This window comes from Flavobacterium myungsuense, from assembly GCF_042677265.1.
Classification (GTDB): domain Bacteria; phylum Bacteroidota; class Bacteroidia; order Flavobacteriales; family Flavobacteriaceae; genus Flavobacterium; species Flavobacterium myungsuense.
The window spans coordinates 115,343-230,685 of the sequence record NZ_JBHTIZ010000005.1 but is presented as its reverse complement, the minus strand read 5'-3'; the positions used below and the strand labels follow the sequence as shown (position 1 = coordinate 230,685).

The window sequence follows — 115,343 nt, the reverse complement described above, 5'->3', positions numbered from 1 at the left end:
AAACGGTCTTTATTTTTGGATGTTGGTTTAAATAATCTGCAATTTTCTCTCCATTTTCACAATGTCTTTGCATTCTCAAATGAAGCGTTTTAATTCCTCTTAAAACTAAAAAGCTATCCATTGGGCCAAGTGTAGCTCCTGTAGCAAACTGCTGAAAATGCAATTGCTCTCCCAAAGATTCCTCTTTTACAATTAATGCTCCTACAATAACATCAGAGTGCCCACTCAAATATTTTGTTGCAGAATGCATTACAATATCAGCTCCTAAATCTAAAGGCCTTTGTAAATAGGGGGTTGCAAAAGTATTGTCAACCGCAAAAAGTATGTTGTTTGCTTTAGTGATTTTTGAAATCTCTTGGATATCCGCTAATTTCATCAACGGATTTGTTGGAGTTTCTACCCAAACTAACTTTGTGTTTTTGTTAATTAATGATTTGAATTTTTGCAAATCATTCATATCCACAAAATGGAACTTTATTCCCGAATCTTTGTAGATTCGAGTAAACATTCTATAGGTTCCCCCATATAAATCATCCATTGAAATAACTTCGTCACCAGCTTTAAAAGAACGTAAAATGCAATCTGTAGCCGCTAATCCTGAAGAAAAAGCCAAAGCTCGTGTTCCGTTTTCTATACTTGCTAAAGCATTTTCTAAAGCCGTTCGGGTTGGATTGGAAGCTCTACTGTATTCATAATCTCCTATAGGTTGGCCAGGACTCTTTTGAACAAATGTAGATGTTTGATATATTGGTGGCATTACGGCTCCTGTTGATGGATCATGATGTTGACCACCGTGAATGGTTTTAGTATTAAACTTCATTTTTTTCGTTTTGAAAATAGATTAAATAAACTTTCTAATATTCATCATAAAACCAAGGTGTAATGCCTCATGATAATTGTTAAACTCCATTGCTTCTTTTGCAGAAGTAAGATTAAAACCTGTTGATGTGGAATACTCTTTATAGGAATTAAATTTATCGTTAGCGAAATCCTGTTTTGTTTTTTCCATAAGCGAAAGTAACAACACTTTTAATTCTGAAACTTCTTCGTCAGTAGTTGTTTTGGTAGGTTTCGATCCGTTCTTATATTTCTCAAACAAATCATCCAAAACATTCATAGGCAATCCTGAAAATTTATAAACCAAACCCTGTTGAACCACTATAACATGACCTATGTTCCAAATAAGATTGTTACTAAATCCATCAGGGATTTTGTTAAGTTGCTCTAATGAATACGTATTTATAAAGTTTAAATATAAATTCCTATTGGTACTCCATATTTTGAATGTTGTTTCCATAAAAATAATTTTAATCAAAAATAGTCATTTTACACCTCAAATGAATTTTCTTTGCAATAAGAAATTCATTTTAAATTATGAACAAAATATATTATCTCGCTTCTTGTGATACTTGTAGAAAAATTATAAAATCATTACCAAAAAACAATGATTTGGTTTTTCATGACATCAAACAAGACCCTATTTCCGAAAAAGATTTGGAAGAAATGCATTTGCTTTCAGGAAGTTATGAAGCACTTTTTAGCAAAAAAGCACAATTATATAAATCAATGGATTTAAAAAACAAATCGCTAACCGAAGATGATTATAAAAAATATATTCTAGAACATTATACTTTTTTAAGTCGTCCAGTATTTATAATTGAAAATAAAATTTATATAGGTAACAGCCAGAAAAACATTTTAGAAGTCTTGAAAGTTTTAAGCTAATGTCTAATAGAAATCTAGCTTTATTTAGCGCAACTATAGTTTCAATAATTTACGGGGTTACATTTACCATCGCAAAAGATGTTATGCCTCAATATATTGGTGCATATGGATTTATTTTGTTGCGAGTTGGAGGAACTGTAATTTTATTTTGGATAGTGAGTCTTTTCATTCCAAAAGAAAAAATAGAACGTGTTGATTTTATTAGAATCGTTGGTGCCGCTTTTTTTGGGGTTGCATTCAATATGCTTACATTTTTTAAAGGTTTAAGTCTTACCTCTCCTATTTCGGCAGCTGTAATTATGGTTACAACTCCAATGATTGTAATGGTTTTAGCTGCAATTATTATAAAAGAAAAAATGCAAAGGGAAAAAGTTTTAGGGATTTTTTTAGGTTTAATAGGCACCGCAATGCTTATTTTATATGGAAAATCAATAGAAAATACTTCAAATGCAGGTTTAGGGAATTTTTTGGTATTTATAAATGCTGTTTCGTATAGTTTTTATCTTATAATTGTAAAAAAACTTATGGATAAATACAATGCTTTTACGTTTGTAAAATGGATTTATTTGTTTGGATTTTTAATGGTTTTGCCTTTTGGTTGGAATCAATTTGAAACTGTAAACTGGACAATGGTTCCTGATTTAATTCTTTTAAAAATAGGTTTTGTTGTTATTTTCTCAACCTTTATTACATATTTGTTAAATCTTCTTTCTATGAAAGAATTGAAACCTACAACTGTAGCGGTTTTTATTTATTTGCAGCCTTTGTTTGCCTCTGTTTTTGCTATAGGTTTAGGTAAAGATCGATTAAATCCGGTTAAAATAGGTTCTGCAATTTTAATATTCGTTGGTGTATATTTGGCAACACAGATAAAAAGAAATCCAACACCATAAAAAATACTTTTTCCTTATATTTGAACTCTTTTAAACCAAATTATGATACAATCTATGACAGGCTTTGGCAAAGCAACACTTCAATTGCCTACAAAAAAAATAACGGTAGAAGCAAAATCTTTAAATAGTAAAGGTTTAGATTTAAATGTTAGAATGCCCTCTGTTTATAGAGAACTCGAATTGGGTTTGAGAAATCAAATTGCTTTAGCATTAGAAAGAGGCAAAATTGACTTTTCTATTTATGTTGAAAATAGTGCAGAGCAAACCTCAACTAATGTTAATGTTCCAATTGTAAAAGCGTATATCAACCAATTGCGAGAAGTTTACAACGAAGCTGACGAGACTGAATTGATGAAAATGGCAGTAAGAATGCCAGATGCATTAAAAACCGAACGTGAAGAAATTGATGAAAATGATTGGAAGCAAATTCAAAGTGTTATAGAAGAAGGTTTAGCCAATATTATAAATTTCAGAAAAGACGAAGGCGCTTCATTAGAGAAAGAGTTTCAATTGCGAATTGGCAATATTCGTTCCTACATGGAACAAGCACTAGCTTTAGATCCTGAACGTGTTCAAGCCATAAAAGACCGTTTGCAAACCGCAATAACGGAACTTAAAGTAAATGTGGACGAAAATCGTTTTGAACAAGAATTGATATATTATCTCGAAAAATTAGATATTACCGAAGAAAAAGTACGTCTAACCAATCATTTAGATTATTTTCTAGAAACCATAAAAGGAAAAGAAGCCAATGGTAGAAAACTAGGCTTTATTACTCAAGAAATGGGTAGAGAAATAAACACAATGGGGTCTAAATCAAACCATGCACAAATGCAAAAACTAGTGGTAATGATGAAAGACGAATTAGAAAAAATAAAAGAACAAGTTTTGAACGTGCTTTAGAATTTTTACCAATTAATTTGTGTAAGTCGTGGCTAAAAAATAAAAATGGAGAATGAAATTGCTTTGCTTCGCGCCTAGCAACCCCTTACAATGATTTTAAAATGAAAAAAGGAAAATTAATCGTATTCTCTGCGCCCTCTGGTTCAGGAAAAACTACAATCGTTAGGCATTTATTAGGCAAAGAAGATTTGAATTTAGAATTTTCTATTTCAGCTGCTTCACGAGAAGCACGAGGTGAAGAAGTAAATGGTAAAGATTATTATTTTATTTCTACTGAGGAATTTAAAAAACATATAAAAGCCGGAGATTTTCTAGAATGGGAAGAAGTATATCGTGATAATTTTTATGGCACCTTAAAAAGTGAGATTGAACGCATTTGGGCATTGGGCAAAAACGTGATTTTTGACATTGATGTAGCTGGCGGATTGCGTATAAAATCTAAATTTCCTAATGAAACTCTAGCTGTTTTTGTAAAACCACCAAGTATTGATGAATTGAAAATTAGGCTCAAAAAACGTTCTACCGAAAGTGATGATAAAATAAACATGCGAATTGCAAAAGCCTCAGTAGAATTAGCTACAGCACCACAATTTGATCAAATTATAAAAAATTATGATTTAGATATTGCAAAAGAAGAAGCATATCAATTGGTTAAAAATTTTCTAAATGATTAAAAATTGAAAGATTGAAGAATTAAAAACTCTATCACTAATGTTAATCTTTAAATTGAATACATGAAAATTGGTCTTTATTTTGGCACTTTCAACCCCATTCATACAGGTCATTTAATTATTGCCAATCATATGGCTGAATATTCCGGATTAGACCAAATTTGGATGATGGTTACACCGCATAATCCTCTAAAAAAGAAAGATACCTTATTAGATGATTATCAGCGATTGCAATTGGTTTTTTTAGCAACAGAAGATTATCCAAAAATTAAACCCTCTGACTTTGAGTTTAAATTGCCTCAACCTAATTATACCGTTAATACCCTTTCACATTTAAAAGATAAATTTCCAAAACATGAATTTTCACTAATTATGGGGGAAGACAATTTAAAAACCTTTCATAAATGGAAAAACTATGAGGTTATTATAGAAAATCATGACATCTATGTTTATCCTAGAATTTCTTCAGAAGCAGAAAATAGTGAATTTAAAAGCCATCCGAAAATTCACATTATAAATGCTCCAATTGTAGAAATTTCGTCTACTTTTATTCGTGAAAACATCAAAAACAAAAAAAATGTACAACCTCTTTTACCGGCAAAAGTTTGGGAATACATAGACCATAATAATCTTTACAAGAAATAACTCTTTTTAAATTTAAAAAAGGCGTTCTTAAGTACAACTTAAAAACACCTTTATTCACCAAAACAAACTTTAAGAAAGGAAAAAACTAACCAAATTAAATCCTATCCTTTTTGAACGAAAAAAATTGCATAGTATTGTTTTGACATTCTTAATTTTACGTTAATATTTTATAAAATTATATCGAGTTACTGTTTTCATATTTCTTATCTGCTTTTTTGTGAATTTTCGTTACATTTGAATAATTAATAAATTCAGTTTTAAATTTTGAATTACTGATATTTTTTTATGCTTTAATAAGATTATTTCGTTTAAAGCTAATGTTAGATACTAATTAAAAATGGAAAATTATCCAAAATTTGCGGTAATTGGTGGAGGAAGTTGGGCAACGGCGATTGCAAAAATACTTTGCGTAAATCTACCAGAAATTGCATGGTATATGCGCAATGAAGAGGCCGTTGAACATATAAAAACACAGCATCACAATCCTAATTACTTGAGTTCGGTAGAATTTAATATCGAAAAATTAAAACTCACTAACGATATTAACGAAGCAGTTGCTTATGCCGATTACATTATTTTTGCTATTCCTTCTGCATTTTTAGGTAGTGAATTGTCTAAAATGACTGAAAGTTTAAATGATAAAATCATCTTTTCAGCAATAAAAGGAATTGTTCCCGAAACCAGTTTAATTGTTGGTGAACATTTCAATAAAGTGTATGATATTCCTTTTGAAAATATTGGAGTAATAACGGGACCTTGTCATGCAGAAGAGGTTGCCTTAGAGCGTTTATCCTATCTAACAATTGCTTGTGGCGATGCCGAAAAAGCTAAAATTGTAGCCAAATATTTTTCAAACAATTATATCAAAACCAAAATCACCGATGATATCATTGGAACTGAATACGCCGCGATGCTTAAAAACATTTATGCTATAGCTGCAGGAATGGCTCATGGGTTGGGTTATGGCGATAATTTTCAATCGGTTTTAATGAGTAATGGCATTCGGGAAATGAAAAAATTCATCCGAAAAGTGCATAAAATGAAACGGAACATTAATGATTCTGCATACCTAGGTGATTTATTGGTAACAGGATATTCTGTGTTTTCTCGCAATAGAATGTTCGGAAACATGATTGGCAAAGGCTATACGGTAAAAAGTGCGATGATGGAAATGAGCATGGTTGCTGAAGGCTATTATGCCGCAAAAAGTGCGTGGCAACTCAATCAAGGTTATGGTGCAAAAACGCCAATAATCGATGCGGTTTACAGTATTTTATATGAAGGAAAAGATGCTAAAAAAACCTTTAAGAAATTGACTGAGAAGTTGGATTAGTTCTATTTTCTATAAATTCAAAAAAAAACCTGTAAATTAATTCACAGGTTTTTCAAAATATTTATGTTTAATCCTAGTAACCGCTTCCTGCGCCACCAATTTGTTCAATAGGATGCCAAGTGGTTTTGGTTTCTTGAAAATCATAGATGTAATGTAAATTTTCGTGCTTTTCATCTATATAATCACTATTGTCACGAACAATTACTCGCTTTATATTGTCAATAGCAAGCACTTGAATCGATTTGATTATATTGGAATCAGAACCACAATACAATAGTGCATTTACATTCATATGAGAAGCAAATACAGCACTTAACTCCGCAATTTTACCCGTTAATATATTTACTACTCCATTAGGAACATCTGATGTTGCTAGTACTTCTGAAAAAGAAATGGCGCATAATGGCAAATGCTCTGAGGCTAAAACTACACAAGTATTTCCTCCTGCAATGATACTACATATCTGAGTAACCAATCCCAATAATCCGCTATCTTCTGGAGCAAAAACAGCTACAACTCCCATAGGTTCAGGAACAGAAAAATTAAAATAACTTCCCGAAACAGGATTCACCGTACTGTGCATTTGGATGTATTTATCGCACCAGCCCGCATAATAAATCAAGCGGTCTATACTTAATTCTACTTCTTGAGTGGCTTTGCTTTTTACAATACCTTGAGTTTCTAATTCTTCTATAAACTGTGCTTTTCTTCCTTCTAAAACTTCAGCAATTCTATATAAAATTTGGCTTCGGTTATAGGCTGTTTTAGTTGCCCAACCTCCTTGTGCAGAACGAGCTGCCACTACCGCATTTCTAAAATCTTTTACCGATGATAAACACATGTTTGCAATAATTTTATTGTTATTTTTTAATGGATAAAAACGACCAGATTCTGTTCTTGGAAATTTCCCACCAATAAAAATTTTATACGTTTTTAAAACTTCAATTCTAGACATAGCTTACTTTTTTAAACAAATTTCAAATATTGATCCAATCCGTGAACGCCACCTTCTCGTCCAAAACCACTTTCTTTATAACCCCCAAAAGGAGAAGCTGGATCGAATTTATTAAAGGTATTTGCCCAAACTATTCCAGCTCTCAATTGTGACGTCATATTAAAAATCTTTGAGCCTTTATCCGTCCAAACTCCTGCCGATAATCCATAAGGTGAATTATTGGCTTTATCAATAACCTCATCAATGGTTCTGAAAGTTTGAATCGCTAACACAGGTCCAAAAATCTCTTCTTGAGCAATTCGGTTAGATTGTGTTACATTAGTAAACAAGGTTGGTTTACACCAAAACCCTTTATCAGGGACTGAACACACCGGTTGATACATTTCTGCTCCTTCTACTAAACCAATTTCAATATATTTTTGAATGGTCGTTAATTGCTTTTTAGAATTAATTGCACCTATATCGGTATTTTTATCAATAGGGTCGCCAACTGTTAAAGCTTGCATTCTATCTTTTAATTTCTGAACTACTTTATCAAAAACAGATTCTTGTACATACAATCTCGAACCCGCACAACATACATGTCCTTGATTGAAGAAGATTCCGTTTACGATTCCTTCTACTGCCTGATCTAATGCTGCATCTTCAAATATAATGTTTGCTGCTTTTCCGCCCAATTCCATAGATGCCTTTTTAGGCGTTCCTGCAATCGCTTTCATAATAATTTTACCAACAGCTGTTGAACCTGTAAATGCTATTTTATCGACATCGGGATGATTAACAATATGTGAACCTGTTTGTCCAGCTCCAGAAACAATGTTTACAACTCCTGGTGGCAAACCTGCTTCTTGTATTACTTCAGCTAATAAATATAGGGTTAACGGTGTTGTTTCTGAAGATTTAATAACCACTGTATTTCCAGTTGCTAAAGCGGGAGCAATTTTCCAAGCTGCCATTAATAATGGGAAATTCCAAGGAATAATTTGCCCTGCAACACCCAATGATTTAGTTTTTCTATTTGGAAAAGCATACTCTAACTTATCAGCCCATCCAGCATAATAAAAAAAGTGTGCTGCTGCTAAAGGAACATCAATATCTCGAGATTCACGAATGGCTTTCCCTCCGTTTAAGGTTTCAATAACTGCAAATTCTCGAGAACGTTCTTGAATAATTCTTGCTATTCTATACAAATATTTTCCTCGCTCTTTACCCGAAAGCTTAGACCATGAAGTAGTATAGGCTTTTCGTGCTGCTTTTACAGCCAAATCGACATCTTCTTCATTAGCTTCTGCTACTTTTGCTAATACCTTTTCGTTTGCTGGATTTATAGTGTCAAAATACTTTCCTGATTTAGGTGCTACAAATTTGCCGTTAATAAACAAATCGTAGGTTTCTTTTAACTTTATAGTTGCTGTGCTTTCTGGTGCTGGAACTAAATTCCAGTCTGAACTAAAATCTATATTATGTTGTTTTTTCATACGTAGCTTTATATTGTTTTTTTAATGGTCGTATGTAATTCGCATTCCGTTTAATTGATTCTTCAACTTCTTTTACGTTATGCTCATTTCATCTGATTTAAACTTTAGAAAAATAATCGCCTGATTGATAAATACCTGATTTTTGTTTTACAATTTGCATTAAAACATCGTTAGCCAAACTACTCGCTCCAAATCTAAAATATTCATTGGTTAACCATTTTCCGCCAAGAGTTTCTTTTACCATCAACAAATATTGAAGCGCCAATTTTGAATTTGAGATTCCTCCTGCTGGCTTCATACCAATCATAATTCCTGTTTCATAATAATAATCTCTAATCGCTTCGAGCATCACTAAAGTTACTGGTAATGTAGCTGCTGGGCTTATTTTTCCAGTTGATGTTTTTATAAAATCGGCTCCGGCGTGCATAGCAATATCACTTGCACGACGTACTTTGTCTAACTCGCCTAATTCGCCTGTTTCAAGAATTACTTTTAGTCGAACGTCTTTTCCACAAGCTTCTTTTATCATAGCAATTTCATCAAAAACAAAACCGTATTCTCCGCTATGAAATTTACCACGACTAATAACCATATCTACTTCGTGAGCACCATTATCAACTGCCAGTTTTACATCTAGCAATTTTACCTCTGCACTAGATTGCCCACTTGGAAAAGCAGTTGCAACAGACGCCACTTTTACATTTGTCCCTTTTAGTTCATTGACTGCTATTTTAACAAAATTAGGGTATACACAAACGGCCGCAGTTGTTGGCAATCCAGGCATAGCATCATGTAAATGATGCGCTTTATAACACAATTGTTTTACTTTTTCTTCAGTATCAGCTCCTTCTAGCGTAGTAAGATCTATCATGTTTAGCGCCATTAATAGCCCATGCATTTTAGCTTCTTTCTTTATACTACGTGCGGTTATTCTGCTAATTCTATCTTCTACTCCAACTTGATCAATTGTGGGAGAATTTAAAAAATCATATTGTTTCATTCGTACTATTATTTTCTAGGTTGTTCGTGCTTTGAGAAATAAGAATGCTAAGGTAAGATATTTTGTAAATAAATTAATAAACTATGTGCTTTTTGATAGTTTTATTAAACAAATTAACATAATATTATTTAACAATTACACCATCTACAAATAAAATGGGCACTTCCTCTGCAAACTCTTCATGAATAGAATCCGCTTTAAATATGTATTTTTTGTCGTATAACGTGTTACCAATAAAAAAAGTAACCATAAACTCATTGTTTAAAGCTAGCAAGCTTTTCTGTAGCATTTCAACTTTTACAACTGAAACACAAGGAATTTCTACAAAAGCATGGCGTAATAATGAGGTTTTTTTCATTTCTCCATCAATGGTCCCAAAAGCTTTTGAAACTACCATTACGTTATCTAACTGAAAATCGCTGTCGTTTACAATATATACATTCCACACTTTTTCCATAAAGTCGTCGCTCCACTCTGGGATTGCCGCTAGGAAAATGTTTTCAACTACAGGAATGGTAATGTCTTTTTTCATAAAATTGAAACTTAACCACAAAGTTCACAAAGAAGGCACAAAGCACACAAAATTTTGAATTCAGTAAACTAATTTAATGTCTTTATTAAAAGTATAGATTTATATAGAGGCTTTAAATTGTTCTAAAAAACGAACATCATTTTCATAAAACATTCGAATATCGCCAATTTGGTAAAGTAACATGGCAATTCTTTCAATTCCCATCCCGAAAGCAAAACCGTTGTATTCCTCAGGATTGATGCCACAATTTTTTAAAACATTAGGGTCGACCATACCGCAACCCATAATTTCTAGCCAACCTGTACCTTTAGTGATACGGTAATCGGTTTCGGTTTTTAAACCCCAATAAATATCAACCTCAGCACTTGGTTCTGTAAAAGGAAAATAGGAAGGGCGCAAACGAATTTTAGATTTTCCGAACATCTCTTTGGTGAAATATAAAAGTGTCTGTTTTAAATCGGCAAAAGAAACGTCTTTATCTATGTACAAGCCTTCAACTTGATGAAAAATACAGTGAGAACGAGATGAAACGGCTTCATTTCGGAAAACTCTTCCTGGAGAAATAGTTCTAATCGGCGGTTTATTGTTTTCCATGTAACGTACTTGCACTGATGAAGTGTGTGTACGCAACAAAATATCGGGATTGGTTTGAATGAAAAAAGTGTCTTGCATATCACGAGCTGGATGGTATTCTGGCAAGTTTAATGCAGTAAAATTATGCCAATCGTCTTCAATTTCTGGCCCTTCAGAAACATTGAAACCTATATTTGAAAAAATATCAATAATTTGATTCTTTACCAATGAAATTGGATGACGAGAACCTATGGTTACTGGTTCAGAAGAACGGGTTAAATCACCATAAAACCCTTTAATTTCTTCTTTACTTTCTAAGAAATCTTGAATGGATTTTACTTTTTCCTCGGCTGTAGTTTTTAATAAATTAATGACTTGCCCAAACTCTTTTTTTTGATCGTTTGGCACATTTTTAAACTCGGCAAAAAATTCTTTTAAAAGACCTTTACTTCCTAGGAATTTAATTCTGAACGCTTCTAATTCAGCAGCATTTTGAGTAGAAAAAGCTTGAGCTTCACCAATATATTCTTTTATCTTGTCTATCATTTTCATCCAATAATTGAGATTGCGAATTTATGAAAAAGTTGGAAGTTAGAAGTTAGAAGTTAGAAGTTTTTCTAAACATCTGCCATAAAAACATAAATCTGCATTCGTTAATCTAAAATCATCAATCGATTAGCTCTTTTTCTAAAAAATAATTTACGATGGCTTCTTTCATTAAAACGGATTGTTCTCCTGCTTTTAAAGGAGGCAACTCTTCTTTTACTTTAAAATGTGGCCAACCGTCTTCATCGAAATATTCAAATTCGTAGAATCCATAAGGCTCCAATAATCTACAAATAGCGATGTGCATGAGATTGAGTTTCTCATCTTTTTTAAAAGTTTGATGCACTTTTCCGAGTTCCTGAACACCAATTAAATAGATAATGGCATCCAAATCTAAGTCTTCGCCTTGCGAAAATTGATTGGAAAGTATATTTACGAGCTGTTCCCAGCGTTCTTTAAGTTGTGTGTCTCTAGACATTTTGATTTTTGATTGTAGATTATTGATTTTTGATTGCAGATTTTATAAACAGAAATCAAATTATATCGACAAAGATAAGCACTTGAAATTTGACAATGCAATAGAACTATTGTTTTATATTTGCTCCTTTTTAAATCAAAAAAGAAATTACATGAGTTTTTTAGATATTGTTTTGGGCGGATTATTATGTTATTCGATTTATAAAGGGTTGAGAAGCGGTTTATTTATTGAATTGGCTTCACTGGTTTCGCTAGTTTTAGGGATATTCATTGCTATAAAATTTTCTTCGTTTACAGCTGAGATAATTAGTGGTTATTTACATTCTAATTCCAAAACAATTCAAGTTTTTTCCTTTATTATTACATTTATCTTAGTTCTATTAGGGGTTTCTTTATTTGCAAAATTTTTAACGGGAATAGCAAATCTTGTACATTTAGGCTGGATAAACAAACTTGGAGGCGGATTTTTTAGATTCCTAAAAACGGTATTGCTTATCAGTGTGTTTCTGAATCTTTTCGAAAAAATAAATTTCAATAATACATTTGCCCAAAAAGAGACTTTAGATAAATCGCTATTTTATAGACCTATACAAAAAACGGCTCGTTTCATTTATCCTTCGATAGGAAAATGGTATGAAGATTTAGAGAAAAAATAAGTTTTTACTCGCTGTTTATGTTCACAGAGGTCAATGAATACTATTTCACTTCCTTAATTGCATTTTCAATAATCCAACCCTCTGTTCCATCAGTTAGTTGAATTTTTTTCCAATCATCAACTGTATCTAAAACAAATACTTTTGTTCCTTCATGAAGAGTTAGTACATCTGAACTTGAAGGTTTTGGTTCGCTTTTTACAGATACCACTTCAGCAAAAACAATTGCAGGTCTTTCATTTTCATAATGTCTTTTTTCGAAAATTGCCGATAATACGCTGATACAAATTAACAGAACGAGAACAAACATTCCAAAAAAGAATATTCGCTTGTAAGCTGTAAATTGTGAAAAATAATACCCAACAAAAAACAGTAAAAACAGTATTGCAAATGAAACTGAAATCCAAGCCCAAGTATTGTAATGAAAAGTTGCTGTGAAATCTCGAATTAGCTTTTCGAAACCCACTTTTGGCACTTCTTTTATCTCGTCAATTTGTAATTTATGGGCAAATTTTAAATTGTTTTGAATTTCTGTATCATTAGGATTAAGTACTAATGCTTTTTCGAAATTATAAATTGCTGGAGCCACTTTATTCAATTTATAATAACAATTCGCAATATTAAAATACAATTCAGCAGATTGCTTTTTAGATTGCAAAACGCTTTCGTAAGCTACAATTGCTCCTTGATAATTGCCTTTTTTGTACAATGCATTTCCGTTTTCGAAGCCTGTCTGGGCAAAGAAAATTTGAGATAGTAATAGTAATAGATATAAAATATTTTTCATAATATATTTTTAAACACAAAGAACACTAAGAAGACACAAAGTTCACTATTTAAAGTATTCCGTTTACTACTCTTCTAACTCCTTCTTTGAGTAATTTTACATTAAAATTGATTAATAATCCTAATTTACAGTCTGATAATTTTAGATATGTCAATAATTGGGCTAAATGAACATCATTCAAGGATTCTACGGATTTAATTTCAACTATAAATTTATCTTCAATTATTATATCTATTCGATAACCGACATCTAACATTACTTCCTCATAAACCAATGGTAAAGTTTTTTGTTTTTCAACTTTTAAATCAGACTTTTTGAGTTCGTAAAACAAACATTCTTCATAAGCACTTTCTAATAATCCTGGCCCCAAAATTTTATGAACTTTCAATGCGCTTTCAAAAACTATTTTTGATATTTCGTTTTCAGTCATCTTAATTTTTGTAAACTTCGTGCTCTTCGTGCCTTCTTTGTGCACTTTGTGGTTAAGTTATCTGTTTTTCTAAATCCGACAATAGTACAACCGCCTTTTCATAATCCTGCTGAATAGCAACACTTGATGATGGTGCATATCGAGCCAATTCGCAATTTTGAGTTAAATCTATAAATGATTGAACCGTTTCTGATGTTGCTTTCCTTGAAATTAATAACTCTTGTATTTTATCTTTACTCATTTCGGAGGTTTCGATATGTAGTTTCGCTTTCAAGAAATTGTGCATCGCTTTTTCTAAAGCAATATAAAATGGCTCTTTATTATTAATTTGATTCTTGGCTTCCGATAAATATTTCTTGGCCAGTTTGTTATTCATTTTAATTCTATTTCCATAAACATCCCCATCAATAGCTTCTTTCTTTTTCTTGACTAAAATAATAAGCGGGATAAGAGAAAACGGCAATACCATTAATGAGTAAAATAACGGAGACCCTAAAAAATCATTTCTATTTGTAGACGAAAGGCTTGTTTTTAATTTAATGTATTTAAATTGTTCTCCAGCCGAAACTTTCATTTTTGAAACTCCTGTATTAGCTGCGACTGCATTGTCAGAAGCAGAAGGCCCGTCGAGAACGGTAATTAAAATTTCAGGAGACGTAATGGTTTTATATCTGTAAGTCGACAAATCAAAATATGTAAACGACATTGGTTTTATTGGATATTTTCCTTTAAACTGTGGAATTATAGTATACGAATCTGAGATTTTTCCGTTCATTCCAGAAAGTGGTGTTTGTACTTTTTCGTTATGAACCGCATCATACATTTCTAATGAACTAGGAACAACTGGTTTGGGTAATGTAAATAATTTTAAATTTCCTGTTCCAGAAACCGAAACTACTAAATCAAGCGATTCCCCATTTTTAAGCGTCGTTTTAGATGGTTTTGCAGCAAAATTAAATCTTCCGACTGCACCCGAAAAATCGTCTGGTTTTCCTGATTCTGGCAAGGGTTTTACATTTATTGTTTTGCTTCCAGCTGAAACGCGTTTATTGTCTTCAACAAGTTGAGCTTGTCCAAAAATGTTTCTTCTGTTGGTAGGCACTTGCACATCAATATCTAATGATAAAGGTTCTATTTCTAATTTACCCGATTTTTGAGGATACAGCACCGTTTTTCTTAAAACTACATATCGAAATTTTTCGCCGTTATATCTTCCTTCTTCGGCAACTAATTGTTTGATATCTATATTTTGACTCCAAAAATCATTGTATTTTGGTTTGTTTAACTCTCGCCAATTAGTAATGCCGATGTTGTAACTAAAAAACAATTTGTACACTACTGTAATTGGTTCATTTACATACGGATTCCCTTTAGAAATCTCAGCAACAAGATGAATCGCATCATCAACCGATACTTGTGGCGCATCATTAGGGTCACGAGGTTGCTCTACGGCTGCTGTAACATTTATTTTAATTGGATTTGTTTTATAAATTTGCCCATTAATTTCTACAGCAGCTTGTTTTATTACTAATGTGCCTTTTTGCGTTGGCAATAAAAAATAAGAATAGGATTTGTTAAAGGAACTTCTGCCGTTTATCCAAGACTGACTGACTTGCTGACTTGGTCCGCCAACAATACGGAATCCTTCAAATGAAGGCGGAGTAAAATTATCTCCATCGTCATTCATAGTAAAATCGATACGAAGTCTCTCATTAAGTCCTAATGTATTCTTACTAACTTTAGCTTCAAATTGTACTTGAGCTAAAATTCCTTGAAAACTGAGTAGTATTAAAATTACAATTCTTTTCATTTCTTGTTTAATCGTTGTTCATTTAATCGATTTTAGACTATAAAAACTACCAATCTTTTTCTGTTTGTACAGGTTTGCCTTTTACTTTCTGAGCATTTACTTTTTCCTGAACTTTCTTTTCTTCGTTATTGACTGCATCCATTAAATTTTGCAATCGTTCTTTAGAAATTCCGCCCGGTTTAGGTTGTGGTTTTTCGTTAGGTTTTTCGTTGCCTTTATCGTCTTTCTTATCCTTATTTCCTTCTTTTTTGTCGTCTTTATTGTCTTTGTCGCCTTCTTTCTTGTCGTCCTTTTTATCCTTATCTTTTTTATCGTCCTTTTTGTCTTTATTCTTGTCTTTTTTATCGTCTTTTTTGGGAGGGTTTTCTTTTAGCATTTTTTTAGCTAAAGCATAATTGTATCGTGTTTCCTCGTCTGATGGATTGTTTCTTAGTGCGTTTTTATAAGATTGGACTGCTTGTGAATACTCTTTTTCTTTCATAAAAACATTCCCTAAATTGTGAAATGCTTGATGTTTTTGAGTTCTTGTTTTTGAATTTTCTATAGCTTTCAAATAGGAATTCTTTGCTTCGCTAGATTGATTTTGTCTGTAAATGGCATTTCCTAAATTGTAAGAGGCAAGTTCACTTTTTGGAGTTTTCGATTGCGATATTCTATAATCGGCCTCTGCCTCAGTATAGTTTTTATCTTCGAACTCTTGATTTCCTTTTGGTAGATTAGCATCTTTTTCTTGAGCAAAAATTGCCGTTGAAAAAAATAATAAGCTATATAAAAAACGCTTTTTCATTATTCCTTTTCATTAAATAAATTCAACTTCTTTATCCAACTTGTTGCTCTTTCTGACAGAAAAACATCTAAAAACAATAATGCAAAAGCAATGCCCAAAAACCATTGAAATTGCGATTGAAAGTTTGCCATTTGTGTGGCTTCAAATTCTGTTTTTTGAATATTTTCTAAAGCTTTTTTAACATATTCTACCACCTGCTTGGTGTTGTTTCCGTTTATATAACCTCCATTAGTAGCTTTTGCTATATTTTCAAGACTTTCTTGATTTAGTTTTGTAATAACAACATCATTATTATTATCTCTTTTAAAACTTTCTACTACTCCGTTTTGTTTTATAGGAATTGGCCCTCCTTTTTCTGTTCCGAGTCCAATAGTGATAATTTTCATGCCGTTTTTATTGGCTTCGGCTGCTGCCGACTCAGCTCCTTCTGTATGATCTTCACCATCCGACAATAAAATTAGTAATTTACTCGTTTTATTTCCTTTATCGAAATAAGTAGATGATAGCTCTATTGCGTCTTCTAAAGAAGTTCCTTGAGAAGAAACCATATTTGTATTGGTACTTTGCAAGAACATTTTGGCAACACCATAATCAGTCGTGATAGGCAAAACTGGAAATGCACTTCCGGCATAGGCTACAATTCCAATTCTATCATTTCCCAATTGATTAATAATTTGTGAAACAACTTGTTTGCTTTTTTCTAATCGACTAGGGGCTACATCTTCAGCAAGCATACTTTTAGAAACGTCCATTGCAAAAACAATGTCTATTCCTTCTCGCTTTACAGTTTCCACTTTAGTTCCAATTTTAGGATTCACTAATCCAAAAATTAATGCAACAAAAGCCAAAAGTATAATTATAAATTTAAGTATAGGTTTGAATAAAGATTGATCTGGACTTAACTTTTTTACTAAATCTAAATCGCCAAACTCGCGTTGCTTTTTCTTTTTCCAGATTTGAATGTACAAGAAAAGCACCGCCAAAATTGGTAGTAATAGTAAGAGATATAAATAGCCTTTTTCTTCTAATTCCATTTTGTTTGACCACTAGGGGCACTAAGTTTTTTCACTAAGTTCACAAAGTTAATTGCAAACTATAATTTATACTATTCCGTTTATTTATTTTTAACACTGTTTATAATAAATCTTTCTCGCTACTATTTATTGTTGGAAGCTATCATAATCAGCCTTGTGGGCTTCATGTTTATGTTTATATAAAACTTCTAAAAATCGTGTTTCGTAAACTAATTTCTACTAAAAGCAACAAACCGGCAATCCATACAAATGGACGGTATTTTTCGTCGTAATCATAGAACTTTAACTCTTCAATTTCTGTAGTTTCAAGTTTATTAATTTCGTTATAAATTTGCGCTAACTTATCATTTCCAGTGGCTCTAAAATATTTTCCGCCTGTTTTTTTAGCAATACTTTGTAATAAATTGACATCTATTTCTACTTTCATCATTCTGAAAAGAAATTGACCGTTTGGAGCAATTGCATACGGAAAATCGGCCATTCCGTTTGTGCCAATTCCTATTGTGTAGACTTTAATTCCGTATTGTTGTGCAATATCTGAAGCCGTTTCTGGCTCAATAAATCCAGCATTGTTTACACCGTCGGTTAACAAAATAATAATTTTACTTTTGGCTTTACTGTCTTTTAATCTATTTATTGCTGTGGTTAAGCCCATTCCAATTCCAGTACCGTCTTGCAAAACATTATCGTATTTTATACTACTTATTGCATCCAAAACTACAGCTTTATCGCTTGTTACAGGCGATTTTGTATAGGCTTCAGCAGCGTAAACCACTAATCCTATTCTATCGTTTGGTCTTTCTACAACAAAATCAGAAGCTACTCTTTTTAGTGCTTCCATTCGATTTGGTTTTAAATCTTTTGCTAGCATACTTCCTGAAACGTCAATTGCCATAACAATATCAATTCCTTTTGTTGTTTTGGTTTTGTTGCTAACATCTACTGTTCTTGGTCTTGCCATTGCTACAATTAGCGAACTCAAAGCTAATAATCGAAGTACGAATAAAAAGGGTTTTACTTTTGCTAAAAAAGAACCTGAAGCTTGAAAACCTTTTAACGAACTTATTTTTAAAGTTGTAGATTGCTGGTTTCTTTTCCAAAACAACCATGCAATAGCCACTGGAATCAATAAAAATAGCCAGAAAAACTCAGGATTTAAAAAAGTTACGTTTTTCATTATTCGTTTGCTACTTTAAGTTCTACTGAATTTAAAACTCTTTCAGATATTTGGTTGGCATATTGATCGCCTTCTTGGTGTAACATAATAATTTGTTGCAAACCTCCGTTTTGACTAAACAATAAAATTTCATAATATACTTTAGAGCTGGTTTTTGTAATCGAATTAATTCTCGAAAAAGTCCCGTAGCCTTTGATGCCTTTAACACCTTGTTTTGTATCAAACTCTTCCTGCTTTACAATCATATTTTGTCCGCCTTGCAATTCAATCATTTTTAATGAGCCTTCTAAAGCGTTTGACAAATCAACTTCAGTTTGCTTCGCCGGTTCGCTAGCGCTCGGGTCTTGCTTAAAACTAACTGTAGAAACCATTAAATAAAAATCACTAATAAGACTTCCGTAGGCAAAGGATTGCATGTCTTTTATAACTGCTAAACCTTCTTTTGGAAGGCTACTTGTTAAATCTACTCTTTTTAAAACTTTTGGGGTTTCTATTGCTACACTTGGATTCCCGTATTCGCTATATATCCATTCTCCTTCAAGTAATTCCTTAGATTGATTTCCTAAAACAGTGTCTTTTACAAAATCGAAACCTTTAGTAATTACAAAGAAAATAAATAGTCCGATGATAGCTGCAAGAACAAATCCAACAGCAGTTAAAATCCTGCTTTTTCGTTTCTTTTGTAATTGCTTTTTTATTTGTTCTTGACGTTGTAGTTCGTTTAATAACAATTCATCTTGATTTTCTTCTATAACAGGAATCGATTTGTCAAGAATAATAATTGATTTTTCTATTTTCTTGCGGTCTTCGGTTATCTCAAAATCTAAAGGTTTTGATTTGGCAAACTTTACTAAATCGGCTTGTCTTAATACTTGTTCTAAATTTTCTATAGTTTCTTGAGAAAGTGCCATCTTCTTTTTTTGAGATGCTTTTTTAATGGCTTCAATCAATTCGGCTGTTGTGCATTCCATTGCTGGAATTTCAATGGCTTCTTCAATGTAATTTCTAGCAATATCTGTTAATTCGCTATAATAGGCTTTGATTTCTCCTTTTTGCCAAAGCTCCTTTTTTTCAAGAGTATTTAATAAACTGGTGGCTTTTTCTATAGGTGTTTTATATATTTCCTCTTCAATTTTTTTCTTCTGGCGAATTTTGAGCCACCAATAAACGAAAGCTCCAATTCCTGCAAGTACCAACAAAACTAGGAGCAATTTCCAAATCCAACTTTTACTTGATGATGCTTCTGCAATTGGTTTAATGTCGAACATCTTTTGCTTTAAAGTATCGACAACAACATTTGAAACCTCAACGGCAATACTATCAGTAAAAAAAGGTTTCTTGTTTATAAGTATTGGAATTTTAGGAATGGTAAATCTACCGGTATCAAACTGAGTTAAGCCATATTTTTTGATGAGTTCGTATTTGTCGTTGTTTTTAATGGTATCAATGGCATACGACCTAATAACTTCTAACAACCCAAAGTTTTTGGTAGTCGGAAAAACTACTTTTGATGAAGTATCTACAACTGTTTTTATGGTTAGTTTGAACTCGGCTCCAATTTTATTTTTAGTGGTGTCAATAGAAACCGTTGCCTTTTGAGCAAAAAGAGCTGTTGAAAATAGTAATAATAAAAATAATTTAAACTTCATTTTTAATTTTTTTAATGCCTTATTCTTAAACACAAAGTTCACAAAGAAGGTACTAGGTTCACAAAGCTAAAGAAAAGTACAAAATGGTGTTCTTTGTGTCTTCTTTGTGGGCTTTGTGGTTACATTTTTATCTAGATTTAAAATATCCCAACAATTTAGTTACATAACTCTCATCTACCCGAGTATTGACAACTCCAGAACCTGATTTACTAAACGTTTCTTTAAAATATTTTACTTTGTCATGATAGTATTTCTCATAATTCATTCGAACTAGTTTAGAACCTGTATTTATTAATTGTGTTTCACCAGTTTCAGCATCTAGCATAGAAACCATTCCTAAATTTGGCATTTTTTCTTCTCGAATATCGTAAACTCGAATTCCTGTAATATCGTGTTTTTTGGAAGCAATTTTAAGCGTTTGTTCATAGTCATCAGACATAAAATCAGAGATTACAAATACAATTGCTTTCTTTTTTTGAGTTCCAGATAAAAATTTTAATGCTTGAGCAATATCGGTTTTGAAGCTTTTAGGCTGAAACTCTATCAATTCTCTAATAATTCGCAAAACATGCGAACGTCCTTTTTTGGGCGGAATATATAATTCTATTTGGTCTGAAAATAAAATTAATCCTATTTTATCATTGTTTTGAGTTGCCGAAAAAGCCATAGTAGCAGCAATCTCAGTAACGATATCTTTTTTGAATTGATTTTTAGTTCCAAAACTCTCTGAACCAGAAATATCAACCATTAACATCATCGTTAACTCTCGTTCTTCTTCAAAAACTTTAACATGAGCTTCATTATAACGAGCGGTTACATTCCAATCGATAGCACGAATGTCATCACCAAACTGATACGGACGCACTTCAGAAAAAGTCATTCCTCGTCCTTTAAAAGAAGTATGGTATTCGCCAGAAAAGATATGATCGCTCAATCTTCGAGTTTTGATTTCTATTTTTCGTACTTTTTTTAAGAGGTCTTTTGTTTCCATTTTTCTTTGTTTCAGGTTTCAGGTTTTCTTTGTTTCAGGTTACTTTAACTTGAAACTTTAAACTTGAAACAAAAATTTAAGGTACTTCAATCTCGTTTACAATTTTGTTGATAATATCCACTGAAGTAATGTTTTCAGCTTCCGCTTCATAAGTAATACCAATTCTATGGCGTAATACATCATGAACAACGGCACGAACATCCTCAGGTATTACATACCCACGACGTTTAATAAACGCATAACATTTTGCAGCATTGGCTAAATTGATGCTACCACGTGGTGAAGATCCAAAACTGATTAATGGTTTTAAACTTTCTAGTTTGTATTTTTCAGGATAACGAGTGGCAAAAATAATATCTAAAATATATTTTTCAATTTTTTCGTCCATATACACCTCGCGAACAGCCTCTTGCGCACGAAGAATTTGTTCTACAGAGACTACCGGATTTACTTTTTCGTAAGTTCCTTTTAGATTCTGACGAACAACCAATCTCTCGTCTTCCATTTTTGGATAATCGATAACTGTTTTTAGCATAAAACGATCGACTTGAGCTTCTGGTAAAGGATACGTACCTTCTTGTTCAATTGGGTTTTGAGTTGCTAGAACCAAAAAAGGTTTGTCTAACTTAAAAGTAGTATCGCCAATAGTAACTTGTTTTTCCTGCATGGCTTCTAATAAAGCAGATTGTACTTTGGCTGGAGCTCTATTAATTTCATCTGCGAGTACGAAATTAGCAAAAATAGGTCCTTTTTTTATTGAAAACTCATTTGATTTAATATTATAAATCATGGTTCCAATTACATCGGCAGGCAATAAATCAGGAGTAAATTGAATTCTACTAAAAGAACCATGAACAGCTTGAGACAAAGTATTTATAGCTAATGTTTTTGCTAATCCTGGAACTCCTTCTAATAAAATATGGCCTTGACCCAAAAGACCTATTAATAATCGTTCTATCATGTGCTTTTGTCCAACGATTACTTTGTTCATTTCCATGGTAAGTAAATCAATAAAAGCACTTTCTCTTTCTATTTTTTCATTAATTGCTCTAATGTCTAGAGTCCCAATATTTTCTTCCATTTCCTTTTATTTGTTGCTGTAAATTGTATTCGATTATTTTAACGGTGCAAATTGAAATTTTTTTTAGAAGTAAGATGTTAAAAAATGGTTAAAACTTATGGAATAGCTTGAATTTTAAGGACGATTTGTGAAACAATTTTTATATTTTTAAGAACTTAAATAAATATCTTCTAAATTAGATAGCTATTTTATAAATTTTAATCCTTAGAAAAATGAGTAAAACTGTATTATCGCCAATTATTGCTGGCACTATGAATTGGGGAGTTTGGGATAAAAATCTTTCACAAAAAGAAATGGAAAGCATGATTCATATCTGCTTAGAAAACAAAATTACAACCTTTGACCATGCCGACATTTATGGTTCCTACACCACTGAAGCTACTTTTGGGAAAGCCTTTGCCTCAAGTGCCATTGCTAGAGAAAAAATGCAGCTAATTTCAAAGTGCGGTATTCAATTGATTTCTGAAAACAGAACCAATTCTATTAAACATTATAATTATTCAAAAGATTACATTATTTGGTCGGTAGAAAATTCACTAAAAAATTTGCAAACTGATTTTTTAGATGTGCTTTTACTTCATAGACCAAGCCCCTTAATGCAAGCTGATGAAATTGCTGAAGCCGTTTTGAAATTAAAAACTGAAGGTAAAATCATTGATTTTGGACTTTCAAATTTCACCCCTTCGCAGACCGAATTAATTCGTCAGAAAACAGAAGTAAGTTTCAATCAAATTCAATTCTCAGCAACTCATCATGAAGCGATGCTGGACGGAAGCCTAGACTATATGCAAATTCACAGCATAAGACCCATGTCATGGAATCCTCTTGGAACCGTTTTTAGAGAAGACATTGAACAAACCAGAAGATTGAAAAAAGTATTAGTTAAATTAGTTGAAAAGTACGGTTTGGGATCTGATACTATCTTACTTTCTTGGGTTTTGCAGCATCCAGCAAAAGTAATTCCTATAGCAGGAACGGTAAATATCGCTAGAATACAATCACTAATAAAAGCTGTAGAATTACAACTTGAAAAAGAAGATTGGTTTGCTATTTGGGCAGAAAGCATGGGAGAGGATGTGCCTTAAAAAGTGTATAGTCTCGTTTTTACAGTAGTTGCAAAACTGAATGATGCTACTAGAACTGAAAACTATTAAAAATGATAAACAAACGCCTTCTTATTAAAAACCTTTTGGCTCACAATGATGAGAGTAGTTTTTATGATAAAAAGCGTCAGTTAAATTTGCATACTAGAGAAGGAAAAGCCAAGTTTTTAAAACACATTTGTGCCTTGTCTAATTCTAATCCTACAAATAATTCCTATATTGTAGTGGGTGTAGAAGATCATGATAACGAAATTGTTGGTGATGATTTTTTTGATGACAGCCACATTCAAAATTTGGTAAATGCTTTTTTAGAAAACCCACCAAAAATTCAATACGAAAATGTGCCTTTCCCTAATTTACCCAAAGATAAAGTAGTCGGACTTGTAACAATCAAAGCGAAAAGCAAAACGTCATATTTCAAAAAAGGCATACATACCATTCTTGCTAAAAGCGTATTTATAAGACGAGGAAGCAATACTGTTCCTATTGAAACTGAATTTGAAAAAAATTATCAAAACACAGAAACCGTTATTGGAATTGAGAATAATTCTAGAAATAGCATCAAATATACTTTAGACGGTGTAATTGAATTTATGAATTTAAAACATAAAGACATGTCTCCAAAATATAACGTTTTTAAAGAGTTATTTGTCATTTGCTGGGCGGGAATTCCAAAGAAAGTTAGAGATACCATTTATTTGTCTCGTGTTGATATAGAATTAATTAACGAACAAATTAAATTGTTTTATTCTGCTCAAGATGTAGTAACTATAAGTTTTAATGACGATACTTTTACAATTGTAGAATATGTTCCGTTAGGTTTAAATGATAAAACCAGTTTTTATCCTTTAGAGAAACAAACCATTCAGTTTTATGAAAATGGGTATTATACTATTAATATGGAAATGTTGTTTCAACCTCCTGAATTTAATAAAAAAATGTTGTTTCATATTTACAATACCAATTTGACATTAATACGAAAATTACAAAATGGACTTTCATTATCAGAAAGAGAGTTTAAAGATTTAGAAAATTTACCCTCTGCTTTTATGATTTGTTATCTCAATGGCTTTGAAGATGCCAAGCTAAAACTTATTGAAGCAAAAGCTCTTTTAAAACCATTTAGTCAAGTATATTTGTCGTTTAAAGAAGCTTTACGCATTTTGAGAAAAATGAAATACGATACCCCATAAAATACAATTCATATAAATGAGAACACTTGTTATAGGCGATATTCATGGAGGATTACGTGCCCTACATCAAATTTTTGAAAGAGCTAAAGTTACAACAAATGACCAATTAATTTTTTTAGGGGATTATGTAGACGGGTGGAGTCAATCTCCAGAGGTTTTAGATTTTTTAATTTCACTAAATAAACAACAAAACTGTATTTTTATAAGAGGAAACCATGATGACCTTTTGCATTCTTGGCTTAACGAAAGTAAAGATAACGAATTGTGGTACAAACATGGCGGAGAATCAACCGTTTTAGCCTATGTAGATGTAAAAATGGATAAAAAACAGAGTCATGTTGAGTTTCTAAAAACACTACAGAATTATCATTTAGACGATAGAAACCGATTGTTTATTCACGCCGGATTCACGAATTTAAATGGGATTGATTTTGAGTATTTTCCGAAATCATTTTATTGGGATAGAACGCTGTGGGAAACAGCATTAGCATTAGATAAAAACATGAAAACTTCTGACTTGTCTTATCCTAAAAGGTTGCTGCTTTATGACGAAATTTATATTGGTCATACTCCTGTAACCAGAATAAACCAAACCATACCTGTACAAAAAGCTAAAATTTGGAATTTAGATACTGGTGCTGCTTTTAAAGGACCTCTTACAATTATGGATATTGATACTAAAGAGTTTTGGCAAAGTGAACCTCTACCAAATTTATACCCAAATGAAAAAGGTAGAAATTAAAAAAATTTAAGTTATTTTTGTATTAGTAATTAAAACATTTAAATCATGAAAAAAATCATTACCTTATCACTATTACTATCGTTTGGTTTAATTAATGCGCAAGCTTTTAAAGGAAAAGGAGATACAAAAGCTCAAGTTGGTGCTAACATTCAAGATGGAGCAACAGGAATTCAATTATCAACTGACTTCGGAATTGGTGAAAATATGTCGTATGGTTTTACTGCTAATTATTTGTTATCAGTACAAGATAATTTAATTGTTAAACCTGAATTTGAAGATAGATTTGACTTAAAAGCTCGTTTTAGTGCTAACATTGGAAATGTTCTTAAATTGAACCCAAAAATGGACATTTATCCTGGACTAAATCTAGGGTTAAGAAATTTTGGTGCTCATTTAGGGTTCCGTTATTTCTTTACAGATGGTTTTGGACTGTATTCTGAAGCTGGAATTCCTATTGCTAAGTATGACACAACAATTATTGGCTTTGACAATTACAACAATCAATTTACATTAAATGTAGGTATTTCATTTAACTTGTAGGGAATGTTAATTTGAAATTTTTATAAAAAAATCGCCAATTGGCGATTTTTTTTATTACTTTATCTTGCACTATAAATCAAACTTTATCCCTTGCGCTAAAGGTAAACTTGTAGTATAATTTATGGTATTGGTTTGTCGTCTCATGTATATTTTCCATGCGTCAGAACCTGATTCTCGACCTCCACCCGTTTCTTTTTCGCCACCAAATGCACCACCAATTTCGGCACCAGAAGTGCCAATGTTTACATTTGCAATGCCACAATCTGATCCAACAACCGACAGGAACAATTCGGCTTCACGCAAATTATTCGTCATTATTGCTGATGATAACCCTTGAACCACTCCATTTTGTAATTGAATTGCGTTTTCTAATGTTCCTGAGTATTTTAGTAAATATAAAACAGGAGCAAACGTTTCGTGCTGAACGATTTCAAATGAGTTATCAGCTTCGGCAATTGCAGGTTTTACATAACAGCCGCTTTCATAACCTTGCCCTGAAAAGACAGCACCTTCTACTAAAATTTTTCCACCTTGAGCTACTACTTTTGAAAGCGCCTTTTTATACATTTCTACAGCATGTACATCAATTAAAGGGCCAACATGATTGTTTTGATCTAGTGGATTTCCAATTTTTAATTGCCCATAAGCCGATACCAAAGCGTCTTTTACTATATCATAAATACTTTCGTGGATAATTAGTCTACGAGTTGATGTACAGCGCTGACCAGCAGTTCCTACAGCTCCAAAAACGGCACCTATGACTGTCATTTTTATATCGGCATCAGGAGTAACTATAATGGCATTATTACCTCCTAATTCTAATAATGATTTTCCTAATCTTGCTGCAACCGCTTGTGCTACAATTTTTCCCATTCGGGTAGATCCTGTAGCTGAAATTAAAGGAATTCGTTTGTCATTTGTCATTAACTCTCCAACGGTATAATCTCCGTTTATCAAACAGGAAATTCCTTCTGGAAGATTATTTTCTTTAATTACTTGTGCAATAATATTTTGACAGGCAACTCCACATAACGGTGTTTTTTCTGAGGGTTTCCATACACAAACATCACCAGATATCCATGCTAGAGCAGTGTTCCAAGCCCAAACTGCTACAGGAAAATTGAATGCCGAAATAATTCCTACTACACCTAGTGGATGGTATTGTTCGTACATTCGGTGACCCGGTCGTTCGGAGTGCATCGTTAAACCGTGCAATTGACGAGACAATCCAACTGCAAAATCGCAGATGTCTATCATTTCTTGGACTTCTCCATAGCCTTCTTGAAGCGATTTTCCCATTTCATACGAAACAAGTTTTCCTAATGCTTCTTTATTTTTACGTAATTTTTCTCCAAACTGCCTTACAATTTCCCCTCTTTGTGGCGCTGGCATGGTTCGGAAAGATTGAAAAGCTTCCGTTGCAGTTTGCATTACTTTTTCATAATCAGCACTAGTAGATGTTTTAACCGTCGCAATTAATTGCCCGTCAACCGGAGAAAAACTTTCCAAAAGTTCTCCGTTCGAAAAAAAGTTTTGCCCTGTTGAAGTTCCTTCGTTGATAGTGTGTATCCCTAATTGTTGAAGTGCTTCGGGCATACCGAATTGTTGCGCTATTGTTGTCATTGTAACTTTTTTACTTGAATTTGTTATAGTATATACAAATATATCGTTAATAAATAAATTCTGCAGCTATTTTTAAAAACAAAATTCCAGATAAATTCATTTTTCTTTTGAAAAATTATTCTTCTATGTTTAAAAAAAGTAAAGGAATAGTAAATAAAAAAGACTAGTAAAAACTAGCCTTTTAAATTAAAAATAAAATATACTGTTTATTTTGCTTCTTTAATCAAATAAATATAAACGGGAAAGTGATCACTAAATCCTATTTCGTTAGCGGTATGTCGCAACGGATATCCTTTATATTGACCGACAGTAGTGATCATATATTGTTTGTTATAAATACCGGCTTTCCAATATCTAAAAGAAGAGTAATCCGTTTTTATTAAAGGTTCAGAAACCATAATTTGATCAAAAATATCTCCAGAATCTCTGTAGAACAACGTCGACTGTCCTTTATAAAACATCTCTTCAAATGGATTATATATTCCAAACTGTTTTACTTCTTCTTTTTTGCGTTTGGCGCCAATACCTTCTTTAACACTTTTGTTATAAGTGGCATCATTCAAATCGCCCATTGACATAATTTTTGCATTAGGATTTATTTTGTAAATAGAATCCATAATTTTTCTATTTAACTTACCTGCAGCTTCACGAAACGGGCTGCTCTTTTTTTCTCCTCCAGAACGAGATGGCCAGTGATTTACCATAATATTTACTTCTTCACCATCTAAAAAACCAGTTACTAAAAGAATGTCTCTGGTATAACGCCTTTCTCCTTTTGCAACTTCAGCTTTATCCATATCAGCTTTGTCTTCATCTGTTTCTTTTTCGGCTTTAACTTTAGAGAAATTATCGTAAATCAATAGAGGAATGTTTACATAACTTGTAGGTGTAAAATGCTTCTTTTGATATAAAAAAGCGACATCAATGCCTCTTTTATCTGGAGAATCAAAATGCACAATACCATAATCGTACGGTGCCATTTTGGGTTGTTTTACTAAATCCTCTAAAACACCTCTATTTTCAATTTCGCAACCACCAATAAGTGTCGGTGCATTGTTTGGGTTTTCACCAGTACCTATTTCAGATAAAACTCTTGATAAATTCTCTAATTTTTTATGATATTTCTTCGATGTCCAGTTCTGAGCTCCGGTTGGTAGCCATTCTTCATCAATGTTAGGGTTGTTAATAGTGTCGAATAAATTTTCAAAATTGTAAAAGGCCACAGTGTGCACTTGAAACTTTTTTTGTTGGCTAAATACCGTTACTGTTGTAAAAAAAACAAATAAAACAGGAATTAATGTTTTAATTTTCATAAATGACAAGGTTAATAAATTATCAAGTTTAACATAAACTTATGAGCAAAAGTAATTATTATTAATTAATAATGTACATTTGCGGTATTAAGAAATGATTATTCTTTAAGAAAAAGACGGATTAACTAAATTTTATTTATGAAAAAGCTTGTTATTAATGCATTTTTTGTGATGCAAGTGCTTTTTGTTTTTGCTCAAACAGGAACCGGAATTAGCGGTAAAGTAGTAGATTCAAAAACGCAAAAACCATTACAAGGTGTTGTTGCCTCGATTCAAAACACCAATTTAACCCAAATAACGGATGGAATTGGGAAATTTATAATTCCAGATGTTCCTATTGGAAAACAATTGTTACAAATTAGAACTCAAGGGTACAAAGATCAATTACTTCAAATTGAAATTATTTCTGAAAAAATGTTAGATTTAGGAGTTGTAGTCTTAGAGGAAGACATCACTCAAGAACAGCAATTAAGTTTAATTACCATTACCGAAAATGATTTAGGCGATGACAATAGTGGTTCTGAAAATACTGCTGGTTTATTACAAGCTTCTAGAGATGCTTTCCAGCAAGTAGCAGCATTTAATTGGGGGCAATCAAGATTTAGAATTAGAGGTTTAGACAATGAATACGGTACTACTATGATAAATGGTATTTCAATGAACAAAATATATGACGGTAGACCTCAATTTGGTAACTGGGGTGGCTTAAATGATGCTACTAGAAATCAAGAATTTAGTATGGGATCTGCACCTTCTGATTATACTTTTGGTGGAATTCTAGGTACTCAAGAAATAAATACTAGGGCATCAATATACCGACCAGGAACAAGAGTTTCATTTTCAGGAACCAACACCAATTACAGTTGGAGAGCAATGGGTACTCATGCTGCTGGAATGAACAAAGACGGCTGGGCGTATACAGTTTCAGGATCTAGACGTTGGGCAAGAGAAGGTTATTTTGAGGGAAGTGATTATGGTGCCAACTCATTATTTGCTAGTGTTGAAAAGAAGTTCAATGAAAAACACAGTTTAAATTTTACATCAATATACGCTCAAAATACTAGAGGAAAGAGTTCTCCAAACTCTAAAGAAGTTAATGACATAAAAGGAGTTAAATACAATTCTTATTGGGGTTGGCAAAACGGAAAGAAAAGAAACTCAAGAGATAAAGATGTTGAAGAACCTTTTCTTATGTTAAGTCATTATTGGAAAATTACAGATAAAACTAATTTGAATACCAATGTGGCATACCAAAGCGGATCTATTGGAAATACAAGATTAGACATTCAAAGCGCTAATAACCCTGATCCGACTTATTATAGAAATCTTCCTAGCTACTATTTGAATTATCATTCTACTGCTGGAGATTGGCTGCCTAAATATGGTGAAGCCGAAACCGCTTTTCAAAATTTTTCAAACAACAGCCAAATTAATTGGAATGAGATTTATACCGCTAATCAAAACACTAAATTAGGCAATAGTGCTATCGTTTTGTATGAAGATAGAAATGACGATAAACAAATTACTGCTAACTCTTTATTAAACTCTACATTGTCTGATAATATTAGCCTTAATGCAGGAGTTACGTTTAGAAAATTAAAATCTCATAATTTTCAAAATTTACTAGATTTATTAGGAGGGCCATATTTTTTAGATGTTGATAATTTCAACACTAGTATTTCAGATGACGCAACGCAATCTGATTTAAATAATCCGAACAGGCAAATAAAAGAAGGCGGTACTTACGGATACAACTACAATCTAATGGCTACTGTGGTAGACGCTTTTACTCAATTTAAATTCAGATATAACAAATTTGACTTTTACTTAGCACAATCTTTTTCAAAAAGCATTTATCAAAGAGAGGGGTTATATAAAAACGGTTTATATGCAGGAAATTCTTTTGGGAAAGGTAGCAAAACAACATTTGAAAACTTTGGTTTCAAAGGAGGTTTAACTTATAAAATTACTGGAAGACAATTTCTAGACTTTAATGGGGTTTATATGACTAAAGCTCCTTCTTTAAGAAACACGTTTGCCAATGCTCGTTTGAATAACAACATAACGCCTAATATAGAAAGTGAGAATATCTTTAGTGCAGATGCAAGTTACATTCTTAGAATGCCTAAATTGAAAGCTCGTTTAACTGGTTATATGTCTAAAGTACAAAACTCAACTGACATTTCTTTCTTTTATGCCGAAAATATTTCAGATAGTGAAGGAGATGAAGATTCATTCATAAGTGAAATTGTTACTGGTTTAAATAAAAAAAATATTGGTGCTGAACTTGGAATTGAATACCAAATTACTTCAACAATTGAAATTACTGGAGCAGCATCATATGGTCAGTATACAATCGACAACAATCCAAATTTAAAAATTAATGATGATGCGCTTGCTACCACAAGTAATACCTATCCAATTACTGATTTTGGACAAACTTTTCTAAAAGGAACTCGTCAGGCTGGCACACCACAACAGGCATATTCTCTTGGTATAGAATATAGAGACCCTAAATTTTGGTGGATTGGAGCTAATGTAAACTATCTTGCTGATACCTATTTAGATATTTCTAATATATTAAGAACTAACAACTTTTCTATTGATAAAACTACTGGTTTGTCTTACACTGGAGCAAACGAAGAATCTGTTAGAAAAGTACTAAAACAAGAAAAGTTAGATCCTTTTACATTAGTTAACTTAACAGGCGGTAAATCTTGGAAAATAAAAAGCAATACTTTTGGCGTGTTTGTGACTATGAATAATGTATTTGATATAGAATATAAAACGGGTGGTTTTGAACAATCTAGAAAAGCAACCTTTCCTGATTTACAACAAGATTTAGTGAGCGGAGTTCGCGCTTTTGGACCCAAATATTTCTACGGATATGGTAGAACTTACTTCGTAAATCTTTACTTTAATTTCTAAATTAATAAACTATGAAAAATGTATTTATAAAAACTGTTTTATTTGTAACTCTTTCTTTCGGATTGTTTACAAGTTGTGTAGAGGAAGACGATTTTGACATTCCTGAAATAAAGGAAGCATTTCTATTTGAAAATTTTACCAGTTCAAAAACTGGATCAGGTGCTACTGAAGTTCCAATTGCTATAAAAGATTGGGGAAATTTTAATGTTAAAGGCTCTAGAAAATGGATAGGAAAAACTTTTGACGGTAATAATTTTGCTGAGTTTTCTTCATTCTATACTGATGCTGGAGTTAATGATGAAGTATGGTTAACCTCACCTGCGATTGACTTATCAAAAACCTCATCAGAGCTCTTATCTTTTGATACCAAAGCACGGTTTTATAAAGGTGCTGCATTGAAAGTTTTAATTTCTGAAAATTATGATGGTACACAAGCTGGATTAGCTACTGCTACTTGGACAGAATTAAATCCTACTTTACCTACTGTTCAAACCGATAACTTTTTGTCAAGTGGAAATATTGATGTCAGCATGTATAATAGTACTAATGTTCGAATCGCTTTTAAATACGTAGGAAGTAAAGCTACTGTAACAACAACATTTCAAATAGATAACATTAAAATTATTGAAAATTTATAATTATGAAAAAATTACAACTATTTTTAACTCTAACTATTCTTGCATCACTATCTAGTTGTATCAATAGTGATGAATATAGTGCCCCTGATTTATCTTGTTCTGATTTAACAGTAACAAAACAAGTAAAAGAAATTACTGACCAGTCTGATGTTACATACAAAAAATATGAAAATACTGATGTAATAGAGGCATATGTCACTTCTAGCGATGAAGGAGGGAACTTTTTTAAATCCATTTCATTAGTTTCAACTGATGGCAAAATTGGTTTTAGTGTTCCAGTAGACGCCTACAATTTGTATACAAAATACGAACCAGGAAGAAAAGTTTTTATAAACATGAAAGACCGCTACTATGTAACTGATTTCGAATCAACGATTATTGGCTCTTTATACGACAATAATACTCCTGCAAATGATAAGGATGACGAAGTAGGTAGAATTTCTGGTGTTGATTACCAAAAAATCATTACTTCGTCTTGTACTAAAGTAAATGAAGATGCTTTTGTAAATAAAATTACAATAGCTCAAGCAAAAGACGATTCTTATTTAAACAAATTAATTGAGTTTGATAATGTTCAATTTAAAAGTGAATCTTTCGGAAAAAAATATTATGATGCTTCTTTGAATGATTTAGGCGGAGCTACTAATCACAACATTACAGATGAATTTGGTAACACTATTATTTTGAGAGTGAGTTCATTTGCTGTTTTTGCTAGCAAACTTGTACCGAATAAAAATGGTAAAATTAGAGGTGTTCTTACTAAATTTAGAAGTGATTATCAGTTTATGGTAAGAACTGAAAATGATATTCAATTAATTGACCCTTTATTATCTATTGATTTTGCTGGTCCGATTGTTGGAAACGCTATTACTTATTCAGGAAGTTTTACAGAAAATTTCGAAAGTTACGGAACTACATCTCCAGCAAATAGAACTTTTCCAAAATATATTAATGATCCTGTTGTAGGGACTAGATATTGGGAAAACAAGACCTTTGGAACTCCTGCTAATAAATACATACAAATGACATCATTTGGTGGAACTGCTGAAGCAAATCGTTCTTTGTTTTTTATTCCTGTTGACATGACTGCTGCAAATACTTTTTCATTCCAATCAAAATCAGGATTTACAAATGGTAATGTTTTAAAAGTTTATTATTCAATAGATTATGTGCCAGGAACAAATATTACTGATGCAACATTAATAGATATTACCTCTAATTTCACAGTTTCACCAGGTCTTTCATCTGGTTATCCAACAACTTTTACTAATAGTGGAAATTACAATATACCTGCAGGAATTACCGGTAATGGATTTTTCATTTTTGAATATGTAGGAAGCGGATTAACGGGTTTAACCAGTACCATGCAAATAGATAATATTATCGTAAATTAAGGTAAGCATAAATAAATTTAGGAAAGAGGCTTAATAACCTCTTTTTTTATGAAAAATGGTTTCATTATCTTCGAATTTAAATCAATTATGCCATTTAATGTCAGTAATTAAGTCGTTTTATTTTGTGAGCGTTTTTTAAAAATACTTATTTTACTCACAAAGTTGTGAGCGTTTCTCTAAAAAATTTTTTTTGCTCACAAGTTTGTGAGTGAATTTATAAAAATAAAAATTCACTCACAAAAAGTATTGAATTATAATTTCATTATATAACGAAATAGGTCGTATTTTAAAAGTATTAGGTAATAATGAACATTTTTTTTGGTTGACTTTATTTGGTTGCTACTGTACTATAGTAAAAAATACCTTGACTATCATTAATGAGATTTGGTTTGTAATATTCGAGCCATTTGTACTCAAAAAATTTCCGCAAAGTCAGAGACGTTTGCGGAGCATTGAAGTGAATGTTTCGTTGAGTGAGTTAAATTATTAAGGTTCATATTTAATTAAAAAAGAACGAACATCCTGCCTTAACAACTCTATAATAAATTCTTTAGAAACTAATTTTTTACTCTTTTCTTAATTTGTACTTTCTTGATACCAATAATCATTCATTTTAAGAATACACAGGTTTTTAGGAATCTCTTTAATATTGACAAATTTATAACTGCCATCTAAAGAAACTATCTTCTCTCCGTAATCATAACCAGAATATTTTTTATTTAAACTTTTTAAATTTCTATCTTCTTGACTATGTGTTGTTTCATAAATATACTCAAATAAAAAACCACAATTTGATTTGTCAGAATAACATGTAGAAGTAACATATTTGCCTTCTTCGATTTTTATAATTCTAAAGGTACTAATCCATTTAAATCCCAATTTTTTCATCTCATCTCTAACTATGTCTATTATCATTGTTTCTGATAAAGAAAAAGATTTAACCTCAGAGTTTTTATAATGTGCAGTTTCATCATAAAAATCAAAATAATTAGTTGAATCGATTTTAACGTTTTGAGCTTTAATTGATAAACTACAAAGTAAAAAAAGGGTATATAATTTCATTTTTTTTATTTTTTTATTTTTATTGATGCACTTCTGGAACCATATTCAATTTTCCATTTCAAATACTAATTTTATTACGATTTATACCATTACCAAATAAAAAACCGAGTCGTTTCGACTCGGTTTGTAATTATATAAATAAATTCTTACTTCACAATCAAAAATTCCGATCTTCTATTTTGTGCATGTTGCTCATCGGTACAAGTATCTTTGCAATCTACTTTAGGCTCTGTTTTTCCATACCCTTTTCCAGTGATTCTTTTTGCTGCAATTCCTTTAGAGATTACGTATTGCACGGTTGCTTTTGCTCTTTTGTCTGATAAGGATAGGTTGTAGGCATCACTTCCTCTATAATCAGTGTGCGATTTAGCTAGTATGATTAGCTTTTCGTTGCTTTTCATTACCGCTACCAATTTGTCTAACTCTGTTGCTGCTGCTTCGGTGATATTGGCTTTATCATACTCAAAATAAATAGGTTGCAATAGCACTTCATTTTCTGTTACAATAGCTTCTATAGGTTGTAGTAAAATGTTTACTATAGTTTGCGGTTCGTTCGTTTTTTCTACANTTGCTTTTGCTCTTTTGTCTGATAAGGATAGGTTGTAGGCATCACTTCCTCTATAATCAGTGTGCGATTTAGCTAGTATGATTAGCTTTTCGTTGCTTTTCATTACCGCTACCAATTTGTCTAACTCTGTTGCTGCTGCTTCGGTGATATTGGCTTTATCATACTCAAAATAAATAGGTTGCAATAGCACTTCATTTTCTGTTACAATAGCTTCTATAGGTTGTAGTAAAATGTTTACTATAGTTTGCGGTTCGTTCGTTTTTTCTACAGCAAATGTATTGCTCTCATACCCTTCTTTTGAGGCTTGAACAGCATAGTCTTTGTCACAATCAAGACTAAAGGTTACTTCGCCTTCTTGGTTTGAAGAAGCAGTTGTAACTACTTTGTTTTTATCGTCTACAAGAGTAACAGTAGCATTGGTTATGATGTTGTTTGTCTTTGCATCGGTCACCATAGCCAAAAGTTGCACGGTGCAAATTGGAGTAGCTCCAAAAAGGTCGTCGGTGCCGTTTCGATTACTTGACAAAAATCCAATTTTTTTGTCTTTGTTGAAGGTAAAAGCAAAATCATCTTTTTCAGTATTTACCGGTTTGCCAAGATTGTTTGCTTCGGTTCCTTTCGCTAGATCCGCTTGAAAAATATCTAAACCTCCTAAACCTGGTTTTCCGCTAGAAGCAAAATACAGTGTGGTATTGTCGTCGGCTATAAAAGGGAAACTTTCTGTTCCTTCAGTGTTTACTTTGTTGCCTAGATTTTCTGGTTTTCCATAACTGCCATCAGCATTTACAGCTATTTTCCAAATGTCTACACCTCCTATGCTTCCTGGCATATCTGAAGAAAAATAAAGTGTTTTTCCGTCTTTGCTTACACTCGGATTGCTTGTAGAATAAGTTTTACTATTGAATGGCAATGCTGTGATTGCTCCCCATTTACCACCTTCTTTCGTGGCTTTATACAAATTGTTTCTTCCTAGTTTAAGGTTGTTGGCTTTGTCTTTTTGTGATGCCGATTCTCTAAAACTGTCACTCGAAAAATATAGGGTATTCCCATCAGCGGTTACAGTTACAGGTCCGTCATGAAATTTAGAGTTTAACTCGTTTACTACCGCTGCATTGGTAATGGTTCCATCTGAATTGTAATCGGCTTTGTAGATGTCTAAAAACGGTTCTTTATTCCATCCGTATTCTTTTCTTGAAGCGTTTCTTGCGCTTGTAAAATAAAGCTCGTTAGTAGATAAAAAGGCTCCGAAGTCAGATTTGTCGCTATTGATTTCTAATGCTTTTACATCAAATGTTTTTTCTTTGTTTTGCAAAGCTGTAATATAATTTGGATTTTGCTGAAAGCTTTGGGCACGTTGGTCATTTGGTACCATAGTTGCAAACTTTTTCATTTGCTTATTGGCTTCATCATACTTGCCGTTGGCTTTTAGCATTTGCGCATAGCGGTAATAGGTCTCAGCATCTTGTGTCGTTTCTGTAGCTTTGGCATACCATTTGGTAGCTTCGGCAGTATTAAAGATGTTAAAGTAAGTGTCGGCTAATTGCTTGTAAACATAGCCATCTGCTTTACCTTTGTCTACTACTTTTAGGTATTCTTCTGCGGCAGCAACATATTGGTAACGATTGAATAGTTTATCAGCTTTTTTGGTGGCTGTGTTTTGTGCGCAAAGAGTCGTTGCAATCACAAAACTTACTAATAGGTATATATTTTTCATTGTATTGGTTTGCTTTAGGTTAGAAATATCTTGGTGATTGAGACACTTTTTTAGGGAAATTCAAATCAAATAACAAAATAATTTCGTGTGATGATGGGGTTGTTATGTTCAAATCGGAAACAATATGATCGTAGGCATATCCAATTCTTAGATTTGGAGATATGGCATAATTGACCATTGCGCCAAAACTGTCTTGTAACCTATAGGTAGCACCAATTTCAAATTTGTCATAAAACATAAAGTTCGTAGAAGCATCGACTGATACGGGAGCGTTAAACGCCGATTTTATCATAGCAAAGGGTTTGAATTTTAAATTCGGATTAATATCAAAAACATATCCTCCTGTTAAGAAATAGTGCAGGGCTTCTGTGCCAAAATTAACATCTTGACCGTTTCTTGTAATGTCTAAATGTTTTGATTTTAACATGTTTGGCACCGAAAAAGCGATGTAATATTTGTTAGTGTAATAGAACAATCCCGAACCAATATTCAAGTAGGTTTTATCAATGTTTGAAGAGAAAGCTGGATCGCCTAAATCAGGTACATTTCCGGCTACTTGAGATAAAAGACCTACTTTATGGAAAGTAGCTCCTGCTTTTAATCCTAAAGCCAAGCGACGCTCGCCTCCTAAATTTAGAGTGTAGGAGAAGTCTCCGTAAACATTATTTTCTTCTACTGGCCCTATTTTATCAGAAATAATAGACAAACCAACACCTACGTTTTTACCCACAGGCATAGATCCTGAAAGGGTAACGGTGGTTGGAGCATCTTCTATTTCTACCCATTGTTTTCTATATAATAATCCAAAAGAAAGATTCTCTTTTGATCCCGCATATGCCGGATTTATAATGTTCATGTTGTACATGTATTGGGTATAGTGAGGGTCTTGTTGCGCTTGTATATCGGTAAAAGCGAATAATATTAATAGGGTTATGATATGTATTTTCTTCATGGTATATTATTTATTGAGTCTATTCTTTTGCTATTAATTTTGTCTGTTTAAATAAACCCAGCCTGTTTTTGTGTCTCTATCTTCAAACTCAACAACATAATAGTAAGTGGCGTCAGGAAGCTCTTGTCCAGCATCTGATGTTCCAGTCCATTCGTTTGTATAATTCGATTTGCTGTATACTTTAATGCCATATCGGTTAAATATTTCAAGTTTGGATACATTGAAATCGCTTAAATCAAAAGTGTCATTCAAATTATCATTATTAGGAGAAACTCCTTTTGGTATAATAGGAGTATTACAATTTAATACAGTAACATTTTCAATAGCTTCGGCATTACAACCATCACTATTGATAACTACTTTATAAGAGCCTAAATCTTTTACAACTAGCTTATTAGCGCTTTGATTATTGACTATTACATTATCTTTATACCAAGAATAAGTTACATTGTTTTCGGTTGGAATAGCTTCTAAAGTATAATTTGTAGTAATACAACCAGCAGTAATTGAAACAGAAGGGTTATTAACTGTAATTGTTAAATCTTTTATAGTAGCACATTGTCCTAAAGAAGGGGTAAATTTATAATCGGTAGTTAAGGTGTTGTTTAAAGCAGGTAGCCAAGTGCCTGATATTCCGTTTAATGAAGATGTTGGTAATGGAGAAAGTGCATCTCCAGAACAAATTTCAGCAATAGGATTAAAAGTTGGAGTTATGTTTGGATTAACGTCAACTGTTAATTTAGTTTCAGTGCTACAATTTCCAGAAGTTGGTGTAAAAGTATATTCAGTAGTTTTTGTATTGTCTAATGGAGGCAACCAAGCTCCCGTTATCCCATTAGTAGAAGTTATAGGCAAAGCTGCTAGTGAAGCTCCAGCACATATAGCATTTACAGCATTGAATGTTGGAGTTATTGAAGATGTAATAGATATGGTTAGTTTAGTATTACTTGCACATATTCCTAAAGTGGGAGTAAAAGTGTATTCAATGGTTTTTGTATTATCTATATCAGGAGTCCAAGTGCCATTTATTCCATTAGTTGAAGTTAAAGGTAATGCAGGAATAATTGTGCCCAAACAAACTGGAGAAGGCTGGGTAAAACTAGGGGTAATGGGTTGATCAACAGTTATAGTAACTTGTTTTGATAAGTTACAGGTTGAATTAATTTTAAATGACAAATCATCTAAAGCAAAATCATTTCCGTTAGATATAAAGACTCTGTCATACATAGTTATAGTTGCATTGGTACTGTTTCCTGAATTCCAGATATAGGAATACTGAACCCAATTACAAGTTGAGCTTGGTGCATTAGCAATTCCTATAGATGCTCCATTAACTGTAACCTCAATTTTTGCAGGATTAACCGATACTACAGATTGTACCCAATAACTAAAAGTATAATTTTGATTTGGAACTACTGGAACGGTTTGTTCCCAAGCTTTATCATTCCCAGAATTAGCAGTAGAACCATCAAAAACTATCATATTTTCAGTTCCAGTGGTTTTGTCTCTACAATCAGCAAAAGGAGAAAACCAATTTTTTGCAGAAGTAACAATTCCATAAGCTCTTTGAGTACCTCCATTTCCTGGATTTAATATATATGCATAATCGTTAATGAAACCCGTATTTCCTTCAGAAAAATCTCCGTTAGTTAATAGAGAAATAGAGTTTGGACTGATTGGATTAGAAGTTACTGTGTAAGTAGTGGTTTGTGTTGGCTTTACAGTTGGATTTGTACTATTTGGATTTGTTAAAGTGATATCAGCTGGTATTGCAGTCCAAGTATAAGTAGCAGTGCTGCCGCTAACACTTAATTCTGTTGAATTGCCAGAACAAATTGTTTTTGATTGGCCTACAATTAAATCAGAAGGAGGAGTTAAAATAATTCTAGTTTTTGTGGATTCAGTATTACTATTGTCAGTTACTGAAACTTCATAAATGCCTGGAGCTAATCCGGTAAATAACCCCGTCAAACTTGTCGCATCTGATGCGCCTGACAAAGTATATTTCGTATAAGGGAAGCTACCTCCAGCTCCTGTGGCGGTAATGGTTCCGTCACTTGAATTTGGGCAAAGAGGATTAGTAAATGAGGTATTGATAGATAATAAAACAGGAGGGCCTGTTAAAACGAGGTCGTCAATAGCAAAATCATTTCCGACTGGATTTAAATTGGTATTAAACAACTCAATGTTCACACAAGCACTGGTAGCTTTGAATGTATACTCAACTTTTTGCCAATCAATAGCAGGAAGAGGAGCAATTGAAGTTGTTGCGACAGGAGATATATCTGAAGCACCTCCAAAAAAAGTTACGATTCTTGCTTGTGTATCATTATTTGTAACAGTGGTTGATATAGATTTTATCCAATAACTAAAAGTGTAAGTATCGCCAACCTTTAGTCCGCAAATTCCATCTCCTGTGCTCCCAGCAATCCAAAACCGACGATTTCCAGTTGTTGTAGTTCCGTCAATAATCATCATATTTCCTGTTCCGGATGTATGATCGCCGATAGAAATAAAATTAGCGGTATTTAAAGGTTTAGGGTCGTTTGTAATTGCATATTCGCCCGGAGCAGTAGAACCTGAAAAAGGAGGTGTGATTAATTTGTACGCAACACTATTGGTAATGAATCCAACCGTACCTCTTTCAAAATCTCCATTTGTAATAAGATTTTGAGAATACAAATTAGATGAAACTAAAATTAAGAGGAAAAAGAAAGTTAAATATTCGATAAAATTATGTGTTTTTTTTGTTTTCTTATTTCGTACAAAAGTTTTAAGATGAAAAAAAATTGTTGCTGACATTGTTGTTATTGTTTAGTATATTTTTTTGTATCTCAAATTTAAATCATGAAGTGTAAAAATGTTATCAAAGAGAGTATACAAAAACTATACAGTCTTAAAATAAATTTAAAATGAATAAATCCCTAGATAATACAACTATTTCGATGTAATTGAAGTTTTTGTAAATTTAACATGTACATGAAAAAGACCATAATGTTAAGGCAATGTATAGGTAATTTTTCCTTTTTTTAAATTTGTTTTTAAAATTTAAATTGAATAAATCAAAAAAAATAGTCGTAAAAATCAATAATCCTTAGAAATATTCAAAAAATAATGCACTTGTAATAAATTCAGAATTCTTATTAAATACATTTTATTTGAGCAATATGTTGATTTAAATTAAGATTTCTTTTAACGATTACTTTTTTTATGAAATTGATTTTATAAATGCATACTACAGATTAGCATTTTTTATTTTTACAATTATTATAAGCCTATATAATTTAGCTAAATGAGTGTGGGGAAATGTAATTCTTTATCTAAATTTGAAATTTAATTTTTAGATTTATATCTTAATTATGCTAATTGTAAAGAATATTTCCTTTTCCTATGATGGTGCTTTGGTACTTAAAGATGTTAGTTTTACCATAGATAAAGGACAAAACATTGCATTAATTGGTGAAAGCGGTTGCGGAAAAAGTACCCTTTTAAAATTAATTTATGGCTTATATGATTTAAATGATGGTCAAATATTTTATGATAGCAAACAAATATTTGGACCAAAATTCAATTTAATTCCTGGTGAAGAATATATAAAATACCTTGCACAAGATTTTGATTTAATGCCTTTTATTACAGTTGAGGAAAACGTTGGTAAATTTTTATCAAATATATATAAAGATAAAAAGGCAAAGCGTGTTAAAGAATTATTAGAAATGGTCGAAATGACAGCATTTGCTAAAGTTAAAGCTAAATTTTTAAGTGGCGGACAGCAACAAAGAGTTGCTCTTGCGAAAGTTTTAGCTTTAGACCCTAAAGTATTATTACTAGACGAGCCTTTCAGTCAAATAGATACCTTTAGGAAAAACACTTTGAGAAGGAATATTTTTTGTTACCTAAAAGAAAAACAAATTACATGTATAGTAGCTACTCATGACAGCAAGGATGTTTTGGCTTTTGCCGATGAGACTATTGTATTACAAGATGGAAGACTTATTGAAAAAGGACATACTAAATCTGTTTATGAGCATCTAAAGAATAAATATACTGCTTCGCTTTTTGATGAAGTGAATGAAATTCCTGTTAATATATTTAAGAATGAATCACCGATATTACTTTACCCTCATCATTTAGAAGTTGTTGAAAAATCTAATTTTAAGGTTGTAATTCAAAATTGTTATTTTAAAGGAAATGGTTATTTAGTTGAAGCTTTTTTCGAAAAAAAACAAATCTATTTTGAAAGTTTAATAGAATATCAAGCAGGAGAATCGGTTTCTTTAGCCTTAAAAATTTGATTTTTTAGGTATATTATTTATTTTATTTATTACCCAATATTAAAATTATACAGAAATAGTATAATTTTGGTAAAAATATTTACAGTTGAGAAAGGCCTTTTTTTTACTATTACTTTGCTCTATTTCCTTGACAGCCCAATTGCAGTGGAGACCATTGAACTCTATAGTTTCTAACGGAAATAATCAACGTTTTGATGATGTTTTTTTTCTAAATAATGATTTAGGGTGGGCATTAAATGGCTCTAATGCGGCGGTTTATAAAACTACTGATGGTGGTGACACATGGATAAACCAACTATCAGAACTAACTACAGCATTACCTGAGAATTATTATTTCAGAAATATAGAATTTCTTAATGAAAATATAGGTTTTGTCGGAACACTTAATGGTGTTTTTCTAAAGACAGTAGATGGAGGAACCAATTGGACAAAAGTTACTAGTTTTTCAACAAACCCACCTGCGATTTGTGGATTAGATGCTGTTGGGACATCAACTATTTATGGTTGTGGAGCTTATTTTTCGCCAGCTTACATTATTAAATCTATTGACAGTGGCGAAACCTGGCAATATATAGATATGAGTACATATGCAAATGCACTCGTAGAAATTTTATTTCAGGATGAAAATGTAGGTTTTGTAGCTGGTAAAAATGATAAAGGAGGAGTAATTTTAAAAACAACAGATGGAGGAATGACTTGGGAAGAAGTTTTTAATACTACAATTCCTGGAGAGTATGTATGGAAATTAGAACTATTACCATCAAATTCAAATATTGTTTTTGGAGCAGTTGAATCTGTAGCTCCTCTTAAGGGAAAACTTGTTAAATCAACAGATAATGGTATTTCTTGGATTAGTAAAGAACTACCGTATACTAGTATTCAGGCTGTTGGGTTTGTAAATGAAAATCACGGATGGATGGGTGGATATACTGAGGCAGTAACAAGTATGCCCTTTTTAGAAACTATTGATGGGGGAAATACATGGAGTGAAATAGGAGTAGGCAGTAATTTAAATAGAATATTTATCATTAATGATCAGTTAGCATATGCTTCAGGAACAACAATTTATAAATTAAGCGATACTAATTTAGCAACTCCCAAATTTTCAGAAAGCAATAGAAAGGCTTTAATTACATTTGTTCAACCAAACCCAATTAAGGATAAATTGAATCTTACGGTAATTTTTGATAAAATTGATCATATAGTTATTGAATTGTATGATGAAAGTGGACGATTTATAAAAATGCTTCAAAAAGATGAAATCAAAAGAGCAGAAACGATGAATTATACTTTCGACTTTCCCTATCCTAAAGGGGTTTATATTCTAAATCTTCATAATGATACAGGTAGGCAGTCTGTAAAGTTTGTCAAATAGCTTTTAATTTTGTCGATATCTAGAAAAATACTATATTGTGAGATGTATATTATATAGATTCCAATAATTTATCCTTTAAATTCTAACAAAATAATAAAACAGTATGATGTACCATTCAAAAATATCAGGTCTTGGTTACTTTGTTCCCGAAAATATTGTTACAAATGATGATTTATCAAAGATTATGGATACCAATGACGAGTGGATTCAGGAACGAACAGGTATAAAAGAGCGAAGACATGTCCTAAAAGGAAGTGGAGAAACCACAACTACTATGGGAGTAAAAGCAGCACAAATTGCAATTGAACGTTCAGGAGTTGCAAAAGAAGATATCGATTTTATTGTTTTTGCAACAATTTCGCCTGATTATTATTTTCCAGGACCTGGCGTGGCACTTCAAAAAGAGTTGGGTCTTAATACAATTGGAGCATTAGATATTCGTAATCAATGTTCAGGTTTTGTATACGCCTTGTCAGTTGCCGATCAATACATAAAAACTGGAATGTATAAAAACATATTGATTGTTGGTTCAGAATTACAATCTCTGGGGTTAGATATGACCAATCGAGGTCGAAGCGTATCAGTTATTTTTGGAGATGGAGCAGGAGCAGCAGTAATTAGCAGAGAGGAAGATAGTACTAAAGGAGTGCTGTCTACGCATTTGCATTCTGAAGGAGAGCACGCAAAAGAGTTAGCTGTTTTAGCACCAGGAATGGGGGGGCGTTGGGTATCTGATATTCTTGCTGAGAATAATCCAGATGACGAAAGTTATTTTCCTTATATGAATGGTCAATTTGTATTTAAAAATGCGGTAGTTCGTTTTAGTGAAGTAATTAATGAAGGGTTACAGGCCAATAATTTAAATGTTTCAGATATAGATATGTTAATTCCACATCAAGCCAACTTAAGGATTTCACAGTTTATACAAAAGAAGTTCGGATTGAATGACGATCAAGTTTTTAATAATATTCAAAAGTATGGCAATACTACGGCCGCTTCTATACCAATAGCGTTGACTGAAGCGTGGGAGTTGGGTAAAATTAAATCCGGTGATTTGTTGGTTTTAGCAGCTTTCGGAAGCGGATTTACATGGGCAAGTGCAATAATTAGATGGTAGTTTAAATGTTTTAGATATCAAAAAACCCGAAGTCATCTTCGGGTTTTTCTTTACTAATTCAAACAAAACATTAAAATAAAACACAATTATCTTTTCATCGCAAAATGGGATTTAAATTCTGTAACATTACCATCCTTTTCATAAAATATAGTAAACCAATAATCAGTAGAAGGCATGTTTTGACCAGAAAAGGTTCCGTCCCATCCGGAGTCACTAGGTTTAATTTCTTTAATTATTTTACCATAGCGATCAAATATTCTTATAACAGCATCAGATTGTCCGCTTAAGGATGAAATATTCCAGGTGTCATTAACTCCGTCTCCATTAGGGGTGAAGTATTTAGGATAATTAACAGTTAGAACTTGAATAGTTGTATTTCCACAACCATTTTTATCTGTTACAGTAACTGTGTGTATGCCAGTAGCCACATTTTCAAAAACAGGTTCCTCTTGAAAGGAACCAAAATTAAGTTGGTATTCATAAAATCCTCCTACTCCTTGAGCATCAATACTTATATTTTGATTGTCTGAAAAATCTTCTGAAACAGTGTAGGAAACTTTAGCTGCTTCAGATGGTGAAACTTCTAATACAATAGGAAATGAAGAACATCCCGTTTTTTTACTAGTTGCAATTAAAGTATAATTGCCAGGTAATTTAGCTTCATAAGTACTATCTGTACCAACGATTTTGCCTGATGCATCAAGCCATTTAAAAGTATGATTTATATTGTCTAAACCACTAGGAATTATATATGATTTTAACAGTGAATTTGTTTTACTATCTATACAAACTATTCCTCCTTTAGGATAAGGGATAGGTGCTTTAATGACAGTAATCGAAATGTTTCTTAAATCGTAGCAGCTATTTGCTAAAGAATTATTTACTCTTGCATAAACTAGCGGTAGGTTAGTTTCATTTAAATCATTTCTTTCTGTAGCTGCATCTTCAGGATTAGCATAATATTTTACAGAAAATTCAGTTGTTTTTTGATTTCCTAATACTGTGGTATTTAGTTTTGTTAAATCAAAATTAGTTATTCCATCATTTTCACCATCTTCATCACAAACAGTGGTTAATCCGTTAGGCACAGGATAAGCTACTGGTTTAGGTATGATGGTTACAACAAATGAACTTTCACCATAACATACTGGATTAAATGGAGATGGGGCATAAATGTATATTGTTCTAGAATTGGTTATTAATTCATTAATAGCAAGACGTAAACCAGTTCCAGAAGGACCACTGTAATAAGCACCAACCTTTAACTCAGGTAATCTATAATTTTCACAAACCGTTACATTAGATAAATGATCTACATTGAATACATTTATGTAGAAACTTTTCTCGTCATAGCAATTAGGTGTAGTTGTAGTTTGTGCATACATGTATATCTTTTGACTCGAAGTTATCACATCATCTTCATTTAACATGGTACCAGTACCGTTAGGCTCTGTAAAATAATTTCCAATGCTTAATTCAGGAAACATGAAAGAATTACAAGTGTAAACATCAGGTACAGCAACTACTTTTGGAGTTTTATTAATTGTAACAACAAATACATTTTCATCAGTACAATTAATTCTTTCTCCAGATTCTACATAGACATAAATGGTTTGAGTTTTAGTTATTACATCACCTGCATTCATAAAAGTTCCTTCACCACCATTTGGGCCATTTGGCTGCGAATAATAATTTCCGTTTTTTAGGGCTGGTAAAGTATAACTATCACAGGCGTTAACATCTTCTGGCGCATCTGCTTCAATAGAGAAAATATTAAGTTTAAAACTATTCTCGTCTGAACATTTTGTTAGTGGGTCTGTTGCGAATATATAAATTGTTTGCGTGCTAGTTATTTTCGTTCCTGCGGTAAGTTTAGTTCCTGTACCGCCAGGCCCTGTATAATAGTCTCCTATTTTTAGTGGAGTCAATTCATAAAAATTACAAATATCAATATCTGATCTGGAGTCTATCCTAGGTTTTTGATTAACAGTAACTTTAAAACTAGATTGATTGCTACAAGAAAGTCCAGAACGGTTAAAAATATAAATAGTTTGTGTTGAAGTAATCACATCACCCGCATTTAACAATCTTCCAGTTTCATTAGGTCCGGTATAAAATTTCCCTTCATTTATTAGATTTGGGAGTGTAAAGCTTTCACATGCGGTTACATTATTAAGGATATCAATTTTTGGTTGCCCAATATTCAATTTAAAGTTTGTAAAATCGGTACAATTAGGTGTTTTCGCATTTTGTACGTATATATATATTGTTGTCGATTCGTTAATTAAGGATTCTTCTTCTAATTCTGTTCCAGTTCCAGCTGGTCCCGTATAATATTTTCCAATGGCTAACTCAGGCAGGGTATAGCTACCACATTGCACTATATCTCCTGGAGTTTCTATTCCTATAATAACTTTGAATGAAGCTTCAGAATTACAATAATAAGGAGAACCTGAAGTAGAGAACACATATACTTTTTGTGAATTGGTCAAAATAGTTCCAGCCTCTAATTTTGTTCCACCTCCTGATAGTTCTGTATAATAATTTCCTGCGGATAAAGGGGGTAATGTGTATGAATCACAGTCAAATACATTTTTAAAGGTACCAACATTTTGTATTGGAGTAATTGTAACAGTAAAGTCAATATCTATTTCACAAAAAGGTTCAGTTAGAGTTTTATAATAGAAATATAGTTTTTTTGTTTCAGTTATCTTTGTTCCGATTGTCAATTTGGAATTCTCCTTTCCATGGGGTTCGCTATAATAATCACCAAATGGCATTTTTTTCAATATATAAGAATCACAGTAGTTATTACTTTTTGGTAAATCGGTTTCATCAATTATTGTAATTTTAAAAAATGATGAAGAAAAACAAGTATCAGGGCCGCCTGGTTGATTGAATATAATAATAGTTTGCGTTTTATCAATACTATCTCCCTCAAAAACAGGAGTGGATTTCATACCAAATGAATCTACTAAGAAATAATTTCCATTAGTTAGTGGTTGCAAAATATAACTAGTACAAGCAGTAACATCTAATAGTTTATCTACTAATGGAGACTGATTAACAATTAATTTAAAACTGGTAATGCTATAACAACTGTTGTCAAATTTGTTTTGAACTCTTGCATAGATTACTGTATCATTAGATCCTACATACGAATTTCTGTTTAATGCGTTAGTATTGTTGTTAGCATTCAATAAAGACATGTGATATGTAATTTCATTCGTTGAATCAGATTGACCATTTAAGATGTGTTTATTTTGATCAGCTAATCTAAAAACACTTGTAGTAATTGTTGAAGAAGTAGAACATTTAACAAAATCTTCAGGTTGATTTGCAACAGGAGGTTTTGTAACTAACAATTGAAATGACTTAATAACATCATAACAAGCATTATTGCGATTTCTTATTCTGACATAAATAGTTTGTCCTACAGTGCCTGTATAATTTAATGGTAATTTATTAGTGTCAGAATTAGCATCTGCCAAAGAGATATAGTAGTCAACGTCTGTAGAAGGGTTTATTAATCCAGATCTAACGACATCAGTATTTATAGATAAATCATATAGGTACGAACTTGCTTCAGTATCGCATTTGTAAAGATTTATGGGGTCTTTGGTTACTAATTGCATAAAATATTCAACATTTATAAAGTCAGTCGTGGGTAGGCAAGAGCTTGATATTTTTTCATAAGTTACACCGTATGTGCCTGTTTTAGTAACTACTAAATTTTCATTAGTAGCTCCAGGAATGATGACTCCATTTCTACTCCATTTAAAGGTGTAATCTGTTGGACTAAGATTTGTTGTTAATGTATGGCTACCATTGAAGCATATAGCAGTATTGTTAGCAATTGTTAAATCTTGTCCTAAAACATCTTGCCCTATATTGAAAGTATCAGAAGCAATAAATATAGCTGAATCAGATCCTGAATCAGTTCTATCTGCAATAACCAATTTAATATGATAAGGAGTATTTGTTTTTAATAGAGCAGAAGCATTTAGTAATTTTGTTTGTCCATTAAAGTTCGTTGCAGAATCATTTGCTGCAGAATCACCATTAAAACTTCCAAAATATTCCACATTTGCTGACGGACAAGAAGAGTTGTATAAGTAATCCCTTATGGTAACAACCGATATAGGCTGGTTTGTTTTTGGAACTAATGCTAGGTTTGTAGTAATTCCTGTGCTCATATCGGTTAACAAAAAGGCAAATGCGTCAGAAAACTGACATTGAAAATTTCCATATTCTTCGGAGGCAAAAAGGAATTCAAAACTAAAATTGGGAGATATTGGTGTAAAATCAAATTCAATAACTGTTGCATTTACAGAATTCATTTTTATTCCAGATTGAAATAATATTTTTTCTAAATCAGAATCTCCAGGCCAATTTGCAGCTCCTTCATTTAATTCAGATTTATTTGGACCAATAGCACTAGTAACAGCACCAGTACTTAAAACTACCCCAGATTTCATTGGGAATTTTGGATTGGTATTAGTAAAATATCCTATCCCGTTAGAAGATCCAAAATTTGCACCCGTAGTTGATGACACATTTGTTGCAGAAACACAAGGGGAATTAATTAGTACAGTATTTACTAATTCTGGAACAGTATAAGTGCTAGTATTAACCGTAATTGCTTGTGAAAAACAATTTACACTAATTACTAAGAATAGGAGATGTTTTAATTTTTTCACGATGGCTTGATTTAAATTAATGTCTGTTTTTGTTTGACAAATATTTCAATACCTCCGCTTAAATGCAAATTTAATCGATAAACTACATGATTTTTAATTTATATATTATAAAATTCTTACAAATAATGATGTCGACATTTGAATTTTTTATTTTATTTTAATACGGAATAGCCAAGTGATATAAGTTTTAATATCATTTCAAGCAAAATTAAAATTTCAAATTTTAAACATAAAAATCAGTTTTTAGTTATTCAGTTTATTTTAATAATATATAAAAATCAGAATTATCTTTTCAATGCAAAATGAGATTTAAATTCTTTAGCATTACTATCTTTTTTATAAAATATAGTAAACCAATAATCACTAGAAGGCATGTTTTGACCTGAAAAGGTTCCGTCCCATCCGGAGTCACTAGGTTTAATTTCTCTAATCATTTTACCATAGCGATCAAATATTTTTATTATTGCATCAGATTGTCCATTTAAGGAAGCAATATTCCAAGTGTCATTTACACCATCTCCATTTGGGGTGAAGTATTTAGGATAGTTAACAGTTAGAACTTGAATAGTTGTATTTCCACAACCATTTTTATCTGTTACAGTAACTGTGTGTATGCCGGTAGCCACATTTTCAAAAATAGGTTCCTCTTGAAATGAACCAAAATTCAGTTGGTATTCATAAAATCCACCTACTCCTTGAGCATCAATAGTTATATTTTGATTGTCTGAAAAATCTTCTGAAACAGTGTAGGAAACTTTAGCTGCTTCAGAAGGTGAAACTTCTAATACAATAGGAAATGAAGAACATCCCGTTTTTTTACTAGTTGTAATTAAAGTATAATTGCCAGGTAATTTAGCTTCATAAGTACTATCTGTACCAACGATTTTGCCTGATGCATCAAGCCATTTAAAAGTATGATTTATATTGTCTAAACCACTAGGAATTGTATATGATTTTAACAGTGAATTTGTTTTACTATCTATACAAACTATTCCTCCTTTAGGATAAGGGATAGGTGCTTTAATGACAGTAATCGAAATGTTTCTTAAATCGTAGCAGCTTTTAGCTAAAGAATTATTTACTCTTGCATAAACTAACGTTAGGTTAGTTTCAGTTAAACCATTTCTTTCTGCAGCTGCATCTTCAGGAGTAGCATAATATTTTACAGAGAATTCAGTTGTTTTTTGAGTTCCTAATACTGTGGTATTTAGTTTTGTTAAATCAAAATTAGTTATTCCATCATTCTCACCATCTTCATCACAAACAGTGGTTAATCCGTTAGGCACAGGATAAGCTACTGGTTTAGGTATGATGGTTACAACAAATGAACTTTCACCATAACATACTGGATTAAATGGAGATGGGGCATAAATGTATATTGTTCTAGAATTGGTTATTAATTCTCCAATAGCGAGACGCAATCCTGTTCCAGAAGGACCACTATAATAGGCACCAACATTTAAATCAGGCAATATATAGTTCTCACAAGTTGTTATATTAGACAACTCGTCTACATTAAAAATAGTTGCTTTAAAACTTTTTTCGTCAAAACAATTAGGTGTAGTTGCAGTTTCTGCATACATATATATGGTTTGATTGGTTTTTAACACATCCCGTTCTTTTAAAATGGTACCAGTTCCGTTAAGACCTGTAAAGTAATGGCCAATGCTTAATTCAGGAAGCATGTAAGAATTACAAGTGGAAACATCAGGTATTGCTACTACTTTAGGAGTTTTATTTATAGTTACAACAAATACATTCTCATCAGTACAATTAATTCTTTCTCCAGATTCAGTATAAACATATATAGTTTGAGTTGTTAAAATAATATCACCAGCTTTCATAAACGTTCCTTCACCACCATTTGGTCCACCTGGTTTTGAATAATAATTTCCAATTTTTAAAGCGGGAAGTGTATAACTATCGCATGAAGAAACGTCTTTAGGAGCATCTGCTTCAATAGAAAAAATGTTAAGTTTAAAACTATTTTCATCTGAACATTTTGTTAGTGGGTCTGTTGCGTATATATAAACTGTTTGAGTACTAGTTATTTTAGTTCCTGCATTGAGTTTAGTACCTGTACCTCCAGAGCCAGTGTAATAATCACCATGAGAAAGAGGCGTTAATTCGTAAAAATTACAAATATCTATGTCTGATCTAGAATCAATTCGCGGTTTTGAATTTATTGTGACTTTAAAACTAGACTCATTGCTACAAACTGCTGTTGATCTCTTAAAAATATAGATAGTTTTGGTGGTAGTTATTACATCACCAGCATTGAGAATTGTGCCAGTTTCATTTGATCCTGAATAATAAGTGCCACTTGTTAGAATTGGAAGAGTATAGCTCTCACAAGCAACAATATCCTCTAAAACATCAATTTTTGGTTGGCCAATACTAACAGTAAAACTAAAGTTATCGGTACAATTTGTAGAGCTACTACTTGGTACAAAAACATAAATTTTCTTGTCCTCAGAAATTAGTGTCCCTGCAGGAATACTATTTCCTTTTCCAGCGGGTTCTAAATAATATTTTCCAATAGGTAAAGAGGGTAGTTTATAGCTTCCGCATTGTGCTATTTCACTAGGAAAATCAATACCAATAACAATTTCAAATGAACTTTCAGAATTACAGTAATGAGGCGAACCAGATGTTGCAAAAACATATATTCTTTGTGAAGTTGTTATCACCGTTCCTGCTCTCAATCTTGATCCAGTTCCATTTGGTTGAGTGTAATAGTTTCCAACTGATATAGCTGGCAGGGTATATGAAACGCAATCAAAAACATTTTCAAATTTAACTACTTCTAGGATTGGAACTATAGTAACAGTGAAATTAACATCTAATTCACAAAATGGTTCTTTAGTTGTTTTATAGTAAAAGTAAATAGTTTGAGTTTTAGTAATGGATGTTCCGAATGCAATTTTAGTTCCTTTTCCATTAGGTTCAGTATAATAATTACCATAAGTTATGGTTGGTAAATTATAGTTTCCGCAATATGTTCCACTTTTAGGGACATCAGTATTGGCATCGATAATTGTAATTTTAAAGCTGCTAGAAGAAGAACAACCTAGAGGGTCAGGTTTGTTATAAATGTTTATAGTTTTTGTTTCAGATACAACGTCTCCAGCTGTTAGCTTTGTTCCACTTCCATTCGTTCCAGAATAGTAATCTCCATTAATTAATGTTGGTAAAGTATAACTTGTACATGCTATTACATTTTCTAGTTTATCTACTGATGGTAAATCTTTTACAAATACTTTAAAACTTGTAGAAGTATAGCATGTGTTGTCGTTTACATTATCTACTCTAGCATAAATTGTTGTATTATCTACTAATATTTCTTGATTAAAATTGATAGGATTAACTTCTTTATTTGCATTTTCCTGAGAAAAATAGTAGTTTACTTTGTATAAAGTTGTCGACTGTCCGTTTAGTATGTAAATATTTTGTTTATTGAGTCTAAAAATTGCTCTATTTGAACCAATTTCTCGAGCACATTCATACATGTCATCTGGTTGTTTTGCACTAGGAGCAGGACTTGTTAATAATCTAAACGATTTTACAATAAAACAAGGATTATTATGATTTTTAATTCTTACAAATACAGTTTCACCAGGTGTACCATTATAAATTGATGGTAATGCATCTAAAGAAGAAGTTGCATCAGAAATGCTTTTGTGATAACTAACTTCTGTTAATGGATTTAATCCTGTTTTAATAGTTCCAGTATTTAAAGATAAATCATATAAGTAAGTTGCAGCCCCTGTATCGCATTTAACTAAATTAACAGGGTTTCTAGTTACAATTTGTGGATAAAATTCAACAGTAACTAAATCAGTTATTGCTTCGCAACTTTTCGATTTTTTTTCATAAGTAACTCCGTAAACTCCGCCTCTATCAACAGTTAATGATTCTGTGGTTTTTCCAGGAATTACAGTTCCGTTTCTTGTCCATTTGAAATTGTATTCTAATGGGCTAAGATTTGTATTTATAGTTTTAGTGTCTCCAAAGCAAATTGCAGATTTGTTAGCAATTGTTAAATCTTGCCCTAAAACATCTTGCCCTATATTAAATGTATCAGAAGCAATAAATATGGCTGAATCTGACCCTGCATCGGTTCGGTCTGCAATAACTAACTTAATATGATATGGGGTATTCGGTTTTAATAGTGCTGACGCATTTAATAATTTGGTTTGTCCATTAAAGTTAGTTGCAGATCCGTTAGCAGCAGAATCTCCATTAAAACTTCCAAAATATTCCACATTTGCTGACGGACAAGAAGAGTTGTATAAGTAATCTCTTATAGTGATAACCGATATAGGCTGGTTTGTATTTGGAACTACTGCTAGGTTTGTAGTAATTCCAGTACTCATATCAGTTAATAAAAAGGCAAATGCATCAGAAAACTGACATTGAAAATTTCCATATTCTTCCGAAGCAAAAAGGAATTGAAAACTAAAAGCGGGAGATAGTGGTGTGAAATCAAATTCTAAAACTGTTGCATTAGTTGATTTCATTGAAATACCTGATTGTATTAATGTATTTTCTAAATCAGAATCTCCCGGCCAATTTACAGCTCCTTCATTTAATTCAGATTTATTGGGACCTACAGCACTAGTTACAGCACCAGTACTTAGAATTACTCCAGATTTCATTGGAAATTTTGGATTAGTATTAGTAAAATATCCTATCCCGTTAAAAGATCCAAAATTTGTACCAGTACTTGATGATATATTCGACGCAGAAACACATGAAGAGTTAATTAATACTGTATTTACTAATTGTGGCACAGTATAAGTGTCAGTATTAACAGTAATTGCTTGTGAAAAACAATTTCCACTAATCACTAAGAGGAAGAAGAGTATTATTTTTTTCATAATAACTTAAATTTAATTCTAGTACTGTTTTTTTGACTTGACAAATATTTTAATTTTATCGTCAAAATGCAAATATAATCGATGAAATGCATAATATTTAATAAATTACGTGTAAAAAACTTACAAAAATATAATTTCATATAATGCTTTTATCAATGACAATTACTATAAAAAGAGAATAGTAAAATAGTATTAATAGCCAAAAGGCATTTGAGATTATTTTAAGAACCAAATTCTATTTTTAGATTGCTTTATATATGTTTACATTTGCAGACTTAAAAATCATAATTTAACTACAATGTCATTATCAAAAATTCTTTTTCCACATATACAAAATGCGATCGCTTCTTTATTTGATGTGAGCATAGAAAATATAGAATTTCAATCTACACGTAAAGAATTTGAAGGCGATATCACTATGGTTTTGTTTCCACTTTTAAAACAAATCAAGAGTAATCCAGTTGAAATAGGAAATAAATTAGGAAATTATTTAGTAGAAAATACTAGTGAAGTAGTGCATTTTAATGTTGTTTCTGGTTTTTTGAATATTGTAATTTCAGATAAGTATTATTTAAAATTTTTTAATGAAATAAAACAAGACTTGCAGTATGGATTTGTAACTCCTAATCAAAATGATAAGGCAGTTATGGTTGAATATTCATCGCCTAATACTAATAAACCACTGCATTTAGGTCATGTTAGAAATAATCTTTTAGGGTATTCAGTTGCAGCAATAATTAAAGCCTCTGGAAAAAAAGTTTATAAAACCCAAATTATTAATGATAGAGGAATTCATATTTGCAAATCGATGTTAGCTTGGCAAAAATTTGGAAACGGAGAAACTCCTCAAAGTTCTGGTTTAAAAGGCGATAAGTTAGTAGGTAAATATTATGTTGCATTTGATAAAGCATATAAAGATCAAATCAATCAATTAATTTTAGAAGGAAAAACTGAAGATGAGGCTAAAAAACAAGCGCCTATTATTATAGAAGCTCAAAAAATGCTTCTAGATTGGGAAGCTGGTGATGAAAAAGTAGTGCAACTCTGGAAAACCATGAATCAATGGGTATATGATGGTTTTGCTATCACTTATAAAAACCTGGGTGTAGATTTTGATACCTATTATTACGAAAGTGATACCTATTTATTAGGAAAAGATGTCGTACAAATTGGTCTAGAGAAAGGCGTTTTCGAAAAAGATCCGGATGGTTCAGTTTGGATTGATTTAACAGAAGACGGTTTAGATAGAAAAATTGTCCTTCGTTCAGACGGAACAGCGGTTTATATGACACAAGATATTGGCACAGCAATTCAACGAGTAAAAGATTTTCCCGATGTTGGAGGAATGGTCTATACAGTAGGAAACGAACAGGATTATCACTTTAAAGTGTTGTTTTTAATTTTGAAAAAGCTAGGATTTGATTGGTCTAAAAACTTATTCCATCTTTCCTACGGAATGGTCGATTTACCATCAGGAAAAATGAAATCACGTGAAGGAACTGTCGTTGATGCCGACGATTTAATGGAAGATATGGTTCAAACGGCAAAAGAATTGTCTGAGGAACTTGGTAAATTGGAAGGCTATTCTGACGAAGAAAAAGCAAAATTATACACAATTATTGGTCTTGGCGCACTAAAATATTACATTTTAAAAGTCGATCCTAAAAAGAGAATCCTTTTTAATCCTGAAGAATCTGTTGATTTTGCTGGAAATACAGGGCCTTTTATTCAATATACCTATGCTAGAATCCAATCTATTCTTCGAAAAGCCGATTTTGATTTAGAAGTTATCATTGATGATCTAGTATTGCATCAAAAAGAGAAAGAATTAATCAAACAATTAGAATTATATCCTGAGATAATTCAAAACGCTGCCCAAAATCATAGCCCAGCATTAATTGCCAATTATACGTATGATTTAGTAAAGGAGTACAACTCGTTTTACCAAACGGTTTCTATATTAGGAGAAGAAGATAGTATCAAAAAAACATTTAGAGTGCAACTCTCTAAAAAAGTGAGCGATACGATACGTTCAGCATTTTCATTATTAGGGATTGAAGTCCCTGAGAGAATGTAATTTTAAAAATTGACTCTAAAACTTACATTTGGTGTTCTTTGTAGGGCGAATGTTTTCACTTTTTCAGTAGTATTTTGTTCAGTATTTACTCTATAAAATTCGTTTATTTCATTTTGTTTGTTCAATAAATTTAAAACTGAAAAACCTATTCTGTATTGGGTTTCTTTACTGTCTTTCCATTTATAAGTTGTCGAAAAATTAACTTGAAGAAAAGAGTTTAAATGATTGTTATTAGGTAAGTTATAGTCTATAATAGGATTTGAAATGTCTAAAACATCCGATTGAATTGAAGTTCCTGGTCTTCCTGAATACCATTTTGAACCTAAAGCCAATTTTAAATTCTCTTTTTCATAGATTCCTGCCCATGATACCGCATGATCGAGTTCGAAATTATTTGAAAAAACGGGTACTTCAAATTTTGGAAAATAATAATTATTATCATTATAAGTATAACTTATCCAGGAGATAAAGTGATTTACTTTCTTTTGTAAAACTATTTCGGTTCCTATTACGGTATATTCGCCATTAATTTTTATAAATTCCAATTGATTTTGAAACCCTTGCCCAGAACTGTTAATTCCTGTTACTTTTTTATAAAAATTCTCGATACTCAATAACCAATTATTCTTTGTATAGGAAAAGCTTACTGCTACTTGTTTGCTTTTCTGAATAGGAATTGAAGTGCTATTGGCTAAAATCCATCTTCTTTTTTCAATTCCAAAATAATCTTTTTGTAAATCAATTACTTGAAAGGAGTTTTGACTTTTATATTCACCTAAAATTTCTAGATTAATATTATTTGTAATTCCGTAATTAAATTGCAATCTCGGTTCAAAAATATAAGTATTAAATTGCTCAATATAGTTCAATCGTAATCCTGAATTAATTCGTATTTTGGAAATAGAATCATTAAATTTTCCTTCAACGATAATTGCGTGACTTCGTAGCACATTTTTCGTTTTTCTATAAAATTGGGGATTATTTACAACATCTAGATTTATAGTGCTGATTTCATTAAATTGATACCCATTCTTGAAACTAAATTTAGAACTTATTTTATGCAAATTTTCAATTTTAATGCCAATATCTAAAACCTCATTCTCTTGTTTTACATTCTGATTTGTTTCAATTTTATTTTGCTGTGCATCGAGCTCATAAGATGATGAATATACATTTAAAATACTACTGTTAGTTTTATTCCAAAATCTTTTCCAAGAAAGATTTCCTCCAATGTTGTTTTGATACAAAGTGTTTTTCTCAGATTGAATTAACTTATTTAATAAATTAGATTGGAATATATTTATCTTATCATTTATAACAATAAAATCAAATATAAGATGATTTTTTTGTCCTATTTTTTGTGAATATTTGAGCGTTGTATCATAAAAAAAGAAAGAGCTATCATCAGAATAATTAGTATTTATTGAATTAGAATTATTAATGATGTTAGTATTTTGAAATGCTTTATTAAAATATTCTTGATAAGTAGGAGTCTGAACTAAATCTGTTATGGATCTACGTGCTGAAATTTCTATAAATCCTTTAGTATTAATTTTAAACTTAGAATAGATATCGGCGTTTATCATATTTATAGCTGCACTAAAGCTGTTTTTTTCAAAATCATTTGGGTTAGACGATATGTCAACAACACTAGAAACACTTTCGCCATAAAATGCGGAGCTTCCGTTTTTATAAATAGATACGGTATGCGCTAAATTTGGATTAAAAGCTGATATTAAGCCAAAAAAATGTCCAGTTTGATACATTTTTATTCCATTCCATAAAAATAAATTTTGATCGTGTGTACCGCCTCTAACATTAATACTGGCAACACTTTCATCGGCACTATTTATCCCAGGTATTTGTTGCATAGCTTGTAACACATCTGCTTCAATTAAACCTGGTAAAATTCCGAGTTTTTTAGGTTTCATTTCAAAAGTGCCATCTGTAGTTTTGACAATTCCTGATGTTAAATAATGATTGGTTGTAATATCAGCTAATGTTGCTATTTCTTGCTCTAAAAAAAGAGTTATACAATTTTTATCTTGAATGTCTTTGAAAATTATTTTTTGTGTTGTATAGCCAATGTAACTAATTACAATTTCATTTGAATTCTGTTTTTGTAGTTCAAAATAGCCATTTTTATCGGTTATAGTATTATACCCATTGTTAAAATGAATATTTGCATTTTCAATTGGAATTTTTTCGTTTTTACTAAAAACATAGCCACAAACTTTTATTAATTCAGGTTTTTTTTTATAAAAAACAGTGATAAATTCATTGTCTATGTTGTCAAAAGAGAGGTTGGTTTTCTTTTGTAGATATTTTATTTTTTCATTTAATGATAAATTGCTTTTAGGAGCTAAAATACTAATGGTATTAATTTCACTATCTATAAAATTAAATATCACATGATGTTGTTTTTCAATAGTTTGAAAGATAATTTTTAAAGGAATCGCTTTGTTTTTGTCTTGTGCATTACTACTCAAGGCTAAAACAAAGCAAACAAACAACAAACAATTACGTTTTAAAAAAAACATCTATTTTTCCTCAAAAATTATTTTATTAGAAGTTACTTTCATAGTTTTGAAATGATAGGCTGTTGCAATAATTTCTAGTGCAATGTCTAAATTGTCAGTTGGTATTTTTCCCGTAAATAGTTCGTCAGGATGATTGGTTCTTATTTCAATATTCACATCGTATTGCCTCTGAATTTCATCTATTAAATACTTTAAACTTTCTTTTTTAAAAGCAATTTTATTGTCTAGCCAGTCTGGTTTGGTATGAGCTACTATTGAGTTAATTTGCAACTCATTATCAAAGGTTACTGATTTTCCTGGAGTTAATATGATTTCTTTGTGCTTATAATTTACTTTTACTTTTCCTGTAAAACAGGTAACATCAAATCTGTTTTTTCTGACTTTTACATCAAATTGAGTTCCTAAAACAGTTACTTTTCCTAATGGAGTTGTTACCTCGAAACGTTTGCCTTTTGCGACTTTAAAAAACGCTTCACCTTTTAAAAATAAATTTCTGTTTTCTGACCAATTCCATTTTTTATAATCTATTTCTGAGTCAGAGTTCAAAATCACTTCTGAATTATCTGGTAAAGTAAAGGTAGTCTTTTTTCCATTAGTAGCACTTTTGGTTTCTGTAACAAAGTTTCGCATAACAAATGTAACGCCAATAAAAAGGATAACAATTGCTGCAATTTTAAATACCCAATTTCTAAACAAAGGAATAGTTTTTGTTTTATTGTTTTCTAAAATATTTTTATAAAGTTGGCTTTCCTCAAAAAGAGGAGCCTTTAATTGACTAGAATAGGTTTCAATTTTAGAGTAGGTATTGTATTCTGGTGTTTTTTTGAATTCATCTAGCTCATTTTGAGTCATTTCTCCAGCCAACCATTTTGCTAAATTGTAATTTTCTTTCATGCTTTTTTCATTTGTATGTAAACATATTAATAGCTAAAAACCCTACTTAATTTGTTCTATTTCATTTCTTAAATATACTAATGCGCCATGAATTCTTTTTTCTACTGCTTTAACGCTAATGCCTATTATTTCTGCAATTTCGCTATACTTTTTTCCTTCAATTCGATGCAAAAGAAATGCGGTTCTTTGGGCTTCTGTTAGATTTGATATGGCTTTTTCTAATTTAACTTTAAATTGTTCTTCTTCAAGTATGAACTCTGGATTAACATTTGTTTTGTCTGAATTGACATTATTTTTGGCGTAACTCAAAACTACTTTTTTATGAGCTATCTGATTTAATGTATTGTTATTGGCAACTGTATATAGAAATGATTTGGCTTTTTCTATAGGAACTTCAGAACATTTTTCCCATAATTTAATAAATGCCTCTTGGGTCATATCATTTGCTTGTTCTTCATTTCCAAATTTAAAGTACAAGTAATTTCGTAATAACTTAACATTGCTTTTGAAAAAGTTTGAAAAAGCGATTTCTTCACAAATACCAATAGATTTTGGTTTATACATTGCTAATTATAAATTTCATAGAGTGTGAAGTTAAAAAAAATAATTGTAGTTAGGGTTTTTTTGTTCAAATTTGTTTTATGGTTGCTGTCAACAATAATACTATGAAAATTTACCAATTTGTAATAATTACATTATTAATCCTATTTGTGTTTTCTTGTCAAAATGATGATGAAAACGAAATTAGGGTTTCTAGTACGAGTTTAACTAAATTTGTTCCACTTACTTCTTTACTTTCTAGAGTTTCACAATATCCAACTGCAATTGATAATGTTTTAGATGGTACTAGTTATTGTAGTGTTCAATTGCCCGTATCGGTTATCGTCAATTATAATAGAATAGAGGTTTCATCTCAAGATGATTATGCATTAGTTACTAGTATTATAGACAAATATTCAAATGATGACGATAAAATTAATTTTGTATTTCCCATAACTATTGTTTTTAGAAACTATAGTACACAAAAATTAAATAACGAAGTTGAATTAGAAAAGTTATTAGATAGTTACGGTCAATATTACGATTATACAGAGATAGATTGTATTGATTTTAATTTTCCAATAGCTATTAATTCTTATGACAGTAATAGTCAACAAGCAAAAACATATACAATTCAAAATAATTCTCAATTATATAATTTTGTTTACAATTTAAAAGAGACCGATTTTTTTGCACTTGATTTTCCAATAGCAATGACATCTAAAATTGACGGAAAAACAATAGAGGTAAATAACAATAGTGAATTGAAAAGTAGCATTGTTAATGAAATTATCAAATGCGAAATACCCTCTGTTGAAAATAAAGATATATCAAGTATAATAAGTAAGGGAACTTGGTATATTTCCTATTTTTTAGATAAAGATGACGATAAAACAAACGAATTTGAAGGGTATAATTTTACTTTTTTATCGAATGGATATGTATCTTTAATTAAAAATAGCACCACAATTAATGGCACTTGGAATTCATATTCAGATGATGGAATAAAAAAGTTAAATATGACTTTTTCAGAAGATATTCTCGATGAATTAGATGAGGATTGGAAAGTAATTGAGTTTAATTCAACAAATATTCGATTAAAAAGCGAAGACTCTGAGCCACATTATCTGTATTTAAATAAATTGTAAAAAAAACCGTCTAAAAGTTTTACTCTTCAGACGGTTGTTTTTTGTAACAAAATATATGACTTTATTTTTCTTCTAGCACAAAGTTTAAAGTAATTTTAATATTCTCTGCAAATTTTTCTTTAACTAAATTTGGAATATCTATTTTATAATCGGCAGCTTTTACCGAAAAGGCACTAGTAGCAGTAATTTTTCTAGCATTTAATATAAGACTGATTTTAGTTTTAATTTTTTTAGTTACGCCATGAATCGTCAAATCTCCTTCTATATCATAACTAGTTTTTGTTGCTGATAATTTTGAAGCCGAAAAATTTAAAACCTTACCTTTAAAAGTAGCTTTAGGAAATTTCGAAGATTCCATATAATTTTCATTAAAATGTTCTTCCATCAATGGCGCTTTAAATTTAAATGCTTTAATTAAAGCTAAAGCAACAAAATCGCCAGTAGCTTCATCAAAAATACAAGATACAGTATTGTTTGTTGCAGCTATTTCTACTAGGTCAGGCATCGATGCATCAAACTTGATTTCTCCAGATCGGGTAATCATTTTCTGAGAAAACACAAGACTTACAACAAAAAAACAAATGGTTAAGAGTGCAACTTTTTTCATATTTATAATATATTATTTTGGAAAATCTTTTGTAGCCCACAATTGTATCATGTCTATTGTAGCTTGTGGCATTTTACCACTTGTTGGCATAATTTTTCCACACACTCCATTTATTCTACATAATAAATTTCCGTCATATGTAGCTTCTTTTACTTGGTCATAGTTTTCTAAGGGAGGATATGTACCTCCTGTAGAATGACAACCTGCACATTTTGTTGTTATAACGGATTCAATATTTTTCGAATAGGTAGGGTCGGTAACAACAGCTGATATATCTTGATACGAAGTAGAGTCGCAAGACGTTACTGAATTAGCCACAAGAAAGCAAAGAATTACTAGTGTAAGTATTGCTTTTGATAAAATTTTTATTTTTTTCATATCTATATTTTTTAAAAAACTCTGTACATATTAAATCCAAAATAAACGCTACCACCATTCCAATCACCTGCCGCGTTGGTAAAAATGGCTACATCATTCATAGGCTGACAATTAGAGAATACCATTTGAAAAACATGTCCGCCAGTTTCAATATCTAAGCCTATAGTTAGTGGGTTGCTGTATGGTGATTTAAATTCATCCGGTAAATTTACTCTCCCAGCATATTCTAAATTTAAACTCAATCTTTTCGATAATTTATATCTAGCTCCAGCGGCCAACAATAATGTGTTTTCTTGGTCTAAAATCCCGTCATATAAATTTTTATGAACAAAAATAGGCGCTAATTGAAATGAAAACGAATCTGAGAATTTTCTAGAAACTAGCAGTTGCGTTGTATAAGCAAATCTGTGATTAGATTTCAATCCTGGCAAGGATTCGTCTTTTTTTAGTTCGCTATCAATATCCATGGTATTGTATCCCACAATGGTAATAGGAAATCCGTCAACTTCTTGATTGGCTAATTTGTATTTTGCAGCTAATTCATAGGTTTTGCGATAGGTATGTCTTGAGGCTCCAACAGAAAGCCAATTGGCAACACCATAAATTCCTCCAATTTTTGTTAATGCATTGTCTAAGCCAAAGAAATTATTAATTCCTTCTGTTAAATCTCCAAATCGATGTGAAACTAGAAAATAAAATTCGCCTTTTACGGGTAATTTTGTTGATTGCATATTGCATATTTGCAATCCCTTGAAAGTAGCAATTTCTATTTCTTTCTTGTCAGATTTTACAGAGTCAAGTTGGTTTAACAAGTCATCTTGGGCTGTGGCTAAAGCCAATCCAAAAAAGACAAAAGCAAGTGTAAAAAGGTTTTTAATTTTCATATTCTATTCTTTATTAATTACAAAAACATTGATCTAATTTTAATTCTCCCATTAAATCATCAAATCCAACTACTCTTCCTTTTACAGTTACGGTTTGATTTTTAACTAAAGTAGTATTCGGATTTTTTAATATACAAATTATAGCGTTGTCAACTATTATTTGGGTTGAGTTTACATCAGTTATAGTTCCTTTTACGGCGACAGCTTTTTCTAAATATTTTTTGTTAGATAATTCTTGATTGGTTGTAAACTCATCAAGAATGGCTTTAGAGGAAAGAGTAAATTCAGCCTTCTCAGTTGATAAATCCCTAGCGCCACCATGCATTACATATTGATAAGTAAAAAGACCTAATAGCAAAATGATTACCAACGATGTGATAATTATAGTTTTTTTCATTTATTTCAGTATTATTTTCTTGATAACTTTGTCTTCGTTGTTGGATATTTCTATAAAATATATTCCTTTAGTAAAACTCGATAAATCTACAGCATTTTCTTGGTTATTTGTATCTGATTCAATTTCTTTTAACAATTTTGCATTGGTATCAAAAATTTTAATTTTAGAAATTTGAGTAGTACTGTTTTTAGTAATGGTAAATATTCCGTTTGATGGATTTGGATAAATATTCAATTTTTCTAAAGAAGAAAAGTTCTCAGTTCCTAACGTAGCAAAAGTAAGACCTTTTGTTCCAAAAGAAGAATGCTCAACAGTAGGATCAATCGTGTTTGAAGGGCCATAAGCCCAAATGATGTTTAGTGAGTTTGAAGCAAAGTTAAAAGTATAATCTTCGCTATCATTTGTATTAAATTTTCGTGTTGCTACGATTGTTCTAGAAGTTCCACTTACGGCATTACTAACAACTGTTAAATTATTAGTCGTATCATCATTAGCTTCCTGATGACCTCCGGGAAGGTATTGATCTAAAAGTGTTGTTCCTGAAGAAGTAAAACAATCAGTATTTGAAGCCATAGTAGTTGCATTAAACCCAATAGTAAACCATCTTGTCGAAGGACCAACCAAAGTGATTGTAGCTGTTGAAGTAGTTTGATTTAAATCAATTTTAATGGTCATTAAGTTGGTTCCCGTTTTCAGAGTAACCACTCCAGAAGATTTTGTTTGAGCAAATGAAATATTCATTAATGCCAAAGTTGCTAATAGTAGGTAAGATTTTTTCATTTTTTTAAATTTTTGGGTTTGTAATTTTTTATTGATCTAAAAGAATTATTAATTCGGTGTTTTTATTAAAATTTGCAAAATCAAGTGCGGTTTTTCCATCACTATCTTTCTGATTTTTTGCAGCGCCAGCATGAATTAAAAGTTTAGCAATATCATTTTTATTAAAGAAAACGGCATAAATTAATGCTGTTTTTCCTTGTGAATCAAATTGGTTTAAATCGGCTTTAACAGCAATCAATTTTTCTACTATTTCAATATTTCCCGACATTACAGCTGCCATTAAGGCTGAACCCATTCCTGAATTGTAATTTAAATCGGCAACTTTATCAGCAAGAAACAACGCAACAGGTACATTAGCTCTGTAGCAAGCTAAAATTAACGGACTTGATTTTCTTTCGTCGACAGTATTTACAATAGATGGATTCTTTTTATAAATTGTTTCAATTTCAATTAGTGTTCCTTTTCTTGCAATATCAAACACATTTTTTTCTTGTGAAAACAAAATAAAACTATTGATAATAAACACAATGGAGATTAAAAAAAGGTTCGTATTTTTCATAAGTTAGGTTAATTTCTTAGTTTGGGAAAAAAAGGATTTTAGTTTAGATTAACGTTGAATCGAACTTTAAATTGCTTTTCATCGATCATTTATTGTAAAACATTCAAAAGAAAGGAAACCCTACCTCTAAAAAAATAAATTATTCAAAATATTTTAAGCTTAAATTTCATCCACTTTGAAATACAAAGCTCAAAAAAGATATCAAAGTATACGTTACATAATTATAGGGAATAGTTATATAATTTTCAGGGTTTTTATTTACAATAACTTTCAAACTTAAAAATCAAATGCTTAAATTTGCCCTTCAATAAATAAAAAATTATGTTCAATAATTTAAGCGATAAATTAGATAAAGCCTTTCATATTCTAAAAGGCCACGGAAAAATAACTGAAGTTAACGTAGCCGATACATTAAAGGAAGTACGTCGTGCTTTGCTAGACGCCGATGTTAATTTTAAAACAGCTAAAGATTTTACAACCAAAGTAAAAGAAAAAGCGATTGGTCAAGATGTATTAACCACGCTTCAACCAGGACAACTTTTAGTTAAAATTGTAAAAGACGAACTAACAGAATTAATGGGTGGCGATGTTTCAGGAGTTAATCTTTCTGGAAACCCAACCGTTATTTTAATGTCAGGATTACAAGGTTCTGGTAAAACTACTTTTTCAGGAAAATTGGCTAATTTCCTAAAAACAAAAAAGAATAAAAATCCGCTTTTAGTAGCTTGCGATGTCTATCGTCCTGCTGCTATCAATCAATTACACGTAGTTGGAGATCAAATAGGAGTTGAGGTTTATTCAGAGTTAGGGAATAACAATCCTGTTGAAATCTCAGTTAACGCTATAAAATATGCCAAAGAAAAAGGGTATAATGTAGTTATTGTAGATACTGCTGGTCGTCTTGCTGTAGATGAGGAGATGATGACCGAAATTGCTAATGTTCATAAAGCTATTCAACCACACGAGACTTTATTTGTTGTTGATGCTATGACGGGTCAAGATGCGGTAAATACGGCAAAAGCTTTTAACGAAAGATTAAATTTTGACGGAGTAATCCTTACAAAATTAGATGGAGATACTCGAGGTGGAGCGGCCATTTCTATTAAGTCGGTAGTAAACAAACCGATTAAGTTTGTTGGAACTGGAGAAAAAATGGATGCTATAGATGTGTTTTATCCTTCTCGTATGGCAGAGCGAATTCTAGGAATGGGAGACGTTGTGTCATTAGTAGAAAGAGCACAAGAGCAATTCAACGAAGAGGAAGCTAGAAAAATTCAAAAGAAAATTGCCAAAAACGAATTTGGTTTTGATGATTTTCTTTCTCAAATTCAACAGGTTAAGAAAATGGGAAATATGAAGGACTTGGTAGGGATGATACCTGGAGCTTCAAAGGCAATGAAAGATGTTGAAATAGAAGATGATGCTTTCAAACATATTGAAGCAATTATCCATTCTATGACTCCTATTGAAAGAAGTAAGCCTGCTATAATTGATGTAAAAAGAAAAAATAGAATAGCAAAAGGCTCTGGAAGAAAAATTGAAGAAGTCAACCAATTGATGAAACAATTTGACCAAATGAGTAAGATGATGAAAATGATGCAAGGCCCTGGTGGAAAAAACATGATGAAAATGATGAGTGGTATGAAAGGTGGAATGCCAGGAATGAGATAAATTTTATTCCAAGTTTCAGGTTTACTTCGTCTGTTCGCCGTTCTGGCTTGAGTCAAGTTGTTGAAACCTGAAACTTTAAACTTAAAAAAAAAAAATGCAACTACTAGACGGAAAAAAAACTTCTGAAGATATAAAAAACGAAATCGCAGCCGAAGTTCAAAGAATGAAAGCCAACGGCCAAAAAGTACCTCATTTAGCAGCAGTTATTGTTGGTACCAACGGAGCCAGTTTGACTTATGTAGGAAGCAAAGTAAAATCATGTCAACAAATTGGTTTCGAGTCTACACTAGTTGCTTTGCCAGAAAATATTTCTGAGGAAGAATTACTAGACAAAATTAAGGAGTTGAATGAAGATGACGATTTAGATGGCTATATTGTTCAGTTGCCATTACCCAAACACATCAACGAAGAGAAAATCTTAATGGCTATTGATCCTGAAAAAGATGTCGATGGATTTCATCCAGCTAATTTTGGAAAAATGGCTTTAGAAATGGAAACATTTTTACCTGCAACTCCTTTTGGAATAATGGAATTGTTAGAACGATATAAAGTTGAAACCTCAGGTAAACATACTGTAGTTATAGGACGTAGTCACATTGTAGGACGACCAATGAGTATCTTGATGAGCCGTAAAGGGTATCCCGGAGATTCAACCGTAACATTAACTCACAGCAGAACCAAAAATATTGAAGAATACACCAAAAATGCGGATATTATCATCACAGCACTTGGAGTTCCTAATTATCTAAAAGCCGATATGGTAAAAGATGGAGTAGTCGTAATTGATGTGGGAATCACGAGAGTTGAAGATGCTTCGCACCCAAAAGGATATGTTATTACTGGCGATGTTGATTTTGAAAGTGTAAGCAAGAAATCTTCCTTTATTACGCCAGTTCCCGGTGGAGTAGGACCAATGACGATTGCAATGTTATTGAAAAACACACTTTTGGCACGAAAAATTAGAAGTAGAAAGTAAAGAACTATTAGATTTACGTAAAACCCAAGACGAAAAGGCTTGGGTTTTTATTTTATAATAATTCAGAAATTTTAATAATCTCCTTTTTTCTTATATCTAGGATCGTCTCTTTTAATAAATTCTGTTCTACGTTTTATAGGTTCCGCTTTTGGTAAACTGGCTTCTTCAGTTTTACTCGAAGGTTCGATGAGTTGGTTCAGTTCTTTGATTTCAGCATCTGTCAAATCACGATAGCGACCTACAGGAACGTCTAATGAAATATTGATAATTCGAATGCGTTTCAATGCTGTAACTTCATAACCCAAATACTCACACATTCTACGAATTTGACGGTTTAAACCTTGCGTCAAGATGATTTTAAAAGTGCTTGAACTGATTTTTTCTACTTTGCATTTTCGGGTAACCGTATCTAAAATAGGAATGCCATTACTCATTTTTTCAATAAAACGGTCTGTAATTAATTTGTTGACCGTAACGGTATATTCTTTTTCGTGGTTGTTTCTGGCACGAAGAATTTTATTGACAATATCACCATCATTGGTCATAAAAATCAAACCCTCACTGGCTTTGTCTAATCGACCAATAGGGAAAATACGTGTTGGATAATTGATGTAATCGACTATATTATTGCGAACTTCTAAATTGGTGGTGCATTCGATACCAACAGGTTTATTGAAAGCAAGATAAATGGGTTTTTCTCTTTTTTCTCGAATTAATTTGCCATCTATGCGCACTTCATCATCGGGAGAAACTTTGGTTCCTAATTCAGGCACCACTCCGTTGATGGTGACACGACCTTCTTCAATAATTTTGTCGGCTTCACGACGAGAGCAAAAGCCTGTTTCTCCGATGAATTTATTGAGACGTTTTAGATTTTCTTCCATAACGCAAAAATAGGTATTTAGGTTGTCTGTTTGTAAAGTTCGTGCATAAATTTGTTAATTATAAAATGGTATAAATTCCTATAACTGGTTTATAGCCCTGATGGAAGCGGAAATCCTGTACTTGTTTTACAAACAAGTGCAGATTGTAACGGACAGCAGGAAGAAGCAATTTTAGAAATGCCTTAAAATTATGCTTCTAATAGAAAAGCAGTAATTTGAGTATAGAGTTTTTCGTCATGTAGACTATGTCCTAAGCCTTGCGTTTCGTGATATATTGCGTTTGTCCATGTTTTTGAAATTTTTATTCCTTCATTTACATTTACAATTTTATCGTGACTGTCGTGAGCAATATATGCTTTTTGAGAAAAGTTTTTTGAAAATAGATGAACCGAAAAGGTATCGATTTTAACATTAAATCGATCTTCAGATTGCTTTTTTAGATACTGGCTAATTTTGGAATTCAGACTCAATAAGTTGATATAATTATCAATTATAATTTTCATTTCAGAAGGGCTTCCCAGTAAAACTATTTTTTCTAAGTTTGAATTGGGATATTTGTGTAAATAAAAAGCACTTGCTGCTCCTCCAATAGAGTGTGCGATTATTGTTTTTGGATTGTATTTTTGGATTGTAGCATGAATAAATTCAGTGTATTGAGGCACATTAAATTCTTTTCCGCTACTGAGTCCATGAGCAGGGGCATCAATTGCAATAATGGTGCTTCCTGTTTGATGTAAAAAGGGCATCATTTTTTTCCATCGAGAAGCGTTACTTTCCCAACCATGAACTAATAAGATTACATTGTCATCACCTAGCCATTTATAGATTTGAATTTGATGATTGTTGTACTCTATAATTTCAGTACTTGTATTTTGTAAAAATTTAGGTAAATTCTCCTTTGTTAATTTTCCTTTACGTGGTTCGCTAAATAATTGATACGCAATTACAGAAGCCTTTTTTGGATTTATATAACTTAAAATATTAAGGTAAAAACCTATAGATTTAACAAGTATGAAATATTTGATTTTTTTCATATGTGTAAATTTCATTCGTTAATGGGCACATATGGTATAGCCTTTTACATATTTGTGTTTGTTTGGAACAAACTTGATTTAGTGGCGATTTCATAAAAAAAAGTCCCACACTTGCGGGACTCTATTTTTAAAATGTAGAAAATAATTTTTCCATTTTTTCTTTTTCCTCTTCTGCAAGCGAAGTGTCTACTAATATTCTTCCGGAATGTTCATCAATAATGATTTTCTTTCTACCCGCTATTTCTACTTGAGTTTGTGGCGGAATAGTAAAAAATGATCCTGCAGAAGCGCCTCTTTCTATAGAAACTACTGCTAAACCGTTACGAACACTGCTTCTAATTCTTTTGTAGGCAGTTAATAATCGTTCCTCAATAAGAGCTTCATATTCAGCTGATTTTTCAGATAAAAAAGATTCTTCCTTTTGAGTTTCTGACATAATATCGCTTAACTCCGCTTTTTTATGTTTCAAGTGACTTGATTTTGCTTCTAATCTTTCTTTAGATTCTGAAATGACTTGCTTTTTATGCTCCATAGAAGCTTTCATTTCTTTGATTTGCTTTTCAGCCAATTGAATTTCCAATTCTTGAAACTCCACTTCTTTTGTTAACGAATTGAATTCTCTGTTGTTACGAACCGTATCTTGTTGTTTAGTATACTTTTTTATAGCCGTTTGATGCTCTTCAATAGCATTCTTTTTAGCTTTTATTTGTTCTTCAATAACTTCTAAATCTTGTTTTAGTTTCTCGTTTCTTGAACTTAAACCAGCAACTTCATCTTCTAAATCTTCTACTTCTAAAGGCAGTTCCCCTCTCACATTTCTGATTTCGTCAATTCGGGTGTCAATTAATTGTAAATCATACAATGCTCTTAACTTTTCTTCAACGTTTAATTCTTTTGTATTCGCCATAATATTTATAAGTACTTAACAGGATTGGTATTTTCTTCTGATAAAATGATTGCAAAATTAAGGATTTTTTTCCTAAGAAAATCAACAATATAATTTTTTGTATACTGTTCGCTTTCAAAATGTCCAATATCAGCTAAAAGTATCTGATTTTCAGCCTCATAAAAATTATGATACTTTAAATCGGCAGTTAAAAAAACATCGGCTCCAGCTAAAATTGCTTTTTTTATGGCAAAACTTCCTGAGCCTCCCAGTACGGCAACCTTTTTTACTGGTTTGCCTGTGTATTGAGAATGTCTAATTCCTTCGGCTTGCATCTTATCTTTTACATAATGTAGAAAATCTTTTTCATTCATAGCGGTTTTTAATTCACCAATCATTCCTAAACCAATATTTTGATTTAAATTTTGCAAATCGTATATTTCGTAGGCCACTTCTTCATAAACGTGCTTGTTAAACAAGGCTTTTAGTATTTTTTTCTCTAAATGTTTCTCGAAAGTTACTTCAATTTTTATTTCTTTATTCTCTACAAACTCAAAACGTTCTCCAATTTCAGGATTGCTTTGTTCATTTCCCATGTAGGTCCCAATTCCCTGAGAATTAAAACTACAGTTTTCGTAATTTCCAATAGTTCCTGCTCCAGCATCAAAGAGCGCATTTCGAACTTCTTCAGCATTTTCTGGAATGGTATACGTTACTAATTTCCGAATAAAATTTGGCTTCGGAACAAGAATTTTGGTGTTAGTTAAACCTAAAGCATCACAAAATATTTTATTTACACCTTCTTTATGATTGTCTAAAGCAGTATGAACAGCATAAATAGCAATTTCATTTTTAATGGCTTTCATCACCACACGTTCTACATAATTTTTTCCAGTAATTTTTTTTAGTCCCGAAAAAATAATTGGGTGGAAGCAAACAATGAAATTGCATTTTTTTGCAATAGCTTCATCGACCACATTTTCTAATGCATCGTGGCACACCAAAACTCCTTTAGCTTGAGTTTCAGGATTTCCAATTAGGAGACCAACATTATCAAAGTCTTCGGCATATGCCAATGGCGCCATTGCCTCTAATTCAGTAATAATTTCTTTTATTTTAATCACTTTATAGTTTTTTTAAGTTGACCATGAATTAAGATATTCCTTAATAATCCATTTTTCATTTATTTTTTCTAATAATAAAATAGAACTACTATTGTGTTCAATATTTCTAAAAAACACCACTTTTACTAGAGCAATATTTTTTTTAGAAAAGTAAAATGGCTTGCTAATAATCATTAAACGTTGATTGTTGAGGTTTAATTTTTTTGATATTTCTTGATATTTTTCTAACGTAACACAAGTATTTATTTTCGTTTTTAGCGTATTTTTTTCTAAATTATAAATGAAATTTAATTCGTTTGACCAATCTCTTTCAGCAAAATCAGTATTAATTTTCGATCTAATTTCATTTATAAATTCTTGTGGCAATTTTTTATCTTTTATGGCTTCAATTAATTCTTCGTTGTTGTTTGCTTGATTGCAGTATAAATACAGCAATTGGCTTCGACCCTTATATACAGGCTTTTCATTTTTGTAATAGGTTTCTAAAATTGTTTGTAGCACCAATGAGTTTTGATTTTCTTGAGCAAAAGAAAATTGACTTAAAAAAACTATTATTAGGATTAATTTAATGGCAATACGATTCATGTCAAGTTGTGTAAATCAATTACGGTGATTTAAATTATTTTTTCTTTCAAAGATAAAATATTATACTTTCGTAAAATGATTTTATTGCGAAAAATACTCTTTCCATTTGCTGTTTTATACGGTTGGATTATGCAATGCCGAAATTTTCTATATGATAAAGGTTTTTTAAAATCCTATTCATTCGACTTACCCATAATTGCTGTTGGTAATTTAAGTGTTGGAGGAACAGGTAAAACTCCACAAATAGAATATTTAATCCGATTGCTTTCAGATAATTATAAAATTGCCACTTTAAGTCGTGGTTATAAGAGAGAATCGAAAGGATTTGTTTTGGCTGATGAGACTTCAACGGCTGCTATTCTTGGAGATGAGCCGTATCAGTTTTATAGAAAGTTTCCAAAAATTCAGGTTACTGTTGATGCGGATAGAAAAAACGGAATTGAACAATTGCTATCTTTACCAAATAAGCCTAATATTATTTTGCTAGATGATGCCTTTCAGCATCGAAAAGTAAAAGCTGGATTTTATATTCTTTTAACCGCCTATGATGATTTGTTTTGTAATGATTATATTTTACCAACCGGAAATTTACGCGAAAGTAGGAGTGGAGCCAATAGAGCCAATTGTATTATTGTAACGAAATGCCCTAAAGTTATTTCAGAGTTAGAGCGAGATGAAATTAGAAAAAAATTAGGTTCAAACAACCCCGTTTTTTTTAGTTCTATTGAATATGATGATTGTATTTATTCTGCAAACGAATCAAAACAAGTAAGTGAAATAAAGAATCTAAATAAATTATTGATTGCTGGAATTGCAAAGCCTAAATCTTTTTTCGATTTTTTAAAGAATCAAAATGATACTTCTTTAACTTTTCCGGATCATCATCATTTTACTGCTTCTGATATTTTAACAATAAAAAGTAAAGCTAAAGGTTCTTTAATAATAACAACAGAAAAAGATTATGTGCGGTTAAGAAATAGTATCCCTAATAATCAGCTCTTTTACCTACCTATAAAAACTTCTTTTATCTCTGAAAGAACTACTTTCGATTCAATTATAAGTGATTATTTAAAAATCACAATCTAAACTATTTATTGCATACTTAAAATTAAAAGTATTGTAATCTGATTATAAATTTAGCTATAATCTTTTAATTACGCTTATTTCCTTTAATTATTTTGTAATACTATACTTATTTATTTTAAAAAAAGATGTATTTCATCGATTAAATAGGTGTTTAATCGTTTAAAAATTATTTTTATAAATATTCTTTATTTACTTTTGAATCAATATTTCAAAAAGTAGTATTAATAAGTATAATTATGAAACTAAATTTATTTTTAGTCGATTTAAATTTTCAAAAGTTAGCTTTAGCTTTCTTACTAATCTTTCCAATAACATTTTGTAGTTCTCAGAATTACAGGAATGCTGTTGCTTATGTAAATGATTTTGGAAGAAACGAAACTTTCATTAATGCATCAATGATGGAATATTCTAAAACTATCGCACTTATATCTCCTGAAAATAGAGTAAACAAATCATCTACAGAACTCGTTGATAAACTTTTAAAATTAAATGAAGTTTTAGAAACACATGATAAAGGGTTTAAAAATGATACACGTTTACGAGATGCTATGATAGAATTAAATACTGCTGTTTCGGTGTTTATGACCTCTAAGACTAGTGATTTTAACGATTATAAAAGCCAAAGTTTACTAAGTATTGAAGATATTACAGAAAATTTCAGACTTAAAGAATTAGATATTGAAAAATTATATCAGAAATTTAGAAATTACGAAAAGGTAAAAAAAGAATTTGGTGAACAATATAACATTCCTATAAAGTTTTATTCAGGATTGAACATTTATGAATACAATACGTATCAAAATTTAATTTTTTATAAAATAAATGTTTTAGATGAAAAGTTGATGTTTGCAATAAACAATAGAGATTTACCAAATATTGATATTTGTAAAAATAAAATTGTTGAAATTTGCCATGAATCATTACAAAAAACTAAGCTTTACAGAGATCAGTTTATAGATGAAACTTTAAATTCAGCCAATATTTTATTTTCTAATTTTTTCTTATATCAGGACTTAACTTTATTACCAATCACAATTAATTTTTTTCAATTTTCTGAACAGTTTCAATTATTAAAATGTAAAATGGTTATTGATAGCTCCTTTATTCCTATGGATGATTACAATAAACAGGTTCGAACTTATAATTCTTTAAAAAATAATTTTTATGACACTTTATATGACGTAAATGCTAAAAAAAATACTCTTATTAATAATTGGGTAATTACAAATAGTTCCTTCCTTAAAAACAATTGTAGTTTTGATATAAATGATTACAAATTCCTAGCTGAAGAGAACTAAATTGATTATATATTGTTAATTGCAATAAACGATTTTTATACCACTAAAAAAGTTTCACATTAGGTTTGAGTATATTGCTAAATATAGCAAATAAATAGCAAGTTTGTTGTACTATATTAAGTATTTAAGGGTTGTCCTTATTCTTTTTACAAAAATCGGCTTTATTTTATTTTATAATTTCTACTTTTGAAAAGTATTTGCATTATAAATACATTTAGAATTAATAATAAAATAAAAATAATTAGTCATTATGTGGGAAAAAGTTCAAGAAACCGTTAGTTATATAAAGTCACAAACACAATTCTCTCCAGAATACGGTGTAATTTTAGGCTCTGGTTTAGGAGGGTTTACAGATGATATTGATATAGAATACACATTACCTTATTCTGACATCCCTAATTTTCCAGTTTCAACAGTACAAGGACATAAAGGCGCATTAGTTTTTGGAACTATTGGCGATAAAAAAGTTATGGCTATGCAGGGAAGATTTCATTTTTATGAAGGATATGATATGAAAGAAGTTACTTTTCCTGTTAGAGTTATGAAATATTTAGGTGTCGAAAAACTAATTGTCTCTAATGCCTCTGGAGGAGTAAATGATAATTATGAAGTAGGTTCAATCGTATTAATTAAAGATCATATTAATATGATGCCAGAACATCCTTTGAATGGCAAAAATGATGAACGTTTTGGACCTCGATTTGTAAATATGAGCGATCCTTACAGTTTGAATATGATTCTTAAAGCTAAAGAAATTGCTAAAGCTTTATCAATAACTGTTCATGATGGAGTGTATTTAGGATTGTCAGGGCCTACTTTCGAGACTTTGGCCGAATATAAAATGGTAAAAATATTAGGTGCCGATTGCGTAGGAATGTCTACCGTTCCTGAAGTGATTGTAGCTCGTCATATGGAAATGGAAACTTTTGGACTTTCTGTAATAACCGATATGGGCAATGAAGATAATATTGAAACTGTAAGTCATGCTGAAGTTTTAGAAGCTGCAAAAAAAGCTGAACCACATGTTAGAAACCTAATAAAAGAACTTATAAAAAAATACTAGTATTAAAGCTCCACACTCATTTAGTGGGTTTTTAAATTAAAGATGAAAAATTAAAGAGTTCTAAACCATTAATAAAGTTAAGTTTACTAAGCCCAATAATTTAACCAACTTAACTTTCTTAATGGTTTATTTTTTCTTATTTATTTAAAAAAAAAATACTTTTTGAGAAAAATCGACAAGATTCGATTTATGAGCAGTATTAAATTACAGCCAACAAGTTAAATCATAAGATTTTGTGCTATAATTTTATAAAACTCATCTGGATTAAACGGTTTTGTAATAACATCATTCATACCATAGGATAAAAGCATTTCTCTATTTTCATTTAATGAAATAGCTGTTAATGCTATAATTAAAGTTTTTTTATCAAATGTACGTATTGTTTGTGTAGCTATCGTTCCGTTTATTCCTGGTAAGTGAACATCCATTAATACTAAATCGAATTTGTTGTTTTTTACTGCCTCTATGGCATCTTCACCGTTGTCTATAACCACACAATACATTCTTTTATTTTCTACCATTTTTTTGGTAATCATCTGATTGATTTTATTGTCTTCAATCAGCAATACTTTTTTATCATAAAGAATAGACTCGTCGTAGTCAGCAACTTTTTCAACAATTTTTTCATCAGTTCCAATTTTAAAACTCAAATCAAATTTAAAGGAAGAACCTTTACCCACTTTGCTTTCTACTTTGATTTTTCCGCCAAGAATATGAACTAATTTTTTTACAATTGTTAATCCTAATCCTGTACCTCCATATTTACGATTAATTTCAATAGAACCTTGAGAAAAACTATCAAAAACGGAATCTATTTTTTCTTCAGGGATGCCTATTCCAGTGTCGATAACTTCAAAGTGAATTGCTGTAAATTCTTCATTGGTTTCTGTAGAGCTAAGAATTACTTTAACCTCCCCGTTTTTAGTAAATTTTAAAGCATTATTTATCAAATTCAGAAAAATTTGAGATAGTTTAGTAGGGTCTCCAATTAAAAAATCTGGGATGTTTTCGTCAATTTCAACAGAAAAAGCATTGTTGTTAATAGATGCTAATTCTTTTAAAGAGTTTTGAATGTTGCCCAATAAAAGCTTTAAATTAAAATTAAGATTTTCTGTTTCAATTGCACTCGATTCGATTCTATTAATCTCTAAAATTTCATTAATAAAAGTTAGTAAATAATTACCTGAAAATTTCAATGAAGTTAAATAGTTCATTTGAGATTCTTTCGGATTTTCTTCTAATAATAAATGAGTAATTCCATTTATTGCATTCAATGGAGTTCTTAATTCATGGCTTACAGTAGAAAGAAACTCGGCTCTAGCCTTTGAAGCTTTTTCAGCTTTATCTTTGGCGATTTGTAGTTCATTATTTTTTTCTTTCAACAATAAGTTAGATTTTTTCTTTATGTTATTGTTCTTGTATAGTGAGAAGCTTAAAAGAGATAAAATAATTATTAAAGCAATAGCAAGGGTGCTTATTAACTTCGCTACTTTATTTGCTTTTTGTTGCTCTTTGTATTCTTTGTCCATTTGTTCAATGGTTTTCATTCTTTCCGTTTCTTTGAAGTTGGCATAATCTTCAGTGCCAATTTTCTTACTGTTAACCGAAGAAATACTGTCTTTCATTCTTATATGCTCTTTCAGATATTTATGAGATTTAAAAATGTCGAGTAATTTTTCGTGAACTATACTTAAAGAAAGTAAAATCTTCGATTTTTGTTCAATATTCTTGTCTTTTGCATTCAAGTCATAAGCACGATTCAAATAATTTAATGCTAAATTTTTTCTGTTATTTTTTAACTCAATAGAGCCTTGTTGATATAAAGCTTCCGCTTTAGTTTTAAAGACGTCTAAATAATCAGGTTTGGCAATAATTTGATCAAATATTGGAGTCGCCAATTTGTATTTTCCTTTGGCACTGTAGACAATTCCTTTTTGAAGATTTAATAACTCAACAGCGTCTGGAATTTTAATTTCAGTATAAATTCTTTGAGCATCATTAAAATAAGTTTCTGCTTTAAGAAACTCTCCTTTTTCCATATAACACAATCCTAATTTATAATAAGAGTAGGCTTGCTCGCTTGAAGGCGCAATTAAATCGTAAAAAGATAAACATTTAGTGTAGGATTCTATGGCGTCATCATATTTTTTTAAATCAAAATACAATGATGCAAGAACGGCGTAAGATCTAGCCCCTTGTTTATTATCTTTTTTATTTAGTGCAAAGTCAATAGCTTTTTGAGCAAAATCTAAAGATGATTTATAATTATTTACTTTTACATTAAAGTTTGATAATTCAACATAATATGAAACACTATCTACTTCAATGGCTTTTTTCTTTTGCCTCTGAGCAGTTAGTAATGTACTGAACAATAAAAAATAAATAAAATAAGACCTCATGAATGGCTAAGAATTGTTTTTCAAGGGTTTAAATATATGAAATTATTTCTTTACTGTTAAATTAATTAAGTCAATTATTCGAGATGAGTATCCAATTTCGTTATCGTACCAACCAATTACCTTAACCATTTTACCAATAACAGATGTTAATTGCGAGTCAAACAAACAAGAGTGAGTGTTTCCTATAATATCTACAGATACAATTGGGTCTTCAGTATAAGCTAATATTCCTTTTAACTCATGTTGTGAAGCGTTCTTAAAAGCAACATTAATTTGTTCGATAGAAACTTCATGTTTTACGTAACATGTAATATCCGTAAGTGAACCGTCTGGAACCGGAACACGAATGCCGCTTCCTCCTAATTTTCCGTCAAATTCAGGAAATATTTTTGTCAATGCTTTTGCAGCACCTGTAGTAGTAGGTACAATAGATTGACTTGCTCCTCTAGCTCTACGTAAATCCTTATGGGGTTGATCGTGTAAACTTTGATCTGTAGTGTAAGAGTGAACCGTAGTAATATACGCTTGCTCAATGCCACATAGTTCGCTAATAACCTTAATCATAGGCGCAGCATTATTTGTGGTACAGCTTGCGTTGGAAATAATAGTTTCTGTTCCGTCAAGGATGTTTTCATTTACACCTAAAACGACTGTTTTTATAGTGTCTACTTCTGAAGGTGCAGAAAGTATAACTTTTTTGGCTCCAGCCAATACATGAGCGTTGATGTCATCAAAAGTTTTATACTTGCCAGTCGATTCTACAACAACATCAATGTCTAATGATTTCCAATCGAGATTTGAAATATTTTTTTCGTGAAAAAATTGATATTGCTTGCTCTCAACCCAAATAGAAGTGTCATCATAAGAACAATCTAAAGGTAAAACTCCATGAATACTATCGTATTTAATTAAATGCGACATGGTTCTGTTGTCTGCAATATCATTTATAGCAATAACTTCAATTGTAGGATGATTTAAAAGCAATCGAAATAAATTTCTTCCAATTCTTCCAAATCCGTTAATTGCAATTCTGGTTTTCAATTTTTATAATATATGTTTTGCCGCTTTATAAGAAGAACGAACTAAAGCACCGCTTTCTACGTATCTGAATCCCAATTCTAAACCTATTTTTTCGTATTTTGCAAATTGGTCTGGTGTAATATATTCTTTTACAGGTAAATGTTTTTTACTAGGTTGTAAATACTGACCTATGGTTACCACATCAACATTTGCATTACGCAAATCATGTAAAGTTTGAATTACTTCTTCTTCCGTTTCGCCTAAACCCAGCATTATTCCTGACTTGGTTCTGTTAATTCCTTTTTCTTTTAAATAGCGCAATACTTCTAAACTTCTGTCGTATTTGGCCTGAATACGGACTTCCCGTGTCAATCTTCGAACGGTTTCAACATTATGCGAAACCACTTCGGGATTGGCTTCTACAATTCGATCTATATTTCTTTCAATACCTTGAAAATCAGGAATTAAAGTTTCTAAAGTAGTGTTTGGATTCATTCTTCGTATGGCTTTTACGGTTTCAATCCAAATTATAGAACCACCATCTTTCAAATCGTCTCTATCGACACTTGTTACAACAGCATGTTTAATATTCATTATTTTGATAGAGCGTGCTACTTTTTCAGGTTCATCCCAATCTACTGTTTCAGGTCTTCCTGTTTTTACGCCACAAAAGCCACAAGAACGCGTACAAATATTACCTAAAATCATAAAAGTTGCTGTGCCTTCTCCCCAGCATTCACCCATGTTTGGGCAACTTCCAGAAGTACAAATAGTATTCAAACTGTATTTATCTACAAGTCCACGAAGTTCAGTATATTTTTGACCAATAGGTAGTTTTACCTTTAGCCATTTTGGTTTTCCTACCGGTAATGTATTGTCTAAAACAGTTTCCATAGTCACAATTTTTGAAACGCAAAGATAAGGAAAGTTGATTGAAGAATGAGGAAAGCTTATTTCGGATTTATGATTTTTTTAGGACATGTTAAGACAGTTTAAAAAGTTGTATTAAAATGTTACTGTTATTTTTTAAACCATTAAGATAGTTGAGGCTTGTTAAGGATATTAAAAATCTTAATTAACTTAAATTTCTTAATGGTTGTAATGGTTGTAATGGATTTATATTTTTATTAAAATAAAGTAGAATTATTTTAATGAATGATAGTTATGTTTACTCTACAAAATCCATATCTCGATTATGAGTTTCATCTATAGTTATTGTGGCATAAATGCTCGATCCAAAAACGATTACGGCTATAATTGTGGCTGCAGTAATTACGCCATAATCTGCTTTAAAAAAGTCAAAACCTAATAACATTACAGGAACTAATCCTCGAACCATATTAGGTATTGTTGTTGCTGCAGTGCTTCGGATATTTGTACCAAATTGTTCGGCAGCAATAGTAATGAACATTGCCCAAAAGCCAGAACCAATTCCGATACAAGTACAAATAAAATAATATTCATTTTCTGTTGAAGCTGCTCCAAGAAGTAATCCTGCTACTCCAATAATTGTAAAAAAAATCATATAAAGAATGGTTTTTTTTCTTGATGCTAAAGCCTGCGAGAGAAAACCGCTAGCAATATCACCAACAGAAATACCAATGTAGCACCACATAATTGCTTTACCTGGATTGATGTTTTTAATTTCAAATACTGCAGCAAATTGATTACTCATGACTACTAATATTCCTATGCAAAACCAGATTGGCATGCCTATTGTTATACAAGCTATGTATTTAAAAAAACGCTTTTTATTGGTAAAAAAAGAGAAAAAATTTCCTTTCGATATGCCGGATTCTTTTTCTAAGTTTTTATACAATCCACTTTCAAAAACACCTATCCGAAGAAATAAAAGCAACAATCCTAATCCACCTCCAATAAAATAGGCTAAAGTCCAACTTCCTGCTAGTTCAACGGTAAGTTGTGCTACTACAGCGCCTAGCACACCAAATCCGGCCACAATTGAGGTTCCGATAGCTCTGAGTTCCTTAGGTAAGCTTTCGGATACTAAGGTTATACCTGCACCTAATTCTCCTGCAAGTCCTACACCTGCAATAAATCGTAAAGTGGCATAAATGGTAACTTTATCAGTAAAATGCATTTGAGGTAAAAAGCCACAGGCAATATTTGCCAATGAATAAACGAGAATTGAACCAAAGAGTACAGATAATCGACCTTTTTTGTCTCCCAATACACCCCAAAGAATACCTCCCAATAACAACCCTACCATTTGAAAATTTAGTATAATCGTGCCGGCAATATCAACGTCTAGTCCCATATCTTTTAAACTAGGAACTCGAACAATTCCAAAAAGCAATAAGTCATATACATCTACAAAGTAGCCTAATGCCGCTACAATAACTGGAAATCCAAAAAGGTGTTTGAGTTTTTCTTTAAAAGTAAATTGCTGCATGGTTGGTTAAGGTTTCTTCAAATATATTAAAATCATTTTAGAAAATAATTTTAAATTACTAGACTAATTTAATATGCTTTCTTGCAAAATTGAAAAGTAAATTTTGTAAGCAAATTTTGGGTTACTCTAAGATTTGTAAGAAATTAATTCACTCTTTAAAATTATAAATAGTGTCGACTATCTCTAGTGAGCATTTTTAGAAAATTTGTTTTTGTTCACAAGCTTAATAGTGGTTTAAAATAATTCCCCAAAGTAGAGGCTTTTTGAAGCTTTTGATAAGAACTCTTTGCGCAACTGGGAATATTTCGTTGGTATTTAATACTTTGCTTAGCTGAGTTCTGTTTTGTAATAAAATCAAAAAATCAATTTTTAGAACCACCTAATGTTTTTTTTTCTAACTTTAATATGATTTTAAAATCTTAAACCATGAAAAATCTAACTTTTGTTTTAATTTCCATTACATTAACAGGATGTGGAGCTGTTTATTATGTGCCAAATACTCAAAATGTACCTGTTATGAAGAATAAAGGTCAAACCAATTTATATTTAGGTCTTAACTCCTCAGAAAGCGTTGACGGATTTGAATTACAAGGTGCTTATGGACTGACAGATAAAATTGCTTTACAATTTAATGGTGATTGGGTAAATTCTTCCGAAAGTTCTTCAAAGGGTTCTGGTCATATACTAGAATTAGGTGCTGGTTATTATAAAAACTTATCGAAAGATTTTGTTTTTGAAACCTATGGATTAATGGGTTTTGGTGGTTTAAAATATGAAGAAAATATTAATTTTCCCCAAGAAATTAAAGCCAATTTTTTTCGTATTGGTTTACAGCCAAGTTTCAGTTTTACCAGCAAATACTTTATTGCTTCTTTATCCGGAAGATTGGCAAATTTAAATTACAGTAATATTAGCGGTAATTTAATTGCTGATGTTGATTACATAAATGCTTATAATTCATTTTGGTTAGCTGAACCCGCTTTAACTATACAAGCAGGTACTGAAAACGTTAAATTTCAACTACAGCTTCAATACAGTTATAATCTGACATACCCTGATTTTATTCAGGATTACACATTAGTATCCCTCGGTTTGAAAGTTAATTTAAATCCTAAAAAAAGTTAAGAAGACTTTTCCTCAAAGCTTACGCAGGAATCCTTTCGTGAGACACGTTACCGAATTATCTTTTATTTTCAATTATTTCAGCCAATAATTTTTTAGCACGAAGCAATTTGATTTTTATATTGCTCAGTGGTTCATGCAGTTGTTCTGAAATTTCCTGATAACTCAGTTCTTGAAAATAACGCAACTGAATCACTTCTTGATAATGTGGTTTTAATTCTTTTATATATTGCAATAATTGAGACAAATTCTGTTCGGTTATTAATTCGTCTTCTGCCGATGGAGTGGTATCGGCTACATTATAGGCTTGATTGTTTTCTTGGTCTGTAATATCAATAAATAGGGATGATTTTTTTTTGCGAAGCAAATCGATATGAACGTTTTTTGCAATAGCAATCAGCCAAGTATTGAATTGAAATTCAGGGTTGTATGTGGCTATTTTATCAAAAGCTTTAGAAAATGTTTCAATGGTAATGTCTTCAGAATCAGTTTCGTTTTCAGTACGTTTCAACATAAAACCATACACTTCATTCCAATAAAAATCCAATAGGAAAGTGAAGGCTACTTGATCGCCTTTTTTTGCCTTTTCTATATGTTTTTTTATTTCCAATGCACAGGTTTTGAGAAAATAGTTGTAATCATTATATTTAATTGTATTATGATAAGTACAATTTCAATAATTGGAAACCAATACATGACATCTTTTTCTTTTAGTTTGCCAGACGAGAATCCTAATGTAATCCATGTAAAGAGATAACGAAAACCTATTAAACTTAGTACAATAATCCATTGATGAAGAAACGCAAGTAAAATGATAGATAGTACAATAAATAATAATTGCGAAATATAAAAAACTGTCAATTGTATGCGATCGAACGGTTTATAAAATGAAGCTGTTGAAATGTGTCTTCTTTTTTGCACAAACCATTCTTTGAAAGATTTTTTTGGTAACGAATATGTGAAACTTTCTGGAGCAAAACAAATGGTTGTATTTTTTCTTGAAGCAGCTTGATTTATAAAAAGATCGTCGTCTCCTGAACGAATTTTCATATGATCTATAAATCCATTTACATTAAAAAATTCTTCTCTTTTGTAGGCTAAATTTCGCCCAACACCCATATAAGGACTGCCTATTTTTGCCCACGAAAAATATTGTACAGCAGTTAACATAGTCTCAAATCTAATGATTTTATTTAGAAGGGAGCCTGCTATTTTTTCATAAGCGCCATATCCCAAAACAATTGTTTTTTCTAGTGTAAATTGAGAACTCATTTCCTTAATCCAATCTTTAGAAATAGGATAACAATCAGCATCTGTAAATAACAAATATTCGTTTTTTGCAGCCTTTATTCCCAAGGTTAGAGCAAATTTTTTATTTCCCCAAAAGGCTTCATTGTTTTTAACTTTGACTAACTTGATATTTGGATATTGTTTTTCAAAAGATTCAAATAAATCTAAAGTGTCGTCGCTTGAAGCATCATCAATTAATACTATTTCAAAATTTGGATAATCTTGTTCAGCTAATAGAGGAATAAATTTCGCTACATTTTCAGCTTCATTTTTAGCGCAAACAATAACAGAAATTGGTATTCTTTTAGGATTGCTTTTAGTGGATTTGATGTAAGCAAATTTACCAAAAACAATGATATAGTAAAAAAACTGGATTGCAACAATAGCGATAAATAAATAAAATATAATAGTCAACATAGAAGCGAATTGTCTTTTTTAAATCGAGTGCAAAGCTACAAATTCAATCGCAAATTATTTGATACTATTTAGTATTTATTTGTAACGAGTAAAGTTTCTAAATTATGTTTACTTCCGCTTCTATATGAATGCCAAATATTTGAAAAATTGTTTCTTGAATATTCTTTGAAACATTTAGTATTTCCTGTCCAGTAGCATTTCCATAATTCACTAAAACTAATGCTTGATTTTTATGAATGCCTGCTTCGCCAAAACGTTTTCCTTTAAAGCCGGCTTGTTCTATAAGCCAACCTGCAGGAACTTTGACTTCAGTTTCAGAGATTTCATAGTATTTCATTTCGGGAAATTGCTGATGAATTTTATCAAAATCAGTTTTTAATAGAATTGGGTTTTTAAAGAAACTACCACTATTTCCTAGTTCTTTAGGGTCTGGTAATTTGCTTTTTCGAATAGCAATGACGGCATTACTTACCTCTTTTAGAGTTGGTTTTACAATATGGTTTTTTGCTAATTCGCTCGCAATGTCTCCATAGGAAATGTTAATTTTATGGTTGCGTTTAGTGAGTTTAAAAATTACGGAGGTAATGATATATTGATCTTTGACTTCGTTTTTAAAAATGCTTTCTCGATAGCCAAAATGACAATCTTGTAAATGAAAAGTAATTAATTCTTGATTTGAAATTTTTAAAGCTTCACAAGAAACGAAAGTATCTTTGATTTCTGTTCCATACGCTCCAATATTTTGTACTGGAGTTGTACCAACATTTCCAGGAATGAGTGACATGTTCTCTAATCCTCCAAAATTGTTGTCTATGGTCCAAAGCACAAATTCGTGCCAGTTTTCTCCTGCTTGACTTTCTACCCAAACAAAATCATCATCTTCTTTAATAATTTTTTTTCCTTTTAAATCGATGTGAATAACCAATGCATCAATATCTTTTGTTAAAAGCATGTTGCTTCCACCTCCTAAAATAAATTTTTTGTCGTTAGCATGTTGTTCTAAAATGCTTTTTAAATCTGAAACAGAATGAACAGCTACGAACCGCTTGGCTTTGGCTTCAATACCAAAAGTATTATAGTTTTTTAGAGAAAAATTATTTTTAATATCCATAGATTGTTCTAAATTTAAATTTCAAATTTACAGCAATAATTTTGAATCTATTATTTAATTATAGCTGAAACTGTAGAAAATTTCTCTACATAATTCTTAATCCAAATGTGCATCATAAATAAAGGCATGATGTAGGGAGTCATTTTTAAATCGCCTTTTTGTAAATTAAGTATCAACTTTTTGGCATTGATATTTTCAAAATATGGCATTTGAAACATTTCACTTCTTGAGAAATTCTCTAATTCGTCTTTAAAAGCGGGACTATTTACAATATAATCGCCCCATGGCACGCTAAGTCCAACCTTTCTAAAATTTAAAATTTCGGAGGGTAATTTTTCACTCATTGCTGTTTTTAATATATACTTACCTTTTTTACCCGTAAATAACCAATCGTCATTTAATGAACCTAATCCAGCCAACAACCGTGGGTCTAAAAATGGTTCTCTGCACTCGATAGAAGCTCCCATTGTACATCGATCATTCCTATCTAAAAGAGAACATAAATAGGTGTGTTGGTCAAAATAGAGTGCTTGTCTTTTTAAATTGTTAGGATATAATATTTTTGCATCTTCATAAATTTCTTTTCGATATTCGTTATTAGGTACATTATTAATGCCAAAGGTTTTTACAATATCGTCCTTATAAATATTAGAGCTATTAAAAATAACTAAGTTTTCATTAGTTTTAATTTTGGAATACCGAATTAATTTTTCAAATCTTGGTTTTTTAGCTAATAGGTCAAAATTTCCAATTGCAGCAATCGAATTTAAAAGCGAGGGATATTTTAATGCTTTGTATCGAACATAACCTCCCATCATTTCATCAGCTCCTTCGCCTGAAAGTAATACTTTTACTGCTGACTTTGCCATTTGCGAGAGAGCTAAAAGATGAGGTTCACTTAAATGCATAATAGGTTCATCTTGATAATAAGTAGAAGCAATTAATTTATCATAAAGCAAATTGTTTTCCAATTGCATGGTGTGAAAACCGTAATCAAATTTTTCAGACAACATTTTTGCCAAATGCGATTCGTCATGCTCTGCCTCTTTAAAACCAATATTAAAAGTTTGTAAGCCTTTAAATTTTTGTTGATACAAAGAAGCAAGAATCGAGGAAGAGTCTAGACCTCCGCTTAATAAAACTCCAACAGGTACATCACTTACCATTCGTAAACGCACAGAATCATCGAAAGTTGAGGAGAACCATTCTAAAGGATTTTTAATAGTGTCATGATTATTGATTTCAATTTGTAAATCCCACCATTTTAAAGTACTAATTTTTCCGTTTTCATGAATTGTAATGGTTTCTCCCGGCAATACTTTCTTTACATTTTCATACAAAGTGTTCTCTCCAGCTACAAATCGATTAAATACATATTCGCCTAAACCTTCTTGAGCTATTTTTAGAGGAACACCTGCTGTAAATAGGGCTTTTTGTTCGGATGCAAAATACAATGTTTCATTATAAAAAGAGTAATACAAAGGTTTTACGCCCATTCGGTCACGAACTAATGTCAGTTTTTTTTCTTTTTTATCCCAGATAGCAAATGCAAACATACCGTTTAATCGGTTCAGCATTTTAAGCCCGTACAACTGAAACAGCTTCATCAATACCTCAGTATCAGAACAAGTTTTTATATCAAATCCATTGCTTTTTAATTCAGAGTAAAAATCTTTAAAATTGTATATTTCGCCATTATATACCATGCTATATCTGCCGTCATCTGACAGAAATGGCTGGTGTCCGCTATATGAAACATCCAAAATAGAAAGTCTTCTATGGCCTAGACCTAAATTATTATCAATAAAAATACCTTTGTCATCAGGACCTCGATGTTCTAACGCATCACGCATTATTGTAAGTACTCTTTCGTCTACTTTTTTTTGGGATTGTAAATGTAAAATGCCATTAATTCCGCACATATTTAGTTACTTTTAGTAGCATTAATTAATTCGTGGTATCGATCTGCAATACTCTTCATATTCACATTATAATTGGCATTTTGTTCAACAAATGTTCTGTTTTTTTGGATAGCTTGCTCTCTGTAAGTTGGATTTTCAATTGCCCAAATAAGTTCTGAGGCTAACATTTGGTAATTATCAACAGCAACTAATTGTCCGTTTTCTCGATGCTTTATCCAACTTTGATTTCCAGTAATGTCAGTGATTATAGGGTAACAATTAGTTGCCATTGCTTCAAAAAGTGAAGTGGAAACTCCTTCGGTTATAGGCATACTGATATAAAAATTAGCTTTTTGTAATAATTCAGGTAATAGTACATTTGGTATTCTTCCCGTAAAAATAATTTTAGTTTCAATCTTAAGTTTTTTGGCTAATTCTTTCAAAGCGGATAACTTTGGTCCGTCTCCAACAATTGTAAGTTGAAAATCTATTCCTTTTTCATTAAGGATTGCAATTGCTTTTAATGCAATGTCATGTCTATATTCAGCCGATAATGATCGGGTTACAATTGCATTAATTGTATTCAGATTCTCTTTTTTTTTATTTTCAAATACATCTAAATCAATTCCCTTAGGTAAAATTAAAACTTTATGCATATCAACATTTGCTTTTTTCATAGCATCAGTCATTACAGGCCCCCAAGCATGGATTAAATGTGCTTTTTTGAATGCATAATTTTGAATTTGTTTTTTTATGGGTAATAAAATAGAAGTTTCAGGCCATAAATCAGAAATGCCTTGTTGTGCAATAACAATAGGTTGTACTCCAGATAAAGCTGCTAGAAATCCGTAACTGGTTGTTCTTTCAGCGATAACCATGTCAGGTTTTTGTGTTTTTATAATTGATTTAATTTTGGATAAAGCACTAGTATATTCTATAATTCTTTTGATTCTATTGAGTATTCCATAGCTCGGATTTTTCAATTCCCATGTTACAATTTCAAAACCACCAAATTCCTTTAATCCATTTATCCAAATAATAGCATCTTGCCTGTAGGTTTCTCCAAGAAAAAGTATTTTCTTTTTTTTCATATCCTTTGATGATATTTATTCCGATGCTAATCCGCGATTTAAAAAATCAATCAAAGGTTTTAATGCAATGAGTTTTTTTGAAGTTGAGGAAACAAAATTTTTGTCAATTATTTCAGAATCATCAATTTTACAGGTAACGGTAAAACTTTTTAATTTTAAAAACTCAATAGCAGGATGATCTTTTTCAAAATCTTTTGGTGCATTTTTTAGTGAATTAGTTTCATTTCGATCAAAGCCGTTATAGTGTTTTTTAAAAGCGGGATTATTAACAATTTCTTCTAAATCATCATAAAAGAAAGCAATTTCTTTGCGTATTTTTTTTAATTCAGGAGCTTCTGGTGAGTAGAATCCGCCAGCAACAAAACTTTTTCCAGTTTCTATATGAATATAATATCCCGGAGCATTTATACCGCTAGAATTGGTATTCATCCAAATTCCCATGTGACTTTTATAAGGTGATTTATCTTTAGAAAAACGAATGTCACGATTGATACGAAAAGTACAATTCTTGATTTCCAACAGTTCTAAAGAAGCATCTTTTGGTTTCATTACTTCAAGAAAAGCACCTATTAATTGGTGGTAATCCTGTTTGTATTCTTCATAACGTTTTTTATTGGCTAAAAACCATTCTCGGTTGTTATTTTCCTTTAAATCGTTAAGAAATTGAATGGATTTTATTGAAAGCATAGCAATTATTGTAATTGTTTTTTCAAATCTTCTTCACTAATAAATCCTGAATGTTTCCATTTTATTTCCTTATTTTCATAAAGTATTAAAGTAGGAAGTTCGTCAATTTTTAGTTCTTTAATAATAGTTTTATTTTTGTCGGCATTAAGTCTAATAATTACTACTTTATCAACTATTTCACTTTGCATTTTTTTGATATAAGGCGCCATTTTTTTACATGGCGCACACCATTCTGCATAAAAGTTAACCAATACTTTCTTATCAGTGAGTAATAACTCTTCGTATTCTTTTGAACTAATACCAATGGTTTTGTCGCTAGGAATATCCATTCCTGCTGAATTCCATTTTAATATTCCTCCTTCTAAATCATAAATTTTAGAGAAACCTAACTCTTCAAGTTTTGCCGCTGCTTTTTTACTTCTTCCGCCGCTCATGCAGTATACAAAAACTGGTTTGGTTTTGTCTAATTTTTGAATTTGAATATCAAAATTATCACTGTTCCAATTTATATTTTCTGCATTTTCGATATGTTGACTTAAATATTCTTCGGGAGTTCTAATATCAATAATGGGAGCATTTGGAGTGGTTTTTATTTTTTCTGCAAAAGTAATTGCTGGTATAGTTTCTATAATGCTAGAAACTTGTCCTTTACAGTTTACAGTTAGTAAAATAATCAATAGTAAGGATGAGAAGTATAATTTCATTTGTGGAATTTAATGAAGAGCTAAATTACGAATTCAAATGATATTATAAGTTAAATATTTTATAACTCTGATGTGTCGATTTCACAATATTTTCAGTTCGTTCAGGATGGGTATCAGAAATAAATAATTGACCAAAAACATCATCATTTACCATTTCTATAATTTTCTCTACTCTAGTTTCATCTAGTTTGTCAAAAATATCATCAAATAAAAGGATAGGTTTTACACCAGATTGTTTTTTTACAAATTCGAATTGCGCTAATTTCAACGCAATTAAAAACGATTTTTGTTGCCCTTGCGAACCAAATTTCTTAATTGGATAATGATCAATTTCAAAAGACAAATCGTCTTTGTGAACACCAACGGATGTGTAATGCAAGGCTCTATCTTTATTGATGTTTTCCTGTAAAAGCGTCAACAAATTATTATCGAATAACTGACTTTCATAAACCAATTGTACCGATTCTGCTGAACCCGTTATTGCTTGATGATGTTTATTGAAAATTGGAATAAAATCGTCTAGAAATTGTTTTCTTTTTTCAAAAATACGTTGCCCTAAACTATTCAATTGCTCATTATATATAGAAAGGGTATCGTTTTCAAAAACGTGATTCAAGGCAAAATACTTCAACAATGCATTACGCTGAATAATTATTTTTTGGTACTGAATAAGTTCTTGTAAATAAGTAGCGTCTAATTGCGAAATGACACTGTCTATAAATTTACGCCTCGTATCACTTCCTTCTACAATCAAATCGCTATCGGCGGGCGATATAATTACTAATGGAATAAACCCAATATGATCGGAGAATTTTTCATATTGTTTGCCGTTTCGTTTCAAGATTTTTTTATGATTTTTCTTTAAACTGCAAATAATTTGCTCTGTCCTTTCGTTTTTTTCGAATGTGCCATCTATGACAAAAAACTCTTCTCCATGTTTAATGTTTTGAACCGCTAACGGATTAAAATAACTTTTTCCGTACGATAAATGATAGATTGCATCAAGAATATTCGTTTTTCCAATGCCATTTTTGCCCACAAAACAATTAATTTTTGTGTCAAAATCGAAATTAGCTTCAGAAAAACTTTTATAATTATATAAGGAAATGGCTTTTAAATACATCGACAATGCTTGCTGGTAGTGAGAACTTTAAAAAATTTAAACCTTTTTTTTTAAGCGAGTGCAAATTATTGAAAAATATCGATTAAAATGGCTTTTAAATATGAATAAAAATTTTATTTTTGCCACTCACTAATTTAAAATAAATGGCAACGTATAATAAAAGAGGTTATAAAACTCCAAAAGAAAAAGAAGAAAAATTAGATACTAATGTTATTGAAGATGTAAATGTTGATGAAAAAGACAGTACAACCGCTGGTGTTTTTAATTCTCTAGATCAAACTGCTTCTAAAACAGAAGAATTTGTTGCCAAAAATCAAAAATACATATTCGGAATAGTTGCAGTGATAGCTTTAGTAACGGTAAGTTATTTGTTGTACCAAAAATTTGTTGCTCAACCTAACGAAGAAACTGCAGCGAATGAAATGTTTGAAGCACAACAAAATTTTCAAAAAGCAGTAGATGGAACTAAAAGTGATTCCTTATTTAATCTTTCTTTAAAAGGTGCTGAAGGAAAATTTGGATTTAAAGATATTGCTGAAAAATATTCAGGAACTGATGCAGGAAATCTAGCTAATTACTATGCTGGAATAGCCTATCTAAACACAGGAAAATATGATGATGCTATTGCTTCATTAGGAAAATTCAAATCAGATGATGCTATTTTAAGCGTTTTGGCTGTTGGATCTATTGGGGATGCTTATTCGCAAAAAAAGCAACAAAAGGAAGCTTTAGAGCAATATATAAAAGCTTCTGAAATGAATCCAAACGATTTCACAACTCCACGTTATTTATTAAAAGCAGGTCAAACTAGTTTGGCTCTAGGCAATAAAGCCGATGCTTTGAAATATTTTACTGAAATTAAAGAAAAATACGAAAGTACTCCCGAAGCTTCAAATGTAGATGCTTTGATAGGATTAGCGCAGTAAAAATAGTTTAGATTTCTGATTTCTGAATTTAGAATTTCATACCTTTGATTTGTGGATTTAAATCCTAAATCTAAATTCTTAAATCTAAAAATACAATGGCTACTGCTAATAAAAATTTATCGAATTACAATAAAGATACAATCCCAAACGCGAAAGATTTTCGGTTTGGGATTGTTGTTTCAGAGTGGAACGATCACATCACCGAAGGTTTGTACAAAGGCGCAATAGAAGCATTGACAGACTGTGGGGCTTTACATAAAAACATTATTCGTTGGAATGTACCCGGGAGTTTCGAATTAATTTATGGTGCCAAGAAAATGATTGAAACCCAAAAGCCTGATGTGGTTATCACCATTGGATGTGTTATAAAAGGGGAAACAAAACATTTTGAATTTGTTTGTGAAGGTGTTACTCAGGGCATCAAAGATTTGAATGTTTTATCAGATGTTGCCGTAATTTTTTGCTTGCTCACCGATAATTCTGAACAACAATCTATAGATAGGAGCGGAGGAGCTCACGGAAACAAAGGAACTGAGGCTGCCATTGCAGCTATTAAAATGGCCTTTTTAAGACAACAAGCTTCTCTAAAGCATCCGTTTGATAGTACTCATTTATTGACTTCTGGACAATTGCAAATTGAGAATACACCGTTGGAATTGAAGGATTAAAAAATATAATTATTACTATAAAACCTATATTGTTAAATAACAATGTAGGTTTTTGTATTTTTATGATTAATTTGACTATAAAACCCAATAGAAATTACTTAAATTTGTGAACTTTGGGTTAAACCGTAAACTAAAAACCACAAACTGAACGAATGTCGAGTATAATTCAATTACTTCCGGATCATGTTGCCAACCAAATTGCTGCGGGTGAAGTCGTGCAACGACCTGCATCGGTGGTGAAAGAATTACTCGAAAATGCGGTTGATGCTAAGGCTACAGACATTAAATTGATCATAAAAGATGCTGGGAAATCATTGGTGCAAGTCATTGATAATGGTTTAGGGATGAGCGTTACCGATGCTCGTTTGTGTTTTGAGCGTCATGCCACTTCTAAAATTCGGCAGGCTGAAGATTTATTTTCATTGCATACTAAAGGATTTCGTGGTGAGGCATTGGCTTCTATTGCCGCAATTACCCATGTGGAGATGAAAACGAAGCAAGACCAAGAAGAATTAGGTACCCACATAATCATTGAAGGTAGTAAATTTGTGTCGCAAGATGTGGCAGTTTTGCCCAAAGGCACTTCTTTTTCGGTTAAGAATTTGTTTTTTAATATTCCGGCGCGCCGTAATTTCCTAAAATCGGAAGTGGTGGAATACCGACATATTGTAGATGAGTTTCAGCGTGTGGCTTTGGCTCATGCTAATATTCATTTTACTTTTTACCACAACGGAAGCGAGATGTTTAATTTGCCTCCGTCGAATTTCAGACAACGTATTGTGAATATTTTTTCAGGAAAAACCAATGAAAAATTGGTTCCTGTGCAAGAAGAAACGGAGATTGTTGAAATACAAGGATTTGTTAGTAAACCCGAATTTGCTAAGAAGAGCAGGGGCGAACAGTTTTTTTTTGTGAACGATCGTTTTATTAAAAGCGGGTATTTGCACCATGCTATTATGGCCGCTTATGAAGGTTTGCTAAAGGATGGCGCTCAACCCAGTTATTTTTTATATTTGCAAGTGCCTCCTAACACAATAGATATTAATATTCACCCCACAAAAACAGAAATCAAGTTTGATGATGAACATGCTTTGTATGCCATTTTGCGATCGGCGGTGAAACATAGTTTGGGACAGTTTAACATTGCTCCCGTTTTAGATTTTGATAGAGATTCTAATTTAGATACGCCTTATCATTATAAAAATTTAGAAGGTTCGACTCCAACGATTCAAGTAGATGGGAATTACAATCCGTTTTCAGAACAAATGTCTAATAAGTCTTTTAAAAACGATTCCTATTCTAATAGGAAATCAGACACAGATGTGTATCGGTACGAACCAGCGAAGCAAACTGCTAATTGGGAAAGTCTTTACGTTGGTTTAAAACAAGATACGGAAACGATTACTGAGAATGGTGGATTTCAATTTGAAAGTGATACCGTAACAGCTTCTTTGTTTGATGAAAATGATGTAGAAAAAGCGGTGAATAAAACCTATCAGATTCACAAAAAATACATTGTAAATCCCATAAAATCAGGAATGGTTATCGTAGATCAGCAACGGGCGCATCAAAGGGTTTTATACGAACAATTTCTGACGAATATGACAGTGCATCAGGCTTCAAGTCAGCAATTGTTGTTTCCATTGCATTTGTGTTTTTCTACTACTGAAATCGCATTGATCGCCGAATTGCAATTGGCTTTAGTAAATACCGGTTTTGTTTTTGAAGAGACGAATGAGGATAGTATTGTTATTTCTGGTTTACCGGTTAATGTTACTGAAAGTGAAGTGTCGATAGTTTTAGAGGAATTGTTGAGCGATTTACAAGACGGAATTCCTGAAAGTAGTTTTAGTCAGAATGATACTATTGCGAAATCAATGGCAAGAAGTTTAGCGGTAAAAACAGGAACTTATTTAACAGAAAAGGAACAAGAAAATTTAGTGAATGGACTTTTTGCTTGTAAGGAGCCCAATGTTTCGCCTTTTCAAAAACCAACTTTCATCACTATGCGTGTGGAAGATTTAGACAAAAAATTTGCATTATGATGAATATCACACCAACTGTAAAGCAGTTATTGATAATTAATATTTTATTTTTTATAGGTTCTGAGTTTGTAGGAGAAGGAGCTTATACCTATTTATCATTATTCTTTTTTGAAAATGATAAATTTCAGGGATGGCAGCCATTAACGCATATGTTCATGCACGGAGGAATAATGCATATTGCATTTAACATGTTTGCTTTGTATTCATTTGGGTCGGCATTAGAGCATTTTTGGGGTGGAAAAAAGTTTTTGTTTTTCTACATTTCTTGCGGATTAGGCGCAGCTTTGTTGCATACAGCAGTGAATTATTTTATGTTTCATGACGGATTAAACACACTTTTACAAGCCGGATTTAATAAAGTTGATATTTATACTTTATTGAATGAAGGAAAAATAGATACCAGATGGACTGATGTTCTAGGTGCTTCGGGGATTGATAGATTTGCGGGTTCGTTTGCTTCTCCAGCTGTTGGGGCTTCAGGAGCCATTTATGGATTATTAGTTGCTTTTGCCTTTATGTTTCCTAATGCTGAATTGGCTTTGATGTTTATTCCGGTTCCTATAAAAGCAAAATATTTTGTACCAGGATTGTTGGTAATCGATTTGTTTTTAGGAGTTTCTGGGAAGTCTATTTTTGGTGGCGCAAGCGGAATTGCTCATTTTGCGCATATTGGAGGAGCCATTGTAGGTTATTTAATGATGTGGTATTGGAAGAAAAATCAGTTTAATAAAAACCGTTGGAATTAAATTCTAAATAGATAAATTATGAATATTCTTGACGATTTAAAAATGCAATATAAAATGGGTGGTTTCGAACAGAAAATCATCTACTGGAATATTGGTGTTTTTTTAGTTTCGATACTTTTTTTCTATCAATTTAAGTTAGGTGGTTTTAATTTTCCTAATTGGATATCGTTGTCTTCTAATCCTACTATTGCTTTAACACGGCCATGGACCGTTTTGACCTATTCTTTTTTTCATGGTGGTTTTTTTCATTTGTTTTTTAATATGGTGGTTTTGAATTTTTCAGGAAGAATTTTTCTAACTTTTTTTTCTCAAAAACAGTTTTTAGGATTGTATTTGCTTAGTGGAATATTTGCTGGGATAGTTTTTGTGACGAGTTATTTTGTTTTTGGATTAGGGAAAAATTCTATTCTTGTAGGAGCTTCTGGAGCAATAATGGCAATATTAATTGCTAGTGCAACATATTCACCATTTATGAATTTAAGATTACTTTTAATAGGTAATGTAAAACTTTGGCAATTTGCATTTGTTATTTTAGTTCTCGATTTAATTCAGATTTTAGCAGAAAACACGGGTGGTCATATTGCTCATTTGGCGGGTGCTTTTTTCGGGTTTGCTTATATTAAATTATTACTCAACGGAACTGATTTAAGTAAGGCAGTTACATTTGTTATGGATAAATTATCGAATTTTTCGAATCCAAAAAAAGCAACTCCATTTAAGAAAGTGCATAGAAACTACGCTCCGAGTTATGAAAAAAGCACCTCTAAAATTGTAATTAAAGATAAAGCGCAACAACAAATAGATGATATTTTAGATAAAATTAGTCAATCGGGCTATGATAGTTTAACGAAAGAAGAAAAAGAATTTCTTTTTAAGGCTGGGAAATAGCATGATTTATAGTTTTTGTTGAAGTTTGTAAAACTAAAACAAAAGTTATGTTTCAAAAACCAAAACAGAATATGGAATGAAGCGTCTTTCATGGTTTAATAAAATAATGTTTTATTTAAATATAGTAGTAACTGTACTTACTTTTATTGCTTATGTTTTACCCTTTTTAGCTCCAAAAACGTTTCCTGTTTTATCGGTTTTAACCCTTGTTTTACCTTTTTTTTTAATTTTAAACGGACTTTTTTTTCTGTATTGGTTACTCCAATTAAGAAAGCGAATGTTTATATCGGGTATGGTTTTATTAATTGGAATTACCTTTATAAACAAATTTTATAAGTTTTCTGCAAAAGATTTTACTGAAAGCGAAAATGATTTTGTGGTCATGAGTTATAATGTAAGATTATTCAACTTGTTTGATTGGATTAACGATAAAGATGTTAAGCAAGAAATTAAAACGTTCTTTAATGATAAAGATCCTGATATTTTATGTATTCAAGAATATTCTGAAACTGCTAATATCGATTTAAGAGTGTATCCTCACCATTATATTTTTATGCAAGGTGATAAAATACGAACTGGACTAGCCATTTTTTCAAGATTTCCAATTCTAAATCAAGGAAATTTAGTGTTTCCAAAATCAAATAACAATGCCATTTTTGTTGATATTAAGAAAGGAAAAGACATTATTCGAATTTATAACTTGCAATTACAGTCTATTAAAATTTCTCCTGATGTAAATGAAATATCCGAAAACATTAATGAAATGAATAAGCAAAAATCTCAAAAATTAGTCAATAGAATTAGTATTGCTTTTAGGCAACAGCAACAGCAAGCCGAGATTATTAGAGATCATAAAAAAGAGTGTAGTTATCCAATCATTATTTGTGGCGATATAAACAACAGCGCATTTTCTTATGTGTACAGAAGCGTAAAAGGAAACTTAAATGATGCTTTCGAAGAATCTGGTGTTGGTTTCGGGAAAACCTATAGTTTTAAATATTACCCTGTTCGAATTGATTATATCTTAACAGATCCTGCTATAAAAGTAAAAAGTTTTGAAAATTTTTCTAAATTCGACAACTCCGATCATTACCCTGTAATGGCGCGATTGTCTATGGAATGACATTTTAGGTTTAAATCAAATTTTCTTCTGCATGTAGAACGGTTTTTTTAATTTCATCCCAATTTATGTCCTCAAACATTATAGGCATTTCTTCATTATCTGCATCATCAAAAAAGGTTAAACTTTTTAAGACCATAAATTCAGAACCATCAATATATTTGTTAGTATAGAACGATAACATTTCGCTAAGCGTATGCATTTGAAATAGAAAATACAAATCTATAAAATCTTTTTTGCTTCCTCTGCCCGCTATAGCATTGAGTTTCATAGCCGAAATGTCTTTAACAGATACCATTCGGATTCCATCAATTATAGTTAGCTTATCGAGTAATGGATATTTATAATTTACAAAATCTACTTTAATACCATCAACGGAAAAAATGATGATGTTTTTGCTTTTTTTAAGAATAACAACAGAACCAAAATTTGATAATTCTTGAATAAATTCAATTTCGTCAATTTGAGAATTACCAAACATGTCAATGTCTACTGAAAACCGATGTCCTATTTGCAATGCTAAGGAAGTACCTCCCACAAGATTAAATGCTTCAAAAACAGATGAAGCCATAATCTTTTTTAATAATTCCAGCAGTTTTGGCTGGATTGTTTGAGTTTGTAGCATCTAAAATTTGATTTTTCTATTTGAAATAAATGCGATAAAAAAGAAAGTGTAACCACATCTAAACTTCGAAATTGCAGTGAAACTTTTCGAATAGTCTCTAACCCGTATACTTTTTTTATAATTAACCAATCTTTCATAACCCCAAATTCAACTACTTTATAGATGATTTGTTCTTTTGATTTTTCGAAATCCATAGCCATAACATCTACATCCCAAAACAGATGTGCCGATAAATCGTTTACAGTATAGTTTGTTTCCATTCAAACAAAGATATAAAAATATACTTATTTACAATTTTTGATTCTTAAGATAATCTAAAGCAAATTTACCTTCATTAAACAACAAATCTAAAATGCTTAGGTTATTAATAAAACCATGCTTTTCTCCAAAAACTTGAGTGTAATTTTCAAATAGCATTATTTCTTTTTTCCCGTTTACCAATGGTCTTAAATCAGTATAATTTGAAACTTCATGAAAGTATTCGGTTGTTCTATTAAAATCGAATTTCATCCTTAAACATTTTGAAATAATTTCCATTGTTTCAAAATTCAAATCCATCAAAAAAATATGTTTTTTGTTGAAAATAGGAGTGAGCTCATTCTCAAAATATTCAAAAAATGGTGAAGTTCTGTAGGCTGCTTCTAATGATTTAAAGTGTTGTTTTTGCCAGTCGAAAGCAGTTTCTAAGCGTACCTCTTTCGTTTTTTGATGTCTTTCCTTTGTATGTTTTATAGGAATATTTAATAGTTGAATGCCGTTTGGACTGTATATATACGTTCTATTCCTGTTAGTTTGTTTCTGAAAGTTATCTTCTATTTCAAAAGTAATACTATCAGCCTGAGCCATAGCGACATAATTGCTAATTGTAGGAAAGTAACTTGGATAGATAAGAATGTCCATTTATTTTTATTTTAAGGTTTCTAACAACCTCTTTAAACCTCTTCTTTAACTATTCTCCTTTTTCTTATTCATGAAAAACGTAATTCCGAAATAAGCTGCAAGAGCCATTAAAAAGAATTTAAAATAAGAATATGGTTGTCCTTCACCACCAACAGTAGTAAACAATCGTTCCCATCTTACTTTATTCAACCCTTTGCCGTTAGAATCTAGACTCATCCAAATAAATACTGGTTTTCCTACGATGTGATTTTGAGGAACAAATCCCCAGTAACGACTGTCTTCAGAATTGTGACGGTTATCTCCCATCATCCAATAATAGTTTTGCTTAAAGGTATAACTCGTTGCTAATTTACCGTTAATTCTAATTTCGGTTCCATTTATTTTTAAATCATTTCCTTCGTATTCTGTAATTATTCTTTTGTATAATGGTAAGTTTTCAGAATTTAAAGTAATTGTTTTTCCTTCTTGAGGTATGTAAATGGGACCATAATTATCTTTATTCCAATTGTTATTTATTTGCGGAAAAACAGCTGGTTCTCCTTCTTTAGAAATATTTCTAGTTATAGATGTTACACCTGGATTGTTTTTTAAACGCTCTGCTGTTTCTTCTGTTAAAGCAGAAAAAAGAAACGTATTTTGAGCAGTTTGATAAATACCATCAGTTATTTGCAATTCACTTAAAAGATAGTTTGGGTCAAATCCTGAACCGTTGGTTGTTACCGTATACGAATATTGTGGTTTAGCTCGTTGAGGTAATACGAGTTGTTTGCTATTAATATAAACAATTCCGTCTTTTATTTGTAAAGTATCTCCAGCAATTCCTTGACATCGTTTTACATAGTTCGATTTTTTGTCAATAGGTTTGTCTGCTTTTCTTTTAGAAGTATCGAAAAATTTGTATACCGTATCTACAGGCCAGTTAAAAACGACAATGTCATTTCTCTCGATTTTTTGTAATCCAGGAAATCTAAAATAAGGAAGTTGAGGCCACTTTAAATAGGATTTTTTATGTAACAACGGAATGGTGTCATGAACCATTGGTAATGAAACTGCAGTCATTGGTGTTCGTGCTCCATAATGAAATTTACTTACAAATAAGAAATCGCCAACCAATAACGACTTCTCTAATGATGAAGTAGGAATGGTATAGGGCTGCATCACATAGGTATGAACAATAGTTGCTACTACGATTGCAAATAATAAGGAACTAATTGTATCAGCAGTTTTGTTTGTAGGTATTAAACTTCTATCTGAAATGTAATTGAGCTCCTGGGTATAATTTAAATAATAAATATATAAACCCAATGTTGCAATTCCTAAAACAGTATCTAAAGTGGTGTTTTTGCCAAAACTTCTCAAAGTTTCAACCCAAACCACTGGAAACATAATGAGATTGATAACGGGTACAAATAACAAAATAGTCCACCAAGTAGGTCTGTTTATGATTTTCATCAATACGATAGCATTATATATGGGTACTAGTGCTTCCCAACGTTTTCTGCCAGCAGCTTCATATAATTTCCATGTTCCAGCAAAGTGGACTATTTGTACAATTAAGAAAAATACAAACCATTGCGTTAGTGTCATAACTATTTAATTTTTTTAATTAGAATTGATCATTAAAGTTTTGTTACTGTTTTATAACAAAATTAACAAATTACTTAATTGTTGAAATTTAAAACATCTTTCATGCTAAAAACACCTTTTTTACCAATAATCCATTCTGCAGCTATCACGGCGCCAAGGGCAAATCCGTCACGATTATGAGCTGTGTGTTTTATATCTATAGTATCAATCTCAGAAATATAGCTTACTGTGTGCGTTCCCGGAACATCTTCTATGCGAATTGCTTCTATGTGAATTTCATTAGATTTTGGTTCGTTCAATGTCCAATTGGTATAAGTACTATTGGCAATTACTCCTTTTGCTAATGAAATCGCAGTTCCACTTGGTGCATCTAGTTTTTGAGTATGGTGAATTTCTTCCATTTCTACCCTATAGCTGTCAAATTTAGCCATCATTTTAGCCAAATAATCATTCAATTCAAAAAAGAGGTTCACTCCCAAACTAAAATTTGAGCTCGATATAAATGCCCCGTCTTTCGATTTGCAAAGCGCTTCCATTTCGTCATAATGTTCTAGCCAACCTGTTGTTCCTGAAATTACAGGGACATTAGCATAAAAGCAACTCGAAATATTTTCGACAGCCACACTCGGAATACTAAAATCTATGGCAACATCAGCAGACGAAAGTCCTTCGTAAGTGTTAAATTCGTCTTTTTTTAATACAATTTCATGACCTCTTTCAAGAGCAATTCGTTCAATGGTTTGTCCCATTTTTCCGTATCCTAAAAGTGCTATTTTCATCTGATTATAGTATTAGTTTTTTATTTGAAAGTTATGTTTAATGCAAGACCAAAAGTAGTCCTGAAATTAATATCGTTTTGTTCCATTTTTGGATTCAAAGTTAAATTGTCATTTACATTAAATTGCAGCAAATGCGCATCTATATTAGCATCTACAATGTTTAAAATATAAAAGGCAACAGTTAATAATAAAGACATGTCTCTATTGCGTTGATAAAATCGTTGCGCCTCAATTAGTCGTGAATCGTCTAGAAATTGATATTGATCATTATTAAATCCAGCCAATCTACTTTTGTAAGCATCACGAAAGTCATGATATTTTTTATTATTCCAAGTATAATAATACATACTTGTTCCCATGGCACCATATACTAAAGGAATTTTCCAGTATTTTTTGTTGTAAGCTTGACCTAATCCGGGTAAAACAGCCGAGAAAAAAGCGGCTTTTGCAGGAGATAACGGATTGATTTCTTTGCTTTTTACTGTATCTGTTGATTGGAGAATTGCTTCTGGTAGTACTTGTGCATCAACCAAGCAACTTCCAAACAATAAAAGGAGTATTATGATTGTATTTTTAAACACTACCCTTTTATCAATTTAATAATTCTATTAAAATCTTCTTCTGAATGAAAAGGAATTGTAATTTTTCCTTTGCCGTTTCCAGCAATTTTAACCTCTACTTTTGTTCCAAAATAAGTCGAAATAGCTTTCTTTTCGGTTTCTTTTACTTCAAATGAATTTCCTTTTACAGTTTTTGCTGGAGTTGGTTTTAAACTTTCTTGATAGGTTTTTACCAATGCTTCCGTTTCACGTACAGATAAGTTATCGCTTACTATTTTTTGATATATATCAGTCTGAATATCTAAGTCATCAATATTAATAATCGCACGACCGTGACCCATGCTGATGAATCCGTCTCGAATACCAGTTTGAATAATTGGGTCTAGCTTTAAAAGACGCAAATAATTAGCAATTGTAGAACGTTTTTTACCAACGCGATCACTCATTTGCTCTTGAGTTAGCTGAATTTCGTCAATTAATCGTTGGTAGGAAAGAGCAATTTCTATAGGGTCTAAATCATGACGTTGAATGTTTTCAACCAATGCCATAATTAGCGATTCATTGTCATTTGCAATTCTGATATAAGCAGGAATTGTAGTTAATCCAGATAATTTTGAAGCTCGCAATCTTCGTTCTCCAGAAATTAATTGGTATTGATTAAAATCGGTTTTTCTAACAGTTATCGGTTGAATCACTCCTAGTTCTCGAATAGAAGTAGCCAATTCTCTTAGCGATTCTTCATTAAAATTGCTTCTAGGTTGAAATGGGTTTATTTCAATAGAATCAATATCAAGCTCAATTATATTGCCCACCACTTTATCTGCATTTTTATCGTCAACCGACTGTATATTGTTGTCTGGGTCTTTCAATAATGCCGATAATCCTCTGCCTAACGCTTGTTTTTTTACTGCTTGTGTCATAAAACCAATTAACTGTTTTTCTGAATAATTTCTTGTGCTAAATGCAAATAATTTGTCGCGCCTTTGCTCGTAGCATCATAATTGATAATGCTTTCGCCATAACTTGGTGCTTCACTTAATTTTACATTTCGTTGTATAATAGTTTTGAAAACCATATCGTTGAAGTGTTTTTGTACTTCTTCTACCACCTGATTAGACAATCGCAATCTAGAGTCGAACATGGTTAGTAATAAGCCTTCAATATCTAAATCAGGATTGTGAATTTTTTGAACACTTTTTATGGTATTCAATAATTTTCCTAAACCTTCTAGCGCATAGTATTCACATTGAATAGGAATAATTACGGAGTCAGCTGCTGTAAGTGCATTCAAAGTTAATAAGCCTAAAGAAGGAGCACAATCAATCAAAATATAATCGTAGTTGTCTTTGACGCTAGCCAAAGCTTCCTTTAGCATATACTCTCTATTTTCCTTGTCAACCAATTCAATTTCTATGGCAACAAGATCGATATGGGCTGGTATTATATCCACATTTGGAGCAGTACATTTTATTATAGCTTCTTCAGGACGATTGCTATGTTCTACTATTTGATAGGTTCCAATAGCAATGTTTTCAATGTCAATCCCAAGACCTGAACTCGCATTAGCTTGCGGGTCAGCATCAATAAGTAACACTTTTTTTTCTAAAACGCCTAATGATGCCGCCAGATTTACCGAAGTGGTTGTTTTTCCAACACCACCTTTTTGATTGGCAATAGCAATGATTTTACCCATTTATTTTTTTCGAATTATAAGCCGTAAAAATACAATTTATTATGGTTTTTTCAAGGCTTATTTGTTAACAAAAGTTAAAAAGCTATCGCTCAAGGAATAACTATTTCTTCTTCGCCTTAATCATTGCTTCTAGCATATCCCACATTTCTTCTGGAATGGCATCCAATTGATTGAATTGTCCTGCGCCTTTTAGCCATTCGCCACCATCAATAACTACTACTTCTCCATTGATATACCCCGAAAAGTCAGAAACCAAATAAGCAGCCAAATTCGCTAATTCCTGATGTTCTCCATTTCGTTCTAAGGGTACTCGTTTTGATGTATCGAATTTCTTAGCTAAATCTCCTGGTAACAATCGGTCCCAAGCGCCTTTAGTAGGAAATGGGCCTGGTGCAATAGCATTAGAACGAATGCCGTATTTTGCCCATTCTACCGCTAAACTTCTTGTCATGGCTAGAACTCCGGCTTTTGCAGTAGCACTAGGAACGACATAAGCTGAACCTGTAAATGCATAGGTAGTTACTATATTTAAGATTGTAGAAGTTGCTTGTTTGCTATCAATCCAGTGTTTTCCGAAAGCTAATGTGCAGTTTTTAGAACCTTTCAAAACAATATCAATTACAGTATCAAAAGCATTAGCTGATAATCGTTCAGTTGGCGAAATAAAATTGCCTGCAGCATTATTGAGTAAAACGTCTACTTTTCCGAAAGCCTTTAGCACTTCTTGTAGCATATTTTCCACCTGATCATAATGGCGGACATCGCATTGAACAGCAAGACACGTTCCGCCGGTTTGGGTTTCTAGTTCTAAAGCGGTGTTTTTTAGTTTTTCTAAATCACGGGAGGTAATGGCTACTTTGGCACCCAATTCCAGAAAATATTGAGTCATGGCTTTGCCTAAACCGCTTCCGCCACCTGTTACTACTATTACTTTGCCTTTTAAGGCATCATCACGAAGCATTTTTGCTGAAAAGTTCATAGTTTATTTTTTTATGAATGTAAATATAGAAAAAGTTATTAAGCAACTGTAGTAAAAAACTTCTCTAAACTATTTTGGATTACAATGATTTTATTTTAACCTTTTGGCTAGTTTGGATTTAAATATCATTTTAATGGTTTCCTTTCTACCACATAGAATCATAGAAAAAAAAAGTTTATTGAAAATAAATTTTCAAACATAGTTTAATGTTTTCTATAAATAAGCGAAGCACCTTATTTAATGTTTAAAAAATCTATGTTTCTATGTGGTAAATAGTATCACAGAAATTCAATAAAAAGAGTGCCTACTATTAAAATTAAACTATTAGATAAATTTTATAATTTCATCAATCGTTCTGCTGATTTTATCAAAGTTTCATCGTCTTTTGCAAAGCAAAATCGGATGCATTTTACGTCTTTGCCTTTATCATAAAAAGGAGAAAGAGGAATAGTTGCCACACCAAAATCGGTTACTAGTTTTTTGACAAAATCCAAATCATTTTCGTTAGAGAAATGCCCATAAGAAGCAACCTGAAAATAAGTGCCTTCGCAGGGAAACAATTCGAATTTAGTTTCTTGCATCAGACTTCTGAAAAAGTCTCTTTTTTGTTGGTAAAAATTTCCCAATTCAGAAACTTTTACTACATCAATATAATCGTTAATAGCATATTGGGCAATGCTATTGATACTGAAAATAAGGGATTGATGCACTTTTTTAATTTCAATCATTAAAGATTCGGGAGCAACAACATATCCAATTCTCCAACCCGTAATATGCAAGGATTTTCCGAACGAGGAAACGCAAACAGTTCTGTTCCAAAGTTTAGGTCTATGGTGTGCCGATATATGTTTGTTCTCAAAGGTAATGTATTCATAAACTTCATCTGAAAGCACTATCACATTCGGGTACAAATCTAAAAGGAGTTCTAATTGATTAAAATCATTTTCAGTCCAAATTTTCCCTGTTGGATTGTGCGGATTATTAGTAATGATCATTTTGGTATTGCTGTTCATTGCAGCTGCAATAGCTTCCCAATTGGGCGTAAAATCTTCGTTTAGTTCCAAACGAATAGGCTTGCCCTTACCTAACAAAACGGAAGGTTCGTAGCTATCAAAGCTAGGGTCCAAAATAATCACTTCATCATTAGTATGAACTAAAGCTTGAATGGCCGCAAAAATACCTTGTGTAGCACCAGCAGTAATTAAAATTTCGGTGCTAGGATTCACTTTTCGTTGATAGGAATCTTGGGTAAGTTTTGCAATTTTCTCCAACAAAGACGGATAACCTGACATGGGCAAATATTGGTGTATTTCTTCCTGCGTCCATTTGATAACGATGTCTTTCAATTTTTGATCTACGGGGAAATTAGGAAATCCCTGTGAGAGATTAATGGCTTGGTATTCGTTTGCCATTTGCGACATAGTAGTAAAGATACTAGTACTTATATTTGGGAGTTTGGACATCAATCAGGTTTTTTTGAAGGCATAAAAGTACTGGTTTTTTTAAAAGTACTAGTTAATTTTGGATGAGAACGTCTCTGTTGTTTGCATTGATAATCTGTTTCATTTGCATGTTGGCATTTAGGTCTCCTTTTCAATACCAATCGCTTTAAAGTTTTTTAGATTTATCTTTACTAATTTGGAATTCAATTCCTCCAATTATCAATAAAATGATTCTATATTAAATAGGTGTTGCTGATAAAGGGATTTATAATAACAAGTTTACAAGAATAACCCTTTAAATATTGGATTTTTTAGAACTATTTTTACTTAATTTGAACTGATAATTGAGTGTTTTTAATTTACTTCGTCTTTCGTTCGCTCTTAATTTTAGAGTTAATTCGACATTCAAATCTACTCGAGTCAGGTATTCTAAAATACTGTTATACGCTTGATTGTTAGTTTGTTCAAGTTTTTGTTTTGAAAGGGAATTTGTCCCTTTTTTTGATAGAACTTCAGAATTACTATCTTTTGTTGGCGAAGGAAAATCGAAAGTTAAAATGAATTGTTCTTTTTGAGGATTGATATTCATTTCGAAATTATTGACCATGAATTTATCATATAAAATGCTTTTTTTTAAAGCATTGGCTTCGGTTAATAACAGTTTAGATTCATTTACAGGAAGCACATCATTTATATAATTGATGATTTCTTCAATCGCATTTTCGGCACTATCGTATTTCAAATAATCCTCTTTTCCTATAAATACCAAACCTCCTTTAGAATTGATTTCGAATTTTTTGGAGAGATAAATTTTTTTAAAAGTATCTTTTTTAATTTCTGTTTTTATAAAACTAATGATGTCATAGGACGCATCAAGAATGTGCGAAAAGTATTCGCCACTTCTGTTCGAGTAAACAGGATTAGCGAATGTATTTTCATTTTTTTCTTTGATGTAGCCAACTACTCTCATTTGGAATTGCGTTTAGATATTTTTAAATTTAGTATTTGCCATTGTTGTAAATAATAAAGGAATTAACATAAAAGTGTACTAAATTAATAAAATAAAAACAACAAACTTCAAGCAGAAATTAAAAATTTACAAAATGATAAATGAAAAAGTTGAAGGCATTTTCATTTATGAATTATCACTCACCAATCAAAACCTCTAATATCTTAATAGCAGCTTCACTTATTTTAGTCCCGGGTCCAAAAACAGCTGCAGCACCAGCATCAAATAAAAATTGATAATCTTGATGAGGTATTACTCCTCCAACAATAACCATAATATCTTGACGCCCGAATTTTTTTAGTTCTTCAATAACTTGAGGAACAAGTGTTTTGTGTCCGGCAGCTAGTGAAGAAACGCCAAGAATGTGAACGTCATTTTCTACAGCTTGTTTAGCAGCTTCGAAAGGTGTTTGAAATAATGGACCAATATCTACATCAAAACCTACATCGGCATAGCCTGTAGCGACAACTTTAGCGCCACGATCGTGACCGTCTTGCCCCATTTTAGCAATCATTATTCGTGGTCGACGCCCCTCTTTTTTTGCAAATTCATCAGCTAAAAGTTTTGCTTTTTCAAAACTTTTATCGTCTTTAATTTCTTTACTATACACGCCACTAAAGGTTTTAATTTGTGCTTTATATCTGCCAAAAACGGTTTCAAGCGCATTGCTAATTTCACCTAGAGTGGCTCTGTTTCTTGCTGCATCAATAGCAAAATCTAGTAAATTTCCATCTTGATTTTGTGCACAAAGGGTTAATTTTTCAAGTGAGTTTTGTGCTTTTTCTTTATTTCTAGTTGCTTTTATATGCTCTAATTGTTCAATTTGTTGTTTTCGAACCATTTGATTATCAACATCAAGAAAATGCAACGGGTCTTCTTTTTCTAATCGGTATTTGTTGACACCTACAATAATATCTTGGTTACTGTCAATTCGTGCTTGTTTTCGTGCAGCAGCTTCTTCAATTCGTAATTTCGGAATTCCTGCTTCAATAGCTTTTATCATTCCGCCAAGTTCTTCTACCTCTTCAATTAGTGCCCAAGCTTTTTCTGCAATTTCAGCGGTAAGGCTTTCTAGATAATAACTACCAGCCCAAGGATCGACGGTTTTAGTAATTTTGGTTTCTTCTTGAAGGAATATTTGGGTATTTCTGGCGATTCGTGCCGAAAAATCTGTAGGTAAAGCGATTGCTTCGTCGAGTGCGTTTGTATGCAAGGATTGAGTGCCTCCAAAAGCAGCTGCCATAGCTTCTATTGTTGTTCTTGCTACGTTATTAAAAGGATCTTGCTCGGTCAAACTCCAGCCAGATGTTTGGCAATGTGTTCTGAGTACTAATGATTTTTCGTCCTTTGGATGAAATTGTTTTACTATTTTAGACCAAATCATTCTTGCAGCTCTCATTTTTGCAATTTCCATAAAATGGTTCATTCCGATTCCCCAAAAAAAAGATAGGCGAGGGGCAAACTCATCAATTTTCATTCCTGTAGACAGTCCGGTTTTTATATATTCTAAACCATCTGCAAGTGTATAGGCAATTTCTATATCGGCTGTTGCCCCAGCTTCTTGCATGTGATAACCTGAAATTGAAATTGAATTGAATTTCGGCATTTTTTTACTCGTATATTCAAAAATATCGGCAATGATTTTCATAGAAGGAGTAGGCGGGTAGATATAGGTATTCCGAACCATAAATTCCTTGAGGATATCATTTTGGATTGTTCCTGATAGTTGTTCTGGCTGAACACCTTGTTCTTCTGCAGCCACAATATAAAATGCCATAATTGGTAAAACCGCTCCGTTCATTGTCATGGAAACCGACATTTCTTCTAACGGTATTTTATTGAACAACACTTTCATATCTTCAACGGTATCGATAGCAACTCCTGCTTTTCCTACATCACCCACAACGCGTTCGTGGTCAGAATCATATCCGCGATGTGTAGGTAAATCAAATGCGATGGATAGCCCTTTTTGTCCTGCAGCGAGGTTTCTTCGATAGAATGCATTGCTCTCTTCAGCGGTTGAAAATCCAGCATATTGCCTAATAGTCCAAGGACGACGCACGTACATAGTAGCATAAGGGCCCCGCAAGTTTGGAGCAAAACCAGCTCCAAAACCAAGATGTTCGAGATTTTCGATATCTTTTTTTGAATAGGTTGGTTTTAGCTCAATGCTTTCAGCGGTTAGAAAATTGTCGTTTACTGAAACGTCTAACTTCTCACTTTTGACTTCTGATTTTAGATTTATATGTTGAAGATTTTTTCTCATTTGAATTTGAAGTAGAATGATAAAGAAATTCGGTTTTAATAATTTTTTCTATTCTTCCAAATTTTTGTGTTTCTTGAAGTATGAATTATGGCTTTAATTACTATTCTCTTTTTATCAATTTCAAAATGTATCAAATAAGGAAATGTTTGTATTAAAGCAACTCTTGTTCCGTCATATCTTATTTGATATAATAGAGGCTTAATTCTTAAAATTTCTATTTCGTCTTTTACAGATTTTAAGAAACGTCTTCCAAGATTTTTATTGATAATTTCATACCAAGAAGCGATTTCTTGTAGATCAATTTTAGCCAAAGGAAGAATTGTGAGTTTATAGTCCATTTTCAATTTCCTTCATAACTTCATCAAAATCTAAAGCAATTTTTGGATTTTTAAAATACTCAATAGTACGTTCCCTAACTTCATCTATTTGCCATTGAGGGATTTCATATTTTGTTGAAGCGGGTAATATAATCACATCTACTTCTTCAGCATTAAAACTATCTGGTAATGTAATGTTTATTTTATGATTTTCCACTTTAACGGTTTGTCTTATCGCTTCCATAATTTTGTATTTTAGATAGGTAAATGTAAGAATTTAAATTGAAATCTATTCTAAGTTCAATCTTTCTTGTTCAATTTTCTCAGCTAATCTTTTTTCGATTATTGGTGTTATCAAAGTTTTTCTAGGCTTGTTTTTTACAAAAGGAAACAGTTCTAAATCGTGTTTCATTTTGTCATCCTTGTTTGGATATTTATTGGTTCCTAATAAAATCTCTTTACCTGAGTCGAATAATTCTTGTTCCTTGTCAGCACTTTCTTGTATTTTCCTTTTAATAATTCCTTCGTTTAGTTGTTTTAGAAAACCTCCATTGGCTTCAATATCTTTAAATAATGTAAATGATTTTTCTGCTAATTGTTGGGTTAAACTTTCAATGTAATAACTTCCGTCAGCTGGATTATTGACTTTGTCGAAATAACTTTCGTTTTTTAGAATTAATAATTGATTTCTTGCCATTCTATCACCAAATTCATTGTCTTTATGGTACAAAGCATCATAAGGCAAGTTGGCAATTGCGTTGGCTCCACCAAGAATTGCCGACATGCATTCAGTTGTTGTTCGCAATAAATTCACATTATAATCATAAATGGTTTTATTTCTTTTGGTTGGTGTAACCAGTAGATGACAATCTAAATGATGGTCGTATTCTTTTGCAATTAAGTTAAAAAGTAACCGTAATGCTCTAAGTTTAGCGATTTCGAAAAAGTAATTAGTTCCAACTGAAACCTGAAAAACGATAGGTTGGTTAATGTTTGAGATTTTATTAAAGTATTCATTTACATGTCCTAAACTGTAGGCAATTTGTTGTACCATATTTGCACCTGCATTTTGATACAAACTACTATTTATGCTTAAAACGGAGCAATTAGTTAGTGTTTTTGTAAGTGTATTTAAAGTTTCGAAATTGTTTTTTTCTGGAGATGAATACCAATTGCCATCTTTAGCTAATTGTCCTATAGGATCAAGATTTAGGAATACATTGGCACTTTTTTCTTTAGCAATAATTTCAATTTTTTTTACGAAATCGATTGATAAAAATTTTAAATCAAAGTAGATTGGAGTTGTGTTTAAAGTAAGATTTTCTAAGAGTTTTATTATATCAGTTTTTTCATCTTCAATTGTAAATCGAATACTCTCGGCACCACGCTCAACGCTCTCTTTAGCTTTTTGAATTGATTTTTCAACATTATAAACAAAGATGTTTTGACAAATTTTAAATTCAGAAGCTTTAGTATTTAAAGGTATTGTATCATTACATTCATCGTTATGATAAAACGGTTTTACTTGTATACTCTCTGGAGAATTCCAAATTAAGGTTTCATTATAATCAGCTCCTTTAAGTTCAAACTGTATTTGTTGTTTCCATTGTTTAGAGGAAACGAAGTTAAAATCTTTAAATAAATTTTTTGGCATAATATGTTTATTTATAGCTTTTGTTTCCTAAATAGTATTTAACCGTTTTGTTATATTCCTCCTTCTTCTCTGATAGTATCGCCATCAAATTCAATAATGTAAATATCTTCACTATCTTTTTTCATGTAGTATTTTTCACGCGCATATTTTTCTATCTGATCTGGATTCTTGAGCAATTTTATATTCTCTAGGTCTTTCTTTATTTCTTCTTGATAGTATTTTTTATTATTTTCTAAATCATTAATTTCGGTATCTAAAATTCGATGATCAAAATAAGAATAATTGTCCAGGAACAACATCCAAGTACAAAAAAACAACAATACCCAAACGTATTTGTTGCTTAAAAATTTGAACCATGAAGTGTCTTTGTATGGGTTTGCCATTTCAGTTTAAATTACTATAAATATACGAAAAATTACAATATCCTTTGATTAATTACTGCACGAACAACATCTATGGCAACTGTGTTGTATTTGTCGTTTGGAATTATAATATCCGCAAATGCTTTTGTAGGTTCAATAAATTGTTGGTGCATCGGTTTTAAAGTGGTTTGGTATCGATTTAAAACTTCTTCCATATCACGACCGCGCTCGGCAATGTCACGTTTTAATCGTCGAATTAATCTTTCGTCAGAATCAGCATGAACAAAAATTTTCACATCAAATAAATCTCTTAATTCAGGATTTGCTAAAATTAAAATTCCCTCTACAATCATTACTTTTCTAGGATGCGTAAGTATAGTATCGTCGGTTCTATTGTGTTTTAAAAATGAATACACCGGTTGATTTACAATATTTCCTTCTTTTAATTCTTTGAGATGAGCCACAAGTAATTCAAAATCTATGGCTCTTGGATGATCGAAATTGATTAAGGCACGTTCGTCAAAGTTCAGATTGTGAGTTTCTTTGTAATATGAATCTTGTGAAATAATACCTACTTCGGTTTCTGGTAATTCATTCATGATTTGGTGAACCACAGTAGTTTTCCCGCTACCAGTTCCGCCAGCAATTCCAATAATTAGCATATATTAGTTGTGTTGTATTAGTTAAATACAAAAATAGGAATTTAATTGAGAGTGAATTTTGTTTTTTGTAAATGTTTTTTTGAAACTGACATAAAAAAAGCGAAACATTTCTGTTTCGCTTTTGTCGGGGTGGCAGGATTCGAACCTGCGGCCTCCTGCTCCCAAAGCAGGCGCGATAACCGAGCTACGCTACACCCCGAAATCGAATGCAAATATAATGTTTAATTTTTCTCTTCAAAAGATTTACATAAATAAATAAAATTTATTTTAAAATAGTAAATTAGGATTTATTTGAGTACAAAATTTTTAGAATATAGTTTACATTTGCAATCTCAAAATTGATTTTAAAATACAATTATGTCAGATACAATAGAAAAAATAAAATGTCTAATTATAGGTTCTGGACCTGCTGGTTATACAGCCGCTATTTACGCCGCTAGGGCCAATATGAATCCTGTTTTGTACCAAGGAACACAGCCAGGCGGTCAGTTAACAACTACTAACGAAGTAGAGAATTTCCCTGGTTATGTTGATGGAGTTACTGGTCCTGAAATGATGGTGCAATTGCAAAAACAAGCAGAGCGTTTTGGAACTGATGTTCGTGATGGTTGGGCTACAAAGGTTGATTTTTCAGGAGCTGTACATAAAGTATGGATAAATGATACTAAAGAGTTGCATTGCGAAACTGTAATTATTTCTACTGGTGCAACCGCAAAATATTTAGGACTTGATTCAGAACAACATTATTTAAAAATGGGAGGTGGAGTTTCTGCCTGTGCAGTTTGCGATGGTTTTTTCTATAGAAATCAAGAGGTAGTTATTGTCGGAGCTGGAGATTCGGCTTGTGAGGAAGCGCATTATCTTTCAAAATTATGCAAAAAAGTAACGATGTTAGTTCGTAGCGAAAAATTCAGAGCTTCAAAAATCATGGAAGAGCGTGTTCGTAAAACGGAGAACATTACCATTTTAATGAATCATGATACTGTAGAAGTTTTAGGTGATGGGCAAGTGGTAACAGCCGTAAAAGCTTTAAATAAAACAAGTAATGAAGTTTTTGAAATTCCAGCTACTGGTTTTTTTGTAGCCATTGGTCATAAACCAAATACAGATATTTTTGCTAATTATCTTACACTTGACGAAACAGGCTATATTATTAATATTCCTGGAACATCTAAAACAAATGTAGCTGGTGTTTTTGTAGCTGGAGATGCTGCTGATCATGTGTATCGTCAGGCAATAACTGCTGCTGGTACTGGTTGTATGGCTGCCTTAGATGCTGAAAGATATTTAGCAGCGATTTAACACAAATCTATTTTATACAAAAAGGGTTCCGAAATTTCGGAACTCTTTTTGTATATATAAAAAAATTAGAATTTTATTTTATTAACGTTTTTTTGTTCAAAGTAGCATTGTCAATAAAATTTTTCATTTCAATTTTTTGTGTACCATACAAGTTAATTTCTGATTTTCCAGAAGCATCAATAATGGCTTTTGTGCTTACAATTATACTGCAATTGGTATATCCTTCGGTGGTAATTTCAGCATTTTTAGAAGATAAATTTTTACCGGTAAATTCAGCATTGTTGTCTAATCGTAGTTTTAAATTATTAACATCGCCTTCAACAGTTGCAGTTGTTTTTTGGTACATATCAAAAATCATTTGATTGGATGCAATTAGGGCTTTAAGTTTTGCATTTTTACTAAGTTCGATAGTGGTTTGTTCCGAATTTAAATTGAGTTCAATTTTTGATTTATCATTGGCCATCAAAGTAAAATTCTTAGTTTTTACATAGGCAAAAATTTTAGAGTCATCGAAGCTTTTAAAAGTAAAATCATTTAAATTAATTTCGGCTAATGCTGTTATATTTGTATTGTCTTTTGCTATAAGCATTTTAAAACCAGTGGTATAGGTTACTCTAACGCTAAATTTTTTAGCGCTAGTGACTTCTTTACTACTTGAAATTTGTAAAGAATTACCGTTAAAGCTTGTTTGTATAAGATCATGAAGATTATCATCGGCTTCAATTTCTATGGCGCATTTATCTCCTTTTATTAAAAATATTTCAATATTATCCTCAACTTCAAGATTTTCGAATTCTTTTATTTCTTTCTGTGTTACGGTTACAATTTTTGAACCTTTTACTTTTTCTTTGTCTTGACTGTATACGGAATAACTTAATAGCAATAAAGTTAAGAGTAGTGCCGTTTTTTTCATGTTTGTATATTTTCATCAAATATAAAAAAAAATCATCCCTTTTGAAGATGATTTTAAAAATTAAAGATATTGTGTTATTCTTTGCCAATACTTCCTCCTGAACTAGTTTTACTTTGTACTTTTTTTGGAGTACCATGATAATTAATGCTACTTCCGCTTGATGCACTTGCTGTGAATAATAAAATAGGGGATACCGTTGTTGTGCTACCGCTACTAGATTCTGAAAGGACGTCGTTTGCCATTAATTGTTCAGCATTAATTTGGCTACCGCTAGACGAGTCAGTTTCTAGTTTTAAAGCTTTTCCGCTAGCAATAATAGTACTTCCGCTTTCAGTTGTTAAAGAAATTGCATCAGCTTCGACATTTATCTTTATTTCACTACCGCTATCAGCTTCAACTTTTATATCATTTGTAATTAAAGTATTCGCACTACTAATTTTTGATCCACTTGATGCATTTATTCCTGAAATTGAAGGTGTTTTTACAATTACTTTTGGAGTTTGAGTAGCATTATATCCTTTTTTAGTTTTTATAATTAGAACACCATTTTCAACGGTTGTACTTATAATTTTCTGTAAATTCTCGTCAGCTTCTACTGAAATAGATTTAGTATCAGTTTGTTCAATTACAACTTCGATACCAGAGCTAACCTCGATTTTCTGAAAATCGTTATTTACGAATCTTGTTTGATTAGTAATGTTTCCGTTTCCAGTTTCTCTATTTCCTAAATTTATATCATATTTACAGGAGGAAAATAATAATACAATGAAAGCTGTAACTATAAGTTTTGTCAAAAATAATATCGTTTTTACCATGATTATTGTTTTTTAATTATTACACCATTTACATCTGTAGTTAATCCTTTTTTACCAATAATTTGTTTTATTATTACTTTTTCTCCGTTTACATTTACTGTTGTAGTTGTGATACTGTCTTTATTAGAT

103 protein-coding genes and 1 tRNA gene (2 of these 104 running past the window's edge) are annotated in these 115,343 nt (G+C 31.6%); 32 read left to right on the top strand and 72 right to left on the bottom strand.

What is annotated here, in order from left to right; all coding sequences use genetic code 11:
* Both ACFQ0S_RS01480 and ACFQ0S_RS01475 read right to left on the bottom strand, forming a co-directional pair.
* Positions 1-820 carry the 5' portion of a cystathionine gamma-synthase gene (locus ACFQ0S_RS01480; RefSeq protein ID WP_379752473.1) on the bottom strand. 326 nt of this gene lie to the left of the window's left edge, so 820 of the gene's 1,146 nt are visible here — the first part of the coding sequence; its start codon is at positions 818-820; the stop codon falls past the left edge of the window.
* Between the two features lie 21 nt (positions 821-841).
* Positions 842-1,297: a DinB family protein gene (locus ACFQ0S_RS01475; RefSeq protein WP_379752471.1), complete on the bottom strand. Its 456-nt coding sequence runs from the start codon at positions 1,295-1,297 to the stop codon at positions 842-844.
* A 77-nt stretch (positions 1,298-1,374) separates the two neighbouring features.
* Here ACFQ0S_RS01475 and ACFQ0S_RS01470 point away from each other — a divergent pair, with 77 nt between their 5' ends.
* The 6 genes from ACFQ0S_RS01470 (at position 1,375) to ACFQ0S_RS01445 (ending at position 6,170) form a co-directional block, all read left to right on the top strand.
* On the top strand, positions 1,375-1,725 hold the full coding sequence (locus tag ACFQ0S_RS01470; protein WP_379752469.1) for an arsenate reductase family protein: 351 nt from the start codon (positions 1,375-1,377) through the stop codon (positions 1,723-1,725).
* Positions 1,725-2,618 carry a DMT family transporter gene (locus ACFQ0S_RS01465; protein WP_379752467.1) on the top strand — a complete coding sequence of 298 codons (894 nt, stop codon included), beginning with the start codon at positions 1,725-1,727 and terminating at the stop codon, positions 2,616-2,618. Before ACFQ0S_RS01470 ends, ACFQ0S_RS01465 begins: the two co-directional genes overlap by 1 nt.
* A 42-nt stretch (positions 2,619-2,660) precedes the next feature.
* A complete protein-coding gene (locus ACFQ0S_RS01460; protein ID WP_379752465.1) occupies positions 2,661-3,521 on the top strand; it encodes a YicC/YloC family endoribonuclease in 861 nt (286 codons plus the stop codon).
* A 101-nt stretch (positions 3,522-3,622) separates the two neighbouring features.
* Positions 3,623-4,195, top strand: a complete 573-nt coding sequence (gmk, locus tag ACFQ0S_RS01455; RefSeq protein WP_379752463.1) for a guanylate kinase — start codon at positions 3,623-3,625, stop codon at positions 4,193-4,195.
* A 60-nt stretch (positions 4,196-4,255) separates the two neighbouring features.
* Complete coding sequence (nadD, locus tag ACFQ0S_RS01450) at positions 4,256-4,837, top strand: nicotinate (nicotinamide) nucleotide adenylyltransferase (RefSeq protein WP_379752461.1); 582 nt, start codon at positions 4,256-4,258, stop codon at positions 4,835-4,837.
* Positions 4,838-5,174: 337 nt separating this feature from the next.
* Positions 5,175-6,170, top strand: a complete 996-nt coding sequence (locus ACFQ0S_RS01445; RefSeq protein ID WP_379752459.1) for an NAD(P)H-dependent glycerol-3-phosphate dehydrogenase — start codon at positions 5,175-5,177, stop codon at positions 6,168-6,170.
* A gap of 73 nt (positions 6,171-6,243) precedes the next feature.
* Here ACFQ0S_RS01445 and ACFQ0S_RS01440 read toward each other — a convergent pair whose 3' ends face one another.
* The 6 genes from ACFQ0S_RS01440 to ACFQ0S_RS01415 form a co-directional block, all read right to left on the bottom strand.
* Positions 6,244-7,125: an aldehyde dehydrogenase family protein gene (locus tag ACFQ0S_RS01440; RefSeq protein WP_379752457.1), complete on the bottom strand. Its 882-nt coding sequence runs from the start codon at positions 7,123-7,125 to the stop codon at positions 6,244-6,246.
* A gap of 11 nt (positions 7,126-7,136) precedes the next feature.
* Positions 7,137-8,603, bottom strand: a complete 1,467-nt coding sequence (locus ACFQ0S_RS01435; RefSeq protein WP_379752455.1) for an aldehyde dehydrogenase family protein — start codon at positions 8,601-8,603, stop codon at positions 7,137-7,139.
* Positions 8,604-8,700: 97 nt separating this feature from the next.
* Complete coding sequence (gene deoC / locus ACFQ0S_RS01430; protein ID WP_379752453.1) at positions 8,701-9,603, bottom strand: deoxyribose-phosphate aldolase; 903 nt, start codon at positions 9,601-9,603, stop codon at positions 8,701-8,703.
* 124 nt (positions 9,604-9,727) lie between these two features.
* Entirely contained in the window at positions 9,728-10,135 is a 408-nt protein-coding gene (locus ACFQ0S_RS01425; protein ID WP_379752451.1) for a hypothetical protein, read from the bottom strand.
* 99 nt (positions 10,136-10,234) lie between these two features.
* Complete coding sequence (pheS, locus tag ACFQ0S_RS01420) at positions 10,235-11,254, bottom strand: phenylalanine--tRNA ligase subunit alpha (protein ID WP_379752449.1); 1,020 nt, start codon at positions 11,252-11,254, stop codon at positions 10,235-10,237.
* A 121-nt stretch (positions 11,255-11,375) separates the two neighbouring features.
* Positions 11,376-11,732 carry a hypothetical protein gene (locus ACFQ0S_RS01415; protein ID WP_379752447.1) on the bottom strand — a complete coding sequence of 119 codons (357 nt, stop codon included), beginning with the start codon at positions 11,730-11,732 and terminating at the stop codon, positions 11,376-11,378.
* A 151-nt stretch (positions 11,733-11,883) separates the two neighbouring features.
* Between ACFQ0S_RS01415 and ACFQ0S_RS01410 the strand changes: the two genes are divergently transcribed.
* Positions 11,884-12,387, top strand: a complete 504-nt coding sequence (locus ACFQ0S_RS01410; RefSeq protein ID WP_379752445.1) for a CvpA family protein — start codon at positions 11,884-11,886, stop codon at positions 12,385-12,387.
* Between the two features lie 40 nt (positions 12,388-12,427).
* Here ACFQ0S_RS01410 and ACFQ0S_RS01405 read toward each other — a convergent pair whose 3' ends face one another.
* From ACFQ0S_RS01405 to ACFQ0S_RS01365, 9 genes are all read right to left on the bottom strand, one after another.
* Positions 12,428-13,171, bottom strand: a complete 744-nt coding sequence (locus ACFQ0S_RS01405; protein WP_379752443.1) for a tetratricopeptide repeat protein — start codon at positions 13,169-13,171, stop codon at positions 12,428-12,430.
* Between the two features lie 49 nt (positions 13,172-13,220).
* Positions 13,221-13,601: a GxxExxY protein gene (locus ACFQ0S_RS01400; RefSeq protein WP_379752441.1), complete on the bottom strand. Its 381-nt coding sequence runs from the start codon at positions 13,599-13,601 to the stop codon at positions 13,221-13,223.
* Positions 13,602-13,653: 52 nt separating this feature from the next.
* Positions 13,654-15,411 (bottom strand): BatD family protein, encoded by a 1,758-nt coding sequence (locus ACFQ0S_RS01395; RefSeq protein WP_379752439.1) that lies wholly within the window; start codon positions 15,409-15,411, stop codon positions 13,654-13,656.
* Between the two features lie 46 nt (positions 15,412-15,457).
* Complete coding sequence (locus ACFQ0S_RS01390; RefSeq protein ID WP_379752437.1) at positions 15,458-16,198, bottom strand: tetratricopeptide repeat protein; 741 nt, start codon at positions 16,196-16,198, stop codon at positions 15,458-15,460.
* On the bottom strand, positions 16,198-17,232 hold the full coding sequence (locus tag ACFQ0S_RS01385) for a vWA domain-containing protein (RefSeq protein ID WP_379752435.1): 1,035 nt from the start codon (positions 17,230-17,232) through the stop codon (positions 16,198-16,200). The genes ACFQ0S_RS01390 and ACFQ0S_RS01385 overlap by 1 nt, the downstream gene beginning before the upstream one ends.
* A 175-nt stretch (positions 17,233-17,407) precedes the next feature.
* Positions 17,408-18,409 carry a vWA domain-containing protein gene (locus ACFQ0S_RS01380; RefSeq protein ID WP_379752433.1) on the bottom strand — a complete coding sequence of 334 codons (1,002 nt, stop codon included), beginning with the start codon at positions 18,407-18,409 and terminating at the stop codon, positions 17,408-17,410.
* Positions 18,409-20,058 (bottom strand): hypothetical protein, encoded by a 1,650-nt coding sequence (locus tag ACFQ0S_RS01375; protein WP_379752431.1) that lies wholly within the window; start codon positions 20,056-20,058, stop codon positions 18,409-18,411. The genes ACFQ0S_RS01380 and ACFQ0S_RS01375 overlap by 1 nt, the downstream gene beginning before the upstream one ends.
* Before the next feature lie 127 nt (positions 20,059-20,185).
* The gene (locus ACFQ0S_RS01370) at positions 20,186-21,049 is read right to left on the bottom strand and encodes a DUF58 domain-containing protein (RefSeq protein WP_379752429.1); all 864 of its coding nucleotides are present in this window, start codon (positions 21,047-21,049) and stop codon (positions 20,186-20,188) included.
* Between the two features lie 76 nt (positions 21,050-21,125).
* On the bottom strand, positions 21,126-22,130 hold the full coding sequence (locus tag ACFQ0S_RS01365; RefSeq protein ID WP_379752427.1) for an AAA family ATPase: 1,005 nt from the start codon (positions 22,128-22,130) through the stop codon (positions 21,126-21,128).
* 212 nt (positions 22,131-22,342) lie between these two features.
* On the opposite strand from ACFQ0S_RS01365, the gene ACFQ0S_RS01360 reads away from it, so the two are divergent.
* The 4 genes from ACFQ0S_RS01360 (at position 22,343) to ACFQ0S_RS01345 (ending at position 25,708) form a co-directional block, all read left to right on the top strand.
* Positions 22,343-23,215 carry an aldo/keto reductase gene (locus tag ACFQ0S_RS01360; RefSeq protein WP_379752425.1) on the top strand — a complete coding sequence of 291 codons (873 nt, stop codon included), beginning with the start codon at positions 22,343-22,345 and terminating at the stop codon, positions 23,213-23,215.
* Positions 23,216-23,286: 71 nt separating this feature from the next.
* Positions 23,287-24,426 (top strand): ATP-binding protein, encoded by a 1,140-nt coding sequence (locus ACFQ0S_RS01355; protein WP_379752423.1) that lies wholly within the window; start codon positions 23,287-23,289, stop codon positions 24,424-24,426.
* A gap of 16 nt (positions 24,427-24,442) precedes the next feature.
* Positions 24,443-25,168 carry a metallophosphoesterase family protein gene (locus ACFQ0S_RS01350; RefSeq protein ID WP_379752421.1) on the top strand — a complete coding sequence of 242 codons (726 nt, stop codon included), beginning with the start codon at positions 24,443-24,445 and terminating at the stop codon, positions 25,166-25,168.
* 45 nt (positions 25,169-25,213) lie between these two features.
* Positions 25,214-25,708 (top strand): DUF6646 family protein, encoded by a 495-nt coding sequence (locus ACFQ0S_RS01345; protein ID WP_379752419.1) that lies wholly within the window; start codon positions 25,214-25,216, stop codon positions 25,706-25,708.
* Positions 25,709-25,777: 69 nt separating this feature from the next.
* On the opposite strand, the gene amaB is transcribed toward ACFQ0S_RS01345, so the two are convergent.
* Together amaB and ACFQ0S_RS01335 are read right to left on the bottom strand one after the other, a co-directional pair.
* Positions 25,778-27,331 carry an L-piperidine-6-carboxylate dehydrogenase gene (gene amaB / locus ACFQ0S_RS01340; protein ID WP_379752417.1) on the bottom strand — a complete coding sequence of 518 codons (1,554 nt, stop codon included), beginning with the start codon at positions 27,329-27,331 and terminating at the stop codon, positions 25,778-25,780.
* A gap of 206 nt (positions 27,332-27,537) precedes the next feature.
* Entirely contained in the window at positions 27,538-28,644 is a 1,107-nt protein-coding gene (locus tag ACFQ0S_RS01335; protein WP_379752415.1) for an endonuclease/exonuclease/phosphatase family protein, read from the bottom strand.
* Between the two features lie 138 nt (positions 28,645-28,782).
* Here ACFQ0S_RS01335 and ACFQ0S_RS01330 point away from each other — a divergent pair, with 138 nt between their 5' ends.
* The 3 genes from ACFQ0S_RS01330 to ACFQ0S_RS01320 are packed head-to-tail and all read left to right on the top strand — an operon-like array spanning position 28,783 to position 33,604.
* Entirely contained in the window at positions 28,783-31,572 is a 2,790-nt protein-coding gene (locus tag ACFQ0S_RS01330; protein WP_379752413.1) for a carboxypeptidase-like regulatory domain-containing protein, read from the top strand.
* An 11-nt stretch (positions 31,573-31,583) separates the two neighbouring features.
* On the top strand, positions 31,584-32,210 hold the full coding sequence (locus ACFQ0S_RS01325) for a choice-of-anchor J domain-containing protein (protein WP_379752411.1): 627 nt from the start codon (positions 31,584-31,586) through the stop codon (positions 32,208-32,210).
* Between the two features lie 2 nt (positions 32,211-32,212).
* Positions 32,213-33,604, top strand: a complete 1,392-nt coding sequence (locus ACFQ0S_RS01320; RefSeq protein ID WP_379752409.1) for a DUF5689 domain-containing protein — start codon at positions 32,213-32,215, stop codon at positions 33,602-33,604.
* Positions 33,605-34,180: 576 nt separating this feature from the next.
* Here the strand turns inward: ACFQ0S_RS01320 and ACFQ0S_RS01315 are convergent.
* The 4 genes from ACFQ0S_RS01315 to ACFQ0S_RS01300 all read right to left on the bottom strand — a co-directional run bounded on the left by ACFQ0S_RS01315 (position 34,181) and on the right by ACFQ0S_RS01300 (position 40,702).
* Complete coding sequence (locus ACFQ0S_RS01315) at positions 34,181-34,666, bottom strand: hypothetical protein (RefSeq protein ID WP_379752407.1); 486 nt, start codon at positions 34,664-34,666, stop codon at positions 34,181-34,183.
* Positions 34,667-34,812: 146 nt separating this feature from the next.
* Positions 34,813-35,688 (bottom strand): OmpA family protein, encoded by an 876-nt coding sequence (locus tag ACFQ0S_RS13445; RefSeq protein WP_449267402.1) that lies wholly within the window; start codon positions 35,686-35,688, stop codon positions 34,813-34,815.
* A gap of 1,279 nt (positions 35,689-36,967) precedes the next feature.
* Positions 36,968-37,900, bottom strand: a complete 933-nt coding sequence (locus tag ACFQ0S_RS01305) for a PorP/SprF family type IX secretion system membrane protein (protein WP_379819039.1) — start codon at positions 37,898-37,900, stop codon at positions 36,968-36,970.
* Between the two features lie 33 nt (positions 37,901-37,933).
* Positions 37,934-40,702, bottom strand: coding sequence for a gliding motility-associated C-terminal domain-containing protein (locus ACFQ0S_RS01300; RefSeq protein WP_379755179.1), 2,769 nt, complete (start codon positions 40,700-40,702; stop codon positions 37,934-37,936).
* A 557-nt stretch (positions 40,703-41,259) separates the two neighbouring features.
* Between ACFQ0S_RS01300 and ACFQ0S_RS01295 the strand changes: the two genes are divergently transcribed.
* The 3 genes from ACFQ0S_RS01295 (at position 41,260) to ACFQ0S_RS01285 (ending at position 44,687) form a co-directional block, all read left to right on the top strand.
* Positions 41,260-42,195, top strand: coding sequence for an ABC transporter ATP-binding protein (locus tag ACFQ0S_RS01295; protein ID WP_379755182.1), 936 nt, complete (start codon positions 41,260-41,262; stop codon positions 42,193-42,195).
* 85 nt (positions 42,196-42,280) lie between these two features.
* Complete coding sequence (locus ACFQ0S_RS01290; protein ID WP_379755185.1) at positions 42,281-43,570, top strand: YCF48-related protein; 1,290 nt, start codon at positions 42,281-42,283, stop codon at positions 43,568-43,570.
* A gap of 106 nt (positions 43,571-43,676) precedes the next feature.
* Positions 43,677-44,687: a 3-oxoacyl-ACP synthase III family protein gene (locus tag ACFQ0S_RS01285; RefSeq protein WP_379755651.1), complete on the top strand. Its 1,011-nt coding sequence runs from the start codon at positions 43,677-43,679 to the stop codon at positions 44,685-44,687.
* Positions 44,688-44,773: 86 nt separating this feature from the next.
* On the opposite strand, the gene ACFQ0S_RS01280 is transcribed toward ACFQ0S_RS01285, so the two are convergent.
* Together ACFQ0S_RS01280 and ACFQ0S_RS01275 are read right to left on the bottom strand one after the other, a co-directional pair.
* Positions 44,774-49,387: a choice-of-anchor L domain-containing protein gene (locus ACFQ0S_RS01280; protein WP_379755189.1), complete on the bottom strand. Its 4,614-nt coding sequence runs from the start codon at positions 49,385-49,387 to the stop codon at positions 44,774-44,776.
* 284 nt (positions 49,388-49,671) lie between these two features.
* Complete coding sequence (locus ACFQ0S_RS01275) at positions 49,672-54,267, bottom strand: T9SS type B sorting domain-containing protein (RefSeq protein ID WP_379755192.1); 4,596 nt, start codon at positions 54,265-54,267, stop codon at positions 49,672-49,674.
* A 298-nt stretch (positions 54,268-54,565) separates the two neighbouring features.
* On the opposite strand from ACFQ0S_RS01275, the gene argS reads away from it, so the two are divergent.
* A complete protein-coding gene (gene argS, locus ACFQ0S_RS01270) occupies positions 54,566-56,344 on the top strand; it encodes an arginine--tRNA ligase (protein WP_379755196.1) in 1,779 nt (592 codons plus the stop codon).
* Between the two features lie 2 nt (positions 56,345-56,346).
* On the opposite strand, the gene ACFQ0S_RS01265 is transcribed toward argS, so the two are convergent.
* Genes ACFQ0S_RS01265 through ACFQ0S_RS01255 form a run of 3 tightly spaced genes read right to left on the bottom strand, consistent with a single transcriptional unit; the run spans position 56,347 to position 60,342 of the window.
* Positions 56,347-58,860, bottom strand: coding sequence for a TonB-dependent receptor (locus tag ACFQ0S_RS01265; protein WP_379755199.1), 2,514 nt, complete (start codon positions 58,858-58,860; stop codon positions 56,347-56,349).
* A 24-nt stretch (positions 58,861-58,884) separates the two neighbouring features.
* Positions 58,885-59,778: a FecR family protein gene (locus ACFQ0S_RS01260; protein WP_379755201.1), complete on the bottom strand. Its 894-nt coding sequence runs from the start codon at positions 59,776-59,778 to the stop codon at positions 58,885-58,887.
* A 42-nt stretch (positions 59,779-59,820) separates the two neighbouring features.
* Positions 59,821-60,342: an RNA polymerase sigma factor gene (locus ACFQ0S_RS01255; RefSeq protein WP_379755204.1), complete on the bottom strand. Its 522-nt coding sequence runs from the start codon at positions 60,340-60,342 to the stop codon at positions 59,821-59,823.
* A 101-nt stretch (positions 60,343-60,443) separates the two neighbouring features.
* On the opposite strand from ACFQ0S_RS01255, the gene ACFQ0S_RS01250 reads away from it, so the two are divergent.
* Positions 60,444-61,466, top strand: coding sequence for a hypothetical protein (locus ACFQ0S_RS01250; protein ID WP_379755207.1), 1,023 nt, complete (start codon positions 60,444-60,446; stop codon positions 61,464-61,466).
* A 61-nt stretch (positions 61,467-61,527) separates the two neighbouring features.
* Here the strand turns inward: ACFQ0S_RS01250 and ACFQ0S_RS01245 are convergent, their stop codons facing one another.
* From ACFQ0S_RS01245 to ACFQ0S_RS01220, 6 genes are read right to left on the bottom strand one after another with little or no spacing between them, the layout of a single operon-like run.
* Positions 61,528-62,073 carry a YceI family protein gene (locus ACFQ0S_RS01245; RefSeq protein WP_379755210.1) on the bottom strand — a complete coding sequence of 182 codons (546 nt, stop codon included), beginning with the start codon at positions 62,071-62,073 and terminating at the stop codon, positions 61,528-61,530.
* A gap of 12 nt (positions 62,074-62,085) precedes the next feature.
* A complete protein-coding gene (locus ACFQ0S_RS01240) occupies positions 62,086-62,451 on the bottom strand; it encodes a hypothetical protein (protein WP_379755213.1) in 366 nt (121 codons plus the stop codon).
* 11 nt (positions 62,452-62,462) lie between these two features.
* Positions 62,463-63,335 carry a DUF5777 family beta-barrel protein gene (locus tag ACFQ0S_RS01235; protein WP_379755216.1) on the bottom strand — a complete coding sequence of 291 codons (873 nt, stop codon included), beginning with the start codon at positions 63,333-63,335 and terminating at the stop codon, positions 62,463-62,465.
* Between the two features lie 13 nt (positions 63,336-63,348).
* Complete coding sequence (locus ACFQ0S_RS01230) at positions 63,349-63,732, bottom strand: OB-fold protein (protein WP_379755219.1); 384 nt, start codon at positions 63,730-63,732, stop codon at positions 63,349-63,351.
* Positions 63,733-64,512, bottom strand: a complete 780-nt coding sequence (locus ACFQ0S_RS01225) for a T9SS type A sorting domain-containing protein (RefSeq protein ID WP_379755222.1) — start codon at positions 64,510-64,512, stop codon at positions 63,733-63,735.
* 28 nt (positions 64,513-64,540) lie between these two features.
* On the bottom strand, positions 64,541-65,071 hold the full coding sequence (locus tag ACFQ0S_RS01220) for an ankyrin repeat domain-containing protein (protein ID WP_379755224.1): 531 nt from the start codon (positions 65,069-65,071) through the stop codon (positions 64,541-64,543).
* A 321-nt stretch (positions 65,072-65,392) separates the two neighbouring features.
* Here ACFQ0S_RS01220 and ffh point away from each other — a divergent pair, with 321 nt between their 5' ends.
* The gene (gene ffh, locus ACFQ0S_RS01215) at positions 65,393-66,742 is read left to right on the top strand and encodes a signal recognition particle protein (RefSeq protein ID WP_379755227.1); all 1,350 of its coding nucleotides are present in this window, start codon (positions 65,393-65,395) and stop codon (positions 66,740-66,742) included.
* A 94-nt stretch (positions 66,743-66,836) separates the two neighbouring features.
* Positions 66,837-67,718, top strand: coding sequence for a bifunctional 5,10-methylenetetrahydrofolate dehydrogenase/5,10-methenyltetrahydrofolate cyclohydrolase (locus ACFQ0S_RS01210; RefSeq protein ID WP_379755230.1), 882 nt, complete (start codon positions 66,837-66,839; stop codon positions 67,716-67,718).
* 71 nt (positions 67,719-67,789) lie between these two features.
* Here the strand turns inward: ACFQ0S_RS01210 and rluF are convergent, their stop codons facing one another.
* The 5 genes from rluF to ACFQ0S_RS01185 all read right to left on the bottom strand — a co-directional run bounded on the left by rluF (position 67,790) and on the right by ACFQ0S_RS01185 (position 72,231).
* Positions 67,790-68,602 carry a 23S rRNA pseudouridine(2604) synthase RluF gene (rluF, locus tag ACFQ0S_RS01205; protein WP_379755233.1) on the bottom strand — a complete coding sequence of 271 codons (813 nt, stop codon included), beginning with the start codon at positions 68,600-68,602 and terminating at the stop codon, positions 67,790-67,792.
* Positions 68,603-68,790: 188 nt separating this feature from the next.
* Entirely contained in the window at positions 68,791-69,636 is an 846-nt protein-coding gene (locus ACFQ0S_RS01200; protein ID WP_379755236.1) for an alpha/beta hydrolase, read from the bottom strand.
* A gap of 127 nt (positions 69,637-69,763) precedes the next feature.
* On the bottom strand, positions 69,764-70,543 hold the full coding sequence (locus ACFQ0S_RS01195) for a zinc ribbon domain-containing protein (protein ID WP_379755239.1): 780 nt from the start codon (positions 70,541-70,543) through the stop codon (positions 69,764-69,766).
* 5 nt (positions 70,544-70,548) lie between these two features.
* Entirely contained in the window at positions 70,549-71,643 is a 1,095-nt protein-coding gene (locus ACFQ0S_RS01190) for a Nif3-like dinuclear metal center hexameric protein (protein WP_379755654.1), read from the bottom strand.
* Positions 71,644-71,658: 15 nt separating this feature from the next.
* Positions 71,659-72,231 (bottom strand): hypothetical protein, encoded by a 573-nt coding sequence (locus ACFQ0S_RS01185; protein ID WP_379755242.1) that lies wholly within the window; start codon positions 72,229-72,231, stop codon positions 71,659-71,661.
* Between the two features lie 75 nt (positions 72,232-72,306).
* On the opposite strand from ACFQ0S_RS01185, the gene lpxK reads away from it, so the two are divergent.
* From lpxK to ACFQ0S_RS01170, 3 genes are all read left to right on the top strand, one after another.
* Positions 72,307-73,317: a tetraacyldisaccharide 4'-kinase gene (lpxK, locus tag ACFQ0S_RS01180; RefSeq protein WP_379755244.1), complete on the top strand. Its 1,011-nt coding sequence runs from the start codon at positions 72,307-72,309 to the stop codon at positions 73,315-73,317.
* 236 nt (positions 73,318-73,553) lie between these two features.
* On the top strand, positions 73,554-74,615 hold the full coding sequence (locus tag ACFQ0S_RS01175) for a hypothetical protein (RefSeq protein ID WP_379755247.1): 1,062 nt from the start codon (positions 73,554-73,556) through the stop codon (positions 74,613-74,615).
* A gap of 250 nt (positions 74,616-74,865) precedes the next feature.
* A complete protein-coding gene (locus ACFQ0S_RS01170; protein ID WP_379755250.1) occupies positions 74,866-75,678 on the top strand; it encodes a purine-nucleoside phosphorylase in 813 nt (270 codons plus the stop codon).
* Positions 75,679-75,896: 218 nt separating this feature from the next.
* On the opposite strand, the gene ACFQ0S_RS01165 is transcribed toward ACFQ0S_RS01170, so the two are convergent.
* The 4 genes from ACFQ0S_RS01165 to ACFQ0S_RS01150 all read right to left on the bottom strand — a co-directional run bounded on the left by ACFQ0S_RS01165 (position 75,897) and on the right by ACFQ0S_RS01150 (position 81,510).
* Positions 75,897-78,077 carry an ATP-binding protein gene (locus ACFQ0S_RS01165; RefSeq protein WP_379819038.1) on the bottom strand — a complete coding sequence of 727 codons (2,181 nt, stop codon included), beginning with the start codon at positions 78,075-78,077 and terminating at the stop codon, positions 75,897-75,899.
* Between the two features lie 42 nt (positions 78,078-78,119).
* Positions 78,120-79,118: a type I glyceraldehyde-3-phosphate dehydrogenase gene (gene gap, locus ACFQ0S_RS01160; protein ID WP_379755256.1), complete on the bottom strand. Its 999-nt coding sequence runs from the start codon at positions 79,116-79,118 to the stop codon at positions 78,120-78,122.
* Positions 79,119-79,121: 3 nt separating this feature from the next.
* Positions 79,122-79,991 carry a lipoyl synthase gene (lipA, locus tag ACFQ0S_RS01155; protein WP_379755259.1) on the bottom strand — a complete coding sequence of 290 codons (870 nt, stop codon included), beginning with the start codon at positions 79,989-79,991 and terminating at the stop codon, positions 79,122-79,124.
* 274 nt (positions 79,992-80,265) lie between these two features.
* Positions 80,266-81,510 carry an MFS transporter gene (locus ACFQ0S_RS01150; RefSeq protein WP_379755262.1) on the bottom strand — a complete coding sequence of 415 codons (1,245 nt, stop codon included), beginning with the start codon at positions 81,508-81,510 and terminating at the stop codon, positions 80,266-80,268.
* 426 nt (positions 81,511-81,936) lie between these two features.
* On the opposite strand from ACFQ0S_RS01150, the gene ACFQ0S_RS01145 reads away from it, so the two are divergent.
* Positions 81,937-82,635 carry a hypothetical protein gene (locus ACFQ0S_RS01145; protein ID WP_379755265.1) on the top strand — a complete coding sequence of 233 codons (699 nt, stop codon included), beginning with the start codon at positions 81,937-81,939 and terminating at the stop codon, positions 82,633-82,635.
* Between the two features lie 55 nt (positions 82,636-82,690).
* On the opposite strand, the gene ACFQ0S_RS01140 is transcribed toward ACFQ0S_RS01145, so the two are convergent.
* The 8 genes from ACFQ0S_RS01140 to recF form a co-directional block, all read right to left on the bottom strand.
* A complete protein-coding gene (locus tag ACFQ0S_RS01140) occupies positions 82,691-83,242 on the bottom strand; it encodes an RNA polymerase sigma factor (protein ID WP_379755268.1) in 552 nt (183 codons plus the stop codon).
* On the bottom strand, positions 83,233-84,339 hold the full coding sequence (locus tag ACFQ0S_RS01135; protein WP_379755272.1) for a glycosyltransferase: 1,107 nt from the start codon (positions 84,337-84,339) through the stop codon (positions 83,233-83,235). Before ACFQ0S_RS01135 ends, ACFQ0S_RS01140 begins: the two co-directional genes overlap by 10 nt.
* A gap of 97 nt (positions 84,340-84,436) precedes the next feature.
* A complete protein-coding gene (murB, locus tag ACFQ0S_RS01130) occupies positions 84,437-85,450 on the bottom strand; it encodes a UDP-N-acetylmuramate dehydrogenase (RefSeq protein WP_379755275.1) in 1,014 nt (337 codons plus the stop codon).
* Between the two features lie 50 nt (positions 85,451-85,500).
* The gene (gene asnB / locus ACFQ0S_RS01125; RefSeq protein ID WP_379755278.1) at positions 85,501-87,372 is read right to left on the bottom strand and encodes an asparagine synthase (glutamine-hydrolyzing); all 1,872 of its coding nucleotides are present in this window, start codon (positions 87,370-87,372) and stop codon (positions 85,501-85,503) included.
* 2 nt (positions 87,373-87,374) lie between these two features.
* On the bottom strand, positions 87,375-88,442 hold the full coding sequence (locus tag ACFQ0S_RS01120; RefSeq protein WP_379755281.1) for a glycosyltransferase: 1,068 nt from the start codon (positions 88,440-88,442) through the stop codon (positions 87,375-87,377).
* A gap of 15 nt (positions 88,443-88,457) precedes the next feature.
* Positions 88,458-89,129: a DUF2461 domain-containing protein gene (locus ACFQ0S_RS01115; RefSeq protein ID WP_379755284.1), complete on the bottom strand. Its 672-nt coding sequence runs from the start codon at positions 89,127-89,129 to the stop codon at positions 88,458-88,460.
* A gap of 5 nt (positions 89,130-89,134) precedes the next feature.
* Positions 89,135-89,833 carry a thioredoxin domain-containing protein gene (locus ACFQ0S_RS01110; protein WP_379755286.1) on the bottom strand — a complete coding sequence of 233 codons (699 nt, stop codon included), beginning with the start codon at positions 89,831-89,833 and terminating at the stop codon, positions 89,135-89,137.
* A gap of 43 nt (positions 89,834-89,876) precedes the next feature.
* On the bottom strand, positions 89,877-90,956 hold the full coding sequence (gene recF / locus ACFQ0S_RS01105) for a DNA replication/repair protein RecF (protein ID WP_379755289.1): 1,080 nt from the start codon (positions 90,954-90,956) through the stop codon (positions 89,877-89,879).
* Positions 90,957-91,099: 143 nt separating this feature from the next.
* Here recF and ACFQ0S_RS01100 point away from each other — a divergent pair, with 143 nt between their 5' ends.
* The 6 genes from ACFQ0S_RS01100 (at position 91,100) to ACFQ0S_RS01075 (ending at position 97,352) form a co-directional block, all read left to right on the top strand.
* Entirely contained in the window at positions 91,100-91,882 is a 783-nt protein-coding gene (locus ACFQ0S_RS01100; RefSeq protein ID WP_379755292.1) for a tetratricopeptide repeat protein, read from the top strand.
* A 95-nt stretch (positions 91,883-91,977) separates the two neighbouring features.
* Positions 91,978-92,550 carry a 6,7-dimethyl-8-ribityllumazine synthase gene (gene ribH / locus ACFQ0S_RS01095; RefSeq protein ID WP_379755295.1) on the top strand — a complete coding sequence of 191 codons (573 nt, stop codon included), beginning with the start codon at positions 91,978-91,980 and terminating at the stop codon, positions 92,548-92,550.
* Positions 92,551-92,702: 152 nt separating this feature from the next.
* Positions 92,703-94,595: a DNA mismatch repair endonuclease MutL gene (gene mutL, locus ACFQ0S_RS01090; RefSeq protein ID WP_379755298.1), complete on the top strand. Its 1,893-nt coding sequence runs from the start codon at positions 92,703-92,705 to the stop codon at positions 94,593-94,595.
* Positions 94,592-95,341: a rhomboid family intramembrane serine protease gene (locus ACFQ0S_RS01085; RefSeq protein ID WP_379755301.1), complete on the top strand. Its 750-nt coding sequence runs from the start codon at positions 94,592-94,594 to the stop codon at positions 95,339-95,341. The genes mutL and ACFQ0S_RS01085 overlap by 4 nt, the downstream gene beginning before the upstream one ends.
* A gap of 18 nt (positions 95,342-95,359) precedes the next feature.
* On the top strand, positions 95,360-96,229 hold the full coding sequence (locus tag ACFQ0S_RS01080) for a rhomboid family intramembrane serine protease (RefSeq protein WP_379755304.1): 870 nt from the start codon (positions 95,360-95,362) through the stop codon (positions 96,227-96,229).
* 76 nt (positions 96,230-96,305) lie between these two features.
* Positions 96,306-97,352, top strand: coding sequence for an endonuclease/exonuclease/phosphatase family protein (locus tag ACFQ0S_RS01075; RefSeq protein WP_379755307.1), 1,047 nt, complete (start codon positions 96,306-96,308; stop codon positions 97,350-97,352).
* Between the two features lie 10 nt (positions 97,353-97,362).
* Here ACFQ0S_RS01075 and ACFQ0S_RS01070 read toward each other — a convergent pair whose 3' ends face one another.
* From ACFQ0S_RS01070 to ACFQ0S_RS00985, 18 genes are all read right to left on the bottom strand, one after another.
* Positions 97,363-97,920 carry a nucleotidyl transferase AbiEii/AbiGii toxin family protein gene (locus tag ACFQ0S_RS01070; protein ID WP_379755310.1) on the bottom strand — a complete coding sequence of 186 codons (558 nt, stop codon included), beginning with the start codon at positions 97,918-97,920 and terminating at the stop codon, positions 97,363-97,365.
* An 8-nt stretch (positions 97,921-97,928) separates the two neighbouring features.
* Positions 97,929-98,234 (bottom strand): DUF6922 domain-containing protein, encoded by a 306-nt coding sequence (locus ACFQ0S_RS01065; protein ID WP_379755313.1) that lies wholly within the window; start codon positions 98,232-98,234, stop codon positions 97,929-97,931.
* A 28-nt stretch (positions 98,235-98,262) separates the two neighbouring features.
* Positions 98,263-98,874: a WbqC family protein gene (locus ACFQ0S_RS01060; protein ID WP_379755316.1), complete on the bottom strand. Its 612-nt coding sequence runs from the start codon at positions 98,872-98,874 to the stop codon at positions 98,263-98,265.
* Between the two features lie 45 nt (positions 98,875-98,919).
* A complete protein-coding gene (lepB, locus tag ACFQ0S_RS01055) occupies positions 98,920-100,461 on the bottom strand; it encodes a signal peptidase I (RefSeq protein ID WP_379755319.1) in 1,542 nt (513 codons plus the stop codon).
* A gap of 74 nt (positions 100,462-100,535) precedes the next feature.
* On the bottom strand, positions 100,536-101,240 hold the full coding sequence (gene dapB, locus ACFQ0S_RS01050; RefSeq protein WP_379755322.1) for a 4-hydroxy-tetrahydrodipicolinate reductase: 705 nt from the start codon (positions 101,238-101,240) through the stop codon (positions 100,536-100,538).
* Positions 101,241-101,260: 20 nt separating this feature from the next.
* Positions 101,261-101,821: a DUF5683 domain-containing protein gene (locus ACFQ0S_RS01045; RefSeq protein WP_379755325.1), complete on the bottom strand. Its 561-nt coding sequence runs from the start codon at positions 101,819-101,821 to the stop codon at positions 101,261-101,263.
* On the bottom strand, positions 101,821-102,720 hold the full coding sequence (locus ACFQ0S_RS01040; protein WP_379755328.1) for a ParB/RepB/Spo0J family partition protein: 900 nt from the start codon (positions 102,718-102,720) through the stop codon (positions 101,821-101,823). The genes ACFQ0S_RS01045 and ACFQ0S_RS01040 overlap by 1 nt, the downstream gene beginning before the upstream one ends.
* A gap of 8 nt (positions 102,721-102,728) precedes the next feature.
* A complete protein-coding gene (locus ACFQ0S_RS01035) occupies positions 102,729-103,493 on the bottom strand; it encodes a ParA family protein (RefSeq protein ID WP_379755332.1) in 765 nt (254 codons plus the stop codon).
* 100 nt (positions 103,494-103,593) lie between these two features.
* Positions 103,594-104,472 (bottom strand): SDR family oxidoreductase, encoded by an 879-nt coding sequence (locus ACFQ0S_RS01030; RefSeq protein ID WP_379755335.1) that lies wholly within the window; start codon positions 104,470-104,472, stop codon positions 103,594-103,596.
* A gap of 335 nt (positions 104,473-104,807) precedes the next feature.
* Positions 104,808-105,935 carry a methionine aminotransferase gene (locus ACFQ0S_RS01025; RefSeq protein WP_379755338.1) on the bottom strand — a complete coding sequence of 376 codons (1,128 nt, stop codon included), beginning with the start codon at positions 105,933-105,935 and terminating at the stop codon, positions 104,808-104,810.
* 274 nt (positions 105,936-106,209) lie between these two features.
* Positions 106,210-106,884 carry a hypothetical protein gene (locus tag ACFQ0S_RS01020; RefSeq protein WP_379755341.1) on the bottom strand — a complete coding sequence of 225 codons (675 nt, stop codon included), beginning with the start codon at positions 106,882-106,884 and terminating at the stop codon, positions 106,210-106,212.
* A gap of 175 nt (positions 106,885-107,059) precedes the next feature.
* Positions 107,060-109,189 (bottom strand): methylmalonyl-CoA mutase, encoded by a 2,130-nt coding sequence (gene scpA / locus ACFQ0S_RS01015; protein ID WP_379755344.1) that lies wholly within the window; start codon positions 109,187-109,189, stop codon positions 107,060-107,062.
* Between the two features lie 35 nt (positions 109,190-109,224).
* Entirely contained in the window at positions 109,225-109,527 is a 303-nt protein-coding gene (locus tag ACFQ0S_RS01010; RefSeq protein ID WP_379755347.1) for a type II toxin-antitoxin system RelE/ParE family toxin, read from the bottom strand.
* The gene (locus tag ACFQ0S_RS01005; protein ID WP_379755350.1) at positions 109,517-109,750 is read right to left on the bottom strand and encodes a hypothetical protein; all 234 of its coding nucleotides are present in this window, start codon (positions 109,748-109,750) and stop codon (positions 109,517-109,519) included. Before ACFQ0S_RS01005 ends, ACFQ0S_RS01010 begins: the two co-directional genes overlap by 11 nt.
* A 45-nt stretch (positions 109,751-109,795) precedes the next feature.
* The gene (locus ACFQ0S_RS01000; protein WP_379755353.1) at positions 109,796-111,160 is read right to left on the bottom strand and encodes a methylmalonyl-CoA mutase subunit beta; all 1,365 of its coding nucleotides are present in this window, start codon (positions 111,158-111,160) and stop codon (positions 109,796-109,798) included.
* Between the two features lie 50 nt (positions 111,161-111,210).
* On the bottom strand, positions 111,211-111,543 hold the full coding sequence (locus tag ACFQ0S_RS00995; protein WP_379755356.1) for an FtsB family cell division protein: 333 nt from the start codon (positions 111,541-111,543) through the stop codon (positions 111,211-111,213).
* Positions 111,544-111,575: 32 nt separating this feature from the next.
* Positions 111,576-112,184, bottom strand: a complete 609-nt coding sequence (gene udk / locus ACFQ0S_RS00990; RefSeq protein ID WP_379755359.1) for a uridine kinase — start codon at positions 112,182-112,184, stop codon at positions 111,576-111,578.
* Positions 112,185-112,308: 124 nt separating this feature from the next.
* A tRNA-Pro gene (locus ACFQ0S_RS00985) sits at positions 112,309-112,383 on the bottom strand.
* A 158-nt stretch (positions 112,384-112,541) separates the two neighbouring features.
* On the opposite strand from ACFQ0S_RS00985, the gene trxB reads away from it, so the two are divergent.
* On the top strand, positions 112,542-113,486 hold the full coding sequence (trxB, locus tag ACFQ0S_RS00980) for a thioredoxin-disulfide reductase (RefSeq protein ID WP_379755362.1): 945 nt from the start codon (positions 112,542-112,544) through the stop codon (positions 113,484-113,486).
* 73 nt (positions 113,487-113,559) lie between these two features.
* Here the strand turns inward: trxB and ACFQ0S_RS00975 are convergent, their stop codons facing one another.
* The 3 genes from ACFQ0S_RS00975 to ACFQ0S_RS00965 form a co-directional block, all read right to left on the bottom strand.
* A complete protein-coding gene (locus ACFQ0S_RS00975) occupies positions 113,560-114,399 on the bottom strand; it encodes a GIN domain-containing protein (RefSeq protein ID WP_379755365.1) in 840 nt (279 codons plus the stop codon).
* A gap of 74 nt (positions 114,400-114,473) precedes the next feature.
* Positions 114,474-115,214, bottom strand: a complete 741-nt coding sequence (locus tag ACFQ0S_RS00970; protein WP_379755368.1) for a head GIN domain-containing protein — start codon at positions 115,212-115,214, stop codon at positions 114,474-114,476.
* 2 nt (positions 115,215-115,216) lie between these two features.
* Positions 115,217-115,343, bottom strand: the end of a protein-coding gene (locus ACFQ0S_RS00965) for a PspC domain-containing protein (protein WP_379755371.1). It continues 1,604 nt past the right edge of the window; only the last 127 of its 1,731 coding nucleotides appear in the window; its start codon lies beyond the right edge, outside the window; its stop codon occupies positions 115,217-115,219.

Coding starts and splice junctions, on each gene's coding strand:
- ACFQ0S_RS01475 (WP_379752471.1), bottom strand. CDS start 1,297: ATGGAAACAACATTCAAAATATGGAGTACCAATAGGAATTTATATTTA.
- ACFQ0S_RS01470 (WP_379752469.1), top strand. CDS start 1,375: ATGAACAAAATATATTATCTCGCTTCTTGTGATACTTGTAGAAAAATT.
- ACFQ0S_RS01465 (WP_379752467.1), top strand. CDS start 1,725: ATGTCTAATAGAAATCTAGCTTTATTTAGCGCAACTATAGTTTCAATA.
- ACFQ0S_RS01460 (WP_379752465.1), top strand. CDS start 2,661: ATGATACAATCTATGACAGGCTTTGGCAAAGCAACACTTCAATTGCCT.
- gmk (WP_379752463.1), top strand. CDS start 3,623: ATGAAAAAAGGAAAATTAATCGTATTCTCTGCGCCCTCTGGTTCAGGA.
- nadD (WP_379752461.1), top strand. CDS start 4,256: ATGAAAATTGGTCTTTATTTTGGCACTTTCAACCCCATTCATACAGGT.
- ACFQ0S_RS01445 (WP_379752459.1), top strand. CDS start 5,175: ATGGAAAATTATCCAAAATTTGCGGTAATTGGTGGAGGAAGTTGGGCA.
- ACFQ0S_RS01440 (WP_379752457.1), bottom strand. CDS start 7,125: ATGTCTAGAATTGAAGTTTTAAAAACGTATAAAATTTTTATTGGTGGG.
- ACFQ0S_RS01435 (WP_379752455.1), bottom strand. CDS start 8,603: ATGAAAAAACAACATAATATAGATTTTAGTTCAGACTGGAATTTAGTT.
- deoC (WP_379752453.1), bottom strand. CDS start 9,603: ATGAAACAATATGATTTTTTAAATTCTCCCACAATTGATCAAGTTGGA.
- ACFQ0S_RS01425 (WP_379752451.1), bottom strand. CDS start 10,135: ATGAAAAAAGACATTACCATTCCTGTAGTTGAAAACATTTTCCTAGCG.
- pheS (WP_379752449.1), bottom strand. CDS start 11,254: ATGATAGACAAGATAAAAGAATATATTGGTGAAGCTCAAGCTTTTTCT.
- ACFQ0S_RS01415 (WP_379752447.1), bottom strand. CDS start 11,732: ATGTCTAGAGACACACAACTTAAAGAACGCTGGGAACAGCTCGTAAAT.
- ACFQ0S_RS01410 (WP_379752445.1), top strand. CDS start 11,884: ATGAGTTTTTTAGATATTGTTTTGGGCGGATTATTATGTTATTCGATT.
- ACFQ0S_RS01405 (WP_379752443.1), bottom strand. CDS start 13,171: ATGAAAAATATTTTATATCTATTACTATTACTATCTCAAATTTTCTTT.
- ACFQ0S_RS01400 (WP_379752441.1), bottom strand. CDS start 13,601: ATGACTGAAAACGAAATATCAAAAATAGTTTTTGAAAGCGCATTGAAA.
- ACFQ0S_RS01395 (WP_379752439.1), bottom strand. CDS start 15,411: ATGAAAAGAATTGTAATTTTAATACTACTCAGTTTTCAAGGAATTTTA.
- ACFQ0S_RS01390 (WP_379752437.1), bottom strand. CDS start 16,198: ATGAAAAAGCGTTTTTTATATAGCTTATTATTTTTTTCAACGGCAATT.
- ACFQ0S_RS01385 (WP_379752435.1), bottom strand. CDS start 17,232: ATGGAATTAGAAGAAAAAGGCTATTTATATCTCTTACTATTACTACCA.
- ACFQ0S_RS01380 (WP_379752433.1), bottom strand. CDS start 18,409: ATGAAAAACGTAACTTTTTTAAATCCTGAGTTTTTCTGGCTATTTTTA.
- ACFQ0S_RS01375 (WP_379752431.1), bottom strand. CDS start 20,058: ATGAAGTTTAAATTATTTTTATTATTACTATTTTCAACAGCTCTTTTT.
- ACFQ0S_RS01370 (WP_379752429.1), bottom strand. CDS start 21,049: ATGGAAACAAAAGACCTCTTAAAAAAAGTACGAAAAATAGAAATCAAA.
- ACFQ0S_RS01365 (WP_379752427.1), bottom strand. CDS start 22,130: ATGGAAGAAAATATTGGGACTCTAGACATTAGAGCAATTAATGAAAAA.
- ACFQ0S_RS01360 (WP_379752425.1), top strand. CDS start 22,343: ATGAGTAAAACTGTATTATCGCCAATTATTGCTGGCACTATGAATTGG.
- ACFQ0S_RS01355 (WP_379752423.1), top strand. CDS start 23,287: ATGATAAACAAACGCCTTCTTATTAAAAACCTTTTGGCTCACAATGAT.
- ACFQ0S_RS01350 (WP_379752421.1), top strand. CDS start 24,443: ATGAGAACACTTGTTATAGGCGATATTCATGGAGGATTACGTGCCCTA.
- ACFQ0S_RS01345 (WP_379752419.1), top strand. CDS start 25,214: ATGAAAAAAATCATTACCTTATCACTATTACTATCGTTTGGTTTAATT.
- amaB (WP_379752417.1), bottom strand. CDS start 27,331: ATGACAACAATAGCGCAACAATTCGGTATGCCCGAAGCACTTCAACAA.
- ACFQ0S_RS01335 (WP_379752415.1), bottom strand. CDS start 28,644: ATGAAAATTAAAACATTAATTCCTGTTTTATTTGTTTTTTTTACAACA.
- ACFQ0S_RS01330 (WP_379752413.1), top strand. CDS start 28,783: ATGAAAAAGCTTGTTATTAATGCATTTTTTGTGATGCAAGTGCTTTTT.
- ACFQ0S_RS01325 (WP_379752411.1), top strand. CDS start 31,584: ATGAAAAATGTATTTATAAAAACTGTTTTATTTGTAACTCTTTCTTTC.
- ACFQ0S_RS01320 (WP_379752409.1), top strand. CDS start 32,213: ATGAAAAAATTACAACTATTTTTAACTCTAACTATTCTTGCATCACTA.
- ACFQ0S_RS01315 (WP_379752407.1), bottom strand. CDS start 34,666: ATGAAATTATATACCCTTTTTTTACTTTGTAGTTTATCAATTAAAGCT.
- ACFQ0S_RS01305 (WP_379819039.1), bottom strand. CDS start 37,900: ATGAAGAAAATACATATCATAACCCTATTAATATTATTCGCTTTTACC.
- ACFQ0S_RS01300 (WP_379755179.1), bottom strand. CDS start 40,702: ATGTCAGCAACAATTTTTTTTCATCTTAAAACTTTTGTACGAAATAAG.
- ACFQ0S_RS01295 (WP_379755182.1), top strand. CDS start 41,260: ATGCTAATTGTAAAGAATATTTCCTTTTCCTATGATGGTGCTTTGGTA.
- ACFQ0S_RS01285 (WP_379755651.1), top strand. CDS start 43,677: ATGTACCATTCAAAAATATCAGGTCTTGGTTACTTTGTTCCCGAAAAT.
- ACFQ0S_RS01275 (WP_379755192.1), bottom strand. CDS start 54,267: ATGAAAAAAATAATACTCTTCTTCCTCTTAGTGATTAGTGGAAATTGT.
- argS (WP_379755196.1), top strand. CDS start 54,566: ATGTCATTATCAAAAATTCTTTTTCCACATATACAAAATGCGATCGCT.
- ACFQ0S_RS01260 (WP_379755201.1), bottom strand. CDS start 59,778: ATGAAAGAAAATTACAATTTAGCAAAATGGTTGGCTGGAGAAATGACT.
- ACFQ0S_RS01255 (WP_379755204.1), bottom strand. CDS start 60,342: ATGTATAAACCAAAATCTATTGGTATTTGTGAAGAAATCGCTTTTTCA.
- ACFQ0S_RS01250 (WP_379755207.1), top strand. CDS start 60,444: ATGAAAATTTACCAATTTGTAATAATTACATTATTAATCCTATTTGTG.
- ACFQ0S_RS01245 (WP_379755210.1), bottom strand. CDS start 62,073: ATGAAAAAAGTTGCACTCTTAACCATTTGTTTTTTTGTTGTAAGTCTT.
- ACFQ0S_RS01240 (WP_379755213.1), bottom strand. CDS start 62,451: ATGAAAAAAATAAAAATTTTATCAAAAGCAATACTTACACTAGTAATT.
- ACFQ0S_RS01235 (WP_379755216.1), bottom strand. CDS start 63,335: ATGAAAATTAAAAACCTTTTTACACTTGCTTTTGTCTTTTTTGGATTG.
- ACFQ0S_RS01230 (WP_379755219.1), bottom strand. CDS start 63,732: ATGAAAAAAACTATAATTATCACATCGTTGGTAATCATTTTGCTATTA.
- ACFQ0S_RS01225 (WP_379755222.1), bottom strand. CDS start 64,512: ATGAAAAAATCTTACCTACTATTAGCAACTTTGGCATTAATGAATATT.
- ACFQ0S_RS01220 (WP_379755224.1), bottom strand. CDS start 65,071: ATGAAAAATACGAACCTTTTTTTAATCTCCATTGTGTTTATTATCAAT.
- ffh (WP_379755227.1), top strand. CDS start 65,393: ATGTTCAATAATTTAAGCGATAAATTAGATAAAGCCTTTCATATTCTA.
- ACFQ0S_RS01210 (WP_379755230.1), top strand. CDS start 66,837: ATGCAACTACTAGACGGAAAAAAAACTTCTGAAGATATAAAAAACGAA.
- rluF (WP_379755233.1), bottom strand. CDS start 68,602: ATGGAAGAAAATCTAAAACGTCTCAATAAATTCATCGGAGAAACAGGC.
- ACFQ0S_RS01200 (WP_379755236.1), bottom strand. CDS start 69,636: ATGAAAAAAATCAAATATTTCATACTTGTTAAATCTATAGGTTTTTAC.
- ACFQ0S_RS01195 (WP_379755239.1), bottom strand. CDS start 70,543: ATGGCGAATACAAAAGAATTAAACGTTGAAGAAAAGTTAAGAGCATTG.
- ACFQ0S_RS01185 (WP_379755242.1), bottom strand. CDS start 72,231: ATGAATCGTATTGCCATTAAATTAATCCTAATAATAGTTTTTTTAAGT.
- lpxK (WP_379755244.1), top strand. CDS start 72,307: ATGATTTTATTGCGAAAAATACTCTTTCCATTTGCTGTTTTATACGGT.
- ACFQ0S_RS01175 (WP_379755247.1), top strand. CDS start 73,554: ATGAAACTAAATTTATTTTTAGTCGATTTAAATTTTCAAAAGTTAGCT.
- ACFQ0S_RS01170 (WP_379755250.1), top strand. CDS start 74,866: ATGTGGGAAAAAGTTCAAGAAACCGTTAGTTATATAAAGTCACAAACA.
- ACFQ0S_RS01165 (WP_379819038.1), bottom strand. CDS start 78,077: ATGAGGTCTTATTTTATTTATTTTTTATTGTTCAGTACATTACTAACT.
- lipA (WP_379755259.1), bottom strand. CDS start 79,991: ATGGAAACTGTTTTAGACAATACATTACCGGTAGGAAAACCAAAATGG.
- ACFQ0S_RS01150 (WP_379755262.1), bottom strand. CDS start 81,510: ATGCAGCAATTTACTTTTAAAGAAAAACTCAAACACCTTTTTGGATTT.
- ACFQ0S_RS01145 (WP_379755265.1), top strand. CDS start 81,937: ATGAAAAATCTAACTTTTGTTTTAATTTCCATTACATTAACAGGATGT.
- ACFQ0S_RS01135 (WP_379755272.1), bottom strand. CDS start 84,339: ATGTTGACTATTATATTTTATTTATTTATCGCTATTGTTGCAATCCAG.
- murB (WP_379755275.1), bottom strand. CDS start 85,450: ATGGATATTAAAAATAATTTTTCTCTAAAAAACTATAATACTTTTGGT.
- asnB (WP_379755278.1), bottom strand. CDS start 87,372: ATGTGCGGAATTAATGGCATTTTACATTTACAATCCCAAAAAAAAGTA.
- ACFQ0S_RS01120 (WP_379755281.1), bottom strand. CDS start 88,442: ATGAAAAAAAAGAAAATACTTTTTCTTGGAGAAACCTACAGGCAAGAT.
- ACFQ0S_RS01115 (WP_379755284.1), bottom strand. CDS start 89,129: ATGCTTTCAATAAAATCCATTCAATTTCTTAACGATTTAAAGGAAAAT.
- ACFQ0S_RS01110 (WP_379755286.1), bottom strand. CDS start 89,833: ATGAAATTATACTTCTCATCCTTACTATTGATTATTTTACTAACTGTA.
- recF (WP_379755289.1), bottom strand. CDS start 90,956: ATGTATTTAAAAGCCATTTCCTTATATAATTATAAAAGTTTTTCTGAA.
- ACFQ0S_RS01100 (WP_379755292.1), top strand. CDS start 91,100: ATGGCAACGTATAATAAAAGAGGTTATAAAACTCCAAAAGAAAAAGAA.
- ribH (WP_379755295.1), top strand. CDS start 91,978: ATGGCTACTGCTAATAAAAATTTATCGAATTACAATAAAGATACAATC.
- mutL (WP_379755298.1), top strand. CDS start 92,703: ATGTCGAGTATAATTCAATTACTTCCGGATCATGTTGCCAACCAAATT.
- ACFQ0S_RS01085 (WP_379755301.1), top strand. CDS start 94,592: ATGATGAATATCACACCAACTGTAAAGCAGTTATTGATAATTAATATT.
- ACFQ0S_RS01080 (WP_379755304.1), top strand. CDS start 95,360: ATGAATATTCTTGACGATTTAAAAATGCAATATAAAATGGGTGGTTTC.
- ACFQ0S_RS01075 (WP_379755307.1), top strand. CDS start 96,306: ATGAAGCGTCTTTCATGGTTTAATAAAATAATGTTTTATTTAAATATA.
- ACFQ0S_RS01070 (WP_379755310.1), bottom strand. CDS start 97,920: ATGGCTTCATCTGTTTTTGAAGCATTTAATCTTGTGGGAGGTACTTCC.
- ACFQ0S_RS01065 (WP_379755313.1), bottom strand. CDS start 98,234: ATGGAAACAAACTATACTGTAAACGATTTATCGGCACATCTGTTTTGG.
- ACFQ0S_RS01060 (WP_379755316.1), bottom strand. CDS start 98,874: ATGGACATTCTTATCTATCCAAGTTACTTTCCTACAATTAGCAATTAT.
- lepB (WP_379755319.1), bottom strand. CDS start 100,461: ATGACACTAACGCAATGGTTTGTATTTTTCTTAATTGTACAAATAGTC.
- dapB (WP_379755322.1), bottom strand. CDS start 101,240: ATGAAAATAGCACTTTTAGGATACGGAAAAATGGGACAAACCATTGAA.
- ACFQ0S_RS01040 (WP_379755328.1), bottom strand. CDS start 102,720: ATGACACAAGCAGTAAAAAAACAAGCGTTAGGCAGAGGATTATCGGCA.
- ACFQ0S_RS01035 (WP_379755332.1), bottom strand. CDS start 103,493: ATGGGTAAAATCATTGCTATTGCCAATCAAAAAGGTGGTGTTGGAAAA.
- ACFQ0S_RS01030 (WP_379755335.1), bottom strand. CDS start 104,472: ATGAACTTTTCAGCAAAAATGCTTCGTGATGATGCCTTAAAAGGCAAA.
- ACFQ0S_RS01025 (WP_379755338.1), bottom strand. CDS start 105,935: ATGTCCAAACTCCCAAATATAAGTACTAGTATCTTTACTACTATGTCG.
- ACFQ0S_RS01020 (WP_379755341.1), bottom strand. CDS start 106,884: ATGAGAGTAGTTGGCTACATCAAAGAAAAAAATGAAAATACATTCGCT.
- scpA (WP_379755344.1), bottom strand. CDS start 109,189: ATGAGAAAAAATCTTCAACATATAAATCTAAAATCAGAAGTCAAAAGT.
- ACFQ0S_RS01010 (WP_379755347.1), bottom strand. CDS start 109,527: ATGGACTATAAACTCACAATTCTTCCTTTGGCTAAAATTGATCTACAA.
- ACFQ0S_RS01005 (WP_379755350.1), bottom strand. CDS start 109,750: ATGGAAGCGATAAGACAAACCGTTAAAGTGGAAAATCATAAAATAAAC.
- ACFQ0S_RS01000 (WP_379755353.1), bottom strand. CDS start 111,160: ATGCCAAAAAATTTATTTAAAGATTTTAACTTCGTTTCCTCTAAACAA.
- ACFQ0S_RS00995 (WP_379755356.1), bottom strand. CDS start 111,543: ATGGCAAACCCATACAAAGACACTTCATGGTTCAAATTTTTAAGCAAC.
- udk (WP_379755359.1), bottom strand. CDS start 112,184: ATGCTAATTATTGGAATTGCTGGCGGAACTGGTAGCGGGAAAACTACT.
- trxB (WP_379755362.1), top strand. CDS start 112,542: ATGTCAGATACAATAGAAAAAATAAAATGTCTAATTATAGGTTCTGGA.
- ACFQ0S_RS00975 (WP_379755365.1), bottom strand. CDS start 114,399: ATGAAAAAAACGGCACTACTCTTAACTTTATTGCTATTAAGTTATTCC.
- ACFQ0S_RS00970 (WP_379755368.1), bottom strand. CDS start 115,214: ATGGTAAAAACGATATTATTTTTGACAAAACTTATAGTTACAGCTTTC.